This window comes from Massilia sp. Root418 (assembly GCF_001425265.1).
Classification (GTDB): Bacteria; Pseudomonadota; Gammaproteobacteria; order Burkholderiales; family Burkholderiaceae_D; genus Rugamonas.
Window position 1 is genome coordinate 966,400 of sequence record NZ_LMEC01000011.1, and the last position, 111,548, is coordinate 1,077,947.

General features: G+C 63.0%; 113 protein-coding genes, 1 tRNA gene and 2 pseudogenes (1 of these 116 running past the window's edge). 60 read left to right on the forward strand and 56 right to left on the reverse strand.

Annotation, left to right across the window (positions count from 1 at the left end):
• A protein-coding gene (locus ASC94_RS11750; protein ID WP_056394652.1) for a Sir2 family NAD-dependent protein deacetylase crosses the window boundary here: on the reverse strand, positions 1-725 show its 5' portion. It extends 106 nt beyond the left edge of the window; 725 of the gene's 831 nt are visible here — the first part of the coding sequence; the start codon lies at positions 723-725; its stop codon lies off the left edge, out of view.
• A 62-nt stretch (positions 726-787) separates the two neighbouring features.
• Between ASC94_RS11750 and ASC94_RS11755 the strand changes: the two genes are divergently transcribed.
• Positions 788-864: transfer RNA gene (locus tag ASC94_RS11755), tRNA-Pro, on the forward strand.
• Between the two features lie 95 nt (positions 865-959).
• On the opposite strand, the gene ASC94_RS11760 is transcribed toward ASC94_RS11755, so the two are convergent.
• The 20 genes from ASC94_RS11760 to ASC94_RS11855 form a co-directional block, all read right to left on the reverse strand.
• Positions 960-2,093: a tyrosine-type recombinase/integrase gene (locus ASC94_RS11760; RefSeq protein ID WP_082616423.1), complete on the reverse strand. Its 1,134-nt coding sequence runs from the start codon at positions 2,091-2,093 to the stop codon at positions 960-962.
• Positions 2,090-2,305 (reverse strand): DUF4224 domain-containing protein, encoded by a 216-nt coding sequence (locus ASC94_RS11765; protein WP_056394656.1) that lies wholly within the window; start codon positions 2,303-2,305, stop codon positions 2,090-2,092. The genes ASC94_RS11760 and ASC94_RS11765 overlap by 4 nt, the downstream gene beginning before the upstream one ends.
• 31 nt (positions 2,306-2,336) lie before the next feature.
• Positions 2,337-2,549, reverse strand: coding sequence for a hypothetical protein (locus ASC94_RS11770; RefSeq protein WP_056394657.1), 213 nt, complete (start codon positions 2,547-2,549; stop codon positions 2,337-2,339).
• Between the two features lie 3 nt (positions 2,550-2,552).
• Entirely contained in the window at positions 2,553-3,179 is a 627-nt protein-coding gene (locus ASC94_RS11775) for a hypothetical protein (protein ID WP_200955643.1), read from the reverse strand.
• A gap of 34 nt (positions 3,180-3,213) precedes the next feature.
• The gene (locus tag ASC94_RS11780) at positions 3,214-4,791 is read right to left on the reverse strand and encodes a DNA cytosine methyltransferase (RefSeq protein WP_056394660.1); all 1,578 of its coding nucleotides are present in this window, start codon (positions 4,789-4,791) and stop codon (positions 3,214-3,216) included.
• Positions 4,788-5,951, reverse strand: coding sequence for an RNA-directed DNA polymerase (locus tag ASC94_RS11785; RefSeq protein WP_056394661.1), 1,164 nt, complete (start codon positions 5,949-5,951; stop codon positions 4,788-4,790). Before ASC94_RS11785 ends, ASC94_RS11780 begins: the two co-directional genes overlap by 4 nt.
• Positions 5,952-6,157: 206 nt before the next feature.
• Entirely contained in the window at positions 6,158-6,529 is a 372-nt protein-coding gene (locus ASC94_RS11790; RefSeq protein WP_056394664.1) for a four helix bundle protein, read from the reverse strand.
• Positions 6,530-6,541: 12 nt separating this feature from the next.
• The gene (locus ASC94_RS11795) at positions 6,542-7,153 is read right to left on the reverse strand and encodes a DUF1566 domain-containing protein (protein ID WP_056394666.1); all 612 of its coding nucleotides are present in this window, start codon (positions 7,151-7,153) and stop codon (positions 6,542-6,544) included.
• 61 nt (positions 7,154-7,214) lie between these two features.
• The gene (locus ASC94_RS11800; RefSeq protein ID WP_056394668.1) at positions 7,215-7,625 is read right to left on the reverse strand and encodes a DUF1566 domain-containing protein; all 411 of its coding nucleotides are present in this window, start codon (positions 7,623-7,625) and stop codon (positions 7,215-7,217) included.
• Positions 7,626-7,643: 18 nt separating this feature from the next.
• Positions 7,644-7,988: a hypothetical protein gene (locus ASC94_RS11805; protein ID WP_056394670.1), complete on the reverse strand. Its 345-nt coding sequence runs from the start codon at positions 7,986-7,988 to the stop codon at positions 7,644-7,646.
• Positions 7,989-8,026: 38 nt separating this feature from the next.
• Positions 8,027-8,227, reverse strand: a complete 201-nt coding sequence (locus ASC94_RS11810; RefSeq protein WP_056394672.1) for a hypothetical protein — start codon at positions 8,225-8,227, stop codon at positions 8,027-8,029.
• A 10-nt stretch (positions 8,228-8,237) separates the two neighbouring features.
• Complete coding sequence (locus tag ASC94_RS11815) at positions 8,238-9,065, reverse strand: DUF2303 family protein (protein WP_056394674.1); 828 nt, start codon at positions 9,063-9,065, stop codon at positions 8,238-8,240.
• Positions 9,062-9,412 (reverse strand): hypothetical protein, encoded by a 351-nt coding sequence (locus ASC94_RS11820; protein ID WP_056394677.1) that lies wholly within the window; start codon positions 9,410-9,412, stop codon positions 9,062-9,064. Before ASC94_RS11820 ends, ASC94_RS11815 begins: the two co-directional genes overlap by 4 nt.
• A 22-nt stretch (positions 9,413-9,434) precedes the next feature.
• Positions 9,435-9,776, reverse strand: a complete 342-nt coding sequence (locus tag ASC94_RS11825; RefSeq protein WP_056394679.1) for a hypothetical protein — start codon at positions 9,774-9,776, stop codon at positions 9,435-9,437.
• Positions 9,777-9,787: 11 nt separating this feature from the next.
• The gene (locus ASC94_RS11830) at positions 9,788-9,952 is read right to left on the reverse strand and encodes a hypothetical protein (protein ID WP_157201390.1); all 165 of its coding nucleotides are present in this window, start codon (positions 9,950-9,952) and stop codon (positions 9,788-9,790) included.
• A gap of 162 nt (positions 9,953-10,114) precedes the next feature.
• Positions 10,115-10,369, reverse strand: coding sequence for a hypothetical protein (locus tag ASC94_RS11835; RefSeq protein WP_056394683.1), 255 nt, complete (start codon positions 10,367-10,369; stop codon positions 10,115-10,117).
• Entirely contained in the window at positions 10,366-10,806 is a 441-nt protein-coding gene (locus tag ASC94_RS11840) for a hypothetical protein (RefSeq protein WP_056394685.1), read from the reverse strand. The genes ASC94_RS11835 and ASC94_RS11840 overlap by 4 nt, the downstream gene beginning before the upstream one ends.
• A 10-nt stretch (positions 10,807-10,816) precedes the next feature.
• The gene (locus tag ASC94_RS11845) at positions 10,817-11,521 is read right to left on the reverse strand and encodes a DUF1566 domain-containing protein (RefSeq protein WP_082616424.1); all 705 of its coding nucleotides are present in this window, start codon (positions 11,519-11,521) and stop codon (positions 10,817-10,819) included.
• Positions 11,522-11,950: 429 nt separating this feature from the next.
• Complete coding sequence (locus ASC94_RS32495; protein ID WP_157201391.1) at positions 11,951-12,400, reverse strand: hypothetical protein; 450 nt, start codon at positions 12,398-12,400, stop codon at positions 11,951-11,953.
• Positions 12,401-12,446: 46 nt separating this feature from the next.
• Positions 12,447-13,235: a helix-turn-helix transcriptional regulator gene (locus tag ASC94_RS11855; protein WP_056394689.1), complete on the reverse strand. Its 789-nt coding sequence runs from the start codon at positions 13,233-13,235 to the stop codon at positions 12,447-12,449.
• A gap of 82 nt (positions 13,236-13,317) precedes the next feature.
• Here ASC94_RS11855 and ASC94_RS31745 point away from each other — a divergent pair, with 82 nt between their 5' ends.
• From ASC94_RS31745 to ASC94_RS11995, 28 genes are all read left to right on the forward strand, one after another.
• Positions 13,318-13,674, forward strand: a complete 357-nt coding sequence (locus ASC94_RS31745) for a helix-turn-helix transcriptional regulator (protein ID WP_082616425.1) — start codon at positions 13,318-13,320, stop codon at positions 13,672-13,674.
• Between the two features lie 110 nt (positions 13,675-13,784).
• Complete coding sequence (locus ASC94_RS11865; RefSeq protein WP_056394690.1) at positions 13,785-14,276, forward strand: phage regulatory CII family protein; 492 nt, start codon at positions 13,785-13,787, stop codon at positions 14,274-14,276.
• Entirely contained in the window at positions 14,273-17,011 is a 2,739-nt protein-coding gene (locus ASC94_RS11870; RefSeq protein WP_056394692.1) for a DUF5906 domain-containing protein, read from the forward strand. Before ASC94_RS11865 ends, ASC94_RS11870 begins: the two co-directional genes overlap by 4 nt.
• 282 nt (positions 17,012-17,293) lie before the next feature.
• Positions 17,294-17,671, forward strand: a complete 378-nt coding sequence (locus ASC94_RS11875; protein ID WP_056394694.1) for a hypothetical protein — start codon at positions 17,294-17,296, stop codon at positions 17,669-17,671.
• A 369-nt stretch (positions 17,672-18,040) separates the two neighbouring features.
• Positions 18,041-18,427, forward strand: a complete 387-nt coding sequence (locus ASC94_RS11880) for an HNH endonuclease (protein WP_229417240.1) — start codon at positions 18,041-18,043, stop codon at positions 18,425-18,427.
• A 163-nt stretch (positions 18,428-18,590) separates the two neighbouring features.
• Positions 18,591-19,094: a phage terminase small subunit P27 family gene (locus ASC94_RS11885; RefSeq protein WP_056394696.1), complete on the forward strand. Its 504-nt coding sequence runs from the start codon at positions 18,591-18,593 to the stop codon at positions 19,092-19,094.
• Between the two features lie 5 nt (positions 19,095-19,099).
• Positions 19,100-20,803: a terminase large subunit gene (locus tag ASC94_RS11890; protein WP_056394698.1), complete on the forward strand. Its 1,704-nt coding sequence runs from the start codon at positions 19,100-19,102 to the stop codon at positions 20,801-20,803.
• Positions 20,800-22,092: a phage portal protein gene (locus ASC94_RS11895; RefSeq protein WP_082616429.1), complete on the forward strand. Its 1,293-nt coding sequence runs from the start codon at positions 20,800-20,802 to the stop codon at positions 22,090-22,092. Before ASC94_RS11890 ends, ASC94_RS11895 begins: the two co-directional genes overlap by 4 nt.
• On the forward strand, positions 22,089-22,841 hold the full coding sequence (locus ASC94_RS11900; protein WP_056394700.1) for a head maturation protease, ClpP-related: 753 nt from the start codon (positions 22,089-22,091) through the stop codon (positions 22,839-22,841). Before ASC94_RS11895 ends, ASC94_RS11900 begins: the two co-directional genes overlap by 4 nt.
• Positions 22,842-22,922: 81 nt before the next feature.
• The gene (locus tag ASC94_RS11905; RefSeq protein ID WP_056394703.1) at positions 22,923-24,113 is read left to right on the forward strand and encodes a phage major capsid protein; all 1,191 of its coding nucleotides are present in this window, start codon (positions 22,923-22,925) and stop codon (positions 24,111-24,113) included.
• Between the two features lie 51 nt (positions 24,114-24,164).
• Positions 24,165-24,356 (forward strand): hypothetical protein, encoded by a 192-nt coding sequence (locus tag ASC94_RS32990; protein ID WP_056394704.1) that lies wholly within the window; start codon positions 24,165-24,167, stop codon positions 24,354-24,356.
• Positions 24,357-24,358: 2 nt separating this feature from the next.
• Positions 24,359-24,916: a hypothetical protein gene (locus tag ASC94_RS11915; protein ID WP_056394706.1), complete on the forward strand. Its 558-nt coding sequence runs from the start codon at positions 24,359-24,361 to the stop codon at positions 24,914-24,916.
• Positions 24,913-25,245 carry a phage head closure protein gene (locus ASC94_RS11920; protein WP_162251411.1) on the forward strand — a complete coding sequence of 111 codons (333 nt, stop codon included), beginning with the start codon at positions 24,913-24,915 and terminating at the stop codon, positions 25,243-25,245. Before ASC94_RS11915 ends, ASC94_RS11920 begins: the two co-directional genes overlap by 4 nt.
• Positions 25,242-25,643, forward strand: coding sequence for an HK97-gp10 family putative phage morphogenesis protein (locus tag ASC94_RS11925; protein ID WP_056394709.1), 402 nt, complete (start codon positions 25,242-25,244; stop codon positions 25,641-25,643). Before ASC94_RS11920 ends, ASC94_RS11925 begins: the two co-directional genes overlap by 4 nt.
• Positions 25,643-25,993 carry a DUF3168 domain-containing protein gene (locus ASC94_RS11930; RefSeq protein ID WP_056394713.1) on the forward strand — a complete coding sequence of 117 codons (351 nt, stop codon included), beginning with the start codon at positions 25,643-25,645 and terminating at the stop codon, positions 25,991-25,993. The genes ASC94_RS11925 and ASC94_RS11930 overlap by 1 nt, the downstream gene beginning before the upstream one ends.
• A 100-nt stretch (positions 25,994-26,093) precedes the next feature.
• A complete protein-coding gene (locus ASC94_RS11935) occupies positions 26,094-26,741 on the forward strand; it encodes a phage tail tube protein (protein ID WP_056394715.1) in 648 nt (215 codons plus the stop codon).
• Positions 26,742-26,831: 90 nt separating this feature from the next.
• Positions 26,832-27,284 carry a phage tail assembly chaperone gene (locus ASC94_RS11940; protein WP_056394717.1) on the forward strand — a complete coding sequence of 151 codons (453 nt, stop codon included), beginning with the start codon at positions 26,832-26,834 and terminating at the stop codon, positions 27,282-27,284.
• 47 nt (positions 27,285-27,331) lie between these two features.
• A complete protein-coding gene (locus ASC94_RS11945) occupies positions 27,332-27,592 on the forward strand; it encodes a DUF1799 domain-containing protein (protein WP_056394719.1) in 261 nt (86 codons plus the stop codon).
• A 33-nt stretch (positions 27,593-27,625) separates the two neighbouring features.
• Entirely contained in the window at positions 27,626-33,253 is a 5,628-nt protein-coding gene (locus ASC94_RS11950) for a phage tail length tape measure family protein (RefSeq protein ID WP_056394721.1), read from the forward strand.
• Positions 33,250-34,167, forward strand: coding sequence for a hypothetical protein (locus ASC94_RS11955; RefSeq protein WP_056394723.1), 918 nt, complete (start codon positions 33,250-33,252; stop codon positions 34,165-34,167). Before ASC94_RS11950 ends, ASC94_RS11955 begins: the two co-directional genes overlap by 4 nt.
• Positions 34,167-36,998, forward strand: a complete 2,832-nt coding sequence (locus ASC94_RS11960; RefSeq protein WP_056394724.1) for a hypothetical protein — start codon at positions 34,167-34,169, stop codon at positions 36,996-36,998. The genes ASC94_RS11955 and ASC94_RS11960 overlap by 1 nt, the downstream gene beginning before the upstream one ends.
• Positions 36,995-37,498 carry a hypothetical protein gene (locus ASC94_RS11965; protein WP_157201393.1) on the forward strand — a complete coding sequence of 168 codons (504 nt, stop codon included), beginning with the start codon at positions 36,995-36,997 and terminating at the stop codon, positions 37,496-37,498. Before ASC94_RS11960 ends, ASC94_RS11965 begins: the two co-directional genes overlap by 4 nt.
• Positions 37,498-37,956: a hypothetical protein gene (locus tag ASC94_RS11970; RefSeq protein WP_056394727.1), complete on the forward strand. Its 459-nt coding sequence runs from the start codon at positions 37,498-37,500 to the stop codon at positions 37,954-37,956. Before ASC94_RS11965 ends, ASC94_RS11970 begins: the two co-directional genes overlap by 1 nt.
• Positions 37,957-37,965: 9 nt before the next feature.
• Positions 37,966-38,346 (forward strand): hypothetical protein, encoded by a 381-nt coding sequence (locus ASC94_RS11975; protein WP_056394728.1) that lies wholly within the window; start codon positions 37,966-37,968, stop codon positions 38,344-38,346.
• A complete protein-coding gene (locus ASC94_RS11980; protein ID WP_056394731.1) occupies positions 38,346-38,585 on the forward strand; it encodes a hypothetical protein in 240 nt (79 codons plus the stop codon). The genes ASC94_RS11975 and ASC94_RS11980 overlap by 1 nt, the downstream gene beginning before the upstream one ends.
• Positions 38,582-39,214, forward strand: a complete 633-nt coding sequence (locus ASC94_RS11985) for a glycoside hydrolase family 19 protein (RefSeq protein WP_056394733.1) — start codon at positions 38,582-38,584, stop codon at positions 39,212-39,214. The genes ASC94_RS11980 and ASC94_RS11985 overlap by 4 nt, the downstream gene beginning before the upstream one ends.
• Complete coding sequence (locus ASC94_RS11990; protein ID WP_056394734.1) at positions 39,211-39,606, forward strand: hypothetical protein; 396 nt, start codon at positions 39,211-39,213, stop codon at positions 39,604-39,606. The genes ASC94_RS11985 and ASC94_RS11990 overlap by 4 nt, the downstream gene beginning before the upstream one ends.
• Positions 39,603-39,881, forward strand: a complete 279-nt coding sequence (locus tag ASC94_RS11995) for a hypothetical protein (protein ID WP_056394736.1) — start codon at positions 39,603-39,605, stop codon at positions 39,879-39,881. The genes ASC94_RS11990 and ASC94_RS11995 overlap by 4 nt, the downstream gene beginning before the upstream one ends.
• A gap of 257 nt (positions 39,882-40,138) precedes the next feature.
• On the opposite strand, the gene ASC94_RS33150 is transcribed toward ASC94_RS11995, so the two are convergent.
• From ASC94_RS33150 to ASC94_RS12040, 10 genes are all read right to left on the reverse strand, one after another.
• Positions 40,139-40,456 carry a hypothetical protein gene (locus ASC94_RS33150; RefSeq protein ID WP_200955645.1) on the reverse strand — a complete coding sequence of 106 codons (318 nt, stop codon included), beginning with the start codon at positions 40,454-40,456 and terminating at the stop codon, positions 40,139-40,141.
• 124 nt (positions 40,457-40,580) lie between these two features.
• Positions 40,581-41,201 (reverse strand): FMN-dependent NADH-azoreductase, encoded by a 621-nt coding sequence (locus ASC94_RS12000; protein WP_056394738.1) that lies wholly within the window; start codon positions 41,199-41,201, stop codon positions 40,581-40,583.
• 123 nt (positions 41,202-41,324) lie between these two features.
• Complete coding sequence (locus ASC94_RS12005; protein ID WP_056394740.1) at positions 41,325-42,149, reverse strand: hypothetical protein; 825 nt, start codon at positions 42,147-42,149, stop codon at positions 41,325-41,327.
• Between the two features lie 233 nt (positions 42,150-42,382).
• Positions 42,383-43,579 (reverse strand): amino acid ABC transporter substrate-binding protein, encoded by a 1,197-nt coding sequence (locus ASC94_RS12010; protein WP_056394743.1) that lies wholly within the window; start codon positions 43,577-43,579, stop codon positions 42,383-42,385.
• A gap of 106 nt (positions 43,580-43,685) precedes the next feature.
• Complete coding sequence (locus ASC94_RS12015) at positions 43,686-44,081, reverse strand: nuclear transport factor 2 family protein (RefSeq protein ID WP_200955647.1); 396 nt, start codon at positions 44,079-44,081, stop codon at positions 43,686-43,688.
• Between the two features lie 235 nt (positions 44,082-44,316).
• A complete protein-coding gene (locus ASC94_RS12020) occupies positions 44,317-46,083 on the reverse strand; it encodes a monovalent cation:proton antiporter-2 (CPA2) family protein (RefSeq protein WP_056394745.1) in 1,767 nt (588 codons plus the stop codon).
• Positions 46,084-46,154: 71 nt separating this feature from the next.
• Positions 46,155-47,600, reverse strand: coding sequence for a patatin-like phospholipase family protein (locus ASC94_RS12025; protein WP_162251412.1), 1,446 nt, complete (start codon positions 47,598-47,600; stop codon positions 46,155-46,157).
• Between the two features lie 249 nt (positions 47,601-47,849).
• Positions 47,850-48,638, reverse strand: coding sequence for an alpha/beta fold hydrolase (locus ASC94_RS12030; RefSeq protein ID WP_056394747.1), 789 nt, complete (start codon positions 48,636-48,638; stop codon positions 47,850-47,852).
• 145 nt (positions 48,639-48,783) lie between these two features.
• Positions 48,784-49,179 (reverse strand): nuclear transport factor 2 family protein, encoded by a 396-nt coding sequence (locus ASC94_RS12035; RefSeq protein ID WP_056394749.1) that lies wholly within the window; start codon positions 49,177-49,179, stop codon positions 48,784-48,786.
• Positions 49,176-49,523 carry a hypothetical protein gene (locus ASC94_RS12040; protein ID WP_157201394.1) on the reverse strand — a complete coding sequence of 116 codons (348 nt, stop codon included), beginning with the start codon at positions 49,521-49,523 and terminating at the stop codon, positions 49,176-49,178. Before ASC94_RS12040 ends, ASC94_RS12035 begins: the two co-directional genes overlap by 4 nt.
• A 570-nt stretch (positions 49,524-50,093) precedes the next feature.
• Here ASC94_RS12040 and ASC94_RS12045 point away from each other — a divergent pair.
• Together ASC94_RS12045 and ASC94_RS12050 are read left to right on the forward strand one after the other, a co-directional pair.
• Positions 50,094-50,741 carry a hydrolase gene (locus tag ASC94_RS12045; protein ID WP_056394753.1) on the forward strand — a complete coding sequence of 216 codons (648 nt, stop codon included), beginning with the start codon at positions 50,094-50,096 and terminating at the stop codon, positions 50,739-50,741.
• Positions 50,742-50,989: 248 nt separating this feature from the next.
• A complete protein-coding gene (locus tag ASC94_RS12050; protein WP_267875104.1) occupies positions 50,990-51,838 on the forward strand; it encodes a pirin family protein in 849 nt (282 codons plus the stop codon).
• A 58-nt stretch (positions 51,839-51,896) separates the two neighbouring features.
• On the opposite strand, the gene ASC94_RS12055 is transcribed toward ASC94_RS12050, so the two are convergent.
• Positions 51,897-52,766 carry a helix-turn-helix domain-containing protein gene (locus tag ASC94_RS12055; RefSeq protein ID WP_056394755.1) on the reverse strand — a complete coding sequence of 290 codons (870 nt, stop codon included), beginning with the start codon at positions 52,764-52,766 and terminating at the stop codon, positions 51,897-51,899.
• Positions 52,767-53,062: 296 nt separating this feature from the next.
• Positions 53,063-53,938, reverse strand: coding sequence for an AraC family transcriptional regulator (locus ASC94_RS12060; RefSeq protein ID WP_157201395.1), 876 nt, complete (start codon positions 53,936-53,938; stop codon positions 53,063-53,065).
• Positions 53,939-54,820: 882 nt separating this feature from the next.
• Here ASC94_RS12060 and ASC94_RS12065 point away from each other — a divergent pair.
• The gene (locus tag ASC94_RS12065) at positions 54,821-55,642 is read left to right on the forward strand and encodes an alpha/beta fold hydrolase (RefSeq protein ID WP_373888112.1); all 822 of its coding nucleotides are present in this window, start codon (positions 54,821-54,823) and stop codon (positions 55,640-55,642) included.
• A 163-nt stretch (positions 55,643-55,805) separates the two neighbouring features.
• On the opposite strand, the gene ASC94_RS12070 is transcribed toward ASC94_RS12065, so the two are convergent.
• The 3 genes from ASC94_RS12070 to ASC94_RS12080 are packed head-to-tail and all read right to left on the reverse strand — an operon-like array spanning position 55,806 to position 58,292.
• On the reverse strand, positions 55,806-56,549 hold the full coding sequence (locus ASC94_RS12070; protein ID WP_082616434.1) for an NADPH-dependent F420 reductase: 744 nt from the start codon (positions 56,547-56,549) through the stop codon (positions 55,806-55,808).
• Positions 56,513-57,478 (reverse strand): SDR family NAD(P)-dependent oxidoreductase, encoded by a 966-nt coding sequence (locus tag ASC94_RS12075; RefSeq protein WP_056394759.1) that lies wholly within the window; start codon positions 57,476-57,478, stop codon positions 56,513-56,515. Before ASC94_RS12075 ends, ASC94_RS12070 begins: the two co-directional genes overlap by 37 nt.
• A 55-nt stretch (positions 57,479-57,533) precedes the next feature.
• The gene (locus ASC94_RS12080) at positions 57,534-58,292 is read right to left on the reverse strand and encodes an SDR family NAD(P)-dependent oxidoreductase (protein ID WP_056394762.1); all 759 of its coding nucleotides are present in this window, start codon (positions 58,290-58,292) and stop codon (positions 57,534-57,536) included.
• A gap of 123 nt (positions 58,293-58,415) precedes the next feature.
• Here ASC94_RS12080 and ASC94_RS12085 point away from each other — a divergent pair, with 123 nt between their 5' ends.
• Positions 58,416-59,051, forward strand: a complete 636-nt coding sequence (locus tag ASC94_RS12085; protein WP_056394764.1) for a TetR/AcrR family transcriptional regulator — start codon at positions 58,416-58,418, stop codon at positions 59,049-59,051.
• A 163-nt stretch (positions 59,052-59,214) separates the two neighbouring features.
• Here ASC94_RS12085 and ASC94_RS12090 read toward each other — a convergent pair whose 3' ends face one another.
• Complete coding sequence (locus tag ASC94_RS12090; RefSeq protein WP_056394767.1) at positions 59,215-59,994, reverse strand: hypothetical protein; 780 nt, start codon at positions 59,992-59,994, stop codon at positions 59,215-59,217.
• A 130-nt stretch (positions 59,995-60,124) separates the two neighbouring features.
• On the reverse strand, positions 60,125-61,930 hold the full coding sequence (locus ASC94_RS12095; RefSeq protein WP_056394768.1) for an FAD-binding oxidoreductase: 1,806 nt from the start codon (positions 61,928-61,930) through the stop codon (positions 60,125-60,127).
• 250 nt (positions 61,931-62,180) lie between these two features.
• On the opposite strand from ASC94_RS12095, the gene ASC94_RS32505 reads away from it, so the two are divergent.
• Positions 62,181-62,357 carry a hypothetical protein gene (locus ASC94_RS32505; RefSeq protein ID WP_157201396.1) on the forward strand — a complete coding sequence of 59 codons (177 nt, stop codon included), beginning with the start codon at positions 62,181-62,183 and terminating at the stop codon, positions 62,355-62,357.
• A gap of 51 nt (positions 62,358-62,408) precedes the next feature.
• Here ASC94_RS32505 and ASC94_RS12100 read toward each other — a convergent pair whose 3' ends face one another.
• The gene (locus tag ASC94_RS12100; protein WP_157201397.1) at positions 62,409-62,735 is read right to left on the reverse strand and encodes a PEP-CTERM sorting domain-containing protein; all 327 of its coding nucleotides are present in this window, start codon (positions 62,733-62,735) and stop codon (positions 62,409-62,411) included.
• A 118-nt stretch (positions 62,736-62,853) separates the two neighbouring features.
• Positions 62,854-63,033, reverse strand: coding sequence for a hypothetical protein (locus ASC94_RS12105; RefSeq protein WP_056394772.1), 180 nt, complete (start codon positions 63,031-63,033; stop codon positions 62,854-62,856).
• 127 nt (positions 63,034-63,160) lie between these two features.
• Here ASC94_RS12105 and ASC94_RS12110 point away from each other — a divergent pair, with 127 nt between their 5' ends.
• A complete protein-coding gene (locus ASC94_RS12110; RefSeq protein ID WP_056394774.1) occupies positions 63,161-64,225 on the forward strand; it encodes a patatin-like phospholipase family protein in 1,065 nt (354 codons plus the stop codon).
• On the opposite strand, the gene ASC94_RS12115 is transcribed toward ASC94_RS12110, so the two are convergent.
• Positions 64,191-65,102 (reverse strand): LysR family transcriptional regulator, encoded by a 912-nt coding sequence (locus ASC94_RS12115; RefSeq protein ID WP_056394776.1) that lies wholly within the window; start codon positions 65,100-65,102, stop codon positions 64,191-64,193. The genes ASC94_RS12110 and ASC94_RS12115 overlap by 35 nt on opposite strands.
• A gap of 99 nt (positions 65,103-65,201) precedes the next feature.
• Between ASC94_RS12115 and ASC94_RS12120 the strand changes: the two genes are divergently transcribed.
• From ASC94_RS12120 to ASC94_RS12140, 5 genes are all read left to right on the forward strand, one after another.
• Positions 65,202-66,701, forward strand: a complete 1,500-nt coding sequence (locus ASC94_RS12120; protein ID WP_056394778.1) for an acetyl-CoA hydrolase/transferase family protein — start codon at positions 65,202-65,204, stop codon at positions 66,699-66,701.
• Positions 66,702-66,794: 93 nt separating this feature from the next.
• On the forward strand, positions 66,795-68,282 hold the full coding sequence (locus tag ASC94_RS12125) for a catalase (protein WP_056394780.1): 1,488 nt from the start codon (positions 66,795-66,797) through the stop codon (positions 68,280-68,282).
• Between the two features lie 150 nt (positions 68,283-68,432).
• The gene (locus ASC94_RS12130; RefSeq protein ID WP_056394782.1) at positions 68,433-69,557 is read left to right on the forward strand and encodes a M14-type cytosolic carboxypeptidase; all 1,125 of its coding nucleotides are present in this window, start codon (positions 68,433-68,435) and stop codon (positions 69,555-69,557) included.
• A gap of 2 nt (positions 69,558-69,559) precedes the next feature.
• Positions 69,560-70,024, forward strand: coding sequence for a CYTH domain-containing protein (locus tag ASC94_RS12135; protein ID WP_056394784.1), 465 nt, complete (start codon positions 69,560-69,562; stop codon positions 70,022-70,024).
• Positions 70,025-70,052: 28 nt separating this feature from the next.
• The gene (locus ASC94_RS12140) at positions 70,053-70,340 is read left to right on the forward strand and encodes a hypothetical protein (protein ID WP_056394787.1); all 288 of its coding nucleotides are present in this window, start codon (positions 70,053-70,055) and stop codon (positions 70,338-70,340) included.
• 79 nt (positions 70,341-70,419) lie between these two features.
• Here the strand turns inward: ASC94_RS12140 and ASC94_RS12145 are convergent, their stop codons facing one another.
• The 5 genes from ASC94_RS12145 to ASC94_RS12165 form a co-directional block, all read right to left on the reverse strand.
• Entirely contained in the window at positions 70,420-71,685 is a 1,266-nt protein-coding gene (locus ASC94_RS12145; RefSeq protein ID WP_056394788.1) for a DUF2863 family protein, read from the reverse strand.
• A gap of 193 nt (positions 71,686-71,878) precedes the next feature.
• Entirely contained in the window at positions 71,879-74,587 is a 2,709-nt protein-coding gene (gene acnA / locus ASC94_RS12150; RefSeq protein WP_056394790.1) for an aconitate hydratase AcnA, read from the reverse strand.
• Positions 74,588-74,660: 73 nt separating this feature from the next.
• Positions 74,661-75,149, reverse strand: coding sequence for a hypothetical protein (locus ASC94_RS12155; RefSeq protein ID WP_056394792.1), 489 nt, complete (start codon positions 75,147-75,149; stop codon positions 74,661-74,663).
• Positions 75,149-76,159, reverse strand: coding sequence for a CoA ester lyase (locus ASC94_RS12160; RefSeq protein WP_056394793.1), 1,011 nt, complete (start codon positions 76,157-76,159; stop codon positions 75,149-75,151). The genes ASC94_RS12155 and ASC94_RS12160 overlap by 1 nt, the downstream gene beginning before the upstream one ends.
• A gap of 137 nt (positions 76,160-76,296) precedes the next feature.
• Positions 76,297-77,286, reverse strand: a complete 990-nt coding sequence (locus ASC94_RS12165) for a malate dehydrogenase (RefSeq protein WP_056394795.1) — start codon at positions 77,284-77,286, stop codon at positions 76,297-76,299.
• A 289-nt stretch (positions 77,287-77,575) separates the two neighbouring features.
• Here ASC94_RS12165 and ASC94_RS12170 point away from each other — a divergent pair, with 289 nt between their 5' ends.
• From ASC94_RS12170 to ASC94_RS34230, 11 genes and pseudogenes are all read left to right on the forward strand, one after another.
• Positions 77,576-78,409: a GntR family transcriptional regulator gene (locus ASC94_RS12170; RefSeq protein WP_056394797.1), complete on the forward strand. Its 834-nt coding sequence runs from the start codon at positions 77,576-77,578 to the stop codon at positions 78,407-78,409.
• 207 nt (positions 78,410-78,616) lie between these two features.
• Positions 78,617-79,039: a succinate dehydrogenase, cytochrome b556 subunit gene (sdhC, locus tag ASC94_RS12175; RefSeq protein ID WP_056394799.1), complete on the forward strand. Its 423-nt coding sequence runs from the start codon at positions 78,617-78,619 to the stop codon at positions 79,037-79,039.
• 1 nt (position 79,040) lies between these two features.
• Entirely contained in the window at positions 79,041-79,406 is a 366-nt protein-coding gene (gene sdhD, locus ASC94_RS12180; protein WP_056394801.1) for a succinate dehydrogenase, hydrophobic membrane anchor protein, read from the forward strand.
• 2 nt (positions 79,407-79,408) lie between these two features.
• Positions 79,409-81,187, forward strand: a complete 1,779-nt coding sequence (sdhA, locus tag ASC94_RS12185) for a succinate dehydrogenase flavoprotein subunit (protein ID WP_056394803.1) — start codon at positions 79,409-79,411, stop codon at positions 81,185-81,187.
• Between the two features lie 16 nt (positions 81,188-81,203).
• Positions 81,204-81,914: a succinate dehydrogenase iron-sulfur subunit gene (locus tag ASC94_RS12190; RefSeq protein WP_056394805.1), complete on the forward strand. Its 711-nt coding sequence runs from the start codon at positions 81,204-81,206 to the stop codon at positions 81,912-81,914.
• A 9-nt stretch (positions 81,915-81,923) separates the two neighbouring features.
• Positions 81,924-82,205 (forward strand): succinate dehydrogenase assembly factor 2, encoded by a 282-nt coding sequence (locus ASC94_RS12195; RefSeq protein WP_056395064.1) that lies wholly within the window; start codon positions 81,924-81,926, stop codon positions 82,203-82,205.
• 106 nt (positions 82,206-82,311) lie between these two features.
• Positions 82,312-83,613 carry a citrate synthase gene (gltA, locus tag ASC94_RS12200; RefSeq protein WP_056394806.1) on the forward strand — a complete coding sequence of 434 codons (1,302 nt, stop codon included), beginning with the start codon at positions 82,312-82,314 and terminating at the stop codon, positions 83,611-83,613.
• Between the two features lie 268 nt (positions 83,614-83,881).
• A complete protein-coding gene (locus tag ASC94_RS12205) occupies positions 83,882-84,541 on the forward strand; it encodes an ATPase domain-containing protein (protein WP_056394808.1) in 660 nt (219 codons plus the stop codon).
• A gap of 66 nt (positions 84,542-84,607) precedes the next feature.
• Complete coding sequence (locus ASC94_RS12210) at positions 84,608-85,612, forward strand: ATPase domain-containing protein (RefSeq protein ID WP_200955649.1); 1,005 nt, start codon at positions 84,608-84,610, stop codon at positions 85,610-85,612.
• Positions 85,613-85,618: 6 nt separating this feature from the next.
• On the forward strand, positions 85,619-85,903 hold the full coding sequence (locus ASC94_RS12215; protein ID WP_056394812.1) for a circadian clock KaiB family protein: 285 nt from the start codon (positions 85,619-85,621) through the stop codon (positions 85,901-85,903).
• Between the two features lie 196 nt (positions 85,904-86,099).
• A pseudogene (locus ASC94_RS34230) lies at positions 86,100-88,067 on the forward strand (putative bifunctional diguanylate cyclase/phosphodiesterase); the annotation flags it as partial.
• Between the two features lie 225 nt (positions 88,068-88,292).
• Here ASC94_RS34230 and ASC94_RS34235 read toward each other — a convergent pair.
• The 8 genes and pseudogenes from ASC94_RS34235 to ASC94_RS12255 all read right to left on the reverse strand — a co-directional run.
• Positions 88,293-89,798: pseudogene (locus tag ASC94_RS34235) on the reverse strand (diguanylate cyclase domain-containing protein); the annotation flags it as partial.
• Positions 89,799-89,908: 110 nt separating this feature from the next.
• Complete coding sequence (locus ASC94_RS12225) at positions 89,909-91,975, reverse strand: bifunctional diguanylate cyclase/phosphodiesterase (protein ID WP_056394816.1); 2,067 nt, start codon at positions 91,973-91,975, stop codon at positions 89,909-89,911.
• A 143-nt stretch (positions 91,976-92,118) separates the two neighbouring features.
• Entirely contained in the window at positions 92,119-92,496 is a 378-nt protein-coding gene (locus ASC94_RS12230; protein ID WP_082616435.1) for a BlaI/MecI/CopY family transcriptional regulator, read from the reverse strand.
• 18 nt (positions 92,497-92,514) lie between these two features.
• Positions 92,515-93,846, reverse strand: a complete 1,332-nt coding sequence (locus ASC94_RS12235) for a leucine-rich repeat-containing protein kinase family protein (RefSeq protein ID WP_056394818.1) — start codon at positions 93,844-93,846, stop codon at positions 92,515-92,517.
• A 324-nt stretch (positions 93,847-94,170) separates the two neighbouring features.
• Complete coding sequence (locus ASC94_RS32520; RefSeq protein ID WP_157201398.1) at positions 94,171-95,079, reverse strand: hypothetical protein; 909 nt, start codon at positions 95,077-95,079, stop codon at positions 94,171-94,173.
• Entirely contained in the window at positions 95,076-96,407 is a 1,332-nt protein-coding gene (locus ASC94_RS12245; RefSeq protein WP_056394822.1) for a hypothetical protein, read from the reverse strand. Before ASC94_RS12245 ends, ASC94_RS32520 begins: the two co-directional genes overlap by 4 nt.
• Positions 96,404-96,928, reverse strand: a complete 525-nt coding sequence (locus ASC94_RS12250; protein WP_056394824.1) for a PAAR domain-containing protein — start codon at positions 96,926-96,928, stop codon at positions 96,404-96,406. Before ASC94_RS12250 ends, ASC94_RS12245 begins: the two co-directional genes overlap by 4 nt.
• A gap of 79 nt (positions 96,929-97,007) precedes the next feature.
• The gene (locus tag ASC94_RS12255; RefSeq protein ID WP_056394826.1) at positions 97,008-97,868 is read right to left on the reverse strand and encodes an MBL fold metallo-hydrolase; all 861 of its coding nucleotides are present in this window, start codon (positions 97,866-97,868) and stop codon (positions 97,008-97,010) included.
• A gap of 104 nt (positions 97,869-97,972) precedes the next feature.
• Here ASC94_RS12255 and ASC94_RS12260 point away from each other — a divergent pair, with 104 nt between their 5' ends.
• From ASC94_RS12260 to ASC94_RS12290, 7 genes are all read left to right on the forward strand, one after another.
• On the forward strand, positions 97,973-98,917 hold the full coding sequence (locus ASC94_RS12260; protein WP_056394827.1) for a LysR family transcriptional regulator: 945 nt from the start codon (positions 97,973-97,975) through the stop codon (positions 98,915-98,917).
• Between the two features lie 213 nt (positions 98,918-99,130).
• Entirely contained in the window at positions 99,131-101,986 is a 2,856-nt protein-coding gene (locus tag ASC94_RS12265) for a 2-oxoglutarate dehydrogenase E1 component (RefSeq protein WP_056394830.1), read from the forward strand.
• Positions 101,987-102,067: 81 nt separating this feature from the next.
• The gene (gene odhB, locus ASC94_RS12270) at positions 102,068-103,324 is read left to right on the forward strand and encodes a 2-oxoglutarate dehydrogenase complex dihydrolipoyllysine-residue succinyltransferase (protein ID WP_056394832.1); all 1,257 of its coding nucleotides are present in this window, start codon (positions 102,068-102,070) and stop codon (positions 103,322-103,324) included.
• A 118-nt stretch (positions 103,325-103,442) separates the two neighbouring features.
• On the forward strand, positions 103,443-103,781 hold the full coding sequence (locus tag ASC94_RS12275; protein ID WP_056394836.1) for a PspC domain-containing protein: 339 nt from the start codon (positions 103,443-103,445) through the stop codon (positions 103,779-103,781).
• 9 nt (positions 103,782-103,790) lie between these two features.
• Complete coding sequence (gene lpdA / locus ASC94_RS12280) at positions 103,791-105,224, forward strand: dihydrolipoyl dehydrogenase (protein ID WP_056394837.1); 1,434 nt, start codon at positions 103,791-103,793, stop codon at positions 105,222-105,224.
• A 116-nt stretch (positions 105,225-105,340) separates the two neighbouring features.
• On the forward strand, positions 105,341-106,438 hold the full coding sequence (gene zapE, locus ASC94_RS12285) for a cell division protein ZapE (RefSeq protein WP_056394839.1): 1,098 nt from the start codon (positions 105,341-105,343) through the stop codon (positions 106,436-106,438).
• Between the two features lie 13 nt (positions 106,439-106,451).
• Positions 106,452-107,180, forward strand: coding sequence for a hypothetical protein (locus ASC94_RS12290; protein ID WP_056394841.1), 729 nt, complete (start codon positions 106,452-106,454; stop codon positions 107,178-107,180).
• Between the two features lie 44 nt (positions 107,181-107,224).
• Here the strand turns inward: ASC94_RS12290 and ASC94_RS12295 are convergent, their stop codons facing one another.
• Complete coding sequence (locus ASC94_RS12295; protein WP_056394843.1) at positions 107,225-108,031, reverse strand: PP2C family serine/threonine-protein phosphatase; 807 nt, start codon at positions 108,029-108,031, stop codon at positions 107,225-107,227.
• Positions 108,032-108,153: 122 nt separating this feature from the next.
• Here ASC94_RS12295 and ASC94_RS12300 point away from each other — a divergent pair, with 122 nt between their 5' ends.
• A complete protein-coding gene (locus ASC94_RS12300) occupies positions 108,154-108,354 on the forward strand; it encodes a YdcH family protein (RefSeq protein WP_056394845.1) in 201 nt (66 codons plus the stop codon).
• Between the two features lie 72 nt (positions 108,355-108,426).
• A complete protein-coding gene (locus ASC94_RS12305) occupies positions 108,427-110,463 on the forward strand; it encodes an ATP-dependent DNA helicase (RefSeq protein ID WP_056394848.1) in 2,037 nt (678 codons plus the stop codon).
• Positions 110,464-110,557: 94 nt separating this feature from the next.
• Here ASC94_RS12305 and ASC94_RS12310 read toward each other — a convergent pair whose 3' ends face one another.
• On the reverse strand, positions 110,558-111,538 hold the full coding sequence (locus tag ASC94_RS12310; protein ID WP_056394850.1) for an NADPH:quinone oxidoreductase family protein: 981 nt from the start codon (positions 111,536-111,538) through the stop codon (positions 110,558-110,560).
• Positions 111,539-111,548: the final 10 nt, after the last annotated feature.

The following is a 111,548-nucleotide window of genomic DNA, read 5'->3' on the forward strand; positions in this document are numbered from 1 at the left end:
CGCACCAGCCGCCCGCCGTGGCGCTGCACCACGCCGTGGCTGAAGCGGCGCACCGACGGAATCGCGGTGCCCGCGCCCAGTTCCACCACCACCGGGCGGCGCACCCGCGCCAGCCAGGCCTGCATGCGCGCCTCCTGCGCCGCCGCGCGGCGTTCCAGCCATGCTCCATCGCCGAACATCAGGATATTCGGCCGCGCCAGTCCGCCGCAGTGCGGGCAGGCGGGCGGCGCGTTGCGCAGGCGGCAGGCATCGGCATCCACCGCCGGCACAAAGCCGTCCGCGCGCCAGATGTCGCCGCAGCAGGGCCGCAAGCACTGCAGATGGTGGATCGAGCCGTGGCACTCCAGCACCCGCTGCGGGTCGAAGCCAGCCAGCTGGAACTGCCCGTCCACATTGCTGGTGAAGACGCTGGCGCCATGTTCCATGCCTTCGCCCCAGGCCCGCAGCAGCGCGAAGCCCGCGTGCGGCACGGTGGCGCGGTACAGCGCCAGCCGGTGGCCGTAGAAGCCCCAGGCCAGCGCCGGGTCCGCGCGGAACGCCCGCGGCGAGGCGATGCTGCTGAAGTCCAGCCGCGCGCGGCCCAGCGCCGGATAGGCTGTCCAGAAGCCCTCGTTGCCGCGAAAGTCGGGCAAACCCGAGTCCACCCCCATGCCGGCGCCGGCAGCCACGATGAGCGCATCGGCCTGGGCAATCAGCGCCGCGGCAGAGTTGATGGAATTAATCATACGTTAAGCATAAAGCACTCTTACCAAAATCCCAAACCTGCTGCTATAATGCTTTCGTTCGTCGGGGCGTAGCGCAGCCTGGTAGCGTACTTGCATGGGGTGCAAGGGGTCGTGTGTTCGAATCACACCGTCCCGACCAGATAAATCAAAGAGTTAGCAACGAAGCTGTATAAAAGCCCAGTGCTGTATATTAGACGATTGTCTAATATCCACATCGGGCTTTGTTGTTTCTGGCTACTTTTCACCGAGCCATGGTAGGTCCATGCTGATCCCTGAAACGTCCGCGATGACCTCCTTGATGTAGATGTCGGTGGTCTTGCCCGACGTGTGCACCAGGCGCCGCTGGATATCGTCGCGGTGCTCGCCGCGCCGCGCCGCATCCGTGGCAGCCAGCGCGCGGATGTCCTTGAACACCACGTCCTCCGTCATGCCGATGCGCTCCTTCGCCCTGTCCCACATGGACGACAGGCCTGTCTTCGTGTACGCCCCACCCTGGCGCGTAGGGAACAGGTAGCGGCTTTTGGCCGCCTTCCCGCCGTAGGTCTGCTTGATCCGGCGCGCGCGGTCCAGCACCTCCTGGATGGCCGGCGTGACCGTGATATCCACCATCTTCCCGCTGGACTTCTGGGTCTTGCTCGGCTTGATGCGGATCCGCCCGTCCTCGATCTGGTCTTCCTTCAGCAGGCGGATGTCGATGGCGCGGGCCCACAGAAGGTAAGAGATGTCGATGATGCAAGCGAACATTGGCCCGCTGGGATTGGGCTGCGTCTTGCCGGTGTCGGCGCGCTCCTTGCTGGTCATGCCGGCCGCCCGGATCGCGCGCACCTGGTCGTGCGTGGCCAGTACCTCGCGCCGGCCGGTTTTGTAGCTCGACATATCCAGCTGGTCGATGGGGTTGTCCTGGCGCAGCCCCAGCTCGCCGATGATGAACTTGAACAGCTTGCTCATCAGGGCGGCCAGCTTCTTGGCGGTGTTCGGCGTGGCGCGGTAGTTGTCGCGCAGGAAGCCGGAGCAGTCCTTGGTGGTCACTGCGGCCGCATGGAACTCCTCGAACTCGTCGGCGATCACGTCCAGGTAGCGGCAGTAGGTCTTTTTCACTTCCTCGCTGTAGTCGCCCAGCATGTGCGCCTTGAACTCGGCGCAGGCGTACGCCATCGAACCTTCCAGCACGCGCTTGTCGCCCTTCAGCGCCGCCAGCGCCATGAGCATCGCGCTCTCGCCGTCAGCGGCGCTGCACAGGCGGATCCACTTCTGCTCGCGCCCGGTGGCCGGGTTCCGCATCGGCAGTGCGGGCAGGAAGTAATACGCGCCGTGCTTCAGGTACACGCGCTGGGGGAGGGCCTTGTTTGCTTTTCTGCGGCGGTTCATCGTCTTGCGGACTTCCGTTGTGGGGCCGGTGCCGCGCTGGCTGCCGACGGGTGGATCAGGTGCATGCGCAGCACGCGCACGGTGTTGTCGTGCAGCCGCAGGGCCGGTATGCCCAGCAGCTTGAGCGCGCGCAGCTGGAGCGCTGGGCGGCGGTAGTGGGTGAGCTGGTAAATCTCATCATCCGAGAGGATCAGCTCGTCCATGGTCGTCATAGCGGGATTCCCCTTTCTGCTTGTCGGTTGTTTATTGGGGTGGTTCGACCAGGGTCAATTCGCAGGGCCGCACCGGCTCGGCGCTGCCCTCCAAGTAGACGGTCATTTCGCTGTCACCCTTGTGCCAGTGCAGGCCCGCAATGAAGTGCAGCAGGCCGCGATACTCCACCTGGCGCGCCAGCTGCTTGGCGCGGTGGAGCCGCAAGTCGTGCTTGTCGGCCTCATCCTGGGACATGTCGGCCATGGCTCACCACCAATTCCAGAGCGCCAGCACCAGGAACGTGCCGTAAATAGCGGCCAGCTCGCTGATCATGCGGCGGCGCGGAGCCTTTCCTGCCGTTGCTGGCGACGCAGCGGGCTTCGCCGGCAGTCCCAGATATTCGCGCCACGGCACTTTGGCGCCGTCTACCATAAAGCCCCAGGTGCCGCGATAGCGGCCGGTTATGAACATGGTCCATGCACCGCCCGGCTCCAGGGAGGTGATGCGGTGGTACTCGCCGTACTTCAGCGTCGCTGTGTCGCCGGCCAGTCGCGTGTAGAGGTGGTAGACCCTGTTCTCCCGGCGCGCCTCGGTGTAGCCGCCCTTGAGCACGATGGTGCGGGCGTTCCACGGATGGTCATGGAGATCACGGTCTTGGTCCGGCAGCACGATGTGGTGAATCCGGATGGAGATCGGAAACCGCCATGCTTTGCGGTCTGCGCCCGACTCGCCGGTGTCCGGGTAGGGGTTGAAGAGCCAGGCCCGGTCCATGTACAGCTCGCCGTCCTTGATGATTGGGCTGTACGGTGTGCGCTGGGCGCGGCGGATGAGCCACTTGGCTACGGCGGGGCGTGCTGCGATCTGGGCAATGAAGTTCCATATTGGCGACGACATGGTTATACCTTTCAAAGTGTACGGAGTTGCTTGCTCAGGCGGCCCTGGCGAAGCGGTAGGGCGGCTGATAATTCGCGGCGATCACAGCGCGGCCAAGTTTTGGCGGCACGGCGTTGCCGCACATGGAGACCTGGGTGGCCTTGCTGAAGACGCGGCCATCGTGCCCACGATCGATGATGTAGCTGGGCGGGAAGCTGCTGGCGTTGTACAGCTCGCGCGGCGTGAGCATGCGCAGGCAGATATCGACGACGACATATGGGTCGCCCTTGATCCACACCGTGACCACCGCCAGGCGGTCTTTTGTGGTCGCGGTGGCCATCGGCTCGCGCAGGTCGCCCCATTGCCCGCCCTCGCCGTAGTACCGGATCAGGAATGCGGCGCAGCGCAGTGCGCCTTCCTCGGCTTCCGGTGACAGCGTGTATTCCACGACGGCATGGTGCTGGCCGCCGGCGCTGATGGTGTGGATCGGCTCGCGCAGATCGCGGGCATCGCAATTGCCGCGCAGGTGCAGAAGGTGTGCCAGCACCGGCCGCTGCTGACTGCCGGTGTTCGTCACGGTTGATAGCGGCTCGCGCGGGTCCCGCGCTGGCGTGCTGTTGAACCCGCTGTTCGCCTGGTCGATAAACGCGGCCACCAGGGTCGGCTGCACCACTGCAAGTGCTCCGCCCTTTGGCCACGCAGTGATGGTGCGCAGCGGCTCGCGGATCGAATCGATGGTGTCGCGGGACCAGTTGGCGATAGGCACGATGAAGGGATCACCGCTGTCCAGTACGTGCTTTTTCAGGCCGAGCGCAATCCGGTGCATCGTGGCGTCCGCGAGCGGCTTGGGGCGGTCGAAGATCGATTTCCCGGGCAAGCTCCAGTCGATGTGCTTGCTGACTGCCTCCCAGCGCTTCTGGCCGCGCTTGGGCACCTTGAAGTGGGTTGGTTCTGGCCAGATGATGGGCGCGCCGTCGCAGCGTGCCACCATGATGAGTCGCCGGCGCGTAGTGGGTGCGCCAAAGTCGGCGGCGCAGAGTATGCGGTCTTCGACCTCGTAGCCATTCGCTCGCAGCAAGCTGATGAACTTCTTCCACGTCTGGCCAATACGTTTCGGGTCGGGCACCAGGAACTGCTGCTCAACCGGCACGCGCTCGCCTGGGGCTGCGACGCTTCGGTCGAGCTTGACCACGCGGCCGGTGGTCTTGCAGCGCTTGGCGACGAGCGGCCCCCACTGGCGGATCTGCTTGACGTTCTCCAGCGTGATGACGCGCGGCCGCTTCTGGCCAGCCCAGCGAATCCCGATCCAGGCCAGCCCCCGCAGCTTCTTGCTCCGAGGCTGGCCGCCTTTCGCCTGGCTGTGGTCTGTGCAGTCGGGGCTCATATGGAGCAGCCCGACGGGGCGGCCACGCGTGACCTTGATCGGGCAGACGTCGAACACGTCCTGACAGTGGTGTTCGGTTTGCGGATGGTTGGCGGCGTGCATGCTGCATGCGTCGTCGTTGTGGTTGACCGAGATATCGACATGGCGGCCGGTGGCCTGTTCGATCGCTTCGGACATGCCGCCGCCGCAGGCGAATTCATCGACGATCAGTTCGTCGTCAAGAGGCAGAATGAATTGAGGTGCGCTCATGTTGATTTCCTATAGGTCTTGGTGAATGCCTGGTTGACGCTATGCCCGCGCCGCAGCACGGCACGCGCCAGCGCGGCCCTGTCCTGGTGACTGGCCGACGCCTGGCGCAGCAGGCCGAAGTAGCTGTTCGCGGACGTGTAGACGTCGTCCGGCTCGATGCGGCTCACGCGGTGGATGGCCTCGTTGACGGTGCGACGCCGGGTGTGGCTGCGCCACGGCTTGATCACGTGGCCGACGAAGTCGACGCCGCGGTCCACCGGCTGCAGGATGGTCTTGGACGGGTTCAACTGGGCGTGCAGCACGTCCGGCAAGAATTGCTCCACGTCGGCCAGCGCCGTGTTGAGCCACTGCGGTGATTCGTGCAGCAGCACGAAGTCATCTACGTAGCGGATGTAGTGCCGCGCGCGCACCTGGTGCTTGACGTGCTGGTCCAGCTTGTCCAGGTAGATGTTGGCGAAGAACTGCGACGACAGGTTCCCGATGGGGAGGCCCAAGTGCGCCGGCTGGTTGCCCAGCCGCTTGTGCGCGGGAACGCGGTGCAGCAGGTGCGGCGCACCGCGCAGCTCGTAGTCCAGGCGCGGATCGTGGAACAGGATGGTGTGCGCCAGCTGGCGCCACCACGGCGCCGTGACGCGGGCGGCGATCTGCTCCCACAGCACCAGCTTGTCGATGCTGACGAAGAAGTTGGCCAGGTCGCATTTCAGGTACCAGACTGGCAGCATCCAGTTCTGCGTGGCGCTGCGGATCTTCGCCTCCAGCCGCTGGGCTGCGTAGAGTGTGCCGCGCCCTGGAATGCACGCGCAGCTGTCCTGGTTGAACGAGGCGTAGAAGCGCGGCGAGATGCGGTTGTACAGAAGGTGGTGCACGACACGGTCCCGGAAGTCCGCCGCCCACACTTCGCGGGCTTTGGGCCGGGTGACGACGAAGCAAATTGAGCGGCCAGGGCGATAGATGCCGGCGGCCAGCTCGTCGTGCAGTTCGATCAGATTGCGCTCAAGGTGCAGCTCGAAACCCAGCGCGCTGGCCGAGTTCCGTTTGTTGCGCCGGCAGTCGAAATACGCGACCGCCAGCTCTTCGAGGGTGAAGTCCGCTTCGTATTGATCTGCGGACAGCGCGCGCCCGGCCCTCGGCCGACTTGTGGTTGTTGTTCTGGTTGCCATCGTTGAAGTTCTGGTTCCACGCGTTGTTAGGGTTCGGGGCGTACTGCGTCCATTCGTGCTATCTACGTCGCCCCGCCGAAGGCCTGCGGCCGATCAGCGGGGAAACTGCGCCAGGCCTGGCCGGACGCCGCCGGCTGGTTCCTGTGGTGCGCATGGCGGTGGCCTTGTGAGCCAGCGGCACGACCAGATTAAAAATCGCACGGTCGTCACCGCCTTGACGGTGGCGCTGCAGGCGACGATGCGGAATGCTTGCGCCAGCCATTGCCTTGCCTGCCGATCTTGTCCGTGAGCTCGAAGCCCCGGCTGTACTGGCCGGTGGAGATCGCGCGCAGGTCGCGCGCCAGGCGGAACAGCAACTCCGTCACCTGGACTCGCTCCAGCAGCATGTCGAGGTGCGGCGTTTTCGCCGTGGCGCAGTTGGCGCGGTAGACCAGGATGGTCAGGTTGAAGCACTCCTCGTGCAGCTTGCGGCCCAGGGTGGCCTTCAGCTCGCGGGGCATGTGCTTCGTCAGTTCCATGGTCAGCAGCATCAACTCGTAGGTCAGCTTGTAGATCGGTAGTTCGGTATGGATGGCCATCGAATTAATGAATCACTGAATAATTAATCTGCGGACAGCGCGCGCCCGGCCCTCGGCCGACTTGTGGTTGCTGTCCTGGCCGCCACCGACGAAGACCTGGCCCCACGCGTTGTCAGGGTTCGGGGCGTACTGCGTGCTGGACCAGTACCAGCCCTCGGCGAACAGCTCGGGCACGTTCGTCCACAGCAGGCGCAGTTCGCGGCGGGACGGCAGGTAGAAGTCGCACAGCTCGCCAATCTCGATATCGGCTGCCCATTCGGCGGCTGGGTGCGAGTGCTCGGAGCGGATCAGTGCCACGGTGTTGGCGAAGCCATCGAACTCGCTGCAGGCGTCCTTCATGTCCTGCCCTGGCGAGCCCCAGGCGATTTCAGCGTTGTAGGCGGCCGGGTCGGTGGGTACGATCAGGTGGTAGTCGGACTGGCCGTCCTCGCCGCGCATGATGCCGGCGTAGATACCGCCCTGGCCCGGCCACTCAGCGCCGATGCGCGGCACGGCCATGAAGGGGGCTGGCGCGGGCTTCTTGCCCATCACGCGGTCCAGCCAGGCGCCTACCAGCGAATCGGTCGGCACGGTGAGGTGGCCGTCGCCGATGTCCACGGTGATCATTTTGTGCACTACTTCCATTTTTTACTCCAGCGGTGTGGTTGAGCGCCGGGCTGCTCGCCCGGTTTGAATTGATGAAGGACTAAATTGGCAATCTGCGGACAGCGCGCGCCCGGCCCTCGGCCGACTTGTGGTTGAGGCTCTGGAAGCCATCGTTGAAGTTCTGGCCCCACGCGTTGCCAGGGTCCGGGGCGTACTGCTCGGAAGACCAGTACCAGTCCGGCTGGAACTGGTCCTTCAGGTTGCCGAACAGGATGGCCTGCTCGCGGCGGGTGGGCAGGGCGCCGCCGACTTCGGCTGCCGCCGCCATGGCCTGGTCCCAGGTGAACTGCTTGTTGTCGCGGCTGGCGATCAGGAACAGGTGGTAGTCGGGCTGGCCTTCCTCGCCCCGCACGATGCCGGCATACATGCCGCCGTCGGCTTCCGACTCCTCGCCGATACGCAGGTATTGTGGTTTCAGGGCAGTGGCCGCTTCTTGGGTGATGGTTTCCATGTGACTCTTTCGTGATGGTTACGCGCCGACGGTGGCGCAAAATACTTCTACTTGTGCTACTGCCTTGTTCAGCTTGTTCAGCGGCAGGAAGGGCAGGCGGGCATCGACGCCCGCCGCTCCCTGACGCAGCGCCAGCGCTTCGCTGTCCGTGAGCCCCACCTTGCCGATCCGCTCGAAGCGGTCGCAGATGGCGTTCATGGTCCTGCTGGAGCTGTCCAGCGCCGGGCACTCCATACCCGCCGTGGCCAGCGCCGCCAGCATCTTCGATACTTGGTTGTACGAATCGGGCGACGGCGCGGCGATCAGCGTCTCCACCGACGTGCGCAGCTCCAGTGCCAGGCGGTCCCGGGCTTCGGAAGTCATAGGCACGTTGCCCGGCGGGAGTTGGCGGCGCATGGCGACTACGCGGCGACGGCGTGCTGCAGCTGCGCTACGGGCATGGCCCATGGCTCGCCGTTGAGGGTGCCCGGCACCTTCACCAGCGCCACGCGGCAGCCGTTGCTCAGGTCCGTCTTGAAGCTCAGCACCTGGCCGCGCTGCGGGCCGTGGTCGGTGTCGAAGCTCACGGGCGTGCCGATAGTGATGTCTTTAGTCTGATCCATCGTTCGCTCCTTACGGCCTGCCCATCAGCACCGTGAAGCCGGTCGCCTGTGCCGATGCCACGTAGCCAGCGAACGCTTCCTCGATGGCGTTTTCAGCGCGGTCCAGTTCGTACCAGAACTTCACCTTGCTGGCGGTCAGGCGGTACTTCAGGCGCGCGCGGATTTTGTAGCCAACGCCGTTCTTGAACAGGCGGAGGCCGATAGCGAATTCACGCGGGATTTCCAACGTGCCGTCGGCGCCTGCGGTGGTGCTGACGTTTTCGCTGTAGCCCAGCTGCACCTGGCCGTTGTCCAGGCGGCGGTGGCTCTTGAAGCTCACTTCGGACTTTGCCTGCAGCGTCAGCGCCACCGCCATCAGCGTTTCGCCGGACGGTTCGGCGATATCGGCGATGTTGTCTTCGAGGAAGGTGGCGAATTCTTCCTGTTCCATGGCCTTGCCGCTGTGCGACAGCCAGTTGGCGAACTCGCGGGTGAGCTCGGCCTTGTAGACGGCGCGGTGATCGCGCCAGCCTGGCGTCTCGTCGTCGGAGTAGTGGTCGTTCAGCACCGCCGTGAGGGTGCGGCTGGCGGTGTCTGCGTAGATGTAGCAGCGGGTGTTGCTAGCCTGGTCCAGCAGGTACTTGCTCAGGCTCTCCATGGAGTCGAGATGGCTCGTACCGGCCTTGCGCTGGGGCGTTTCCGCGACGGCATGGATCACCTTGGTGAGGTCGATGTGCTGGTAGCCGGCTGGGGCCACCAGGTGGAAAGTGCCTTCGATCTCTTTCACTTCGGCGCCCGCGTTGGCGAGGTCGCGGATAGTAGAGATCAGGTCGTCGTTCGCTGGGGTGGTGGACATCATTTTGCGGCTTCCTTCAGATTGGATGGTGGTTGGGTGCTGGCGTCGCGCAGGTCCAGCATCGACTGGCGCGGGTGGTTGCGGGACAGCTCGTTGTCATCGGTGAGCCAGTAGAAATCGGAGCCGCGCTCGGGCGTCGGCAGCTTGGCGATGATCTTGTCTTTGATGATCACCTTGTCCACGTCCTGGCCTTTGCCGGCCGGGCCGACGGCGATCTGCAGCGTGACGCTGCCGCCCTTGCCGGTGTCCTTGACGTGCTTCAACAGCTCGTTGAGGTGGCTGCTCAGCTCGCTGTGCGTGCGGCCGTCGCGCAGCTCCTGCAGGAAGACGGCGAATGCTTTGGTGCTCATGGCGTTGGCGTCCTCGGTTCAGTTAGAAGGGCTGGCTCTCGGCCAGCTGCGCGGCGATGACGCTGCCCAAGTCGATGTCGTTGGCGGCGGCCAGGTGGAAGATGTTGATAGCGGCCGATGCCAGCCCGTCGTCGAGCAGCGGCGAGGTCGGCGGAATGGCGGTGACGTGCTTTGCGCGATAGCCCTGACCGGCGCGCACCAGGTCGGCCACCGCCGCCATGATCAGGTCCTCGACGGCAGGCGCCGGCAGCGGCTTCTTGCTGCCTTTGTTCATCGCGGCCAGCACCGCGCTGGCGGATGCCTGGCACTGCTGGTTGAGGATCTGGCCTGCGGTCTGCAGCGCGGGCTTGTTGAGTTGGAACATGGTGAATCCTTTCAGTCGTTGTCGTTGGCTTGCAGCTTTTTCACATCAGGCCGCGCCCGGCGCTGCATGTGCCGGCGTGCCAAACATTTCAGGAGCGCCGCCTGTGCGGGATGCTTCAGCATCTCGTCCAGCGGCACGAGGGAGGCGGTGGCGCGGTGCGCGATCTCCAGCGCCATGCGGTCCGGATCCGGGCGCGCCATGGTTAAAACCCGTGGCGCTGGATACTCCACGCCCTGGCCAGTGCCGTGCCCACGGAGGCGCCGCATTTGCGGTAGTGACGGTAGTACGCAATCAAGGCAAACATCGAGTTCTCCTTCATAGGTCCTGCTACGGATAGGTCAGGCAGCTTCGCCCTTGTGCGCTTCCAGGTGATCCCGCCAGATGCGGTGGCCTTCCTGCATGCCCGAGTAGTAGGCGTCGTCGCTGGCCGTTCCAGGCTGGTACAGGCGCGGGATGGACGTGCGCAGGAACCGCAGCTCCAGCACGGCGCGGACGCCGCGTTTGTATTCGTCGCTGCGCGGGTCGCGCGGACGGTCGAATGCGGCCTTCATCAGCGACTCCACCCAGGCGCGGGAGCTTTTCGGCTGGTTCATGGCGTGCCTATGGTGGTGAGCAGCTTGCGCAGCAGCGCCATCGACTCGCTGGAGACCGCGCCGCTGCGCTCATAGTCCAGATCCACCAGGCGGCACATGTTCGCCAGCTCTTCGCTGTGCGCCATGCGCGCCGCCATGAGGCGCAGCGTCGCTGCCGTGTGGCCGGCCGCGCCCGCCGACACCGTGCGGCCGATGAACTGACCCTGCTGGCTGTAAAGCGTGTAGCAGCCCTGCGTGCACAGGCGCGCCCTCACGCCGCTGGCGCGCTGATGCGCCTCGATGTGAGCGTGGTGGGCGCGCATGCGCTCGGCGAACTGCTGCGCATTGGTGGTCGCGAGCGGGTCGATGACGAAGAAACGGCGGTCGGTGGAATCGACCGGCATCGCGTCGGCGTGGCCGCTCGCGAACACCATGTTCAGGTGGACTTGGGCGTTCATGGCGTGCTGGTCAGGCTGCTGCGGCGGTGGTCTCGGCGGCGGGCGCTGCGGCTTCCAACTGTGCGGCTTCGGCGGCGGAATGGTTGAAGGACTGAATGGGCAATCTGCGGACAGCGCGCGCCCGGCCCTCGGCCGACTTGTGGTTGATGACCTGGTAGCCATCGATGAAGTTCTGGAACCACGCGTAGTCAGGGTTCGGGGCGTACTGCGTGCTGGACCAGTACCAGGTCGGCGTCAGCGCATCCGGCGCGCCGTGCTGGAAGGCCAGCACGCCGGTCATTACCGGGAAGTCTGCGGTGTATTCCTCGCCGGGCGGCACGCTGCTGGCGTTCTTGCCGTCGTCGTAGGCGTAGTTTTCCTCGGTGGTCGGCTTCAGGTGGCGGTAGACCAGTTCCAGCTCGTCGCGGCTGGGGATGTACCAGTCGTTGAAGCCGTCGATGACCAGGGCCAGCGCTTCGGCAGCGAGGACGCTGCCGGCTTCGGCCATGGCGCGCGTGTTCGCCAGGCCGTCGCATAACGATTCGGCGCCGGAGACGCAGGCGCGCTGGGCGTGCCAGGCGGCGGTCAGTTCGCCAGCCTTGGGCGCGACGATCAGCGCGAAGGATTCCCCCGCGACGTTGATGACGCCTGCGAAGGTGCCGCCGCCGACTTGGGCGCCAATGGCGTACGCGAGGTGGGTGAGTGCTGCGGATGCTGCTGGTGCTTGCTGTGCCATGTGGCCTCCATCGGTGGGTGTTGCTGCGATGGATGTATATTAGTCCGACTGCTAACTACGTGTCAACAGTCGGACTAATAAATTGAAAGAAATTTTTAGAACGTTGATTTTTTTGAGCTTTTAGAACGGGGCAGGTTCGTCCGATTGGCGCAGAGTGTAGTGCTGCCAAACTATCTCATCGGCGTTTAGCTCGGGAGCGATGTGGGTGAGATCGAAGGTTGCGTAGCTGCGTGAGAAGCCGCCGATACGCGGGCCTAGAAGGACGATGGGAAGTGCCCGGAATATAAGTTCCGCTTGGCGTAGCATCGCCTGGCCTGTGGCTGGATAGGTGGATTCTTCATCGACCTGTACTACAGCTAAGGTGATGCGTTTGACGGTAATGATTGCGGCGCGAAGTCTCACTTGCTGGCAATTAGTGCTATAAGATTGCTAAATGTCACCACATAGTTCTGACCAACGGTAATCCATTTTCCACTTTTCGCCGTTGTCGATTCGCGCAAACTCATCCGTAACAATATATCTGGCGGGATCACCGTAGCCACCCATGGCATTTTTTGCAGTAACAATACCGCATACCGCACCACTTTCCGGAGAAATAGCTACGCCTGAAAATCGTGCAGACTCGGGGTCTCGCAGCAGTCCGCGAATCCTCGTCTGGGCTTCATCGATCTTCTTTTCATCCGGAGTCTTCTTTTTTTGTGTGGCAATCTTGCTTGAGTCTGGGCTGCCCGTCGAAATACGGTCTATTGCATCAAAACATGCTGATTTTTTGCTGGGTGATTTGATCGCTGAGCAGGCGTCGCGAAGAACATCTTTATCGGATGCGCTCGCTGTTAGTGCGATAGCAAGGATGGGAAGCAATAGAACGACTGTTTTCATGATGAATCACCAAAGTAAAAAACATCAAATTTTTCAGTAACTGATACTAGAGGCGGTCTCTAAAGTTGCGCGCTTGGAAGAATACAATGCGGCCGACTACATCGCATTCGCCGCTTTTGCATGGCTCCTGCCTATATTCTGGGTTGTCTGATGCTAGAAACCACTCGCGGCGTTCGTATTTCAGCCGCTTAACGATTGCTTGTCCACGAAAATTAATAGCGAACATCTTGCCATTCACGCGTGCCTTGTCGCGAAGGTTTATAACGACGACGTCGCCTTCGTACATCGTCGGAGTCATGCTTTCGCCTTTTACCTTAATCGCCAGTAGTGATTTAGGATCAAAATCATTTTCTTCAATCCATTGGCGCGGCATATGCAACTTTTCATCACTATCGAAATTCTCTGCCGTTTCGAAGTTAGTAATACCTGCTTGGAGATGTAGGGCGACCATTCGAATGGGGATAGTGACCGGCGCATGGGCGTCGTCGTCTGTGACCAAGAAGCCTCCCACAGTCTCGGCAGTCATTACAGCCTCTTCGACGTGAGGCACTACGGCCTCGGCGAACTTTGCAGCCTGATCGGCAAGCGTAGGGCTGAAATCGGCGAGCTGTGCGCCCAGAAGGTTGGCCAGCTTGATTCCCGCGTCGACGTTTAGCGGGATTTTGCCATTTAAATACTGGGCCAGCGCGCTCTGCCCAAATGGGAGGTCCTCGCACGCCGCCTCCTGCGATGAGGGAAGCCCTGCGTCGCGACGTTCCTTCTGCCATTTCTGGAAGAGGAATTTCAGTTTCGCTGCTTCGGCGAGTTGTTCATCTGATAGTGGGAGTGCTGGCATTTTTCAACGATATAAGGAAAACTAATAAACTTCAATTAGTCGGACTGTTGACACGCGCTAGCAGTCGGACTAATATGTCCTCATGAACCGAATCTCAAGCATCCGGGCGCAGCTCGGCGTCACCCAAACTGCTATGGCAGATGCCCTGCACGTCACGCAGGGAAACATTTCCCACTATGAACGCGGGCAGGGTGTGCCCCCCGAGGTTGCTAAGCGTCTTATTGCGTTCGCCCTAACTCTGGGGCATGAGGTCTCGTTTGACGATATCTACGGCCCGCCACTTGCGTCAGGTAACCGGGGCGCAAGCGCCGTACCAGATGGTGCCCGCATCGGTCGCCAGGCCATGACCACGAGCACCCTTGAGACTGCCCAGGACAACTTCGGGATCGAGTTAGTGGGTTCGGTGCCAAGGAGCGGTAACGATCGTCGGAGCGGATAAGTTGAGATGTATGGAAAGTAAGCGCCGGCCAAAATTGGTCGGCTATTTTTTGCCCATTTTATTGCAATTGGGAAATTGGGGATGCTCAGAAATGTTTTCATGAGGCCATCTTGCCAAGTTTCGTTGATGTTTACATCATTCTTTTCGAAGGTTTCCGTATGAACATACTTGACGCGTTCCACCAGACTGTCCATGGCGCGGACGGCGGCTGCGAAGCCCTGGCCGTTCGCATGGCGATGTCGGCCGCAGTGTTGCGGAACAAGGCAAATCCGAACGCAGCCGCCAACATTGTGGGTCTGGTAGACGCAGACCGTGCCATGGGACTGACCGGTAACCACTCCGTGCTGCACGCGCTCGCTGCCAATCACGGCTACGTGTGTGTGAAGGTGGGTGGCGATGTTGCGCCGTCGGACATGGCAGTACTTGAGATGATCGCCCAGGTCTGGTCGAGTAACGGCAACGTGGGTGCCGCAGTCAACGATGCTCTGGCTGATGGCCGCGTCGAGCAGCACGAGGTTGAGCGCGTGCGCGGGCTGGTGTTCGGCGCCACCCGCGCGCTACATGAACTGGTGGCGCGCATGGAAGGCATGGCCGAGAAATGAATATCGGGGAAGTTGGCCTGGAAATGCACGGCCACGGCTTGCCGGAGCTGCCAGCAGGGCATCCACGTCTGGACGGCAAGATACACCGCTTTGGCAAGGGCAAAAAGGCATGGTACCGACTGCGGTCGATCAGCCTGAAGTCTGGTCAGGAGGTCGTGGTCGGCGCGTTTGGCATCTGGCAAGGGCAAGACCCCGGCACCATTCCGGTAGCCATCGACTGGACCGGTATCAGCGACGAAGAGCGGGTGGAGGCGGAGCGTAAGCAGGCGGTCTTTGCGCAGCAGGAGGCAGATCGCCGCGCGCGGGCCGCTGAACTCGCGGCAGGCCGTGCCCGGCGCCAGTTCACTCAGGCGGTAGCCGTTCAAGACGCGACGGCTGTTCCCTACTTGGTGCGCAAGAAGATCGGCGGCGAGTTCGCGCGCGTTGATGAATTTGGTCAGCTGATCGTGCCGGCCCGGCGCTATGCGAAAGGGCAGCGCGCTGAAGTGGTCAGCGTGCAGAAGATCGCGGTCGATGGCTCCAAGCGCTTCAACGACGGTGCTGATATGATCGGGGCGGCCTGCTTGCTGGGTACCATCAACCCGGAGACGCGGCTCATCGGCATTGCCGAGGGCTACGCTACCGGCCAGTCGGCTCGCATGGCCACGGACTGCTCCTTCCCGGTGATGGTGGCGTTCAATGCGGGCAACTTGGCGGAGGTGGCGCGCCGGCTGCGCGCAGACTTCCCTGGCACCGTGATCCTGTTCCTGGCCGATGACGACTGGCAGCTGGAGCAGCGCTACGTGCGCGACATGGCTGCGGACTACGGTATCGCCGCGGCGCCGCCCATCGACGGCGCAGACCACCACGTGACCACCGAGGACGGCGTTGGCGCCACGGTGCGCGCCACCTGGCGCGAAGACGCCACCGGCACGCGCTATATCGACGTTGACGTGCGCAGCGGGCGGCGCATGCGGACCCCCAAGTTTGAGAACGCCGGCCTGTCGCGCGCTCGCGCCGCTGCCCGCGAAGTGGGCAATGCCTTTGTTGCGTGGCCCGCATTCGCAGATCGCGGCGAGAACAAGTGGACGGACTTCAACGACCTGCATGTGGAGCAATCGCTGGACGACGTGCGCCTGCAACTGGGGGCCGTGCTGGCGCGCATCAGCTCCAGCGAGCCGGTGATCGGCGTGCCCGGCGAGGTTTTCGCGGAACCGGCGCCGCCTCTCCCTGCTTCCCCCGCGCCCCCATCTGAGGATGATCCGGTTGCCCTAAGGGCACCTACGGCAGATCAGTTGATCGCGCACTTCGCCCTGGTGTGGCCCACCACCGATATCTGGGACGAGCTGCGCAAGCAGCGCATGAAGCGATCCGCTTTCAATGCCTGGGTGGGGAAGGACGCGGCCACGGCATGGGAGAAGGACGCGCGCCGCCGCACCATCATGCGCGACAGCCTACCGGCCCTCGTCGGCGGCCGCGCTATTCCCGGGGGCGCCGGGGGCGGCAAGCTGGGCGAAATGCTGGACAATCTCACGCTGCTGCGCGGCACCGAGACCGTGTGGGATGCCATCGGCCAGCAGGTCATGACGCTGGGCGCCGTGCGGGCCGACTATACGGCGGACCTGACCGGCAAGTGGCAGGAGCACGCGCTGCGCAAAACCATCGAGGCGCGGAACCTGGTGTTCGACCCGACGCAGACAGCGGATCCGGAAACCACCGTCAACATCTTCCTCGGCTGGCCCTTGAAGCCGAAGCCAAATGCGGCGCTAGTGGAGCCGATCCTCGCGCTCCTCGAGTCCTTGTGCAGCGCCGAGGACAACGTTGACGAGTGCGTGGCCTGGATCCTGCGCTGGCTCGCGTTCCCGCTGCAGAACCCGGGCGCCAAGATGCAGACCGCGCTGCTCATGTTCGGCGAGAAGCAGGGTACCGGCAAGAGCCTGTTCTTCCAGGACGTGGTGGCGCCGATCTACGGCGACTACGGCACCGTGGCCAGCCAGCACCAGCTGGACTCCACGTTCACCGCCTGGCGCTCGCGCAAGCTGTTCGTTTTGTTCGAGGAGGTGCTGTCCCGCGACGACAAGTATAGCCACAACGGCACGCTGAAGTACATGATCACCGGCAAGTCGATGAGCATCAACCAGAAGAACCTGCCGGAGCGCACGGAGCGGAACCACCTGAACGGCGCGTTCCTATCCAACGAGCCGCAGCCCATCCCGATTGAGCTGGAAGACCGCCGCTTCATGGTGATCGAGGCCCGGGCCAAGCAGTCCAAGGAGTTCTACGACGAGGTCAGCGCGGCCATTGCCGCCGGCGGCGTCGAGGCCTTCTACCACTTCCTCTTGAGCTTTCCGCTCGATGGATTCAATGAGCACACAAAGCCGATGATGACGCTGGCCAAGGAGCGCGTGATCGAGTTCGGCCTGAACGGCTGGATGTCGTTTCACCGGTCCTGGAAGGATGGCTACCTGGCCGCTCCTTACTGCTCCTGCCTCTCCGAAGACCTTTTCAAGATCTACCGGCGCTGGTGCGACAAGACGGGCGAGAAGCCGCTCACGCTGTGCAAGTTCGCCGGGCTGCTGGCTAGCCGCGAACACAAGGTGAAGCGTGCGGTCGCGGTCGGGGCAAAGGGCAAGACCACCAGGATGATCTTCGAGGTCAAGGCGGAGGGAGAGACAGAATCCGTCGAAAAGCAGATCGATCGGTTCCGCAAGCTGGGGGACATTCGCGGCGATGGGATCACCGACGAGCAGGGTTAATTGCAGGGGCGCGCAGGGTTCAATCTCAACCCTGCAACGTCGCAGCCCGCATGAATGCTGGGGTGTAGCAGGGTTAATAGGGTTTGCAGGCTTTCTCCGCGTATGCGCGGATTTTTAAAGTGGCTGCTGCTTGTGTCTTTTTTTTCTCGCATGAGGAACCGGAAACACTGCATACCCTACATGCCCTGCCAAGAGTGAGTGTAGATGCGGGCTTGAGCGTTGCAGGGTTCGGAACAAAGGCAGATCAACCCGGCAACGGGCGGAAATTTAAAGGAGCAGGACATGGTGGCGATTCGTAAAGTTGAAATAGTGGTAGTGCAGCAGGATCCGCTGGACGTGTGCCTGGAGATCTGGCTTGAGTGGCAGCGCAAGCGGAGCCTGAACCTGGGCTTCCATCGCCGGTCAGCCGGTCTGTCCAGCGAAGCCGCAGCGGACTCGGAGCAGCTGTACGACAGCATGGATACCGCCACGGCAGAAGCGGTGGAGGCGATGCTCGCCAGCCTGCCGCGACACCTGGACTGGGCTATCCGCAAGCAGTGCGGCGTGGCCACAGTGTGGCGCTTCGCACAGCTGGACTTCGGGGCTGAGCTGCTTGATGCGCGAGCGCAGCTCCAAAAGAAATTGAAGAATAATATTGCCACGCGAAGTTTTTTTATTTAATATTCACCGCAGATGGGACGGCTCACGTCCCAAGCTTTTGAAAGCCTCGCTAAACGCGGGGCTTTTTGCATTGGGCGATCACTTTGTGAGGCAGGTATGGAAGGCGAAACGCGTTGGGCAGAACGTCCGACCCGCGAGCAGATGGAGCTGGGTGCAGCGCCGCCTGAACCGCCACCCGACCGCGAAGAAATCCGGCGCCAGTTGGGCTGGTACCTGCTGCTGCAGAACGCACGAAACCTGACAGACGAGGATCACGATGACCATCGAAGCTGAGCGCCGATGGTTGATGATTGCGATTGCGTTGGCGCGGCTCCAGGTCGATCTCGGCCAGCGCTTGGTGCGTACAGTCGGCAGCGGCAAGGGCACATAGTGGCGCTGGGGGCAAAGTTCATATGCCGTCGGGTCGGATGCGGCGCGCTGCTCGATTCGCCCGGCTACTGCCCGCAGCACACCAATTCACAACGGCGCGCGGCTGACGCGGAGCGTAAGACCTCAAGCGAGCGGGGTTACGGCTACCGCTGGCAGAAGGCGCGGCACACCTACCTGAAGAACAATCCGCTGTGCGTCGGTTGCGGGAGGCTCGGCATGGTTCGGGCGGCGACCGAGGTTGACCACATCATCCCCCACCGTGGCGACCAAACGCTGTTCTGGGACACCAGCAACTGGCAGGGACTGTGCAAACCCTGCCACAGCCGCAAGACGGCGCGGGAGGACGGCGGCTGGGGCCGCAGCGCACCGTCGGCGCCGCCGGTTTGAGGCCCGCAGGTTCGGACCGGCCCGACGGGCGGGGGCGGTCGAAAGTCCGGGCCGCCGATGGCCTAGACCGTCATGTTCGTCTTTATTTTGGGCGCGCAGGTTATTGGGTGGGGGGTATCAAGAGAGGTAGATCATGGGCCTACGTGGACCAAAGCCAAAACCGATGGAACTGAAGGTTTTGGAAGGCAACAGGGCGCACCGCCCGGTGCCGACGGACGGCGTGCTGCGGCCGCAGGTGGAAATTCCCGACCCACCGAAGTACCTGGGCAAGGAAGCGCGGAAGGAATGGAAGCGCATCACCGCCGAGCTGGCGCGCAACAACATCGTCGCGAAGCTGGACCAGCACATGCTCGGCATGCTGTGCCAGGCCGTGGAGCGCGTGGTGCTGTTCGAAACGGCGCTCACGCGCCTGGCCGTGAAGGCCATCGAGAACGACCAGGACCCGGAGACGCCCTATATTTCGCGAACCGTGCAGGGCTACGAGATGCAGTCGGCCCGGTACCAGCTGCTAAACAAGGAACGCGAGGTGCTGATGAAGCTGCTGGGCGAGTTCGGCCTGTCGCCTTCCATGCGCGCCAAGGTAACGCTCGGCACCAAGGCCGCCCAGCTGTCCCTGTTCGAGGGCGGGGGGGCGGCAAAGAACCCATCCAGTTTTGACGAGTTTTAACCCGCATGAATTTTGTAGACCGCGCCCACCGATACGCAACACGCGTCGTCGGCGGGGAGGTCGTGGCCTGCAAGTGGGTCATTGCGGCGTGCCGCCGCCACCTGGACGACCTGGCCCGCGACGCGCGGGGTGGTTGGCGCTACACATTCGACGCCGCTGCCGCTGACCGGGTGTGCCGCTTCCAGCAGCTGCTCCCGCACATCAAGGGCGAATGGGCGCGGCCGGTGCTGGTGGGCGGGCAGATGGTGTACCCGAAGATCATGCTGGAGGACTGGCAGTGCTTCATCCTCTGCGTGGTGTTCGGCTGGAAGGTGGCCGAGACCGGCAAGCGCCGCTTCAAGCGGGTGTACATCGAGGTGCCGCGAAAGAACGCGAAGTCCACGCTGTCGTCCGGCGTGGCGAACTTCATGCTGACCGCCGACGGCGAGCCCGGCGCCGAAGTGTACAGCGCTGCGACCACGGGCGAGCAGGCGCGCATTGTGTTCAACGACGCCATCACCATGGCCCAGCGGGAGCCGTCGTTCGTGTCGCGCTTCGGCGTGGACATCGGCAAGCACAGCATGTCGGTGCCGGACACGGCCAGCGTGTTCCGTCCGCTGAACGCCGAGGGCAGCACGCTGGACGGCCTGAACATTCACTGCGGCGTGATCGACGAGCTGCACGCGCACAAGAAGCGCGACCTGTACGACGTGCTGGACAGCGGCACCGGCGCCCGCAGCCAGCCCATCCTGTGGATGATCACCACGGCCGGCAGCGACCGCTCAGGCATTTGCTACGAGCAGCGCATCCACGTGACGAAGATCCTGGACTGCAAGTTCGAAGACGACAGCTTCTTCGGCATCATCTACACGATTGACGCCGAGGACGACTGGACGGACCCGGCAGTGTGGGCGAAGGCCAACCCGAACTACGGCGTCTCGGTGATGCCCGACGACATGGAAGAGGCCTGCCGCAAGGCAATGTCCATGGCCAGCGCGCAGAACGGCTTCCTCACCAAGCGCCTGAACGTGTGGGTGAATGCCGACAGCGCCTGGATGGACATGCGCGCCTGGGACGCCTGCGGCGACCCGGCGCTGAACATTGCCGACTTCGTCGGGCAGGAGGCCATCGTCGCGCACGACCTGGCGAGCAAGGTGGACATCGCCGCCAAGATGCGCCTCTTCTGGCGCGACCTGGGCGGCGTGCGGCACTACTACGGCTTCGGGCGATATTTCCTGAATGAGAAGGCGATTGAAGAGGGGACCAACTCCCAGTACGACGGCTGGGCGCGCCGCGGCCTGCTGGTGGCGACGCCGGGCAACGTCACCGACTTCGGCGTTATCGAAGAGGACTTCCTGGACGACGCCCGGCTGTACACGGTGAAGGAAGGCCCGTACGACCCGTTCCAGGCCACCCAGTTCAGCCAGCGCATGGTGGCTGCCGGCCTGCCGATGATCGAAGTCGGCTCGACGGTGAAGAACTTCAGCGAGCCGATGAAGTGGCTGGAAGCGTTGGTGCTGCAGAAGCGCTTCCACCACGACGGCGACGAGCTGCTGACCTGGATGGTCAGCAACACGGTCTGCCACCGGGACGCGAAAGAGAACATCTTCCCCCGCAAGGAGCGGGAGGAAAACAAGATCGACGGGGTCGTGGCCCTGCTGATGTGCCTGAACCGGGCCATCGTGGACGCGGAAACCGACGAAATCACCCAGGGGTTTGTAGAGCTATGACGAAAAATACATCGTGGGACGACGTGCAGCGCCGCGCCGCCACCGAAGGCTCGCCCATCCTGACCAACTGGCGGGCGGAGCGCGAGGCTGCACGGCAGGTGTCCAACGTCGCCTACAGCCAGGACGTGATGGATGCGTTCGGCGTCGCGGCCGGCGGCACAACCGTCTCCGCTACCTCGGCGATGCGCGTTTCGGCCGTCGCCGCCTGCGTGGCCAAGATCGCCGGCGCCATCGTCAGCATGCCGCTCAACGTGTACCAGCTGAGCGCTACGGACATCCCGGAGCAGCGTCCCCGTGACGATCTCTGGTACCTGCTCAACGAGCAGCCCAGCCCCGAGTACACTGCTGCTGCCCACTGGGAGGGCGTCAGTATGGGCCAGCTGCTGCGCGGCGACCGCCACACGCTGATCCGGCGCGGCTTGGCCGGCGAGTTCCGTGAGCTCCTGCCCCTGCCATGGGGCTCGGTGACGCCGATGCGCGACCCGGCCAAGGGCGTGCGCTACTACGTGAACCTGCCGGAGCACGGCATCGCCACCTGGTTCGACCCGTCGGACATTCTGCACTTCCCCGGCCTGGGCTTCGACGATTCCACTATGCGCTCAATGTCGGTCATCCAGTGGGGTGCGCGCAACGCCATCGGCAACGCGCTGGCGATGGACGAATACAGCGGCAAGTTCTTCGAGAACGGCGCCCACCCGTCTATAGTGCTGCAGTCGGCGGGCAAGATGAACCCGCAGCAGATCACCGACCTGCAGACCGCGTTCAACAACAAATATGCTGGCATGCAGAACGCCCACCGGCTGCCGCTGGTGCTCACCGAGGGCATAATGGCGAAAGAGATCAGCCTGTCCGCCGAGGACGCCCAGCTGCTCGACGCGCGCAAGTTCCAGGTGCTGGATATCGCGCGGGCGTTCGGCGTGCCGGGCTTCCTGATCAACGAATCAACCGGGGCCACATCCTGGGGCTCGGGCATCGAGAGCATCGGCCGCGCGTTCGTGCAGTACACCCTGCAGCCTTGGCTGAAGAAGATCGAGCAGGAGCTGAACCGCAAGCTGTTCCCCCGGGATCGCAGTCGCTTTGTTGAATTCGACCGCGACGCGCTGATCGAAGGTGACAGCGCGGCCCAGGCCGCCTACTTCCGCTCCGCGCTGGGCGGCCCGGGCGCGGGCGACGGCCACATGAGCGTCAACGAAGTTCGCCGCAAGAAGCGCTTGCCGGCGATCTCCGGTGGCGACGAGTTTTACCGCGCGCCGCGCGACCAACCAAAGAAGGAAGTGCCCGCAAAATGAGCAAAATCCTGCAGCTTTACCGCGACAACGCGACGCGCCAGAAGGCGCCCGTCAACCTGGTGCGCAACGCCGCCGAGGCATCGCTCTACATCTACGACGTGATCGACTCCTACTGGGGTGTGAGCGCGCTGAACGTGATCGACGCCATCACCCAGGCCGGCGACGCCGAGGTGCTGCACGTCTATATCAACAGCCCGGGCGGCGACGTGTTCGAAGGCCGCGCCATGATGGCCGCCCTGGCGCGCTTCGCCGGCAAGACCGTCGCCCACATCGACAGCCTTTGCGCGAGCGCCGCCACCGGCGTGGCGCTGGCGTGCGACGAGGTCGAAATGTCCGACGGCGCGTTCTTCATGATCCACAACGCCAGCTGCCTCGCCTGGGGCGACAAGACGGCGCTGCGCGAGACGGCTGACCTGCTGCAAAAGGTGGAAGGCTCCATCATCGCCGACTACACCGGCAAGACCGGCAAGAGCGTGGAAGATGTCGCGGCCTGGATGGACGCTGAGACTTGGTTCACCGCCGCCGAGGCGCTGGAGCACGGCTTCATTGACCGTGTCGTCGCGGCGCCGGCCAAGCCGTCGAACGTGTGGAACCTCGCGTCGTTCAAGAAAACTCCCCAGGCCCTGGCTGGTGCGCCCGCCGCCCCGCCTGCTGCGCCAGCGCCTGTCGCTCCGGCGCCAGCGCCGGCAGCGGCGCCGTCCATGCGCCAGGCCAACGTCAACCGACTCGCTTTGCTACAAGCCCTGTAACGCCTCTCGCGCTACGCCCGCCCGGGGTCGTCCACCCCGAAGACAAGGAGCCATAGGCTCCTTTTTTTATGGAAAATCGAAATGACCAATATCCAAGCCCTGCGCGAGAAGATTGCCAACCTCGCCACCCAAGCCAACCACCTGCTCGCCGAGAAGGGCGACCAAGCCTGGACCAAGGAAGACCAGACCAAGTTCGATAACCTGACCAACGAAATCGAACAGACCAAGGCCCAGGTCAAGGCGGTCGAAAAGATGCGCGAGCTGGAGGCCGATCAATTCTTCAACTCGGCCCCGCCGAAGAAGGAAGAGGGCGTGACCGTAGACGCGCTGGTGGCCGTCGCGCTGTTCATCCGCAACGGTGCCAACGTCACGGCGGAGCAAGCCGTGGCAATCCGCAACGCCATGTCCACCACCACGGGCTCGGAGGGCGGTTACACGGTGCCGGCCGAGATTGCCGCGATGGTCATCGAAAAGCTGAAGGCCTACGGCGGCATGCGTGAAGTGGCGACGATCCTGACCACGGCGGGCGGCAACGCCCTGAATTTCCCGACCTCCGACGGTACGGGCGAGGACGGCGAGATCGTTGGCGAAAACGCGGCGGCCGGCAGCGGCGACATCACCTTCGGGACCGTGGCGCTGCCTGTCTTCAAGTATTCTTCGAAGAAGATCGCGCTGCCGGTTGAGCTGATCCAGGACAGCGCAATCGACGTGATCGCCTTGGTGGTGTCGCGCCTGGCGATGCGTATTGCCCGGATTCAGAACAAGCACTTCACCACCGGCGCCGGCACCACCACCCCGGACGGCGTTATCCCGCGCTCCGGCGTCGGCAAAGTCGGCGCCACGGGGCAGATGCTGACGGTGACCTATGACGACCTGATCGACATCAAGCACGCCGTCAACCGCGCCTACCGCGCCAAGGCACGTTACATGATGAACGACCTGAGCGTTGCCATCGTCTCGAAGCTGAAGGACACCACCGGCCGCCCAATCTGGACCCCTGCCATCACGGCCGACGCCCCTGATCTGCTTAACGGCTACCCGGTGGCGATCAACGACGACATGGCCACCATGGCGGCCAACGCCAAGTCGATTGCCTTCGGTGATTTCTCCCAGTACAGCATCCGCGATGTCGCCAACAGCACCACGTTGCGCCGCTTCGACGACAGTGCGTTCGCGCTGAACGGCCAAGTCGGCTTCTGCGGTTGGCAGCGCTCCGGCGGCAACCTGCTGGAGCCGGCGGCCGTCAAGGTGTACCAGAACTCGGCCACCTGATAAACCAGTGGCCGGCGCCCGCCGGCCACTTCAACCCTTTCGGAGAACCCCATGAGCAAAAAAGACAACAACACTGATGGCGATGCCGTCGGTACCGTGCGCGCTCGCGTGCTGGTCGATTGCGTGCACGGCAGCTGCAACGACGTCATCGAGATCGACCCGGCGCTACTCGAATCGCTGGCCGGCGTTCTGGATGCCGACCCGGCCGCCGTAGCCTACGCCGATTCCCTCGCGGCGGGCTAATCGTGGCCGAGATCCGCATCACGCCGCCAGCGGTGCTGGCCGTTGACCTTGCCCTGGTGAAGTCCAACATGGGCATTGATGGCGGCGACTTGGATGCCCTCGTCACGAGCTGGACCAAAGGTGTGATAGCGGATCTGGAACACGAAATCGGCCAGTGCATGATGGAGCAGACCTGGCGCGTCACTGCGGACGGCTTTGGGGACGCAATCACGCTGCCCCATCCAGTGATCGAGATCGCCTCGGTCAAGTACATCGACCCGGACGGTGTCGAGCAGACGTTGGCCGACACCGGCTACCGCGTGCGTCGCGAGCAGTACCAGTCCTCGCTGCTGCCCGCGCGCGGCGCCAGCTGGCCGGCCACGCTGGACGACGTGGACGTTGTGACCATCGAGGTGGTCTGCGGTTACGGCGATACGCCGGACAGCACGCCGGAAAATGTGCAGCTCTACATCCTGGCCAAGATGCGCGAGCAATTTGACCCTGCCACGCGCCTGGAGCGCGACACCGTGCAATCTACCTACTTGGACGGCTTGCTCGACGCATGCCGGTCTTACGCATGAGCCTGGCCGCCCGCCTGAACAAACGTGTCCTGCTGCAAGTGCGCGGCCCGGCGAGGGATGCGGCCGGTGAGCAGGTGGACGCCTGGGTCAACGTGATCACCGAGGGGGACGGGAAGCTGTGGGCAGAGGTGCGCGATGTGAGCGGCCGCGAGTTCGTCGCCGCCGGCGCCACGCAGAACAGCGTGACGACCACGATCACTATGCGGCATCGCCCTGGCGTGCTCCCGGCCATGCGTGTGCTCTACGGCGCGGACATCTACAACGTCGAGGCCGTGCTGGGGCAGGATGGCCGCCAGATTCAACTGATGTGCTCCCGGAGGAGTGTATGAGCTTCAGAATAGACTTGAGCCAGCTTGCTGGCCTGCAGGCTACGGTCGCGCAGTTTGGTGAAAAGGTGCAGAAAGACGTTGCGATGGCCGGTGCAGCCGCGATGGCGAAGGTGGTCTACGACGAGGCGAGGTTGAACGCCTCTCGAAATCGCAAAACGGGGCTGCTGCAAAGCGCGATCTACCGGGCCTATTCGCCGGAAAAGTCGGATGGCACCCTGAAGCTCTACCGGGTCAGCTGGAACAAGCGCAAGGCGCCCCACGGCCACCTGATCGAATTTGGCACTTCCCGGGCGCCGGCATACCCCTTTTTACGCCCCGCGGTGTCTCAGCTACCTGAGGCCGTCCAACAGGCGCGCGCGAAGATGGCTGAGAAATTGCTGGAACTGGAGCAGCCATAGTGAGCCTGGAACCGCAGATTTTCGACGCGCTGAAGCACTTGGTCGCGGACCAGGTGTATCCGGACATCGGCCCGGACGGTGTGCAGCCGCCGTACATCACCTATCAACAGGTCGGTGGCGACGCGGTGAACTATACGGAGGCCGCGCTGCCGGGCAAGCGCAACGCCCGTATTCAGGTCAATGTCTGGGCCGCCACGCGCCTAGCGGCCTCCGACCTCGCCGATCAGGTGGAGGACGCGATGCGCCTTACGGAAGCGCTGCAGACCACGGTGGTCGGATCTCGTGTTTCCGACTACGAGCCAGCCACGAAGCTGCGCGGCACCCGGCAGGACTTCAGCGTCTGGTATTGAGCACCAGCCCCATCTACGACGCTACATTTTCAGCCCTTCATGGGCAATCACCACCGGCCGCCACCAGCGGCCTTTTTTACGTCCATCGAAAGGAAACACCATGGCACAAGTACCCACCGGCACGCTGTTCTTCATCGCCACCGCGTACGGCGCAGTGAAGCCGGTCACCATCGTCACCAACGCCACCGAGGCGGTCGTCACCGCCGTTGCGCACGGCTACGCCAACGGCGACATCGTTGAGATCACCTCGGGCTGGGGCCGCATCAACCGTCGCAACTTCCGTATCAAGTCGAGCACCACGGACAGCTTCGTGCTGGAAGGCCAGGACACCACCAACACTACCTTCTTCCCGGCAGGCACCGGCATCGGCTCGGTGCGCAAGGTCACCACCTTCACCCAGATCACCCAGGTGATGAATCCGGCCTCGTCCGGCGGCGATCCCAAGACCGTAAACTTCAAGTACGTGGAGTCGGATTCCGAGTACTCGATCAATGACGGCTTCGCGGCGACCGGCTACACCATGAATCTGGATGCCGACGCCATCGGCACGGCCGGATACACCGCTCTGAAGTCGCTGACCGAAGTGCAGACCGACACCTGCCTGAAGATGCTCTCGCGCTCCGGCGCCACGCTGTACCAGCCCTGCACGGTGGCGCTGAACGAAGCCGTGAAGCTGCAGGACGGTCAGATCAACCAGGTGTCCGTGGCGTTCAACGGCAACAACCGCCTGACCCGCTACGCCAGCTAATCCCAGTGTCTCCAGGCCCGCGTTTGCGGGTCTTTTTATGCCCGCTCGGTCGCACCTTGCGGGTCTTTTTCCTTCCCCTGAGAGTAAAAAATGTCCAAGCAAAAAATCAAAGTCAAGCTGGGTAACGCACCGAAGAACTTCAAGAAAGTGGTCGAGATCGTGCTGCTGAGCGGCGTGATCGGCGAGATCGAAATGAGCTTCATCTACCGCACGCGCAAGCAGTTCGCTGAACTGGTTGACGAGCGCATGGCCGCCGCAGCCGAGGCCGAGAAGGTCGAAGCGGAAAAGCAGAGCGAATTGGAAACCGCAGGCGCTGCCGGCGGCGCGCCCGCCGTGGTCAAGTCCAAGACCGTCCTGGACTGGTTCAACGAGGCCGATGAAGGGAATGCAGCCTACGTGCTGAAAATCGCTGACGGCTGGGATCTGGACGATCCGTTCACCGAGAAATCGCTGCTCCAGCTCGAGAACGAAAACCCCGGTGCGCTGAACGCGATTGCTACCGTCTACCGCACCGCCGTGGCCGAGGCGCGCACAAAAAACTGATCGAGCTTGCAAAGGCGATCTACGAGCGCGAGCCATCCATTGAGGAGATGGAGCAGTCCGGGTTCGCGCCGGAGGACTTTGCAAGCGAGCCTGTGGAAATCTGGCCGGAAAACCTGATCGCGTACAGCTTGTTTGAGTCATTGCGGACGCAATGGCGCAACGGCCCAAACGGCCCGACCGGGCTGGATTACAACGTCCTCTATCACAAGTTGGATCGGATGGCGCTGCCGCCTGAAGAGTACGACCAGCTCGAGCAGGACGTGTGCGTGATGGAAGTTCACGCGGTCAGTGCGATGTATCAGAAATAGCCGCCTCCGGGCGGCATTTTTTATTGGAACAACATGTCGAACACGGTTGGTAGCGCAACGATTGAGCTGGCGGTAGATTCCAGCGGGGTCGAGTCCGGACTCCAGCGCGCCGATGGCGCTATCACGCGCACGGGCCGCAGCCTAAGCAACCTCGGCACGCAGGGCGCCGGCGCGCTGAATGCTGTCGGTGCCGGAGCTGAGCGCTCTGCGAGCAGCGTGGAAAGGGCGCAGAACCGCCTCATCGGTTCCATCCAACGCACCACCGCCGCCATGGAAGCGGGTGGCCGCTCCAGCGCGCAGTATTTCGAAGTGCTGGCGCGCCAGCGGGGCGTCGACCCGGCAGCGCTGACGCCGTACCTGAATCAGCTGCGCGCCATCGAGGGCGCGCAGAACAGCGCCGGCATGTCGGCGCGGGCGACGGCGGCCGCGCTGCGCGGCGTGCCCGCGCAGATCACCGACATCATCACATCGCTGCAGGGCGGCCAAGCACCGCTCACGGTGCTGCTGCAGCAGGGCGGCCAGCTGCGCGACATGTTTGGCAGCGTGGGCGGCGCCGCGCGCGCTCTGGGCAGCAGCGTGATGGGGCTGATCACCCCCATCAGTGCCGTGGCCGTTGCTGTCCTGGCGCTCGGTGTCGCATACCATCAAGGAAGCCAAGAGGCGCTGGCGTACAACCGCGCGCTCATCCTCACCGGCAACGCTGCGGGCACCACGTCGAACCAGCTCTCCGACATGGCGCGCGACATCAGCAAAACTGTGGGCACGCAAGGCGCCGCTGCCGAGGCGTTGGCCGCGCTGGCCGGCACTGGCCAGGTTGGCGTGGCTAACCTGCAGCGATTCGGCCAGACTGCCGTACAGGTCCAGAAGACCATCGGGCAGAGCGCTGCCGAAACCGCCACGATTTTCGCCGGCCTGGCGGACGAGCCCCTCAAGGCCAGCGAAAAGTTGAGCAAGCAGTACAACTACCTCACGGGGGCGGTCTACGCCCAGATCAAGGCCCTAGAAGATCAGGGGCGCACCCAGGAGGCCGGCGAGGTCGCGCAGAAGGCGTACGCGGACGCCATGGACGTGAGGGCGGCCAAATTAGCAGGAAACCTGAGCACCATGGAGAAGGCCTGGTCGACGGTTTCCGGTGTCGCTAAAAAAGCCTGGGACGCGATGCTGGACATCGGCCGCGAAGACACGCTCCAAGAAAAGCTGACTTCGGCGGAGAAGCGATTGCAGTCGGCGTCGAAAAACCGATTCGGCTTCATCGGTTCCGGCGAGTACAAGGAGGCGCAAGCGGCCGTCGAGGCGCTGAAAGGGCAAATCGACGCCGAGACCCGGCTTGCAGCCCTTGATGCCGCTCGCGACAAATTCAATAAAGCGGACATCGCGTGGCAGAAGCAGAAGGAGCAGGGCCTCACACGTGAACTGCAGATGCAGAAGGAGGTCGCTCTCGTTCGGCAAAAAGGGCTGGACGCGGGTGCGTCGGACGCTGAGATTGCCGCCCAAGTCGGCGAAGTACGCAAGAAGTACGCGGATATCGCCTTCAAAGGCATCAATGACCAGATCGACGCCATAGAGCGACGCGGCAGCATCGAGGAGGAGGTCGCGAAGCGTGCTGCTGCAGCTGTGGCATCGGCGCGCGCGAACGGCTTTGCTACCAGCTTGGCCGCCCAGATCGATTATGCCGAGCGCGCGGAGAAATTCGACCAGGAGGCGCTTGCGCGTGAGAAGCGCCAACTGCAACAGCGGATTGCCCTGCAAAAGCAACTGCCGGATTCGCCCGAGAGCCGTAAGGCGATTGCCGACATGCAGGGGCAGATCGCCCTCAAGGATGAGCAGGCGCTCACCCGCAAGGCTTCGTTGAAAGAGGAAATCATTGCACTGGACGTCAAGGATACGCGTCAGGCAGCGAAAAACTATGCTGATCTGGAAAAGGCTCGTGAGAGCGACCTGGATGCGCTGAACAAGCAAATTCAGGCCCAGCGCGACGCGAACGCCGTGATCGGCATGAGCACGGAGCAGGCCAATGAGTTCAACAAGTCGCTCGTGGAGGAAACTGCCCAGCGCCTGGAGAACGAAGCGGCGATTCTTTCGAATGACCTGGCGCGTCAGGGCGAGGCCGAAACGATGCGCAAGACAGCGGACGCCATGCGCACGCTGGCCCAGGAGCAGCGTGCCGCCATTACAAAATCCGCTCAGTTCGAGCAGCAAAAAAAGGTGTGGGAGTCCATCGACCAGACCGCCCACGACACCTTTGTCAACATCTTCGAGGGCGGAAAATCGGCGTTCGATCGGTTGCGCGACACGCTGAAAAGCGGCCTGCTGGACTTGCTATACCAGATGACCGTCAAGAAGTGGATTTTCAACATTGGCGCTCAGGTAACCGGCAGCCAAGGTATCGCCGGACTTGGCCAGGGCGTCTCCGGCGTGTCCAGCCTGTTTAGCACGGCAAGTAATGCGTCGTCGTTGTACAACGGCGCCTCGACTGTTGCAGGATGGCTGGGGATCGGCGGTGCTGCACTCGGATCTGGCGTGGCAGCGGGCGCTGGCGCGCTCGGTGCTGGCGCGGCCGTCGGCACTGGCGCACTTGGCTCTGGTGTTGCGCTCGGTAGCGGCTTGCTCGGCTCGGGTGCGGCCGCTAGCGGCGCGCTGGGTTCGGGCGTCGCGCTCGGGTCTGGGGCGCTTGGCACTGGCGCAGCGGCAAGCACCGGCTTGCTGGGCAGTGCATCGGCGGCGCTGGCAGCCATTCCCGTATGGGGCTGGGCCGCGCTGGCTGCTGCTGCGGTCGTAGGCTTTATGCAAAAGGGGCCTGAGAAGAACACGCGCCTTACTTTCACCTCCAACAACACCCCCGGCAACATCAGCATCAACGAACGCGGCAACGAAGGCAAGGTCGGCCAGAGCTACATCGACGGCTACGGCACCGGCTCGCTGGGCACCTTCGGCCTGTCTTCCACGTTCTGGTCGGATGGCTTCAGCGACACGGTGCAGTCGTTCATTTCCACTGTGACCAAGGTCGATGACGTGCTGGCCAGTTACCTGACCACGAGCGAAAAATCGGCCGCCACGGCGGCAGTGAGCGGCAAGGCAATCACCGCAAACCTAGGCGCGCAAGGGACGGACCAGAACGGCAAGGGTGAGCTCGACGCCGTGTTTGCGAAGCGGCTGGACTTGATCTTCGACAGCCTGACCCCTGGCATGTCATCCCTGATCGAAGGCTTCAAAGGTACGAGCCAGGAGCTGGCAACAGAAGCCACAGCCCTGCTGCAGTATCGCCAGGCGTTGAATGCCAGCGGCGAGGCGGTGTTCGGCGCCAAAGTATCGCTGATGGATCTGGCGGCGCTGAAGGCGCCCACCGAGGCCACGAGCGCTGCGCTGATCCGCATCACCGACGAATTCACGGTCACAAACGCCGTAGCGGCCGCTCTGGGCAAGACGACTGCGGACGCATTCGGGCAGGCTGGCCTGGCATCGTTGGGCGCGCGGGAGCAGCTGATAGCGTTGTCCGGCGGCATGGACGCGCTGGCCGCGAACACAGGCAGCTTTGCGCAGAACTACCTGTCCGAGGCTGAGCGGCTGGCGCCGGTAGCCAAATCGGTCGAGGCGGCGCTGGCTGGGCTGGGGCTGGCTAGCGTGGACACCCGCGACGAGTTCAAGCAAGTGGTGACGGGCCTCGATCTGACGACCGAGGCCGGCGCGAAGCAGTACGCGCAGCTGATGGGCCTGCAGGAAGCATTCGCTGCCGTTCACCCGGCAATCGCAGCTACCACCGGAGCAGCGCGTGAGGCCGCCGATATTGCGCAAGAGCGCGCGAACATTCAGAAAGAACTTGACCAATTCGGCCTGACCGAGGCGGAAAAGCAGCGCGCGGCTATCGATGCCACAAACCTGGCGCTCTACGATTCGCTGGAAGCACGGGTGGCTGAAAAGGCAGCCATCGATGCCGCTGCACAGTCTGCGGAGGCCGCTGCGGCAGCACTTGCTACTACCGAGTCCAGTATCCAGGCCGACATCGACGCGCTGGTGCGCGCATCGCTGCCGCTGGCCGAGCAGCGTGCTCTCGATGTCAAGGATATGGCTGCCAGCACGCTGGCCTTGTACGAGCGCCGTGAGGCGCTGCAGGCCGAGGCGAAGGCGATCGAGGATGCAAAGGCAGCAGCCGCAGCAGCGGCTGCGCAACGGGCCGGTATCGAACTCAATATTGCGAAATTGCTCGGCAATACGACGCTAGCTCGTGAGCGTGAGCTTGCTGCGCTGGATGCCACCAGTCAGGCGCTGCAGCAGCACGCATACGCACTTACTGATGCCGAGGAGGCCGTAACCGCTGCGCTGTCCGACGTTCAGCGGGCAATCGAAGCGGAAAAGACCTCTATCCAGGCGGCTGCGGGTGAGCAAATTAAGGCAATTCGAGATGGCGCTGATGCGCGCCAAGCTGCCATTGCTAGTGCGCAAAAAGGTGTCGATTCGCTGACCCGGATTTTTGATGACATTGCTGGCGCGGTGAAGACGCTTCGCGGTGATGTGGCCGGCCAGACCAACATAACGGCAGCCAGGTCGTTCATTGATATGGCTCTGTCGCTTGCTCAGACCGGTGTGATGCCGGATGTGGATCGGCTGCGCGACGCAATCGGCACAGTTACGCAGGATAAGCGTGAGGCATATGGCAGCATCGCCGATTTTGAGTTTGCGCAGCTTGTGCAGGCCGGAAAGCTGGAGGCCTTGGGTAAATTGGCCGGTGTGCAGAAGTCCATCGCCGAACAGCAGTTTGATGCTTTTACCACCGCGAACAAGCTGGCAGACGAGCAGATCAAGGCCATTGAGAAGGCGGCCGCTGACCAGAGCAAGGCGCTCGATGCGCAGTGGAAGACGGCGCAGGATGCCGTGTCGGCCATGCGAGGCGTTGACCTGAGCGTGAAGTCCGTTGGTGCCGCGATCCAAGGGCTGAACAGCACGCTGGCCGCGCTGGCTGCTACGCGCGCTGGCGCCAGTGCGGCGACCGGGATTTCTGGCGCCTTGCCGACGAGCAGCACGCCCGTTGGCGGTGGCGCATCCGCGCCTGCCGCGAGCCAGGGAGGCTCCGCTGCCGCTGTACCCGCTGGAGGCCAGAAGGCGCTGACAGCCGCACAGCAGGCCTATTTCGACGCCATCAAGAGCAGTGCTGGTGACGTGGCCGAGAAGTACGAATACGTGGCGGGGCTTCAGGATGTGCAGGCGATGAAGTCGCTTGATGCAGTTAAAGGCGTTGCGAACGATCCGGCGGAGAGTAGCGACGATTACATGCGCCGCCACGGTTACAAGGTCAACGCGTTGGCTAGCGATTATAAGACCCGCTACGTGCCTGCGTTTGCTGGTGGTGGTGACCATGCCGGTGGCCTGCGCGTTGTCGGCGAGCGTGGAATGGAAATCGAAGCGACCGGCCCTTCGCGGATTTGGAATTTCGAACAGACCAGCCGGATGCTGTCAGGCGGCGGCAACAGCGAAGAGATGACAGAGTTGGTGCGGATGCTAAGAGAACAGAACGGGCGCCTGGAGGCGCAGAACAAGCGTCTGGAAGGTCAGCTTTCGGCGATCAGCGATAGCACCCGACGCACTCGTGATCTGCTGGACCAGGTGACCTCAGGCGGCAACTCCATGAGATGCGAAGTGGTCAAGAACGTGGCGGCGGTCGTATGAACATCATCGTGCCAATTCAGATCAACGCCACGCAGATCGGCGCGGGGTGCACGCTGTCGGAAGACGCCACTGCCGCATGGACCAGCGGGACCTACGTGATTGGCGATGAGCGCCACGTGGTATCGACGCATCGCGTATATCGCTGTGCAGTGGCCGGAGCTAGCACGATTAGCCCTGAGCTGGAGCCGACCCGCTGGAAGGACATGCGGCCGACAAATAAGATGGCACCGTTCGACATCTATACCAGCACGGCTGCGACTAGCACGTCGACCGATATCGTCTACCCGATCACGGCGCGTTTTTGCAATGCCCTTGCGTTGTATGGCGCTGTTGGCGCTACCTATGACATTACCGTCAAGGACGTTGCGGGCGGGACTGTCATCTACAACAAGACCGGGCGTCTGCGTGAACCGAGTAGAGGTTGGTACAGCTACTACTTCGGCGGCCGGCGGCCGCTTGCGAAAATAATTGCCACCGGTATTCCCATCCGCCCGGCAGCCGAGATCACTATCACTATCCACGCAGGATCTGGCGCAACACGTGCGTTGGGAATGATCGTACTTGGTAAGTACCACTCCCTTGTCGGCATAGGTCCGTGGGGCGGGACTGAGTATGGGTCGAGCGTCGAACCCGTCTCGTATGGCTATAACAGCACCGATAACGACGGCACAACGACGTGGTTGCCAGGCAGCTCGGCGACCAACCTGCACTGCAAGATCGTTCTCCCACGCGACCAAGCGGACCAGTCCGTATCCCTGTTGCAAGAGGTGCTAGGTATTCCAGTTGCCTGCATTGGAACGGCTGCAGCCGGCTATGCCGGACTAACCACCTTCGGGATTATTTCAGCGGCGCCAGTTAGTTATAACGGCTACGGCCACGCATCTATTGATGTGACAGTAAAAGGGATCATTTAATGCCAACAGCACCAACCCCAATCACCGCGCTGCCACCGGCGCCGAACCCGGATGACGACGAATCGACGTTTGATGCGGCTGCGTATGCCTACTCGGCGGCTCAGCCGGCGTGCGTCACGCAGACCAACGCTCTGGGCGCCAACGTTTTCGCGAACGCTGTAGAGGCGGTAGCTGCGGCAACTGCCGCTTCGATTTCTGCTGGCACAGCGGCAAGTCAGGCTGGCACCGCCACTACCCAGGCCGGTATCGCCACGACCAAGGCAGGCGAGGCAGCCGCCAGCGCAAGCACCGCCGGCACTGCCGCCGGCGCAGCATCTTCCAGTGCCGGCGCCGCTGCAGCCAGTGCGGCCGCAGCGGCGGCGCTGGCCGGAGCGTTCGTCGGCACTAGCAGCAGTTCTCTTGCAATCGGCCTGGGAAGCAGGACGTTCGCAACTCAGGCCGGCGAGGCGTATACGCCCGGCATCTTCATGACGGCGGTGAGCGCGGCGAACGGTTCGAACTGGATGTACTTCCAAGTCACCAGCTACTCCGGCACCACGCTGCTCACGAATGTTCTCGCCTTCGGCGGTGGCGGTACCTTTGCAGATTGGAACCTGTCGCTTGCCGGCGTGCCGGGTGCACAGGGGCCGAAAGGCGATACTGGCGCGACGGGCGGTCTGGCAGGCGGCGCCTTGACCGCGCACCTGAGCGAGCTGAAGGCCCCCAACATTACAGCGGCCAGTACTACCAACGTCTGGGCGGCAGTCGGGAACTCGGCGACGCTGATCGGCACGACGCCTATCACCGGATGGGGAACTGCGCCGCAGGCAGGCGACAAATTCACCTTGATCGCTGGTGCCGTTACGCCGCTGACCCACGGTGCAAATTCGCAGTTGCCCGGCGGGGTGAATTACACGACGGCCGTGGGTGATCGGCTCGAGATCTACGCCGAGACCGCCACACAGATGCGCGTGTCGATTTTCAAGGCGGACGGGCGCGCCGTGACTGGCGGGATTGCTACCGTGGGCTCGACGATCACCACCGACACCACGCTGCCGGCAGCGTCCGCCGGCTACCAGCCAATCCAGATGGCGACCTACGGCAAATCGGTGAAGCTGCCGGACGCCACGACCATGAGCGTCGGTGGGCCGATCTACATCCTTGACAACACCAAGGGCCTCTACTCGGCCGGTATCCGGGACAGCACCGGCACGCTCATCATGGCGGTGGCGCCGGGCAGCGAAGCCATGGTCTCGCTGCGGGATAAATCGACGGCGGCAGGGGTATGGTCTGTGGCAGGCTCCGGCCTGGAGCCAGGGTTACTGACGATCAACTACCAGACCTCCACCTTTGTGAGCGCCGGTGGACTGCAGCCTACTGTCTTTGTCGCGCTGGACAACGACGTGTCAATCCACTTCCTCTACTGGAGCTCGGCAAGCTTCTACGCTGTGGTGGTGGATAACACGGGTAAATCGATATCGACTCCGGTTACGGTAACTGGTTCGGGTGGGCAGCCTGTGGCAGCGTTCAAGATCAGCGCCACGCAGGTTATCGTCTTCTTCGGCTCTGGCGCCAGCAACCACAGTGCTGTCGTGCTGACGTTGACGGGTAGTAGCCCTAACTACAGCATTTCGGTAGGGACGGCTGCAAACTCGACCACGCTTTTCAATGCCGTCTGGGGCGGTGAAGATTCCCGCGGCGAACCTCGGATCGCCCAACTGACCAGCACGCTGTACGTGATGGCAGCACGCGACAGCTCGGGCACCAATGCTGTGGCTATGGTGATCAGTGTGTCGGGCAGCACGATCACCTTTGGTAGTGTTACCGGGGCCATCTCAACCAATGCTCAGGCGGCTGCGGCGATTTATCCACTGACTGCTACCACGGCCCTCCTGCTTCTGACCGTAGGTGCTGGGGCGCCTTATGCTATATATGGATATGTGCTCAGCGTTTCCGGTACGACGGTCACCTGGTCATCTCCGGTCACGATTTCCACCACCAGCGGTACTGTCACCTACAGTCATCTGCTGCTCTCGCCGACCCGTGGGATTATCCTAGCTAACGAGAACAACAATTTGGCGGGGTTCGCTAGAGCCTTCACTATCTCCGGCACGGTCATCACTCCGGGCGGCGGAACGCAGTTGTTCAGTATCGGCAGTGGTACGTTGGATCTCAGTTACACGGCCAGTCGCTCCGGCCGGTACAACCCGCATCTGTGGGCCATCGACGCCAGCACCTTCGGTGCCTGGGTGATTGACCCGTCAGCCAGTGGCGGTGTGAGCATGGTAAAAGTCTGCACCGTGTCCGGGAATAGCGTCAGCCCTGGGAACGTGCTCAACAAGTCCATTTCTTCCCCGGGTAGTAGCAGTCTACCGTATGGCTCCGGCCTCTTGCTCCCACCAGGTAGCACTGAGATGCTGGCCATCAAGCAGACGTTGGACAATACGTCGGGCTATCGACTGCAGGTCGTTCCCGCCAAGATCGCCGGCACAACTGTGACTATGGGGGCCAGCGAACCTGTCCCGGATGTATTCCAGACAGCGCCGGGCAGTTTTCTTATGGGCAAGGTCTCGAACGGTGACTATGCGCTGCTACCCGTCGGATTTGCCGGCGGTTCCAATAACTTTGCTACCGGCCCTAGTAAGGTTGTCATCGTGCGAAATGGCGGCGACAGGGCGATCGTCCGCGGCTCGATCAGCATCCCTGAGATATTGCTACCCAACACGAATCCGGTCGCTCCACTTGCTGCCGTGGCGCCCAACCGCTTCGTGCTGGTCGGCGGCGCCCTGGGCCACCCAGCCGGCAGCACCATCGATTCCTTGCAAATTCTTAACTTGGAGCTCGCAGCATGACGAAAATTCTTGTATTGGGTACTGGCGTCCTTGCAGTAGATCCTGTCGATACCGGCGACAGTTGGGAGACGCCGGGGCAGGTCATCCCAAAAGCAGTGGCGGCCGGCGCGCAACTCGTGGACGCAGACCTGCCAGGAGATTTCAGCCCTGCGCGCTATATGTGGAACGGCACCGACGTGGTGCCGATGCCGACAGCTCCGCAGGAAGCGCCGCCGCGCCGGATCACCAAGCTGGCCTTCCGCAACCGGTTCACGGTGGCCGAGAAGGTGGCCATCGATCTCGCTTCCATTGACGACCCATCATCTGGCGCGGCCGCGCGGCAGCAGGCCGCTGCGGTGCGCGTCAGCCTGGCTGACGCTGCTGCTGCCGCCTACATCGACCTCGCCCGCGATGACACGCGCGCCGGTGTGCTGATGCTGGAGGCCGCCGGCATCCTCGGCGCCGGGCGCGCGTTGGAGATTCTGGACGCCGACATTCAACCTCACGAACGGGTGCAGTAATGTTCCGCGCCGCCTTCTATAAAGGCACGCGGCCGGGCTTCGCGGGCGCCTATAACTATGTGGTTCGGACCTGGACCGATTCGCCCTACAGCCACGTCGAGCTGATCTTCAGCGACGGCATGGCCGGCAGTGCCTCGTTCGCCGACGGCGGCGTGCGGCTCAAGGCCATCGAGTTAGACCCCGCCCGCTGGGACTTCATGGAGTTGCCCGCCCACCTGGAGCCGGCGGCGCGCGCCTGGTTCGAATCGCACGCCGGCGCCAAGTACGACCTGCTGGGCAACCTCCAGTTCATCCTCACGCCGTTCGGCCAGGACCAGCGCCGCTGGTTCTGCAGCGAGGCCTGCGGGGCAGCCCTGAGCCTGCCTGAGCCGTGGCGCTACGATCCGCCGACGCTGGCCAGCGCGCTCACCCTGATTTCCATCCAACCCGCTTCGGCGGGTTTTTTAATGCCCATCTGAAAGGCACATATGGCAGAACCTGCAAGCTCCACCGTAGGCGTGGCGATTGCCGCCGGCACCATCACGCTGACCGGTTCCATTCTTGGCGTGCAATACGACGCGCTGCTCGCCGGCCTGGCTGGCGGGCTTGTGTCGCTGTCGTACCTGCCGCCGATGTCTCCGGTGCGCATCGCTGGCAGCGTGGCCGGATCGTCGCTGATTGGCGGGTGGTTCGCGCCGCTGGCCAGCATCACGGCGGCGAACTACTTCCCCTTCATCAGTGGTGCTGGCGAGACCGCGGTGCGCATAGCGGCGGCTGCGACGCTGGGCCTGTGCGCGCAAGTCCTGATCCCTGCCGCCTTCGCGTGGCTGCGCGCCAAGGGCGGCGCTGCGAAAGGAGGCGCATCGTGATGATCCTCAACGTGATCGCCGCCTTCGTCATCTTGGCGCGCGGCGCGCTCGCCGTCAGCCACCTGTGCCCTGGCACGCCGCTGCGGGTGCGGGCTGGCTGGATCCTGCTGGCCATCGGAGCCGCTGCCGTCATGCTTTCTGGCGGTACGCCCGCCTGGCCGAACGTGGCGCTGCACTGCGGTATAGCGGCGCTGGTCTGCTTTGAGCGGCGCGCGCCATTCTTCTGCGAGAAAAAATGATAACCACCGATCAGCTTGTGCAAATCATGCCCCTGGCGCGCGGCCGTGTCGACCGGTTCCTCGCGCCGCTGAACGCGGCCATGGCCGAATTCGATATCGACACCCAGGCGCGCCAGGCAGCGTTTCTGCCCACGGTGGCGCACGAGTCCGGCCAGCTCGGCACGCTGGAGGAAAACCTGAACTACTCGGCTGAGGCGCTGATGCGCACCTGGCCGCAGCGGTTCCCGCCGGCGACGGCGGCGCTGTACGCCCGCCAGCCGGAACGCATCGCGAACCGGGCCTACGCGAGCCGCGAGGGTAACCGCGAGGAGGGGAGCGGCGACGGCTGGCGCAACCGTGGTGCTGGTCTGATCCAGCTCACATTCGAGAACAACCACGCAGCCTGCGCGAAGCACTTCCGCATCGCGCGCGCCGACGTGGCGGCATGGCTCCGCACGCCGGAAGGAGCGTGCCGCTCCGCTGGCTGGTTCTGGTCCGTGAATCGGATTAACTCCTGGGCCGACGCGCGCGACTTTGACGGCGTGTGCGACGTGGTCAATCGAGGCAAGAAGACGGCCGCGATCGGCGACGCAATCGGCTGGAAGGAGCGCCTAGCGCTGTACCAGGTTGCGCTTCAGGTGTTGTCGTGAGCGCCCTCAACGCGCTGGCCGGCGCGGTGGCGGGGCAGGGCTGGAAGATCGCCAGTACGGTGCTGGCCAGCCTGTTGCTGGCGGTCGGTGCCGCCGGCGGCGCGGCGTGGTGGATGGTCGACCGCGCGCGCGAGCAGGCGGTGGTCGACCTGCGCGCCGAGCAGAAGCTGGTCGCTGAGCTGCGCCTGGGCATTGGCACGCAGAACGCGGCCATTGCAGTGCTGGGCCAGGAGAAGCTGGCCGCCGAGGCGCGCGGCGCGGCCGCCCGGGTCCAGGCTGCTGCCGATGGTAGACGCTACGATGCGGCGCTGCAGCAGCTGGCCGGCGCGCGCGTCACGACCTGCGCGGATGCCATGCCCTTCGTGAACAAGCTGCTTGAGGATGTGCGATGAGCCGGAAAATCCTCAACTTGAGCAAATTGGCAAGTTCGGGCCTGTTCGTGCTGCTGGCCGGCTGCGCCAGTGTGTCGCCGCCCGCGACTCAGACCGTGGAGGTACCGGTCTACGTGCAGTGCGTGAAGGCGCGGCCGCAGCGGCCGGTCTACGAGTTCGACAAGCTACCGGCCGATGCCAGCGACGGCCGCAAGATCATGGCGCTGGCGCGGGACTGGGTGCGCGCGCGGGAGTATGAATTGAAGCTGGAGGCGGTTGTTGCTGGGTGTACTTGAGCACGGCGAATTTCCGGCCTGCGGGCCTTAAAATCCGTCTAATATCGTTTGCAGGATGCGTTGTCGGCCAGCATTTTGCGTTGCTGTGCGATGCACTGTATATTAGACGAGAATTCGTCAAAGGCCGCATTCGCGCGGCCTTTGACGAACAGCGTGCGCGTATGGGGTGCAAGGGGTCGGAAGTTCGAATCTTCTCGCCCCGACCAACAACTTAGATTCAGCGAAACCGGCCTTGGCCGGTTTTTTCGTTTTGGCCGTCAAGCCGCGTTGGTGTAGTTCCTGCACATGGACACGAGCGGCTCCAGCGTGGGGGCGTCGGGCCGCGCCAGCAGTACTTCGATGACCAGCTGTATTTGCGCTGCGCTGGGAATGATTTCAACCGGGCTGTGCTCCATCCATGCCACCAGCAGCGCAGTCAACTCTTCCCTCGGCAGGCGCAATACCTCGTTCCTGGTTGGCACCTTGGTATGCCATGGCCTGCGTCTGTGTGCGCTGCCACTCTGGCGGCGTAACGCGGCGTTCATGTTCTCGGAGGGGACGCCAAAGCGTTCCTCGTCTTCGTGGAAATCCTTCATGCTGTACTGATATGTAGCGCTAACAAGGAGTGGTTAGCTTAACACGATCAGCTGTGACCTTCCCGCATCGTGACGGCAAGGTCATAGATCGATTATTCGGCTTCTCCCTAGGCGAGAGTTCTCGTCAGCCCTGCGCCAGGCGTGCGATAGCACGCGCGCTTTGTTCTCGGGCTGATTCCACGGCTGCGGCACGTCCCTCGGGTGCAGAACCGATTTTTTCGGCACGGATGAAACTGACGTCGTCGATTCCGATAAAGCCCAGCAGTTGCTTCAGGTAAGGCTCCTGGAAATCGATGGTCCGCGATGGTCCCTCCGAATACAGTCCACCACGTGACTCGACCACAATCGCGCGCTTGTTCTTCAACAACCCTTCCGGGCCGCTCGGTCCATAAGCGAAGGTGACGCGCGGACGCAGCACATGATCGAACCAGGTGCGTAGGGACGAGGGAATGCTGAAATTGTACATGGGTGCGCCGATCACGATCAGGTCTGCGGCCTGTAGCTCGGCGATCAACTGATCGGACAGCGTCCGGGTCGCCAGTTCCTCCTCGGTCTGAGCGATTGCGCGGACGCCAGCCACGTTAGCCGGGGTCAGATGCGGGATCGGATCCTGGCCGACGTCGCGATAGGTGAGGTGGGCCTGAGGATTGATGTCGATCAGGCGCTGGACGACGTCGCCGACCAGCAGGCGCGACACGGAGGCATTTCCCGAGACACTGCTATTGATGACTAAGATGTAGTTCAAGGTATTCCTGTTTTGCAGTTAAAAATTTAAATTCAGTTAATCCAGCTCAGGATTGTCTATGAGGCTGTAGTCGATCAAACTCTCCGACAGGCAGTTGATCTCACTGGTCGATGCAATCCTGTCTCAGCGGTTGTCGAGGACGTAGATTTTGTTGCCCCGGTAGTCCCAGACGGTTTTGTATTCGTGCAGGAATCCGTGACCGATATAAAGGAGGTTTTTCGAGGGGAGCCCGGTCGGCCCCGATGCGGGGAAGGGTTTGGTATCGACCCGGATCGACTTGATGTCGGGAACCGAGACGCCGCCAAGCGATAGTCCCGTAACGGCATAGTCGTCTTCGCCACCGTTCGGTTTTAGCACGCGTAGTGCGAGCAGATTTTCCTTTGTTTCTTTGTCGACGTAAAGATAGCCATATGCGCCAGTATCGAAGGTTGCTGTGACCTCAAGCGTCCCGATTTTCGCCGGCATGACTGGAATATTCGGGCGCCGTCTGACGTCAAAGGGAAGCTCGGCAATAATCCGTTCGCCGGCAAGGTAGTCTGCAGTAGGCGTGTTCCGATAGAAGATGGCCTGCAGTTTGCGGTAATCCAGTTTTAGGGTATATCCATCCCACGCGTGGAAGCCGAACCATCCGAGGAAATCCGGCGTGATACCCTCCAACTGGGCAGCGTCCTGCGCGGCCACCCGCGTGGCCACCTTGTAATTTAGGCCGGCGATCCGAATATCCTTGACGACTGGGGCAAGCTGCGAGGTGAAGCTTTGCCCACTCCCGAACATCCCCTGACCTACCGTCTCCAGCTTGGCGATCGGGATTCGGTGGCTATTGAGGGAAAGTGCGTCTTGGGCAGCCGTGTCGAGCATGAACTTCCCTGGAACCGCTGACACGCTGCCCTCGATAAAGGGGAATTCGCGGACCATGACGATCGGCAGCGTGACCTGGTCGCCGGACATGCGGATTTCCCTTGCCCGGCTGGATGGTGTGTCCTTCTCAGCGACATTAGTCGCCGCAGCGAAGTTGCACCCTGTTGTCAGGAGCACTGTCAGTAGTAGGGGGCTAGCAAATCGCTGAGCGCGCGTGAAGCGGAAATTAGTTCTCATGAACAGTTTTCTTGTAAAAGTCCCGTGACGTGGCCTGTGCTTTCCCACGATGGGGCGGAGGCGACCTACCGACACGGTGGCGTGCTTTAAATTGTTTTCGTGTATGGATAGATCAGCTTGCCTGATCGCAACGATGCAGGTGAGACAACGACCTGCTTGGCTTCGTCCAGAAATTGCATAGGATCGGCGCTGTCAATGCCTTGGTACTGGACTTGCACTACGCGGGGTTCAGTCCATTCCCCATGCACGCCGAAGCGCACCTTACCCATGACGGTATCGAACGGAGTAGCTCTTGCGTAAGCAGACAGCGTCGCGTCATTCAAGCCGCCTGTACCCTGCACAGCCTGCTCGAGAACCTGCATCTGGGCATAAGCCGTGGGCGCCATGTAGTGGCCAAGCGGATCGACGTCCTGGCCCACGGCTCGCGTTCTATAGATCGACAGCATTTCGTCCACTCCAGGGAACCTCATGGCGGACACCGGTACCCAGTACTCGTAGTTCACGAACCCATTGAGCAGAGGACCGAGCGCTGCCTTAACCAATGCATTCTGTGGTCCAATCATGGAAGCGCCCACCATCTTGGGGCGGTAAGAGTGTGCGTGAACGGCCTTGACCAGGTCGATTGAATCTTGCAGGTACGAGCATATGAATAGCAAGTCGCACTGGCTTGCGGCGACGGCATCCATGACCGGCTTGAAGTCCTTGGTGCTGAGCGGGTAGACCGCTTCATGCACCACCTTAAAGCCGTACTTGGCCGCATTCTTTTTAGCGCCACGAATTGGATTCCTGGAAAACGCCGCGTCGGCCGATAGTAGCGCGGCCGTCAAGGGCCGCGGCTTTTGCTGAGCGGCTAGTTCAAAAAAGCTTTCCGTGAGCGCCGCGTTGGGGTCGGAGCCGGTCGGGATCATGGCGAAGTAATTCTCATAGGCCAGTTCGTTGTTCACGCCTAGTCCCATCAATCCAACAAAGAACCGCTGGCGTTCCATCATCAGTGGCATCGCGGGAAGTAGCGTGTTGGTGCCATATCCTCCGATGACAAGGTCAACCTTATCCTCGTCCATGAGCCGTCGGTACAAGGCTTCAACGTTGGCCGCGTCGGACCCGTCGTCATAGCAGAGCAGCTCGACCGGACGGCCAAGCAAGCCGCCGCGCGCGTTGATACTTTCGAGCCAAATCTGATGTGCCAGGCGCGCGGCACGACCATTGCCGCCAACCGCGCCGCTCAGCGAAAGACAGTACCCAATACGAATGGGAGAGGAAGAGTTTTGTTGACCCGGTTGCATGATGAGCCCTTGGTTGGTTGTGCCTAAAAATAGTGACGACTAGCCGGAGTTCCCCGGCGTGCCTCCCGTTTCGCAGTAATCACGGCGCCGCGGGTAGGAGTGGCTGTTAGTCTTGTCCTGGCGGGTCGATAAAGACGAAAAGCGAATGGATGCGCCCGTCCTGCAAATGCACGACGTCCATTCCGCTAACAGTGGCCGGCCCGCCTGGAGGCCCCGAACGCCACTTGAGGACGCCGATGCCGTTGTGCCCGAGAGCGGGAGAACGGGGCGTGAAAACGAAGGCGGGTGGCAGCTGGCTCAGCAGTGCCGACACCGCGTCGTTGATCTGTGCGTGGCCCCTGGCGAAGGCATGCGGTTCGTGCAGCACAGCGTCATTGGCGTACAAACGTTCGATTGCGGTCAGGCGCCTGACGGCATCCCGCTCGCTAAAGACCTCAGCGAGGTTCGCACGCATCAGAAAATCATAGTCCACGCCTGCATCGGCATTCATCGATTTAAGCATTTTTGGGCTCCTCACATTGTTCACAGCAGAGGATGCGGCACTGCAAAGCAGGGCTGCGCAATATCGGCTGGCTTGATGCTATGGTCTCAGCATTGCGCTCCGCGATCACTGCTCAATATTGCTCTCTGTAGATCAAATCGCTCATCCAGCTCATCCGGCTCATCCAGTTCATCCAGCCCACACGCGCGTCTCACACGCCACCTACCAGGTAAGAGCGATTATTTCCAGCTTGTTCTCATTTGGCGGCAACCTCGGCGGACTGGCGAGTGCCCAGTAGCAGCTCACGACCGGCAAACTTGCCGCCAGCGCTTTCCAGATCGCGGCGCTGCTCATCGCGGCGCCGCACGATGTCCATCGCTTCATCGGCCTCGTCCTCACTGGCGCCAGAGGCCAGCACAGCTTGCCGCCCAAGCAGTAGCGCCGACTCAAATGTCTCGCGTATCACGTAGTCGGCACCGGCCTTTGTCAGCGTCAGCGCGTGTTCGCGATCGTAGGCGCGAATGAGCAGCTTGGAACCTGGAAAAACGTCCTTGGCAATCTGCGCAATGTGGGCAGCTGCTTTTTTGTCGTTGATACAGACCATGACGACGCTTGCCGTGACCGCCCCGGCTGCGCGCAGGATGCTGGCCTCGCTTCCGTCGCCATAAAAAACCTTGAAGCCGTATTGCTCCGCGTTTTTGATCACCTCTGTGTTGTTGTCGATCACCGTGAGCGACGCGCCGCGAGCCAGCACGCCTTGACTGGCAATTTGGCCCATGCGGCCAAATCCGACGATCAGCACGCTGGTGGTGCGGTCTACCGCAGCTTCTCGCTCGCCCACCGCTTTCGCGGCCGTTGTTCCCCAGCGCTTGTGCCCCGTGATCAGGATGGGCGTCAATGCCATGGACAGCACCACGATGGCAGTCATGTTGGCGTTGACTGTGGGACTGATAACCCTGGCTGCTGCGGCGGCGGCAAAGAGCACAAAGGCAAACTCGCCGCCTTGCGCCATCAGCACTGCTCGGTCCACAGCCTCGCCGTGGGCGCTGCCGGCAGCTCGCGCGACAAGATAAATGCACAGGGCCTTCGTTGTCATCAGTGCGAGCACGCCGGCAATGATGAGGCCCGCGTTCGACGACACGACCGACAAGTCGAGTGACATGCCCACGCCAAGGAAGAAGAGTCCGAGTAAAAGGCCCCGAAATGGTTCAATGTCGGCCTCCAGCTGGTGGCGGAAGCTCGACTCTGAGAGGAGTACCCCTGCCAAAAAGGCGCCCAGCGCCATGGACAGGCCGCCTTGCTGCATCAGGAGTGCAGCACCGAGAACGACCAGCAAGGCTGCTGCGGTCATGATCTCCCTGGCCCGTGCTCGCGCCAGTATCTGGAACATCGGGTTGAGCAGCCAGCGTCCGCCGATTACCAGAGCGCCAATCGATCCGAGCGCGGTGGCAACTGGGATCCAGCTATTGGGCGCTGCAGACAAGGCGCCCTTAGCCGGCGGCGCCAGGAGCGCGACCATGGCAAGCAAAGGGACGATCAGCAGATCTTCGAGCAGCAAGATGGCAACGATTCGCTGCCCGCGCGGCGTCGCTGCGTCGCCTCGCTCGGCCAGCGTTTGCATGACGATGGCGGTCGAGGTCAGCACGAACCCCATCGCACAGATCAATGCAACCGACAATGTAAGGCCAAACGCCATTCCTACCATTGTCAGCAGCGCGCCGCACACAAGCGCTTGCATGCTCCCCAGACCGAAGATGGCGCCCCGCAGCGCCCACAGTTTCGAGGGCCGCATTTCAAGCCCCACGACGAACAAGAACATGACCACGCCCAGTTCCGCGATATGCAAGATGGCTCCAGGATCGCTGAACCAACCAATTCCAAACGGGCCAATGAAGAGGCCGGCACTCAAGTAGCCGAGGACTGATCCCAGACCGAGCTTTCTGAACAGGGGCACGCCGATCACGGCCGCTGTAAGCAGCACCACTACCGGCATCAAGTCGCTTCCTGCGTAATTTGCGTCCATAGTCAACTCCTGGTTTTGTTCATAAAAAGCACGCCTCTGTAGCGAGACGCTGGTCCCGACAGCCGCCGAGCTCAGCGCTCCGAGGCGCCTCGTGCGAATTCGCGGACCGCGGCCGACTGCCCGATCAGCTGGCGGCCGGCCTCCATGGCCAATTCGATTTCTTTAGCAGGAAGCTTCAACCGGGTTTCGATGGCGCGGGCACGCGCAGCCATTGAGGGCTCCAAACTCTGAAAGCTGATGAAGTCGACGATGAACTCGACATCATCACAGCGCCAGGAAGACGCTACCCCACCAAGCGCCACCAGCTCCTCGCTTCCCAAACTGCATCGGTGACGCATCAGATCGTCCCGCCACTGCCGCATGACCAGCTGGAATGAATCAGCAGCGAGGCGTGCAGCTGCATCGATCGCCGCGTCCGTCGCCGCCATGGCGGAGTCGATGCCACCCGGCCCGTCCAGTTGACGGTTCCACGTCCCGCTCGGTCCGCGCCCCGCATCAACGATCAGAAACAGCATTTTCTTGATCCGGACCGCATCCCGTGCTGTCATCGGGCTATAGGCGTTGCTGGCAACAGCCCTCGATACAAGGATGCTGGAGAGACCGAGGTTGTCAGTCACGCCGCCGTCGACCAGCTTGACGAAACCCGGCCCGGCGGGCGCCCGGTAGCTGTGCATGGCCTCAGCCATAGCGCGCATCAGTCGTGGCGACGAAACGTTATTTAATACCGGCTGGATAAAGGCAGACTCGCGGGTTGGACATCCTTTGGGAAACGTTTTGAGAACGGTCGGCTCAAACACCACTGGCACGGCCATGGACGCAGCCACAGCATCGGCAACTGGATAATCGCGAATGTCAGAGCACAGAGCATTGAAAAGGCCTGGAATGAAGGGGAAACTGGTGCGGTGATAGAGGTCGGTAGCATTGATCCATAGATCCGGACGGCCTTTCGCATACAAATCGGCAAATCTCGCACGGCTAAAAATGTCGTCGTCCAATACCTGGGCAAAGTTGCTGCGGTTGTTGAGCCCTCCTTGCAGCAAGCGGGCCCAATTTGCGGGCGAGGCAAGGCTGACATTCATGTGCGACTCGAAGTCGCGCATGAGCACTTCCTCTTTAATTTGCGCCAGTCCCTGCCTTCCGTTGAGAACGTAGTAAGCAGCGGTGAGCGACCCACCTGAGACGGAACTAATGAACGCCAGCGAGTCGAGCAGATCACCTTCTCCAGCCTGGGTATTTGCCAGTCCTTGCAGCACGCCCGCGGCGAAGGCTGACGCCCGAAGCCCTCCGCCGGAGAAAGCGACGCCGATGGTATAGTCCCGAGCCAGGTCTTGAGGGTGTCCCGTGGTTAGGGATGAGTCACTTTTCAGTGGCAAATTTGCTGTTGGCCGTACCGGCGCAGCGCAGCCGCCCAGCACGCCCATCCCGCCTATGGCCAGCGCACCGGCGGCCAGGCGGACCACGCGTAGTAACGCAGCACGGTTCCAGTTCGAATTTGACGAATGCTCGCGCATCAACATGTCACGTTTAAGTATGCAGGGCATTTTTTAGGGCTAGTAATATTAGACAACTGGCTCTCCACAGTCTGGTGTAATCGACTGGCGCCTCGGCCAGTTCAACTGCACGGCATGGACCAGGAAAACGGAAAGGACGCGCCCGCTACGGCTCTAAGCGGTCGCGCGGCCGGAGCTGAACCTGCGCGACATTCGAATTTCGCCGGCTCACCCGGCGTGCCATTCGCCAGCAAACGGCTGGGCAGTGAGGCGCGTTTAGCGCACCGACTGGGCTGCTTCGATGATGAGGCGGGCCACCTTGTCAGCATGGCTGACCATGACGACGTGCGAGGCACCCGGCACCTCGACAATCTTCCTGGCGTGCGCTCGCTTCGCCATGAACGACATCGCCGCAGCCGGAATATTTTTGTCTCCTGTACCGTAGATATGCCAGCTCGGCACCATTTTCCAGGCAGGCTCACCAGCGCCTTGGGTCAAGGCTGCTTCTGCAATGGGGCGCTGGGTTGCCGCCATCAGGCTCGCGACTGCTGGGTCAACGTCTGCCGCAAACTGCGCGTGAAACTTTGCCTGGTCGATGTACAAGTCTTGGCTTCCCTCGGGCGTGGGAACCGGCTGGCCAAGCGCGCCTCCCAAGCTGCTGCCGGGGAATCTGCCTGAAAGATCCAGGGCCGTTTCTCCTTTGTCGGGCGCAAATGCTGCGACATAGACCAAGGCCTTCACATTGGGTTGGCTCGTCGCAGCGCCGCTGATAACTGCACCCCCGTAAGAGTGTCCGATGAGGACCACGTTGCCCTGGGTTGCTCGAACGAGTTGCCGCACGCTTGCAACGTCGCCATCGAGCGAGCGCAGCGGGTTGGCCGCGCTCACCACGCGCAGGCCCTGATGCTGCAGTGTGGGGATCACTGCGTTCCAGCTGCTGCTGTCAGCGAAAGCACCGTGGACTAATATCACGGTCACGGGGGGCTGTGCCATAGCGCCCCCGCTAGCGCCGCCAATAATGGCGGCGCAGGTCACCGCCTGGTACAGCCATTTAAGCTGCTTCATAAGTTTCTCCCGATAGTTGGTAAATGAAGTTGCGGAGCTGGCTGTGCCACTGCGACGTTGCGGCACAGCCAGCAGGCCTTGCTCGCTACGACGAGCTATGTGGCGCGATTCGGTTATCTCGGCAAGTCGCCAGCGTGCTCACACTTCATTGCCCGCTGCCGGCACCACCGAGCTTGCCAGCGGGGGCAAATTGAACGGGTGAGACCTCATCTTGCAGTACATCCCAGTGCTCAGCCAGGAGGCCATCCTCAATGCGGAAGATGTCGACCACAACCTGCGGCGTGGGAGCCCAACCCCGGATGCGGCCGTGAATGGCGACGTAGTCCCCCTCGGCGATCATCAGACCCGGTTCATAGAAGACGTCACTCGAGAGCTGCGCAACCAGGTCCTCAAGCGCTTGGCGCCCTTGCGCGATCCCGGGGTTGTGCTGAACGTAGTCAGCCGCGTAGTAGCGCGCAACAGCAGACGGATCACGCCGTTGAAACAGCGCTGTCATTGCTTCCAGCACTACAGCTTTGTTTTGTTCGGAGGTGTTTTTCATTGTTGGTTTCCTTGGTTAACAATATTCATTGCGCCATGCATGCGCAGAAAGGTTCCATCAGGCAGCGTGGCATGCGAATAGATTTTGTTTTCCACAAAATCTTCCACGTGGACCACCGTGGCGCCGTTGCTCTCGGTCCAGCTGACCAGGAATACCCCGGTACGAATGCAGTCAGCAGCCATTTTCACCACCTCGGTCTTGGCATACACGCCGTTGTCGATGTGAAACTGCATTTTGCTGTGGGGCAGCGTTGTCAGGCGGGCTGAGAATTCCTCGAAGGTCACATCGAAAACCAATCCGATCGGATATTGGTTTGCGAGTGCCGGTGAACTTGTGTGATTCATAAATCTCCCATCGGTCAATTTAAACAGGGCATCCCAAATCCTGGCCCTGCCGTGGGCTGTTGGGATGGCGTTCAGTTTCGCCGCAGTGCCGGCCGAGTGCACTGTCTAAAGATGCGATCAGTAGTCTTGTTTTGCTGAATCGGCGGTCCCAACTTCGCCTGCTCGTCACCATCATGAGCATAGCTCGGGCCTTTCTTATGACGCCTGTCCGTACCTTCCGGCCCATGGCTTGATTGGCAGAGGGGCGAATGCGCAGCGTGCATCGCACTTTCGGAGTACGCGACAGATATTTCCTCACCTACGCTTCGCGGCTGTGCCTGGCTATCCAAACGATGTGAGCGATTTGGACTATCGCCAGCAATATCGATCAGTGACCCGCGCCAACTTAACCGGCACCATGGCTTCCGTCGGCTAGCAGTGCCGCACCAGGGTAAACCCGCATGAGATGCGTACAAGGGGATTGGAATGCCGATCGTACGCACCGGTTGTGAGTTTGTCCGGGTGCTGCGTGAAAGCCTCAATCGACATTCCTCAACAGCGTTAAAACGCTCTTTTTACTGGAGACTCACCATGACCAAGACCGGCCTGCAAGCGTTACTGCGCCCCCAAGACAGCATCGTTGTCCTGATCGATCACCAACCCTATCAGTTCGCGAACCTGCACAGCCACGAGCCCACGCTCGTCTCCAATAACGTGGTGGGTCTCGCCAAAGCGGCGAAGGTCTTCAACGTGCCCACGATTCTCACAACAGTCATGGAAGAGCGTGGCGGCTACCTGATCAAGGCGTTGCAGGATGTGTATCCCGATCAAAAGCCGATCGATCGCACATTCATCAATACCTGGGAAGACCCGGCCGTCACGGACATCGTCCAAAAGAGCGGCCGTAAGCAACTGATCCTGGCCGCGCTGTGGACCGAGGTTTGCTTGGCCATGCCCGCGATCCAGGCGCTGGGCGAAGGTTACGACGTGTTCATCGTAACGGACGCTTCGGGTGGCGTTTCGGCCGAGGCGCATGAAATGGCCGTGCGCCGCATGGTGCAAGCAGGCGCTGTCCCCATCACTTGGATGGCCGTGTGTGCTGAATGGCAGCGCGACTGGGCGCGGGCTGATACAGCGGTGCCCTTTACCGAGGTGGTGCGTGAACATGGCGGCGGCAGCGGCATTGCCTATGCATGGGAAGTGCAACTGCTGGCGGCGGCTTCCCAAGCCGCTAAATAATTAGCCGCCTTGATGGGTCTTCGCTTGCGAAGGTCACTCGATGGCTTCAGCCACGCCGGGTAGTCGTTCGGCGTGGCTGAAGTTGCCTCTGCGATGCAGGCTCGAAAAGCCGGCACCGGATCGTTGTTAACAATTTAGGAAACGCCGTGAAACCGGAAACCCAAACGCCATCGCCACTCCCCGAATTTACAAGCACCAAAGCAGTGTCGACCGAGGTGCCCACCTCTGGCTTGCTCCATCGCGGTGTCGTGCTTCGTACGCGAGGCGACACCCATGGGCAAGTTACTCGGCTCATGAGCCCGTCGGATCTGGGTCATATGCTCAAGCCCTTCGTGTTCCTTGACCTGTTTGACATTGACCTGCGCGACCGCGCGTCTCAGTTCTCAATACACCCTCATTCCGGCCTTGCAACGATCACGATCGTCACCGACGGCGACCTGCGCTTCGACGACCCGACTGACGGCACTGGTCATATCGGCTTTGGCGGCTTCGAGTGGATGCGCGCCGGCGCTGGCGTGTGGCACGGCAAGGAACTGTCGGCAGGCACGTCGCAACGGGCCAAGGGGTTCCAGCTGTGGCTCGCTCTGGGACGCGAGCTCGAGCATGAAGCAGTCGATAGCCAGTACGTCGAAGCCAAAAACGTACCGACGGCAGGTCCCGCGCGTGTAATCCTGGGTTCTTATGAAGGGCAGAGCAGCCCGGCCCGCTCGCCCGCGGGTGTGACTTACCTGCTGGTGTCGCTGCCGGCAAGCGCGCGATGGACGTTTTCCCCAGCTGCGGGCCAGAGAGTCGCCTGGCTTGCCATGGCGAGCGGTGAACTCGTTGGACCGGCTCGAGCAGGAGCCGGCGAGCTTGTAATTTTTGAGGCAGGCGAGCAGGCGGTCACTCTTCAAGCTGGCCCGGATGCGCCGGCCGTGTTTGTGATTGGCAGCGCTGTCGAGCACCCGTTCGAGCTTCATCTCGGTAACTACTCGGTCCACACGTCCGAACAATCGCTGGACAAGGGTGAGGCGAACATCGAGCGCTTGCGCAAGCTGCTGGTCGCTGCGGGAGATCGCCATACGCCAGGGGGGACTGTCCCGGTGTTTAAAGAGTAGTTCGGCGATACGTGGGGCGCCTGCGGCGCCACTCCTCAGCCATGGAAACAACGGCCTGTCAGCTCTGCCGGTCAAGACGCCATGCACCTGGGCTTGCTTGTGTAAGCTTGCGAAACGTCCTGCCGAAATGGACTGAGTCAGCAAAACCGGTTGCCTCTGCAATACGATCCAGCGAAAAATTAGTCTCCAGCAACATACACTTCGCCCGCTCGATGCGTTTGTTGAGTTGCCATTGATAAGGCGCAAAACCTGTGGCCGCCTTGAAGGCTCGGCAGTAGTGCGACGGAGACATGCCCGCCAGACGCGCAAGTGTCGAAAGCTCCACGCGATTGGGCATGTGTGCGTCGAGAAAGCCCATGGCGTCTTTCAGCTGCATGTTCGACAAACCGACCGACTTCTTGTTCGATATTGAGGCACTGCTGAGCAAGCGACTGGCGATGGCGGTAATCAGCGAATCACCATACAGCTGCACAGATGGATCCGGATCTTCAATGACCTCAGCTAGCAGGCGCACGAGATGCCAAATGCGATCGTCGGTGAAACGAAGCTTTGGCACACTTGCCAAGTCAGCGTCTGGCTTGATCTGCAGTTGCTCTGCGAACGGCTTGAGGTCCAGCGTAATATGCACATCCTTCGCGTAGAGCACATCGGCACTGTAACCCCAGACCTCAAGACCCGCTGGCATGAAAGTCATATCGCGGGGCCGCGATTCGTGCGGGCATTTCAGCAAGCGGTTTTCACGAGGTTCGCACCGGTATTTGCTTACCTCTTCGACGATGACACTCAAGCGGGTCTTGTCGCTGTGTGGAAGTTGGTGCAGGACCTCTCCGTTGCAGTTGTATTCGGTAACTTCTACAAGAGCTCCGACCCAGTCGCGCCGAGTGGTACTGGCCAACAGGTTTTCGGGGACTTCAGATACAGCGGCCATGGTTCTCCTCCCGACGCAATTTGCGCGTCAATATATTACGCCCGTTCATAATGCGTCAAGCTAGGTACCTGGCAGCGATACCTGTCAACTGTGAACGGGTGTTGTGCGAAAGCACATCTGTTTTGACGTGCAGCAGCGATGACAAACGCTCGACGAGCTCGCTAAGGCTTCAACCACACGCGACTACATGGGTATTGGACTACAGACCCAGTCGTGTTCGATCTTCGAATAAAAGCTTGGGCGCGAGACGTCGACATGTTCTCTCTCAGGTATTCGCCATAAACTAGCGGTCGCCTCTATGTCAACATGTCCGTCCGCCACGCAGCTGGGCTGGCGCCAGTCATCTTACGGAACGTACGCCCGAAATGCACAGTGTCGGCGAAGCCAGTAGTGTCCGCTATCTCTTGCAGGCAACGATTGGTGTTCAGTAATAGGAACTTGGCGCGGTCAATACGAGCCTGTAGTTGCCACTGATATGGCGCCATGCCAGTAGAGGCTTTGAAGGCACGGCAATAATGCGATTGCGACAGCCCAGCAAGCTTCGCCAGTTCGGCCAGTTCGACTTTCTTGGGCATCCTCGCCTCGAGGTAGCACAGTGCATCGTTGAGATGGGCGGCCGAGAGCTTGACCTCGCTGCCCTTTACTTCTTTCGGCCGCTCGAAGATTCTTGCTGCAATCGCGGCAGTAAGCGAGTCCCCGTAAAGTTGCGCCGTCGGATCATTGTCCTCTAGCGTATCGCTTAGCAACTTGATCATGGTCCATACCTGGTCATTCGAGAACCGGAACCGGGGAGCATCAACTACCCTCATCGATGCACAGATTCCCAGCCGCTCCTGCAGTAAGGCCACGTCGAAGCTGATCGTGGCACACTTGAGGGCTGTCGTATGCCCACTGTACCCCCAAACCTCCATGTCCGCCGGCGCGATGAACAATGAACGCGGCTTGTAGGGGAGTGGGTTGGGAATATCTTGCCTTAATCTGGCCTCCAAAGTTCCTTGTCCAACTTCTTCGAATTGAGCGTTAATCCACGTCAAATTCAGGGGGCGCTCAACTGGAAACAAAACTCTGCCTGTACAGGTATAGGCGTGGCGTTCGACCTGAATACCGTTCCAACTACCCATAGCGCAAGTGAACCCAGCGATATTTTCAGGAAGTTCGATCACGTCTGACATAGCAAGAATTCCTCATGTGGCTTGGCTGCGAATCGGGAGGATGTTAATTACTCGGTCCAGTCCAGTCACTGATCATTATTGCTTACTACAGCACGATTTTGTTGCTCGACCGGAGCACCTCGGGTCAAAGTCGGGACACGGCTTTTACCGCCGATTGCACCGAAGGTCGAGTCATAAAATTGATCTACTCAGCGCATTAACAGTCATTGTTGCGCTGGCCCCGGGTAGTTATCGTTCAGGTCCTGGATTGCTGCTTTGGCTTTGACCACTTGGCGGCAGCTCGGCCACAAGGACATTCGTGCATGCACAACAGCGATACCGTGTTGTGAGTGGAACGGTAAACAAAGGAGAACGATGTGAAGTACATTTCGCGTATCGACGATCATGAACGTCGAGATTCGTCTGTTCCACGTAGATCGTTTAATGAATTTTCCCCCTCGAATGCAGCGCTGGAACCGCGGGCGGATGTCAGCACCGAAGATGCGTTAGCGCCACCCCCTGCTCGTTGGCTTCCTTTCCAGACCTTGGCAATTTTCTGCGTCCTGAACCAGGTCTGGACTCGGGCAACGCCAGTGGCAATTACCTACGTTAATTCAGGACTGGTAGCAGCTGCGATTAGCGCTTGCACTCTCGCTCTCGCTGGTCGAGTACGCGTAGGTGTTGCCCCGGCAACGAAAAAGCATGGACCGGTTGGCGGGCGCCACGCTGAATCGAATTTTGATCATCAATAGGAGTGGTAAAGGCCACTCAGTGCACCAGTGCGTCGCACGCTGAGGCGTCACGGAGCGGCGTACGTTCAACGCTGCCGGAGACGCTGGGCTGGCGTCACCTTCCAATTTATCCACCGTATCCGAAAGGACAATCATGACAAGCAATCGAAGCATCAACACCGTCACTGCGAAAGACGGCTCCATCATCCACTTCACCGACTGGGGCCATGGGCAACCGGTGGTATTCAGCCACGGCTGGCCGCTGCAAGGGGACGCATGGGAAGACCAGATGATGTTCTTGGCCGAGCATGGCTACCGCGTGGTCGCGCACGACCGCCGCGGCCACGGTGCCTCGAGTAAAGCCTGGCATGGGAACGACATGAATACCTACGCCGACGACCTGGGCACGCTGATCGAGGCCCTGGACTTGACAAATGCCATGCTGGTCGGCCATTCGACCGGCGGCGGCGAGGTGGCGCGCTACATCGGCCGCCATGGCACTGATCGGGTTGGCAAGGCCGTCCTGATCGGCGCCGTAACACCGCAGATGATGCAGTCAGACGCCAATCCGGAAGGCGTGCCGATGTCTGTCTTTGACGGCATCCGCGAGGGTGTGAAAGCTGACCGCGCACAATTCTTCCTCGACCTTGCGACACCGTTCTACGGCTTCAACCGTGAGGGTGCGAAAGTATCGGAAGGCCTGCGCCAGACCTTCTGGCTGCAAGGGATGCGCTGCAGCCTGCGCAGTGCCTATGCCTGTATCAAGCAGTTCTCCGAAACCGATTTTTCGGCCGACTTGAAGAAAATGACGATTCCGACCCTGGTCATCCATGGAGATGACGATCAGATCGTCCCCCTATCGACGACCGCACGTCGCGCCGTCGACATGCTGCCCCAGGGCACGCTGAGCGTCTACGAAGGCGCTGGCCACGGCCTGCCACAGACGCACAAGGACCGCCTTAACGCAGAACTGCTGGCGTTTCTACGCGCGTAATGCATCGGGTGCGCCCGGCCGGCCCGGGTGCATGTTTTTAAAAGGCTAGTTTAGGTCGTTCGCGAATATCACTATTGCCTCAGGCATTCCCGTTGCCGCCAATCAGAACTCAATCACCGCCGGTCAGCGCGGTCCCGTTCTACTGCAAGACTTCTTTCGGCTGTTACCCGGCGATAGGTCGGGCCTTGGCAAGGTTTGCCACAAGCTCGGATCGCGTTTGGTGCTCCTGCTTCCATGCAGGTTGGCCGGGACCGTTGCGCCAGGATTCACTGAGTGGGCTGTGTTCTACAGCATCGAATCCGAACTGGTCGTACAGGCGGGTTGCTAGCGCCACCGCTTCCGGGAAATTGCTCGATACCCCCAGCGCGGTGCGATCGGGGGCGCCGGTTGGTTTTCCCCAAGTGGTAATCCGCGGCGCCTGGATAGTTGTAAAGGCTTTCACTACCTTAGACCGCGGCAATTGTTCCTGACGGAGTTCGTGCTCGGTCTTTAGACCGGCGTCGATAAGGGGATAATTCCCGTCGCGCCAGATCATGTAGTTGTTCGTGTCGATCACAATCTTGTTGGCAAGCTCATCTGCAGGCATATTGTTCGCCATCTTGAGGGGGACCGCAACGACGACGAAATCTCCGGCCAGGGCGGCATCCTTGGCCGTGGCCGCCCGTGCCAGTGGACCGAGTTCGGCGATGAGATCGTCGAGAGTTTCGGGGCCGCGTGAATTCGCGATAACTACCTGGTAGCCATGGGCGATGGCTGCACGCGCAATTTGGCTGCCGACTTCGCCTGCGCCGATGATGCCGATGGTTGTCACGGTAACGCTCCTTATGTTGGAGATATTGGGCAGGAATGATCCTGCCCATCCCTGCGGATTTAGATGGACTTCGTCAGGTCTTCGCTCAACTTCCATAACTGCCGAGCCTTGCCGGCGTCGAGCGCGTAGGAACGCACACCATCTGCAAATGGATTAGGCGAGTCGTTGACGGGCGCGACAGCGCAGTCCTCGAGGTACTGCGCACCGATGACGTCTTTTTCAGCGACAACCGCAGCCCAGACTGACGTGGCGGCCGCTTGCCCAATGGTTTTCAGCTGTCCCGGTGGCAGTCCCGCTTCAGCGCGCGCTTTGCCCACGGTTTCGAACAGTCCCTGCAATTCCTGCGCCGAGAAATTGCGCGGCAAGTCTGTCAGACTATTTCCCGGCATAACCGACGTAGCGCGGATGCCATGCTCGCGATGTCGCCTATCAAACTCCACAGCGAACAGCATGACGGCAGTCTTCGAGCGACCGTAGGCGACGAATGGTTGATATTCCAGCAGTTCAAAATTTGGGTCGACCAGGTCGATGTCGGCGACGCGATGTGCCTGGGAGGACAGGACTACCAGCCGCGCGTCCTTTGCGAACAGTGGTACGAGCTGGTTAACCAGCGCAAAGTGACCAAGATAGTTGATGCCGAGCTGTGTTTCAAAGCCGTCGACCGTGTGGCCGAACGGCGTTGCCATGACGCCAGCGTTCGCGATAATGGCATCGAACAGAGCCCTTTCTGCCAGCAACTGGTCTGCGCAAGCGCGCACGCTTTGCAGAGAAGCCAGGTCAAGCGCGACGAGTTTTAGGGTTCCGCCGCCTTGCGCTGCCGCTTCACGGATAGCGCTTGTGGCAGATACCGCTTTTGCGGAGTCCTTGACCGTACCGACCACGGTGGCTCCGCGCGCCGCCAGTGCGCGCGCTGTTTCTCGTCCGATGCCCGAGGATACGCCTGTGATCAGGAAGCGCTTGCCCTTCAGGTCGATGCCGGCAAGGACGTCGTCGGCAGTCGATGTGGCAATAAATTTGTCCGTCATTTCGTTTCCTTCATTTCGTTTGCTTGAAATAGTTGAGCGTGCTGCCTGTCGCTCGTCAGATGCCCAATCCGCCAGCAACATCGTGAACACCGCCGGTGATATAGCCGCCTTGCGGCCCCGCCAGGAAACAGACCATTGCCGACACCTCTTCAAGTGTGGCAATGCGGCGAATTGGATGCAGGTCGAGCAGTGCAGGGGGGATGGTGTCGCCTAGCACGGCTGCCGCCATGTCGGTCGGCATGACGCCGGGCTGGATGACGTTTACGGTGATATCGCGTCCGCCAAGGTCCCGGGCGACGCCGCGCGCGTATCCGGCGACCGCCGCTTTCGTGCCCGCATAATCCGCAGCGCCCGCAAATGGAACGCGTGTGCCCAGAAGTGAGCCAATGAAGATGATGCGGCCGCCGTTCGACAGGACCGGTGCTGCGGCGCGCGTAGTTGCCACGGCACCCATGACGTTGATTCGCCACTGACGATCCAGGTTAACGGTGTCGAGGTCTGGAGCATCGACCGTCTTCCCCTGTACAGCGATGGCCGCGTTATTAATGAGGATATCGAGTCGGCCGAAATGCGCGACTACCTGGTCAATTAACGGTTTGGCAGCAGACGTATCGCCTTGGTCACTGCGGATCGCCAGTGCGCGAACGCCTTTGGCTCGCAATTGCTCGACCACTATGTCAGCCTTTTCTTTAGATGCGACATAGCTTATTGCCACGTCGGCGCCCTGGTCTGCCAGCGCTTCGGCCGTCACTGCGCCCAGCCCACGAGAACCCCCTGTAACCAGCGCGACCTTACCCTTCAATTGTTGGGACATGAAATTCCTTTTAATTAGTAACGATAGTTACGATAACGATCGTTACTGTAACGGATGTTATATAATTCTTCGATCGCATGTCAAGCGGTTTCGTAACGATCATTATTGAAATGGGGAAATCTGATGGGACGCCATCGTGAATATGACGTGGAGAAAGTTCTCGACGCCGTGCTGGACGTTTTTTGGCGGAAGGGCTATGAGGGTGCTTCCTATGCTGACCTGACCGAGGCGGCCGGCGTTCAGAGGCCTGCACTGTATTCGGCATTCGGAAACAAGGAAGTGCTGTTTCGACGGGCGCTCGAACGGTACTCCGAGCGCTATATGGACCACATCCCGGAAGCACTTGCAATGCCAACCTCGCGAGAAGTGGTTGCTCATCTATTGCATAGGTCGCTTGAACTGAACACGCGTTACCTGGAGCGGACGGGATGCCTGGGCATTAACGGGTCGGTGGCCGGATCGGACGAATCGGAACCCGTACGCCAGGCGCTGGTCGAATTTCGCGCCGCAGGAGAGAGCCGGCTGCGCGCACGCTTCGAGCGCGCCAAGGAGGAAGGCGACTTGCCGCCCAATGCTGACCCTGACGCGCTGGCGGCATTCGTGATGGCGGTGATGCACGGTATGGCTTTACAGGCGAAGGCGGGTTTCAGTCGTGAAAAGCTGATGGCAGTTGCCGATCAGGCGCTCGCAACCTGGCCGGGCTCGTCTTGCAGAGAAGAGCAAGCGGCCGCCAGTCATGTTGCCCTTCCGGCAGACTAACTTGTGTACTCGCTATAAATTTCTCAGAGGCAGAAGGGACCTTGCTGCCGTTTGGCGCCGGCCGGGCCGATTTCGCGCGCAAGGGCTTTCGTAAAGCCGTGTAGCGAAACCGGCCTTGGCCAGTTGTTTCATTTCAGGCCATCAAGCCGCGTGTGCATAGTTCCTACTTAAAGGAAGAGTTTTCCGGGGTCGCGCCGGATGGGCGATACAGCGGGTTGACGAAGCCCTGCCTTGTCTGCTGGTGTGGCTGCCATGCCTGGCGGTTGGCCCAGCTTGCCAAGCTCACGCCCAGGTCGGCAAACACATCCGCCGCCAGCCGGTAAAAGCCGCCGGCCGTTGCATTGACGCCCATGGTCTGGGCGTCCAGCGACGCTTTGGCGCCGCCTCCGTTAAAGCCGACCAGCGCTCCCGTGTCCATGTAGATGGGCGCGCCGGAATCCCCGGGGCGATTGTGGCGTTCCTGGAAGATATAGCTGCCCCTCATCATGTCCGCGATGGCAATCACACCGAACTGTGAGTTAAATGCGAAGGTATCCACGTTCATCGCTTCGGCGTAGGCTTGCGACGTGGCGCCGCAGTGCCATACCATCAGATGCATGGCCTGGTAGTAGTTCGGTAATTCCTGCGTCGTATTGCGATATGGCGGTGGGTCGAACACGGTGTCCAGTGTGAGAATTTTGTTGTCTCTCTTGATCGTGAAGCTATCCTCTTTGACCAGGCTGGTGCCGTAGCTGGTCAGCTTGACCAGCGCGGCATCCAGATCATCGTCCGTCCGCTGCACGACGTGTCCAACTTGCGTGGTCCCGTAAAAAACGGCGCCATCGCCTGCCGCGGCAACATGCTTGGAAATGATCGCGAAGAGACTCCTCTCTCCGGTTTTTACGACGAAACAGCCCAAGGTGCCAGCGCCGTGGCCGCAGGTAATCTTGCTTCCTATTTTCATGCGAAAGTCTCCTTGGAGCAGGGTTTTTCTGCGCCACTTGCAACGTGAGAGTTTGTCGCAAACGGTGTGCGCATTTCGGTTTCGAACTTCCAGCCTACTCCAGTTTTCATGGTGTGGCAATAATGATAATTCAGGTGTTGGGCGTGAACCCGTCCCTGCTCCAGCGCTCGCTGCCCACGCCGTGGTGGACGAAGAACAAGCCTTGCGGATCGTATTTCTGCTTGATCTGCGCCAGCCGCCGGTAGTTGCTGCCCCAGAAGGCGGTCTGCCAGTCGGACTGGAAATAATCGCTCTCGGACACGTAGGCGCCGGCGCCTGGCGCCACTTTCAGCATTTCGTCCATGGCCTTTGCAATCTGGCGGGCGCGGTTTCTTGCGTGCGCCTGGTGCGGGCCGCTGCCCGGCATGCCGGGGAATTGCGGCCCTTCGCCGCCGGCGACGATAAGCAACGCGAAAGCGTCCAGCGCGCCGGGGTTCATGGCGGTGTCGCGCGCCGCTGCGATTTCTGCCGCCGGCGCGCCTGCCAGGCCTTTGTTGAAGTGGAAGCCCAGCTGCCACAGGCGGCTGCCGCGGAAGATGGCGTCCGCCAGCGCGGCCTGCCGGTCCGCTTGCAGCAGCGATGCGGGCATCCACGCGGACTTGTAGCCGTGGATGTACCAGCCGGCTTGCTCCAGGTCGCCTTTCCACAGCGCGTGGTGGGCCGGCGCGCCGGGCCGCCGGTCGGGCACCATGAAGCCGGGCGCATTCTTGCGGAAGAAGTCCGCGTCCCAGAAGTGCCGGGCGGGCAGGGCGAGCGACTGGTAGGGTTTGTCGAAAACGTAGCCGGGCCGCGCGCGCAGCCACTCGAGCAGCGGCGTCCAGACGGCATCGGCCTGCTGCTGGCTGAGTCCTTGGAACACCAGCGAGACGTCGACCGAGTCGGCGTTGAAGGAGATCTGCTCGCCCCAGTGCGGATTGAACAGCGCGCTGGCGTAGAAGGCGACCAGGCGGGCGATCAGTTCGCGGTACGCCTGTTCCGACGAGGCTTTGACCTTGAAGAAGACCGCGCCGAACGTGGCCGGCAGTTCGCGCGTGCGCAAGGTCAGCCGCGTGATCACGGCGACGCTGCCGCCACCGCCGCCTTTGAGCGCCCAGAACAGGTCCGGGTTGGTGCAGGCGTTGGCGATGCGCACCTGGCCGTCGGCGGTGACGACTTCCGCTTCCAGCAGTCCGGCCGCCGCCGTGCCGTAGTTCTTCGAGAAATTGCTGAAGCCGCCGCTTTGCACCAGCCCGGCCACACCCACCGTGGTGCAGCCGCCGCCCTGCACGTAGCGCCCGCCGCGCGTGGTGACGGCGTCGTAGGCGTCGATCCACATGGCGCCGGCGCCCATGCTGACCGCCGGCTGCGGCGCATCCGCGCAGCCTTGCGCCACGAAGGCGTCGTGCAGGCGCACGTCGTTCATGCGGCGGGTCCACACCAGCAGCGAATCGGGCGCGTCCGAGGTGCCCTGGTAGCTGTGGCCGCCGCCTTTGACCACCAGGCGCAGCTTGTGCGTGCGGGCGAAGTTGACGGCGGCCGCCACGTCGGCCGTGTTTTCGGCGGCCAGCGCATAGGCGCTGGGCTGCGAGGTCCATGCGTCGATCCAGCCGCTGGTCTGCGTCAGGGCGGGCTGGTCGCCGATCTCGAAGGTGTTGGCAAGGCGGGCCAGCGCGGTGGTGCAGGCGGGGCTGGTCTTCGCAGCCTGGCAGCCGGCAAAGAAGGGGGCAAGTCTGGTCAGCTTGCCGGTCACGCTACGGCGCAAGCCAGCCCAGCTGGACGCCGACGGCCACCCTGGATCGCCGGGGCGGACGCGGGCGCGCAGGCCGGTTTGCGGGGCGGTTGCGCTGGCGGGCGCGGGGCGCAGCGTGGCCGGTGCCAGTGGCAGCGCCGCCAGTTTCAGCAGGGTTCTTCTTTTCATCGGGCCGTCCTCCGGCAGTGCTTGACGAAGCCAGGGTAGAGGAAAGCGCTCGCGGGATCGAACGAAAAGGGGCGAGCCGGGGCAGGGCGGGGCAAGCCGGAGTCGAAGGCTGCTGATCGAGGGGCGCGAGCACGGTTGCACGGTTTTCGCCTGCTGGCCAGGATCAGTCCTACAAGACCAGCATACGGCGGCTGACACGATCCGCGCCGCCGCCTCGCTACGATGGCAATCAACCCATCAAGGAGGCACCATGGCAGTCAACCAAGCACCCCACACCGGTAACATCGATCAACAGCCCGTCCCGCCGGCCAAGATCCCGGGCGAGCCGGCGCCGGACGAAGACAAAGAGAATTTGCCCGAAGGGGGCGACATGACCAACCAGCCGGCGTATGACAAAGAGCAGCTGCGCCGCATCGCCGCCGATTGATTGGAACGGGCGTCCAGCATTTTTGCCTTGGCGCGAAGGTGCTCCGGGGACTTATGTTTCTGTACTGAATTTTGGCGGCGGCATCGAGCGCCGCGCTACCAGGCTGACCAGGCCCACGCCTATCAACAGCATGATGTACACGGGCGGTTCGGGAATGGGACTGAGGGGAGCGGGCTGTGCTTGCGCGGCGCTGGCGGCGGGCGCCGCGTTGGCCAGGCTGATCAGGTCCGCTTCGTTGAGGTAGTTCGCTTCGCCGGGCAACGGCGGCAGCATCGCCTTGTTGCCGGCTTGGTACAAAATATCCGCAGCGCGTGCGGTGCCGGTAGCGGCCCCTGCCAGCATTAGCGCGAGCAGGGTTTTCTTCAATACAGTGTGCATGGTGACTCCCAGAGCGATTGCGTATCTGGGCTCACCTTAGCACGAAATTAGCCGGCATGTCGCTTGATTAATAATTGCAATTTCACAATATTTCTGCTGCGATGCAAAAGTTTCCTGATCACCCGCGCCGGCGCTGCTCGGGGTAGGCGAGAACACGCGTGATCACCCCGGCCGGGACGGCCTTGTGCAGCATGTAGGCCCAGGCATTGGCTGCCCCGATGCGGCTATCGATGGTCAGGCCTTCGTCGACGTGGCGCGCCAGGATCTGGTTGCTGCGCTGAGGCTGTTGTGTGTGCATAATGGCTCCGTTTTTTGTGCACTGCAATGATAGCGATTTCCGCTGCAAACCGCTGTTCGGTTGACATTGGGTACAATCAGCTTATACCCCCTCACACGGAGAGCAAGTGAAACCCAACGCAGCGGCAATGCCCGGACAAGTTGTGCTCGTACTGCAAGGCGGCGGCGCGCTGGGCGCCTACCAGCTGGGCGTGTACCAGGCCATGAACGAAGCGGGCATCGAGCCGGACTGGGTGATCGGCACCTCCATCGGCGCGCTCAACGGCGCCATCATTGCCGGCAATCCGCCGGCGCGGCGGGTGGAGCGGCTGCGCCAGTTCTGGGCCATGATGGAGCAGCACTCGGCCCTGTATCCCGGCATGCCGCGCGAGTTAGCCAACGCGCTCACCATGTCGCAGGGCATACCGGCCTTTTTCGCGCTGAACCCGGCCACCTGGTGGAACCCGAACGCCAAAGTGGGCGTGGAAAACGCGTCCTTCTACCGCACCGGCCCGCTGCATAAGACGTTAAGCATGCTGGTCGATTTCGACTACCTGAACAGCAACGGCACCCGCTTCACGGTGGGCGCGGTGAACGCGCGCAGCGGCGAGATGCGCTACTTCGACAGCAAGAAAGAGGCGCTGTGCGTGGAGCATGTGATGGCCTCCGGCGCGATCCCGCCCGCGTTTCCCGCAGTGCGCATCGACGGCGAACCTTACTGGGACGGCGGCATCTATTCGAACACGCCGATCGAGGCGGTGCTGGACGACGAGCCCCGGCTCGACTCGGTGATCTTCTCGGTGCAAGTGTGGAACCCGGACGGCAAGGAGCCGCAAAGCGTGCTCGATGTGCTGGAAAAGCACAAGGAGATCCAGTACGCCAGCCGCGTCGCCAATATCGAGCAGCAGCGCCGCATGCACCGCCTGCGGCACGTGATACGCCAGCTCACCCTGCAGTTGCCGGCCGAGGTGCGGCGCAGCCCGGAAGCGCGCGAGCTGTCCAGCTGGGGCTGCGGCAGCCGCATGCACATCGTGATGCTGAAGGCGCCGCGCCTGGACAGCGAGGACCACACCAAGGACATCGACTTCACCGCCGGCGGCATCCACCACCGCTGGAAGGCCGGCTACGAGGACACCCAGCGCGCGCTGGCGGCGCGGCCGTGGGACAGCGTGGTCGATCCTATCGAAGGCGTGGCGATCCACGAGGACTTTTAAGGCCCAGCACATCGCGGCACACTTCCAGCCACGCGCGCGCCGCGTGCGACAGGTAGCGGCCGTTCCACACGTGGGCCACATCCCATGCCAGTGCCGGCTCCACGATGCGCACCGCGTGCAGGCGCTCGCCGGCCAGCCGTTGCACGAAGGGTTCCGGCACCAGCGCCACGCCGATGCCGACCGAGGCCATTTCCACCAGCCAGTCCCACTGTCCGCTTTGCGCCGCGATGGCGGGGCTGATGCCGGCCTCCGCGAAGGCGTTGCGCAGCGCGCGCGTCAAGGCGAAATCGTCCTTCAGCAGCACCAGCGGCAGCCCGGCCAGTTCCTTCAGCCGCAGCGTGCGGCGGCTGCGCTGGAAGGTGCCGGCGGCCGCCAGCGCGTACAGCGGATAGCTGGCGATGGGCTCGGCCTGCAGGACCAGCGCGGCGTCGGCCGGCAGCACCGTCATGCCGAGCTCCAGTTCGCCCGCCGCCACCTGCCGTTCGATGGCCTGGCCGGTGTCTTCGCTGAGCGCGAGCGCAATGCCGGGATGGCGCTCGCGGAAGGCTTTCAGCACGGGCGTGAACAGCAGGTTGATCATGGGCGGGATGCCGATCGCCAGCGTGCCGCGCTGGCGCGCCTGCGTGTCGCGCACCTCCAGCTGCAGCTGGCGCAAGGTGGCCAGCATTTCCTCGCCGCGCGCGTAAACCACGGCGCCGGTGTCGGTCAGCGTGAGGCGGCGGCCATCGCGCACCAGCAGCGGCGCGCCCACTTCATCCTCCAGCTGGCGCACCATCTTGCTGATGGTCGACTGGGTGACGTGCAGCGCCTCGGCGGCTTGCGTGAAGCTGCTCAGGCGGGCGGTTTCGATGAAGTAGCGCAGTGAACGGATATCCATGAATTTTTCGACTGGAGTTGAAGAATTTAAGTCATGCAATGCATGAATTCCCGATTCTATACTGGTCCCACCCAAACCATAAATGATCTGGAGCACATCATGCATGAAGACCGTATTCGCCTGCCGGCGCTGATGGACAGGATAATGACGGCGGCCGACGCCGCGCGGCTGTTCCGCAGCGGCATGACCGTCGGCATGAGCGGCTTTACCCGCGCCGGCGACGCCAAGGCGCTGCCGCTGGCGCTGGTGGAGCGCGCCCGCAGCGAGCCGCTGGCGCTGACGCTGATCACCGGCGCCTCGCTGGGCAGCGACAGCGACGGCCTGATGGCCAATGCAGGCGTGGTGGCGCGCCGCATGCCGTTCCAGTCCGACGCCGCGCTGCGCCGGAAGATCAACAGCGGCGAGGTGATGTTCATCGACCAGCACCTTTCCGAAACCGCCGAGCAGCTGCGCGGCGGCGGCCTGAAGCCGGTGGACATCGCGGTCATCGAAGCGGTGGCCATCACGCGGCAGGGCGATGCCGCAGGCATCGTGCCCACCATGTCGGTCGGGAACTCGGCCAGCTTCGCCGAACAGGCCGCGCAGGTCATCATCGAAATCAACCTGAGCGCGCCGCTGGCGCTGGAAGGCCTGCACGACATCTATCTGCCCGCGCGGCGCCCCGGCCGCGAGCCGATTCCGCTCACCAGCACCGGCCAGCGCATCGGCGCTTCCACCATCCATATCGATCCGGCGCGCATCGCCGCCATCGTCATCACCGACAGCCCGGACAGCCCCTCCAACGTGCTGCCGCCGGACGCGGAAACCCAGGCCATCGCCGGCCACATCATCGCCTTCCTGGAGGCCGCGGTGGCGGCGGGGCGCATGGGGCCGGAGCTGCTGCCGCTGCAGGCGGGCATCGGCACCATCGCCAACGCCGTGCTGCACGGCCTCACCGGCTCCTCGTTCCGCAACCTGTCCATGTACTCGGAGGTGCTGCAGGACAGCGCGATCGAACTGCTGGATTCGGGCCAGCTGGCCATGGCGTCCGCCTCGTCGATCACCCTGTCGGCCGCCATGCACGAGCGCTTCCTGCGCGACATTGAACGCTACCGCGACCGCATCGTGCTGCGCCCGCAGGAGATCAGCAACCACCCGGAGCTGGTCAAGCGCCTTGGCGTCATCGCGCTGAATACGGCGCTGGAGTTCGACATCTACGGCAACGTGAACTCCACCCACGTGGGCGGGACCCACATGATGAACGGCATCGGCGGCTCGGGCGACTTTGCGCGCAATGGCCACCTGTCCTTCTTCGTCAGCAAATCCGTGGCCAAGGATGGCGCCATCTCCAGCGTGGTGCCGATGACGCCGCACGTCGACCACACGGAACACGACGTGGACGTGCTGGTCACCGAATGGGGCCTGGCCGACCTGCGCGGCCTGGCGCCGCGCGAGCGCGCGCCCCTGATTATCGAGCGCTGCGCCCACCCGGACTACCGGCCCCAGCTGCGCGCCTACCTGGAAGAAGCCTTGCTGCGGGGCGGGCAGACCCCGCACGTGCTGGAAAAAGCCTACAGCTGGCATGCGCGCTACCGCGAACAGGGCTCCATGATTATATAAAACTATTGAATCGATAAAATCAATTATCTTTATAAATGTTGCTGGCTTCTCTAGAATGAATTCACACCGAACAACATTCTTGAGGAGCAAGCAATGAGCCAGCAGCCACCGCAGCCCACCGGCACCACCGCCATCACCACCGCGTCCGGCATCCCCGTCGCCGACAACCAGAATTCCATCACCGCCGGCCCGCGCGGTCCGGTGCTGCTGCAGGACTTCCACCTGATCGAGAAGCTGCAGCATTTCAACCGCGAGCGCATCCCCGAGCGCGTGGTGCACGCCAAGGGCTCCGGCGCCTACGGCACCTTCACCGTCACGCACGACATCAGCCGCTACACCAAGGCCAAGCTGTTCTCCGCCATCGGCAAGCAGACCGAGACCTTCGTGCGCTTCTCCACCGTGGGCGGCGAGAAGGGCAGCGCCGACACCGAGCGCGATCCGCGCGGCTTCGCGGTGCGTTTCTACACCGAGGAAGGCAACTGGGACCTGGTGGGCAACAACACTCCCATGTTCTTCATCAAGGACGGCATCAAGTTCCCCGACTTCATCCACACCCAGAAGCGCGACCCGCAGACCAACCTGAAATCGCCCACCATGATGTTCGACTTCTGGAGCAAGGCGCCGGAAAGCCTGCACCAGGTGACCATGCTGTTCTCGGACCGCGGCACGCCCGACGGCTACCGCCACATGGACGGCTTCGGCAGCCACACCTTTAGCCTGATCAACGAAGCGGGCCAGCGCGTATACGTGAAGTGGCACTTCAAGACGCGCCAGGGCATCAGGAACCTGAGCGCGGCCGAGGCCACCCGCATCGCCGGCACGGACCCGGACTACGCGCAGCGCGACCTGTTCGGCGCCATCGCGGCCGGCGAGTTTCCGCAGTGGGACGTGAAGATCCAGGTCGCCACCGATGCCGAACTGGCGGCGTGGGGCGAGCGCACCGGCTGGAATCCGTTCGACCTGACCAAGGTCTGGCCGCACGGCGACTTCCCGCTGCAGCCGGTGGGCGTGTTCGAGCTGAACCGCAACCCGGTCAACTACCACGCCGAGGTGGAGCAGGCCGCGCTGTCGCCGTCGAACGTGGTGCCGGGCATGGGCTACTCGCCGGACAAGATGCTGCAGGCGCGTCTGTTCGCCTACCACGACGCGCAGCTGTACCGCGTGGGCACCAACCACCAGCACCTGCCGGTGAACGCGCCGCGCTGCCCCTTCCACAACCAGCAGCGCGACGGCGCCATGGCCATCAGCAACGGCGGCTCGGCGCAGAACTACTCGGCGGTGGAGGCGGGCGGCATCCATGGCAAGGGGCTGGGGCACGGCGAACCGGAACTGGCGCTGCAAGGGGCGGCTGCGCGCTACGATGGCCGCGGGCATGAGGATGATTACACCCAGGCCGGCAACCTGTTCCGCCTGATGCCGGCGCAGGAGCGGCACAACCTGTTCAACAACCTGGCCGGTCCCATGAGCCAGGTGAGCGACGAGATCATCCAGCGCCAGCTGGGGCATTTCGACCTGGCCGACCCGGCCTATGGCGCCGGCGTGCGCGCCGCCCTGAAGGCGCGCGGCCGCAACGTGGACTAGCCGGCGCGGCGGGTTACGCCGTGCCGGCTAACCCGCCCTACGTGTGCGGCGGCTCCGGGGCCCGTAGGGCGGGTTAGGCACGTAACCCGCCATGCTCCGCCGCCGCATCATTTAAAATAGCGGTCTTGGATCTATCTACACAGGACCGCCATGACCATCAAAATCAGCCAGAACTTCGACTCCGGCGCCATCGACGTGGTGCGCGCCGACAGCGCCGCCACCATAGAACTGAAGCTGCGCGACGACAACGCGGCCGATATCCGCCAGTGGTTCCATTTCCGCCTGCAGGGCGCGCGCGGCCAGGCCGTCACCATGCGTTTCCTGAACGCCGGCCAGGCCACCTACGCCAAGGGCTACGAGGGCTACAACGCCGTGGCCAGCTACGACAGCGAAAACTGGTTCCGCGTGCCGACCTCCTTCGACGGCGAAGTCATGACCATCAAGCACACGCCGGACCTGGACAGCGTCTATTACGCCTACTTCGAGCCGTATTCGTGGGAGCGCCACCTGCGCCTGCTGGGCGAAGTGGCCGAGAATCCGGCTGCGCGCGTGCTGGACCTGGGCTCCACGGTGGACGGCCGCGACATGAACCTGGTCGTCATCGGCGCCCCGGAAGCGGAGAAGAAGATCTGGGTCATCGCGCGCCAGCACCCCGGCGAGTCGATGGCGGAATGGTTCGTCGAAGGCCTGGTCGATGCGCTGCTGGACGACGCCAATCCGATTTCGCGCAAGCTGCTGCAGCGCTGCTGCTTCTACATCGTGCCCAACATGAACCCGGACGGCTCGGTGCGCGGCAACCTGCGCACCAACGCGGCAGGCGCCAACCTGAACCGCGAATGGATGACGCCGTCGCTGGAGCGTTCGCCTGAAGTGCTGTGCGTGAAAAACAAGATCCACGAAACCGGCGTCGACATGTTCTTCGACATCCACGGCGACGAGGCGCTGCCATACAACTTCGTGGCCGGCAACGAGATGCTGGAAAACTTCACGCCGGAGCAGGCTGCCGCGCAAAAGGCGTTCATCGAGCGCTACAAGAACGCCAGCCCGGACTTCCAGGATCAGTACGGCTATGCCGCCAGCAAGTACAAGGAGGACATGCTGACGCTGGCCTCCAAGTACATCGGCCACCACTTCAAGTGCCTGGCGCTGACCCTGGAAATGCCGTTCAAGGACAACGCCGACCTGCCGGACGCCTACGTGGGCTGGAACGGCGCGCGCAGTGCCGCGCTGGGCCGCGCCATCCTGCAGCCCATCCTGCTGTCGCTGGACGACTGACCATGGGCGTCGAGATCGAACGCAAGTTCCTGGTCACCAGCGACGCCTGGATGCAGCAGGGCGAACCCGTGCTGCTGCGCCAGGGCTATCTGTCCTCGCACGCGCAGCGCGTGGTGCGCGTGCGCATCGAAGGCCAGCGCGCGGTGATGACCATCAAGGGCAAGAACGTGGGCGCCAGCCGGGGCGAGTGGGAATACGAGATCCCGATGGCGGACGCGCAGGAGTTCCTCGACAAGCTGTGCGAGCAGCCCATCATCGAGAAATACCGCCGCCGCATCCCGTACGCGGGCTTCGTGTGGGAAGTGGACGAGTTCCTGGGCGTGAACGCCGGGCTGGTGGTGGCGGAGATCGAGCTGCCGTCCGAAGACCAGCCTTTCGACAAGCCGGACTGGGCCGGAGAAGAAGTCACGCACGATATGCGCTACCTCAACTCCAACCTGATCAAGCACCCATACTCCGCTTGGTAGGCCCTGTTTTCCATCCTAAACTGGAGGGATGGAGAACGACTGGAAAGAGTTTGCCGCGCGCATAGACGCCATCATGCCGACCTTGGCAACCAAGGCCGACATGGAAGCCCTGCGCGCCGATGTGGCGCGCTGGACACTGGCGACCATTATCGGCCTGTTTATCGGTTTTGGCGGCTTGTTCGTTGGGATAACCAACACCTTGAAGCAGGAGAAGGCGCAGCCAGCTCCGGCGGGGCTGCAAACGGTGCAGCCCATCGTCATCTATGTCCCGGCTGCGGCGCCTGAGCTGCGGCCCGAACAGCCCCAGAAAAAATAAAACCCTCTCACGAGGGTTTTATGCTCTGTGCGTAGGGCGGATTAGCGGGGCGCGCCCCGCGTAATCCGCCGCCGCGTGCTCAGTGGAAGTGCTCGTTCCCGGCCGGCGTATCCTCCGGCATCTCTGCATGCACCAGCTCGCCCGTCGGGTCCGCGAACAGCGGCGCGCCGCAGTCGTCGCAATACTCGGACACGTAACGCTCGCCCAGCTTCTTCACCTGCGTCACGCCCAGCGCGTTGAGGTGCTCGACTATCTCCTCCACCGGCGTGCGCGGCTTGAGCAGCTCGGCAATGCTGCCCGAGATCGGGCCTTCCGGCGGCGTGCCTTCCTCGTCCTCCTGGCCGTACAGCGGCCACACCACGCCGTACACCACGTCCGCGCTCTGGCGCGGGGTGAAGGCGACGCGGTACTCGTCGATCTGGCCGTCGGCCGCTTCCTCGCCGAAGCCGGCGATCACGGCGCGCAGTTCGGACGGCTCCACCGACAGGGTGTGCGTCAGGTAGTGCACGGCGGCGCGGATCGAGACTGGACGGATCAGCTTGTCCGCCTCGCGGCAGGCCATGTAGTACGCTTCCGGCAGCAGCAGCTCGACGCCGCAGCCCGGCAGCAAACGGTTCACGGTCGGCAGCGCCTGCACGCGCCATTGTTCCAGCGCGGCCTTGCGCTCCTCGGCAAAGTTCGACTGCAGCGCCGGCATCTGCCAGCGGAACACCGGGCCGCCGTGCGGCGCCACCACGGCCACCAGCAGGTAGCGCGTGTCGGCCAGGAAAGGCGCGGTGTCCGGCGCCTTGGCTTCCGATTTGAACGCCACGCCCTTCAGCGCGGCCTGGGCCAGCTTGTGGGTCTTGCTGTAGGCCTCGGCGTGGCTGCGCGGCAGCTGGTCGATGGAATACAGCATGGAGGCCATGGCCATGTGCGTGCCGTCGGCCAGCAGGTGGGCCGAGAAGTGCGCCGACAGGGTGTTGAGCACGTCGGCCGGGATCGGGCCCGAGGCGATCGAGAAGCGGGTCCAGGCCAGGATGGGCGCGGCCACCAGCAGCACGTCGTACTGGGTGCTGGCGCCGTCCGCTTCCACTGTGATGGTGCCGGACTCGCTGACCGCTTCCACGCTGTCCATCAGCACGTCGTAGGCGTTCAGGTCTTCGCGGAACAGGCCGTTCAAGGCTGCGTCGATGGTGTCCTGGTGGCCGGTCTTGAGCAGCTTCTGCAGTTGCAGGTCCAGGCCATGCTCCCAGCTGCGCTCTTCGAGGCGGCTGGCTGCCTGGCCAACGGCCTGGGCAAGGGTTACGAGGCGCTGGCTGTCGGCAGTGAGTTTGTGTGGCGATTCTTTGGATGGGCGACGCATAGCGCTTACTAGTCTCTGGAAAAGTTCTGTTATCCGTATTGTAGTGGATTCGGGCGCAGGCAGCGGCGCAAATAAAAAACGCCGGACGAATCCGGCGTTTTCGGCAAAGCTGGCGGCTTACGCGCGGCGCGCCCTACGCGCTGCCGTGGTCCGTAGGGCGGGTTAGGTGCGCAGCACCGTAACCCGCCATTGCTTAGGCGGCCAGCAGCTGGCGCAGCACGAACGGCAGGATGCCGCCGTGCTTGTAGTAGTCCACTTCGATCGGCGTATCGATACGCAGCAGCACGGTGACTTCCTGCGACGAACCGTCGGCGCGGTGGATCACCAGGGTGGCCAGCTGTTGCGGCTTGATCTCGCCTTCCAGGCCCTTCAGGTCATAGGTTTCCTTGCCGGTGATGCCCAGCGATTCCACGCTGTCGCTGCCGATGAACTGCAGCGGCAGCACGCCCATGCCCACCAGGTTGGAGCGGTGGATGCGTTCGAACGAACGGGTGATCACGGCCTTCACGCCCAGCAGCTGGGTGCCCTTGGCAGCCCAGTCGCGCGAGGAACCGGTGCCGTACTCTTCGCCGCCGAAGATCATGGTCGGCGTGCCTTCGGCCACGTACTTCATGGCCGCGTCGTAGATCGACAGCTGCTCGCCCGATGGCTGGTGGATGGTGATGCCGCCTTCCACCGCCGAGCCGTCCGGCTTGGCCGGGATCATCTTGTTCTTGATGCGCACGTTGGCGAAGGTGCCGCGCATCATGATCTCGTGGTTGCCGCGGCGCGAGCCGTAGGAGTTGAAGTCGGCTTTCAGCACGCCGTTGTCCTTCAGCCATTTGCCGGCCGGGCCGTCTTCCTTGATCGAACCGGCAGGGGAGATGTGGTCGGTGGTGATCGAGTCGCCGAACACGCCCAGCGCGCGCGCGCCGGTGATGCCGGTGGCGGCCGCTTTCGGCGTCATCTCGAAGCCTTCGAAGAAGGGCGGCTCGGCGATGTAGGTCGAGTCCGGCCAGTTGTAGACCTGGCCCTCGGTGGTCGACACGGCTTCCCACAGTTCGCCCGGCGCGCCCTTGACGTCGGCGTAGTTGTCCTTGAACACTTTGGAGTTCATGGCGAACTTCATCAGCTGGCCGATTTCCTGCGAGCTCGGCCAGATGTCGCCCAGGTACACGTCCCGGCCGTCCGTGCCCTTGCCCACCGGCTCGGTCATCAGGTCGCGCGTCATGTTGCCGGCGATGGCGTAGGCCACCACCAGCGGCGGCGAGGCCAGGAAGTTGGAGCGGATGTTCGGGTGGATGCGCGCTTCGAAGTTGCGGTTGCCCGACAGCACGGCCGAGGCCACGATGTCGTTCGACGTGATGGCTGCGTTCAGTTCCGGCGTCAGGTCGCCGGCGTTGCCGATGCAGGTGGTGCAGCCGTAGGCGGTGACGCCGAAGCCCAGCTGTTCCAGGTAGGGCAGCAGGCCGGCGGCGGTCAGGTACTCGGTCACCACGCGCGAGCCGGGGGCCAGCGAGGTCTTGATGTGCGGCGCCACGGTCAGGCCCGCTTCCACGGCCTTCTTGGCCAGCAGGCCGGCGGCCAGCAGCACGGACGGGTTGGAGGTGTTGGTGCAGGACGTGATGGCGGCAATCAGCACGTCGCCGTTGTGCACTTTCACGCCGTCGCTGGTGGTGTATTCGCAGGTCAGGTCGGCCGGGTTCTTGTTGAAGCCGTTTTCGGTGGTGGGCTTGGAGAACAGTTCGATGAAGTTGTTCTTCACGTTGCCGATCTCGATGCGGTCCTGCGGGCGTTTCGGGCCGGCCAGGGAAGGCGTCACGCTGGTCAGGTCCAGCGCCACCACGCGGGTGTAGTCGATCTCGCCTGCCTTGGGCACGCCGAACAGGTTCTGGGCCTTGAAGTAGGCTTCGAAGGCGTCGATTTCAGCCTTGGTGCGGCCGGTGCCGCGGAAGTAGTCGATAGTCGCTTCGTCGACCGGGAAGAAACCCATGGTGGCGCCGTATTCCGGGGCCATGTTGGCGATGGTGGCGCGGTCGGTCAGCGACAGCGTCTCGGTGCCTTCGCCGAAGAACTCGACGAACTTGCCCACGACTTTTTCCTTGCGCAGCAGTTCGGTAATGGTCAGCACCAGGTCGGTGGCGGTGCAGCCTTCGCGCAGCGCGCCGGTCAGGTTCACGCCGATCACGTCCGGGGTCAGGAAGTACACGGGCTGGCCCAGCATGCCGGCTTCCGCCTCGATGCCGCCCACGCCCCAGCCGACCACGCCGATGCCGTTGATCATGGTGGTGTGCGAGTCGGTGCCCACCAGGGTGTCAGGGTAGTACACGCCGTCGGCGGCCTTGTGCACGCCGCGCGCCAGGTACTCCAGGTTCACCTGGTGCACGATGCCGAAGCCCGGCGGCACCACGCCGAAGGTGTCGAACGCTTGCATGCCCCACTTCATGAACTGGTAGCGCTCGTTGTTGCGCGAGAATTCCAGCTTCATGTTCAGGTCCAGCGCTTTCGGCTCGCGGAAGTGATCGATGGTGACCGAGTGGTCCACCACCAGGTCGACCGGCACCAGCGGCTCGATCTTCTTCGGGTTCACGCCCATCTTGGAGGCCACGTTGCGCATGGCGGCCAGGTCGGCCAGCAGCGGCACGCCGGTGAAGTCCTGCAGCACCACGCGTGCCACCACGAAGGGAATCTCGTCGGTGCGGTCGGCGGTCGCGCTCCAGCCTGCCAGCTGCTTGACGTGCTCTTCGGTCACTTTCTTACCGTCGCAGTTGCGCAGCACGGATTCCAGCACCACGCGGATCGACACCGGCAGGCGGGAGACATTGATGCCCAGGCTCTTTTCCAGCGCCGGCAGGGAATAGAACTTCCCTTTTTTGCCTGCAATGTTGAAATCTTTCAGCGTGTTCAGTGTGTTGCGGGACATGACCTCTCCTTCAGTGGGTATCGGCTGTTATTCGTCTGTTGTGAATGTTGCGCGGACTGCGGTGAACGGAAACCTAGCCTTGCACCGCCGGCTTGAGCTGCTCCGCGTTGCGGCATTCGTTGGCCAGCTGGCGGTTCTGCTTGGAGTCCAGGAGCATGCCCTTGGCGGGGATGCCGATCCAGATCAGGCCGTACAGCTTGTTCTCGAAGCGCAGCGCGCCGGTGGTGGTGCCCACGCGCTTCAGGCGGTGCAGGCGTTTTTTCCAGCGCAGGGCGATGAAGCTCTCGTCGCCGGCGTTCTGGTAGATGGTGATCTTGTTGCCCAGCTCGCAGTCGAAATCGACCACGGTGGAGCCTTCCACGCCCGGTTCGGCGGCTTCTTCCGCGTCTTCCGGGGACACCGGCGGCGCTGCGCCGGTGTCGGACGGCTTGGCGGCCTTTTTGGCCCCCTTGACGGCCTTCTTGGCAACCGTGTTGACTTCGGCCTGTGCGGCAGGCGCCAGGCACAGGGTGAGCGAGCCGAGCGCGAGGCTGCAGGCCAGGAACAGTTTGGAGATGGACATTACTTGGCTTCCGATACGGGTTCGACAGGGTTGAGCAGGGCGGCGGCCGCCTCCGGCAGCGCCAGGCCCGCCAGGCGCGCGCGTTGCAGCACGGTCCAATAGTAGCGGTAGCTGGCGCGGTCGTGCAGGCGGCCGTTCTGGGAAATCGGCCCCCACTGCACGCGCTCGGCGTCCTGCAGGATGTGGGTGGCCTCGTTGACTTCGGACAGGCGCGGCGTGAAGGCCTTGATCACCGGCTTGATCTGGTTCGGGTGGATGCTCCACATGCGCGTGTAGCCGAACTCGGCGGCCGCACGCTGGGCGTCGTTGGCCACCACGGCCGGGTCCTTGATCTCGGTGGTCACGTTGTGCGAGGGCACCTTGCCGTGCGCATGGCAGGCGGCGGCGATCTCCAGCTTGGCGCGCACCACCAGCGGATGGGTGAACTGGCCCGGGGTGCGCATGGCGTTGCCCGGCACCGCGCCGTAGTGGGCGGACACGAAGTCCATGATGCCGAACGACAGGCACTCGACCTGGGGCAGGGCGGCAATGGCGTACACGTCGTGCAGCGCGCCGTGGGTTTCAATCAGCACGTGCACCGGCAGCGGCGACGAGCCGGCCCGGCCGGACTTGGCCGCGTACGCGTTGATGACGTCGATGGCGCGCATGACTTGCTGCACGCTGTCCGGCTTGGGCAGCACCACGTAGGCCAGCTTGTGGCCGGCGCTGCCGCAGATGATTTCCACGTCGCGCTCGAAGTGCGGGCTGTGCAGGTCGTGCACGCGCGCGCCGATGCGGCCGAATTTGTTCTCTGCGCTCAGCAGCAGTTCGGCCACCAGGCGCGCGTGCGCTTCCTCGTTGCCGGCGGAGGCGCCGTCTTCGCAGTCGAACGTGATGTCGAACAGGGGGCCAAGTTCTTGTTGCAAGGCAATCGATTTGCGCATCAGCTTTTCGGAGCCGGCGTAGTGGTCGCAGGCCGGCAAAAGCAGCGGCTGGCGTGTGCCCTGGAATAAAACCTCGGATGGATGCATGCGGGAAGGGGAAGAGGGTGTTGCGGGAGAGGCGGATGCTGCGGCGGGCGCAGACGGGAGCGCCGCACTGCTCTCGGCAGTGCGGCGGGTGCGGCGTATGGTCGGCTTGACCGGTTCCACAGTCGCCTGGGGACTGGTTACGGCAGCAGGTGCTTCACGCCTTCACGCTCTTCGGTCAGTTCCTTCAGCGTGATGTTGATGCGCTCTTGCGAGAAAGCGTCGATTTCCAGGCCCTGGACGATTTTGTATTCGCCGTTGTCGGTGGTGACCGGGAAGCCGAACATGGTGCCTTCAGGGATGCCGTAGGAGCCGTCCGATGGGATGCCCATGGTGGTCCACTTGCCGTTGGTGCCCAGTACCCAGTCGCGTACGTGGTCGATGGCCGCGTTCGCTGCCGAGGCTGCCGAGGACAGGCCGCGCGCTTCGATGATGGCCGCGCCGCGCTTGCCCACGGTTGGCAGGAAGGTGTTGGCGTTCCATTCCTGGTCGTTGATCAGGTCCTTGACGGACTTGCCGTCCACGGTGGCGAAGCGGTAGTCGGCGTACATGGTTGGCGAGTGGTTGCCCCATACGCACAGCTTCTCGATGTCTTTGACCTGGGTGCCGGTCTTGGCAGCCACTTGCGACAGCGCGCGGTTGTGGTCCAGGCGCAGCATGGCGGTGAAGTTCTTGGCCGGCAGCGACGGCGCCGATTTCATGGCGATGTAGGCGTTGGTGTTGGCAGGGTTGCCCACCACCAGCACTTTTACGTTGCGCGAAGCGACCGCGTCCAGTGCCTTGCCCTGCACGGTGAAGATCTGGGCATTGGCTTCCAGCAGGTCCTTGCGTTCCATGCCTGGGCCGCGTGGACGGGCGCCCACCAGCAGGGCCACGTCGGCGTCCTTGAAGGCGGTCATCGGGTCCGAATGGGCGGTCATGCCAGCCAGCAGCGGGAAGGCGCAATCGTCGATTTCCATCATGACGCCCTTGAGCGCCTTTTGCGCTTTTTCGTCAGCGATTTCAAGCAGTTGCAGGATGACCGGCTGGTCTTTGCCCAGCATGTCGCCGTTGGCGATGCGGAACAGCAGGGAATAGCCGATCTGGCCGGCGGCGCCGGTTACGGCAACACGCATTGGGGTTTTAGCCATGATGAATCTCCAAAGTGGAATAGAAAACGGTCTTGAAGCTGGGCCTACGCTTGCGGAAAACTGTAATGATACCAAAACCGGAAAGGTTTATTGATTGCCTTTGACCGGCGCAACGACTATGCTCTTCTTGTTCCGCTGCGCGCAGCGCGCGGGCGGACAAAGAGGGCACAGCCGCCGAGTGTAGGCGGGTCTTCTGCTTCTGTCAATCATATCTTATGTCTTATATAAGACAGATAAGTTATCGTGTTTTGCTGGACGTCACCGGCCTTTTGTGGTGAAATCCGGGTCTATGAATTCCGCCCCGTCCCATCTGACCAACCCAGGCGCCGCCGCGAGCGGCACGGTCAGCCCGACGGCGCCTTCCGCCGGCCCGGCCAGCGCCGCCGGCGCAGCCAATGCCGCACCGTCGCCCACCTTTTCCCCGCTGTACCAGCAGATCAAGGCCCTGATCACGCAAAGCCTGCAGTCGGGCGAGTGGAAGCCGGGTGAACTGATTCCCAGCGAAGTGGAACTGGCGGCGCGCTTCAAGGTCAGCCAGGGCACGGTGCGCAAGGCCATCGACGAACTGGCGGCGGAAAACCTGGTGATGCGCAAGCAGGGCAAGGGCACCTTTGTGTCCACCCACCACGAGGCGCGCGCCCATTTCCGTTTTCTGCGGCTGATGCCCGACGAGGGCGTGCCGCACTATCCCGAATCGAAGTTCATTGAAGTCAAGCGCACCCGCGCGCCCGCCGACGTGGCGCGCCTGCTGGAGCTCAAGTCCGGCGACGCCGTGGTGTTCATCAAGCGCGTGCAGTCCTTCGACGGCATGCCCACCATCGTCGAGGAGCTGTGGCTGCCCGGCCTGATCTTCAAGGGGCTGACCGCCGAGCGGCTGGTCGAGTACAAGGGGCCGATGTACGGCCTGTTCGAATCCGAGTTTGGCACCCGCATGATACGGGCCGCCGAGAAAATCCGTGCCTGCAGCGCCGACGAGGGCGCCGCCGCACTGCTGCAGGTCGCGCAGGGTACACCCTTGCTGATGGCCGAGCGCGTGTCCTTCACCTACGGCGACAAGCCGGTGGAGCTGCGCCGTGGCCTGTATTCGACCGAACGGCATCATTACCAGAACGACTTGAATTAAGCACTGACCAGATAAGGGAGACGCGCTGCCCGGACGCCGGCCGGGCGATGTTGCGCTAACAACACGCTACCTTGCATATTTTGCAAAGGCTGGCTACGACAAAACATAATTTTGGTTATATGTAACAATACATATTGGTCTGGACTGCGAAAATCGGCGAAAATCGCAGTCTCACAAATTTAGCATTACGTATAGGGAGGTCTCGTCATGTCAGAAGCCGTAAGAGAAGCACCAAAAAAAGAACGGCCGCAATTTCGCAATATCCACGTCACTGAATTGTCCAACTACCGCCTGCCGCTGGCTGGCGTAGTGTCCATCCTGCACCGCATCTCCGGTTTCCTGATGTTCGCGCTGTTGCCAGTGGTGCTATACCTGCTGGAGAAGAGCCTCTTATCTGAGATCTCTTTCGAGCATTTCAAGGGCATCGCCGCCCATCCCGTGACCAAACTGATCATCCTGGCCCTGTGCTGGGGCTACTTCCAGCATTTCTGCGCCGGCGTACGCCACCTGATCATGGACACCCACGTAGGTCTGGACAAAGACTCGGCGCGCAAATCGGCCGCCACGGTACTGGTGATCAGCCTGGTTCTGACCGCCCTGGTGGCACTGAAACTGTTTGGAGTATTCTGACATGGCAAACAATAACATCGGCCCTAAGCGCCTGGTCGTCGGCGCCGGCTATGGCGTGCGCGACTGGCTGGCCCAGCGCGTGACCGCAGTCCTGATGGTGATCTACACCGCCGTGCTGCTGATCTGCTTCCTCACCGGCAGCAACTTCAGCTATGAAGGCTGGGCTGGCCTGTTCGCCCAGCAGTGGTTCAAGCTGTTCAGCGCCGTAACCCTGTTCGGCCTGTTCTACCACGCCTGGGTAGGCATGCGCGACATCTGGATGGACTACGTGAAAGCCGTGGGCCTCCGTCTGACGCTGCAAATCATCACCATCGGCTGGCTGGTTGGCTGCGCCGTGTGGTCGGTACAAATACTCTGGAGTGTGTAATCGTGGCAGCAATCAAAACTGCAATCCCTACCCGCCGCTTTGACGCGGTCATCGTCGGCGCCGGCGGTTCCGGCATGCGCGCCTCCCTGCAACTGGCGGAAGCCGGCCTGAACGTGGCCGTGCTGTCGAAAGTGTTCCCGACCCGCTCGCACACCGTGGCGGCGCAAGGCGGCATCGGCGCCTCGCTGGGCAATATGGCAGAGGACAACTGGTTCTGGCACATGTTTGACACCGTCAAGGGCGGCGACTACCTGGGCGACCAGGACGCCATCGAGTTCATGTGCCGTGAAGCACCGAAGGTGGTCTACGAGCTGGAACACTTCGGCATGCCGTTCGACCGCAACCCCGACGGCACCATCTACCAGCGTCCGTTCGGCGGCCACACCGCCAACTTCGGCGAAAAAGCCGTGCAGCGCGCCTGCGCCGCGGCCGACCGTACCGGTCACGCCCTGCTGCACACGCTGTACCAGCGCAATGTGCGCGCCCGCACCCACTTCTTCGTGGAGTGGATGGCACTCGACATCATCCGCGACGCCGACGGCGACGTGGTGGGCGTGGTGGCACTGGAAATGGAAACCGGCGAAACCATGATCCTGGAAGCGAAGACCACCATCTTCGCCACCGGCGGCGCAGGCCGCATCTTCGCCGCATCGACCAATGCCTTCATCAACACCGGCGACGGCATGGGCATGGCGGCACGCGCCGGCCTGCCGCTGCAGGACATGGAGTTCTGGCAGTTCCACCCGACCGGCGTGGCCGGCGCGGGCGTGCTGATCACCGAAGGCGTGCGCGGCGAAGGCGGCATCCTGATCAACTCGGAAGGCGAACGCTTCATGGAGCGCTATGCGCCAACCTTGAAGGACCTGGCGCCGCGCGACTTCGTCTCGCGCTCGATGGACCAGGAAATCAAGGAAGGCCGCGGCTGCGGTCCGAACAAGGACCACGTGATGCTGGACCTGCGCCACATCGGCGCCGACACCATCGCCAAGCGCCTGCCATCGATCCTGGAAATCGGCCACAAGTTCGCCAACGTGGACGCCACCAAGGAACCGATCCCGGTCGTTCCAACCATTCACTACCAGATGGGCGGCATCCCGACCAACATCCACGGCCAGGTGGTCACGCCGAACGGCGACGGCACCCAGAAAGTGGTCAACGGCCTGTACGCCATCGGCGAATGCGCCTGTGTGTCGGTGCACGGCGCCAACCGCCTGGGCACCAACTCGCTGCTGGACCTGGTGGTATTCGGCCGCGCGGCCGGCAACCATGTTGTCGCATCGAACCTGAAGCAGAAGGAGAACAAGCCGCTGCCGAAGGACGCTGCCGACTTCGCCATGAACCGCCTGAACAAGCTGGAAACCTCCACCGGCTCGGAAAAAGTGCAGGGCGTGGCCAACGACATCCGCGCCACCATGCAGAAGTACTGCGGCGTGTTCCGTACCGACGAGCTGCTGACCCAGGGCGCCAAGGAAATCATGGTGCTCGACGAGCGCCGCAAGCACGTGTCGTTCAAGGACAAGTCCAAGGTGTTCAACACCGCCCGCGTGGAAGCGCTGGAACTGGACAACCTGATCGAGACGGCCAAAGCGACCATCACCTCGGCAGTGGCGCGCAAGGAATCGCGCGGCGCCCACGCGCACAGCGATTTCCCGAACCGCGACGACGATAACTGGATGAAGCACACCCTGTGGTATTCGGAAGGCAACCGCCTGGAATACAAGGCTGTCGTCACCAAGCCGCTGACGGTCGATACCTTCAAGCCGAAACCACGTACTTTCTAAGCTAGGGCTCATTACCATGCCACGCACTCTCAAATTCAAGATTTACCGCTACGATCCGGACCAGGATGCCAAGCCGTACATGCAGGACCTGACGGTTGAACTGAAAGACACCGACAAGATGCTGCTGGACGCGCTGCAGCGCATCAAGTCCGACGTGGACGATTCGCTGGCCCTGCGCCGCTCCTGCCGCGAAGGCGTGTGCGGTTCGGACGCCATGAACATCAACGGCAAGAACGGCCTGGCCTGCACCACCAACCTGAACGAGCTGACCGAGCCTATCGTGCTGCGTCCGCTGGCGGGCCTGCCGGTGATCCGCGACCTGATCGTCGACATGACCCAGTTCTTCAAGCAGTACGATTCGATCAAGCCTTTCCTGATCAACGATTCGATCCCGCCTGAAAAAGAACGCCTGCAGTCGCCTGCCGAGCGCGAGGAGCTGGACGGCCTGTACGAGTGCATCCTGTGCGCGTGCTGCTCGACCTCGTGCCCGTCGTTCTGGTGGAATCCGGACAAGTTCGTCGGTCCTGCCGGCCTGCTGCAAGCCTACCGCTTCATCGCCGATTCGCGCGACGAAGCCACCGGCGCGCGCCTGGACAACCTGGAAGACCCGTACCGCCTGTTCCGCTGCCACTCGATCATGAACTGCGTCGACGTCTGCCCGAAAGGCCTGAACCCGAACAAGGCCATCGGCAAGATCAAAGAACTGATGGTTCGCCGCGCGATCTGATTGTTCGATATGAGCGAAATGGAAAAGCCTGCGCATCAGGCGGACCCGGCGAACCGCGCGCGCCTGCGCTGGCGCGCACGCCGGGGTTTGCTGGAAAACGATATCATCCTGACTCGTTTCCTCGATGCGCATGAAACCGAATTGACCGACGAGGAAGTGGACGCATTCACGCGGCTCCTCGACTTGTCGGACAATGCGCTGATGGATCTGGTGCTGGCTCGCGCAGAGCCGCAGGGCGAGGTCGATCTGCCGCACGTGCGCGCACTGCTGCAACGTCTGCGTCTCGCCTGATCTGCGCAAGGGCGGCCCATTTTGCGCTGGGCCGGGCCGCCCGCGCCGCCGGAAAAGTTTTAGAAGTTTTTTTAATAAGCCGCATCTCTCCAAGAAGGAAGAGTCCATGAACATCTCTGACAACAAAGCTACACTGTCGTTCTCTGACGGCAGCCCATCGGTCGAGTTCCCTATCTACAAGGGCACGGTCGGCCCGGACGTCATCGACATCCGCAAACTGTACGCCGGCACCGGCAAGTTCACCTACGACCCGGGCTTCATGTCCACCGCAGCGTGCAACTCGTCGATCACCTACATCGACGGCGACAAAGGCGAGCTGCAATACCGCGGCTACCCGATCGAGCAGTTGGCCGTCAACGCCGACTTCATGGAATCGTGCTACCTGCTGCTGAACGGCGAACTGCCCAATGCCGCTGAAAAAGCCAAGTTCGTCGACACCGTGACCAAGCACACCATGGTGCACGAGCAGATGCAATTCTTCTTCCGCGGCTTCCGCCGCGACGCGCACCCGATGTCGGTCCTGGTCGGCACCGTCGGCGCGCTGGCCTCGTTCTACCACGACTCGCTGGACATCAACGATGCCAAGCACCGTGAAGTATCGGCCATCCGCCTGATCGCCAAGATGCCGACCCTGGTCGCCATGGCCTACAAATACTCGATCGGCCAGCCTTTCGTGTACCCGCGCAACGACCTGTCGTACAGCGCCAACTTCATGCGCATGATGTTCGGCAACCCGTGCGAAGAATACAAGGTCAACGACGTGCTGGTGCGCGCGCTGGACCGCATCCTGATCCTGCACGCGGACCACGAGCAGAACGCATCGACCTCGACCGTCCGCCTGGCCGGTTCGTCGGGCGCCAACCCGTTCGCCTGTATCGCTGCCGGTATCGCCTGCCTGTGGGGCCCTGCCCACGGCGGCGCCAACGAAGCGGCACTGACCATGCTGAAGGAAATCGGCTCGGTCGAGAACATCCCTGCCTTCATCGCGCAAGTGAAAGACAAGAACTCCGGCGTCAAGCTGATGGGCTTCGGTCACCGCGTGTACAAGAACTTCGACCCGCGCGCCAAGCTGATGCGCGAAACCTGCCACGAAGTGCTGGAAGAGCTGGGCCTGCAGGACGACCCGCTGTTCAAGCTGGCCATGGAACTGGAAAAGATTGCACTGAACGACGAATACTTCGTCTCGCGCAAGCTGTACCCGAACGTGGACTTCTACTCGGGCATCGTGCAGTCCGCGCTGGGCATTCCGGTGTCGCTGTTCACCGGTATCTTCGCCATGGCCCGCACCATCGGCTGGATCGCCCAGTGGAACGAAATGATTGCCGATCCGGAACAGAAGATCGGCCGTCCGCGCCAGCTGTTCGTGGGCGCCACCACCCGCGACGTGCCGCCGCTGGACAAGCGTTAATCGCCGTCCCCGGCAGCACAAAAAAAAGCGAGCTTCGGCTCGCTTTTTTTTGTGCCGCCGCTTGCGCGCCGGGCGGCGGGCGCGCGGTTTGTGTCCGATGGGCCGTTTAAATATACGATTGCCCGGCAAGAAGCGCCACGCGTGCTACACTGAATCTCCAACCTGAGGCCCCAGCAACCGCTGGCCTGATATCCCGTCCTGTCCTTCTCGTTCGCGCACCGATGTGCCGCGCTGGCGTGCCGCTGTTCATTCAACCAGGTATCCGACCATGAAGTTGGCACCGATCTCCCCGTCGCCAAGGTTCTCCAAGGCGCTGACCGGCATCACCGGCCTGGATGAAATGACCGATGGCGGCTTGCCGCGAGGCCGGACAAGCTTGCTTGCCGGCGGTCCCGGTTCGGGCAAGACCATCCTGGCGCTGCAATTCCTGGTGCACGGGGCCCGCGATTGCGGCGAGCCGGGCATTTTTGTCGCCTTCGAGGAAACCTCGGAGCGTATCGTCGCCAATGCCAACGGCTTCGGCTGGGACCTGCCGCGCCTGCAGCAGGAGGGCGCGCTGTACTTCGTCAATGCGCAACCCGCGCCCGACCTGGTGCTGTCCGGCAACTTCGACCTGGGCGGCATGCTGGCGGCCTTGGAAGGCCAGGCCGGGGCGATGCAGGCCAAGCGCATTGTCATCGACGCCCTGGACATCGTGCTGGCCCTGCTGCCCGACGCCATGTCCAAGCGGCGCGAAATCTTTCGCCTGCACGACTGGCTGCTGCGGCACGAAATGACGGCCATCGTCACCGCCAAGACTGGCGACGGGGGCGACGGCCTGATGCCGCAATCTTTCGGTTTCATGCAGTTCATGGTCGACTGCTCGATCGTCCTGAACCACAGCGTGGTGCTGGGGGTGTCGCAGCGCAATCTGCGCGTCCAGAAGTAGCGCGGCTCGGCCTTCGACGAGAACGAGTCGCCCTTCCTGATCAGCAAGCGGGGCTTCGAGGTGGCGGTGGCGCGCACCCTGGGCCACGTCGACGCCAGCGTCACCAATGAACGGGTCAGCAGCGGCATCGAACGGCTGGACACCATGCTGGGCGGCGGCTATTACCGTGGCGCGAGCGTGCTCATCACCGGCTTCCCCGGCACCGCCAAGACCACGCTGAGCGGCGCGTTCGCGGAAGCGGCCTGCCGGCGCGGCGAGCGCACCATGTTCGTCAGCTTCGATTCGGACGGCTCGGAAGTGGTGCGCAACCTGTCCTCGGTTGGCATTGCGCTCGACGCCTATGTGCAGTCGGGCTGCCTGAGCATGATTTCTGCGCGCACCATTACCGGCAGCGCCGAGACCTACCTGGTGCGCATCAAGTTGCTGGCGCAGGAGCATGGCGCGCGCTGCCTGGTGATCGACCCGGTCTCGACCCTGTCCAAATCGGGCAATGAACTGACCGCGCACAGTGTGGCCGAGCGGCTGATCGACTGGTCCAAGGCGCAGGGCATCACGCTCGTGTGCACCAGCCTGCTCGACGAGATGGCGAGCCAGAGCGAGGGCGGTTCGCCGCTGCAGATCTCGACGCTGGCCGACACGTGGATCCACCTCAATTACCTGGTCCAGGCTGGCGAGCGCAACCGTGGGATGTCCATCATCAAGTCGCGCGGGACGGCGCATTCGAACCAGGTGCGTGAACTGATCCTCAGCGACACTGGGGTCACGCTGGCCGATACCTACAGCGCCGGCGGCGAGGTCCTGATGGGCACCTTGCGCTGGGAGAAGGAGAGCGCGGAACGGGTCAGCGCGGAACTGGCCGAAGTGGCCGCCCAGCTCAAGCAGGTCCAGCTCAATGCCGACGAGGCCGAGCTGGAGGTGCGCCTCAAGTCGGTGCAGACCGAGTTGATCGCCAAGCAGGTGGAGAAAGCGCTGCTGGCGCGCACCAAGGAAAGCCAGCAGCGCGAGGCGACGCGCGGACGCAGCCGGATGGCGGAGCTGCGCGGCGCCGATCTCAACAGGGCTGGAGGCTAGCGCGACATGGATTGTTCTGCCATTTACAAATTCCGCCTGTACGTGGCGGGCGACGCGCCCAATTCCATGCAAGCCCTGGAGAATCTGCAGACGCTGTGCGACGCCCATCTGGCGCAGCACTACGAAATCGAAGTGGTCGACGTGTTCCGCGAACAAATGCGGGCGCTGGAGGACGGCGTCTTCATGACGCCCACCCTGCTCAAGCTGGAGCCGCCTGCCGTTCGCAGGATCGTTGGCTCCCTGAAGCAGACCGAAGACGTGTTGTTGGCCCTTGGCTTGCCGCCCCGCTAGGGCGAGTGGGCAAGCGGTAAGGAGCGCATCCATGGAAGTGCACAGACTGATCGTCACGCTGCAAGAGAGCGTGGAGCGGCTCGAACTGCTCACCGGCGGCGAGATCGATTCGATCACGGACCGGCATGGCAGGCCGTTTCTGCTGCGGCCGGCGCAGGAGCAAATACGGCTGAACGACGCTGCGCGCCAGAGCGCCATGCTCAACGCGCTGCCGGCCCACATCGCGATGCTGGGGCCTGACGGCCTCATCATGTCGGTCAACGATGCCTGGCAGGACAGCAGTCCAGGCGGGCCGGCACATGCGCCCGGGCACCCTGTGGGGGAGAACTATGTGCGCCTGTGCGAACAGGCGCGCGGGGACGGCGCGGCCGAGGCGGAGCAGGTGGCGGCCGGGGTCCGCGCCGTGCTGTCGGGCGCGCCGCGCTACGTCACCCAGTATTGCTGTGCAGCGGACGGCCGGACGGCGTGGTTTCTGCTGACCGTGTCGCCCTTGGCGCCGGAGAGCCGCCGGGGCGCGGTGGTGATGCACATGAACATCACCGAGCAAAAGAAAGGCGAGGAGGAGCTGCGGCGTTTCCGCACGGCGATGGACTTCACAGCCGACGGCATCTTCCTTCTGAGCCGCGCCAGCATGCGCTTTGTCGAAGTCAACGACACGGCGTGCACCATGAGTGGCTACACCCGCACCGAGCTCATGCAGCTCGGCTCTTCCGATATCAGCGACGTCCCTGCGTGCGAGCTGGCCGGCCTGTACGACAAGCTCATCGCCAGCGGGACCAATGTGCGCGCCGAGACGCGCATCTGCCGCAAGGACGCTTCCTGGATACACGTGGAAATCACCCGGCAGGCGTTGCGCTCCGGGGAAGACTGGATCATTGTTGCCGTGCTGCGCGACATCACCGAGCTCAGGCAAGCCGAATACCGCTTGCAGCACCAGGCGCATCACGACGGCCTGACCGGCTTGCCGAACCGCACCCTGTTCTACGAGATGCTGGGAAAAATGCTGGCGCAGGCCGGGCTCAACGGTTGGCTGCTGGCGGTGCTGTTTCTCGATCTGGACCACTTCAAGAACGTCAACGACACGCTGGGGCATTCCTGCGGCGACGAGTTGCTGGTGCAGTTCAGCGACCGTCTTTCGCATTGCGTGCGCGTGCGCGACACGGTCGGGCGGCTGGGGGGCGACGAGTTCGCCCTGCTGGTCTTAATGCCGGATGGGAACAACACGGCTGCCACCGTGGCCAACAAGATCCGCGAGGTGCTGCGTCCGGCCTTCATGCTTGGTGGGCACGAAGTGAGCATGACGGCCAGCATCGGCATCACCATGCATCCCGATGACGCCTCCAGCCCCGAGGAACTGATCAAGTACGCCGACACGGCGATGTACCGGGCCAAGCAGGCCGGGCGCGATACGTTCCGCTTCTTCACGCCACAAATGAACGTCGAGGTGCTGGCCAGGCTGGACCTGGAAATCGCGTTGCGCAAGGCGCTGGAGAACGACGAGTTCGTTCTGCATTACCAACCCAAGGTGAAAACTGCCGATGGCCGCATCGTTGGCCTGGAGGCGCTGTTGCGCTGGGAGCGCCCCGGGCATGGCCTGGTCTCGCCGCAAGTCTTCATCGGCGTGCTGGAGGAAACCGGCTTGATCGTGCGTGCCGGGCGCTGGGTGATCGCCGCGGCGTGCCGCCAGATCGGCGCGTGGCTGCGGTCCGAAGTCGGGCCGATGAATGTCTCCGTCAACGTTGCCGGGCGCCAGTTCGCCGAGGGGGATTTGGCCGCCGACGTGATCGAGTCGCTGCGGCGCTACGCGGTGCCGCCGGACCTGCTGGAACTGGAACTGACGGAAAGTTCGCTGATGGCCAACACGGAGGGTACCATCGCCACCTTGACCAATCTGAAGCGGCTTGGCGTGCAAATATCGGTCGACGACTTTGGCACCGGCTATTCGAGCCTGGCCTATCTGCGCCGCTTTCCCATCGACAAATTGAAGATCGACATCGCCTTCATCCGCGAAGTGACGAGCAACCCGGACGACGCCGCCATCGTGCTGGCCATACTGGGCATGGCGCGCAGCCTGAAGCTCAATGTGATCGCCGAAGGGGTGGAGACGGTAGCGCAGCTGGCATTCCTGCAGCGCCATCACTGCGACGAGGTCCAGGGCTATTTGTTCAGCGCGCCGCTGGCGGTGGCGGCGCTGGAACCGCTGCTGCTGCGGGACCTGCGCATGCAATTGCAGAAACACCTCGTTGTTGGCGACTGCGTTGCGCATGTCGGTTTCCAACTTGTGCCTGGCCTGGGTGCACGAGCGCATCTCGGCCGAGTAAAAGCGCACCTCCAGTGCGCCGCTGCCCTTGGCATCGTACATGGCCACGTCGGCGGCGCGCACCAGGTCGAGTGCGCTGCCGCCGTCGTGCGGGTAGATGCTCACCCCCATGGCGGCACCGACCGTGACGTCCTTGCCGTCGAACAGCAGCGGCCTGTCCATGCTGGCGCGCAGGCGTTCGATCATGCGCAGCGTGAAGCGCAGCGAGGGCTGTTCGACCAGCACCAGCACGAACTCGTCGCCGCTCAGGCGCGCCACGGTGTCGCTGTCGCGCACCGCGGCTTGCAGCCGGCGCGCCACCAGCCTGAGCACTTCGTCGCCGGCCTCGTGGCCCAGCGTGTCGTTGATCTGCTTGAACTTGTTCAAGTCCACCAGCAGCACCGCCACCAGTGTCTTGTTGCGCTGGGCCGCGTGCAGCGCCTGCTCCAGCCGGTCCCACAGCAGGTTGCGGTTGGCCAGGCCGGTCAGCGGATCGTGGTTGACTTCGTGCTCGAGCAGCGAAGTGCGTTGCTTCAGGGCCGTGACATCGTTGATGACGCCGATAAAGTGGCTGACCTGGTTCTCGTCGTTGCGCACCGGCGTCACCGTCAGGTCGTTCCAGAACAGTTCGCCGTTCTTGCGCAGGTTGCGGAACACCACGTTGACCTCGCGCTCGGCGGCGATGGCGGCGCGCAACTGGGCGCGCTCGGCCTCGTCCAGGCCGGGCGCGGCCATGAAGCGGCTATCGTTGCCGATCGCCTCGGCCGCGCTGTAGCCGGTGATGTGTTCGAACGCGGGATTGACGTACACGATCGGGTTGTTCTCGCCGGCGCAGCGCGTGATGACGACGCCATTGCTGGTGGCGTGCAGGGCCCGCTCGCGCAGGCGCAGCGTTTCCTCGTCCCGGCGGCGCGCCGTGATGTCCAGGCCCAGGCAGAAGATGTAGTACTGGTTCGCCAGCCGGAAACGGTTGATGGTGAACAGGTGGGGCGTAACATGCCCGTCCTTGGCGGCCATGTCGCATTCGAGCTGGAGTTCGCCGCCCTGCGCCAGCGCTTCCTGGAGGCGTTGCCGCACCATGTCGCGGTGCTGCTCGGGGAACAGGTCGGCGGCAAGGGCGGCCGACAGTTCCGCGCTGCTGAGCTGGGTGGTCAATTCGATCTGCCGGTTCCAAAGCACCAGCTGGCCGCTGCTGTTGATGACGCAGAAGTTGTTATTCCCCAGGCTCATCAGCGATTCCAGTTCCAGCGCCCCCACCAGCTGGCGCTCGCTGCGCGGCGCAGGCGCCGGCGCCAGCAGCACCACGCAGCCGGCCGGTCCGCCCCGGTTGTGCTGGGCCAGCAGGCGGACTTGGTAGCGTGCGCGGCTGCCATCGGCGCGGCCCAGCTCGATCTCGGCGCTGTCCCCGGCGCCTGCGGCGCGCAGCGCCGCAGCGTGGGCATCGGCAAGCGGCGCCAGCAGCGTGTCGGCGGCCTGGTTCAGCGCCTCGGCCTCGCCGTGCCCGAGCAGTTGCTGGCAGCCGGGATTCCAGCTCTGGATTGCGCCGCCGCTACCGATCAGGAAGGCGGCCAGGTTCTCGGGTAGTTCGGCGAGCATAGGGGTCTCCGGTAGGCAGGTCTAGCTGTAGACCTCTGGAACAGCGGCGCGTTCGCCGAACCCGGCTGTAAACAGTGCCGGCGCGCCGGCCGCGCCGGTCCTAGCGCGCCTCATGCGCGCCGCCGCAGCCACTGTTCGAGGTGGGGGCGCGCCAGCGGCTGGCTGACATAGTGGCCCTGCATGCTGGCGCAGCCGTGCTGCGCCAGGAAGTCGCGCTGGGTGCGGGTTTCGACGCCGGTGGCCACCACCTTGATTTCCAGGTTGCGGCCGATGTCGAGCATGGTCTTGGCCAATGCGCCGCTGCGCCGCTGCGCGCCGATTTCGCGCACCGGGGCCGGCGCCATTTTCAGCTGGTCCAGCCGCAGCGCGCGCAGGCAGGCCAGGTTGGAGGCGCCGCCGCCGAATTCGTCCATCGCCATGCGCAGGCCCATCTCGCGCACGCCCGCGCTCAGGCGCCGCGCCACGTCCGGGTTGCGCATCAGCTGCGTTTCACGCAACTCCAGTTCCAGGCAGGCCGGGTCGATGCCGTGGCGTGCCACGGTGCGCGCAATGTGGGGCAGATAGTCGTGCTGGCCGAATTCGCGGTACGAGGCGTTCATCGTCACCGGCAGCCCGGCGTAGCCCAGCTGGCCGAGGCGCTTGATGGTGCCGCACACGTCCTCCAGCACGCGCCGCCCCAGCGGCACGATCAGGCCGTTCTCTTCTGCTTCGTTCAGGAACATCGCGGGTAGCAGTTCGCCCAGCTGCGGGTGGCGCCAGCGCAGCAGCGCTTCCACCCCCACGATGCGCCCGGTCTGCAGGCAGACGTTGGGCTGGTATTTCAGGTACAGGCTGTCGCCGTCGAGTGCCTCGCGCATGGCCTGCTCCATGCGCCGCCGCGCATCCGAGGCGCTGGCCATGTCGGGCGAATGGAAATGCACCGCGTTGGGACTGCCGCTCTTGCTCTTGTACATGGCGGCGTCCGCCGCGCGCAGCAGCACGCTGAAATTGTCGCCGTCGTTGGGGTAGACCGCCACGCCCATGCTGGCTGCCACCGGCAGGTTCTGGCTCTCGAACTGCAGCTCGTCGGCCAGGGCGGCGCGGATGCGTTCTATCATGCGCAGTGTAAAGCGTAGCGAGGGTTGTTCGGCCAGCACCAGCACGAATTCGTCGCCGCCGAGGCGGGCCACGGTGTCGCTGTCGCGTAGCGCGGACTGTAGGCGCTGCGCCACCATGCACAGCACGTGGTCGCCGGCGTCGTGCCCCAGGGTGTCGTTGATCTCCTTGAACTTGTTCAGGTCCAGCAGCACCACCGCCACCAGGTGGCTGCTGCGGCGCGCCGCCAGCAGCGCATGCTCCAGGCGGTCGCGCAGCAGGGTGCGGTTGGCCACGCCGGTCAGCGGGTCGTGCGTGACTTGGTACTCCAGCTGGGCGGTGCGCTCCTTGAGTTCGGTGATGTCCTCAATGATGCCGATGAAGTGCGTCACGCGCCCCTGCGCGTCGGATACCGGGGTGACCGACAGCCGGTTCCAGAACCGCTCGCCGTTTTTGCGCACATTGTGCAGCACCACCGTAACCGGTCGCCTATCGGCGATCGCGGCGGCCAGTTCGGCGCGCTGCGCCGCATCCTGTTCGTCGGCCGCCATGAAGCGGGAATCCTGCCCCAGTATTTCTTGCCGGGTATACCCGGTGATGCGTTCGAAGGCCGGGTTGACGTATTCGATCAGGTTGTCCTTGCCGCTGCTGCGCGTGATCACGATGCCGTTGCTGGCGGCGTGCAAGGCCCGCTCGCGCAGTTCGGCCAGTTCGCCGCGGTGCCGAACGCTGGACAGGTTGACGGCGGTGCCGAGCAGGTAGGTACCGCCGGCCGCTTGCATGCGCCCGGCGCAGAACAGGTAAGGAATTGCGGCGCCGCCCGACAGCAAGCGCGCTTCGACGTGCACCGGGCCGTCGTTCTGAAAAGCGCCGCAGAAGGTGCGCGAAACGGCGGGCCGGTCCTCCGGGTGGAACAGATCCAGCATGTGCATCGAGCGCAAGTGCTGCGGAGCCAGCCCGGTGGCCAGCTCGACCCGATGGTTCCAGAGAATCAGATGTCCCACCTCGTCAAGCACGTAGAACGCGTCGGCCAACAACTCCATCACGTCCTTCAATGAAGCGGCGGCGACCTTTTCGGCCGCCACCTGCCCGACAATATCCATATTGCCCCCATGCCTTGCTATTGTTGGCCGGCAAAAATGGGAGCCCGGGCTGCCGGCGAGCCTGGACCATGGTCTCTTGCAATGCAATAGTTTAGCTCAGGCGGAGCGCGGCGGCGCGCGCTTGGGGAATTTTTCAGCTTTTACTACTCTTTATCCAACAGTGCCTGGATTTCCTCGCGTTCTTGCGGCGTGACGTGGCCGCCGCGCAGCGCGGCCAGCACCAGCGCCTTGCCGGACCCTGAGAACGCTTTCTGGATCAGCTCTTTCAGCAGGCTGGTTTGCACTGATTCCTGCTCCTGGAGCGGGCTGTAGACGTGGGCGCGCTGGCTTTCGTCGCGCGCCAGCAGGCCCTTGGTGTGCATCACCTGGAGCAGGCGCAGCACGGTGGCATAGTTCATGTCCGGCCGCGTTTCCAGGGCGGCGGCATGCACCTGCTTGGCCGTGGCGGGGCCGAGCGCGTACAGCAGGCGCAGCATCTCCAGTTCGGAAGCAGTGGGTTTGGGCGGGGCGGTATTGGTCATGGAACTAGAATAAAATATCTAGAACGGATTGTCTAGTGGGGATTGGCGCAGGTCGGCCAACTGCCGCTCCAGTGCCGCGAACAGCGGGCGCGAGGCGGGCTCGGCTGCCAGGCACGCGTCCCTGAGCGCTGCCAGTTGCTGCAGCACGCCGTTTGCGCCCGCCGGCGCGTCGCTGCGCTCCAGCAGTTCTTCCAGCAGGCAACCGAAGGCCCGCACTTCCAGCCTCTGCAGGCTCGCGGCGTGCGGCGCGTCCGGCGCGTAGAAGGAGGCGGCGCCGAAGTCGCCCAACAGGGTGCGTCCTTCGCCGCAGTGCAGGATGTTATGGCCATACAGGTCGCCATGCATGATGCCGCGCTCATGCAACTGGCACGCAGCCGACGCGATGCCGTGGGCGATGGCCAGCGTGGCCTTGAGGCCGAAGCGCTTGTCGTCCGGGTAAATGTCGCGTGTGCAACTGTCCAGGCTGGGTGGACCTGCCAGATTGCCGAACTCTGGTTCGATCAGCGACATCACCAGGCCATGCAGGCCGCCAGGGTGGCCCGACACTTCGCCAAGAATTGGGATGAGATTGCGGTGCGAGCCAGCGGCGATGCAGGCCGCCATTTCGCAAAGCGGCGAGCCATCGCTGGTCATTGCCCCCTTAAATATTTTGACCGCGACTGGTCCATTGTCCGCACCCTGCAGATGCTCTGCATAATAAATTACCCCGGACGCGCCTTCGCCTAGCTTTTTCTGTGGGCGTAATGTGTCCCAGGCGATCCTCGTTGCACTGGATGGAACCTCCAGGTCAGCGCAAAAAGGATTACCAGCATAGGCAAGCCAGGTTAACTTAGGCAGGGAAGGGAGCCACGCCGGCATTTCAGTCAATTGATTAGCGGCAATCCTCAATAATTCGAGCTGATTGCAATTGACCATCTCTGCCGGCAGTGCGCGCAAGCGGTTCCCAGCCAGCATTAGCTTTTGCAACAAAGGACGCGCGCCCAATTCGGCCGGCAACTCCTCTATTTCATTGCCGGTCAGTATAAGCCAGCGCAATTGCTCGGGCAAAGCCTGCGGGGGGACGGTGCGTATGAAGTTCGCTTTGAAGCCGACCATGCTCAGGCTTGCACACTCGCCCAATACTGCCGGCAATTCTGTGAACTGATTGTCTGAACAGAAAATAATACGGAGCTTGTGCAGCTGCGATAAATCGTCCGGCAGAGAGGACAATGCATTCCCGGATAAGTCCAGGATCTCCAGCGTATCGGCCAATTCAAAGATTTCTGGGGGGAACTCGGTGAGTCCGCAGGCGATCTGCAGGCGGGTTGCGCCATTCAATTCGCCCGCACGAAGCTGCTCAAGAGTAGACATTTAATCGTGCCAAGTAAGTCGAATTCCTAATTCTATCACCGTACGCTTGCTCGGACTATTTGCCTTTGACAGCGGTTCATCTCGGCTTCACTGGTTCTCCAACCTCGGGAGTGCTCCATAATATAGCGCCATCGGGAAAAAATACGGCTAAAGCCGAAGCGGCGCTGCCTTCGCTGCTGCGCGAAATTGTGGCAAGGACAGCAGAGGCTACGCAGGCAGAGAGGGTTGCCTGTGACGCGCAACGTGAGTCATGCCGGAAACTGGCATAACCATGCTAGAAACTGGCCTAATATCCATCCAATCGCCGGTCATCGCGCTTCCTGGCTACTCCAGGTCGATGTTTTGAAAAAAGGAATCGGGAAACTCTGGTTGCCGAGTCGGCTGTTTCGGCATAGGGAATCCGTGCTTTTTCGTCCATGCCTCCATGCTTTTAATTACCCCAGGATCTTCGCCTCCTGGACACTCATGCAGGCAGATCCATTCGGTAAGATGTTTTCCTATTACGGGCTTAAGCTTGTGCTCAAAGCCGGACCACCCGACAAAGTCTGAGATGATATGTAGGCCGTCCTCCAGATAGGAGGTAACGTCAATGTAGGGGCGCTCGTCATCTTGAAGCTGGGCAGACCATTCGCGGCACCCAAAGCCACCGATGTATCCCTTGCTTTTCGGATTGTCTGTAACATACCTGAGGTCGTCAGTGATGTCACAAACGGCTGGCGACATAATGTGTTTTCCAGGGAGTTCCCACCAGTACGCGAAATGATAAGGCTTTTCTCTGCTATTTCCGATCCCATTCTTCAGTAGTACGAGATTGTTCAAATCAGTTCGCGCTGCTGTGAAATGGAAACGATGGAATTCTGGGCTAAGCAACGTTCCCGATCGTGAGAATATTAGTGTTGTGATTCCAATATGTTTCGTTGGGGTGGCGATTGCCGCATCGGGCGGGAAGAATTCTTCGAACCCCCTATACACTGCGTTTTCAGTCCCCCGCTCCCTGTTGGCGTTCATTTCTGCCATCTTCAGCCTGAATCTCTTCATTAGGCCTGCTTCGTCAACATATATAAAGTATCGCAGCGGCCAGGGGGCGCCTGAATATCTATACGCCGCGGATTCTTCTGTGTCTGCGCTTGCTCTCGCGTCCCTGGCCCCAACTGCGCCTATTGCCAACTGCAGCAACAGCAGAAGAACGATGTCGGCGCGCGGCCGGGTTGTTTTTGTGCGGGGGAGGCTCATAGAATCCTCGGCTCTTTTATAGTGATATGTAGGTGATTGTTGTGTGCTTTCTCGACGCCGGGACGATGTTCGTTGGGATCGGCCGGTCGCTTGTCCTGGGTATTGAAGTCCATATACCATGGGTCAAGGATTTGGTGAACATCAGGTCGAATTGATAAGCGTGACCTTAAGGAATTCATCAAAGCAGGGTCTTCAGCTTGCATCTTTTTCTTCCAGGCGTTCTTTGCTTCCGCCGCTGCCTCGGCAGCGAGCTTTACTTCGTCGGCCGCTGCGCTGCATTTTTCTGCTAAGGAAGCGTCTCCAGGCGAATGCGCTGTGGCCGTGACGCATCTGGCCGCGTGCTCCTTCTTTAACTTGAATTCCGCTTGTTTCTTTTTCATCTCATCAAACAATTGTTTTTCGTCTTGGGAAACGTTCGCGCTGCTTTGTTGGCCGCCCTCCGAGATAGATTTGCGCGCTATGGTCAGTTGAGCGCCGGCCGACTCGATGTAGTCCACGTCTAAGCCCAAGCCTGCGCGGTGGACGATGCTGCCGAAAGACGGGCGCCATGCGGAAGTCACCCTGAGTTTGGTAATGCCGGCTGCGCGCGCTTCAGTGATTAAGGCAAGATAGCAAAGCGGGTGGGTACGAGGCAGGACCTCTTGTAGAAGGGGGCAGTAAGAAGTATTGGCGTTAACGCTCTGCTGTTCCTGGAACGTCAGGGTGATGGCTTCGGCTGGTTTTTCCCGGCTTGCGAGGAAGGTTATCCCTAGTATTGGGTTGGGCAGCGGAGAGAAAATGGAAAGCACGGCTGCGCGGATGCTAGGGTCGGCGTCCGCTGGCATCAGTTCGTTTGCCTCTTCGCGCGTATACCGGTGCGACACTTTCATCCAGACGTTGCCAGTTAGCGTGGCCTCGTATTTGTCGAATCGCCTGCCATTGCCTTCCTCGATGCAGACCGGTAGGCCGAGCATGGCTGTTTCAGTATTCCCTCGGCCCAGGCGTTCGGTAATAAGTATTTCGACGTCGCGCGAGCCAACTTGGACGGCGTAGACGGGGTGGGTCCGGAATCCCTGCCGTGCGTCACTATTGAGATAAAGAGCAACTTTGCTGCCCGGCGCTACCTTGAGCTTGATTTTCCGGTCGCCGGTTAGGCTGTGAGGTTTATGGTCATATTCAGGCAGAACGGAGCCGTTCAGCGCGACGGCGTACGGTATGGCGAGGTTGTCAGCGCCGCTTGCCTTCGTGTTGAAGATGTAGGTAACCGAGCATTTCTGGCCAACCGGAATGTCGGTGACTGCGCCTGCCTGCGTCAACGTGCAGCTGCCAGCGGCGGTGCCGGCGCTCATGATCCGCGCTCCTCGGTCTCCCAGTGCAGCGTCGCGGTGGCTGGGTCGTGGTGCCGGATGGCTTCGGTGCGGCCGTCGGCGCCGGTGACGCCGCGCAGGCTGCTGCCGTCGGGAAGGTCGATGCGGTAGGGGAGGCCAGCGATGGGCTCGCCGGTGTGCTCGTCGACTGCGCGGAAAGCGCCCCGGTAGGTCGCCTCTTTGGCGCCGGGTGCTGCTGCGGCAGGCGTGGCGGCCGCTTGGCTTGCGCCGCCGCCGGTCCCGTCCACCGTCATCACGTGCTGGGTGGCGAGCAGCGTGGCCCCGCACGTGGTTTTCATGCCTTCGACAACGGTGCCGATCCCGCCGAAGCTGTGGTGGCCCAGGCCTTCGGCGATGGGAAACTGCCCCTTGCACAGCGGGCAGTACGTCTTGTGGCCCTTCAGGGCGATGGGCTTGCCCAGGCAGGTGGCGTTCTCATTGCCTTCGAGGACTTTGCCGCCGTGCGAGGTGGGATCGCCTTTGCATATGACTGCGCGCGCCATGGTCTGCTCCGTTCCAGGGGTGTCCCGGAACAATAGTGGACTTCATGGCGCGCCGATTTGATCTACGGCAACTGCAGGCTTACCACTTCATCTCGCCCTTGGCGACCTTGGCGCTGATATCGAGCGCGCTGGCCAGGCCTGCTGCCGGGTAGGCTGCCTTCATGGCGCTGACCAGGGCCGCCGAGTCGGCCGACTGCGCCGTGGCCGCTTCGAACTTGCGCAGGTAGCCGGCGGTATAGGCGATGCTGTCCGGCGTCAGTTCCGAGCCCGGGGCGAAGTGGCCCGGCACCACGGTTGCGGGGGTGAGCGCGGCGATGCGGTCCAAGGTGGCCAGCCAGTGCTTGCGCGACTCGGCGGTCTGCGTGTCGGCCATCCAGACGTGCAGGCCTTTGAACAGGACCACGCCGCCGGCCACCGCCTTGATGGACGGAATCCAGACGAAGGTGCGGTCCGGCGTGGCGCCGTCCAGGCCAGCAATTTTCAGCGATTCGCCTTCCAGCTTGATGGTGTCGCCCTGCAGCGGTTGCGGCATGACGATGGATTGCGGCGCGTTGGTTTTCAGGATAGGGCCCCAGTACGCCACTTTGGCGGCGGCTTTCTTTTCCATGGCGGCGATGGTGCCCGGGGTGGCAAGGATCTTCGCCTCCGGGAAGGCGGCTTGGATGACGTCCAGGCCGAAATAGAAGTCCGGGTCGCCGTGGCTGATGTAGACGGTGGTCAGGCGCTTGCCGCTGGCCTTGATCTGCTGCACCAGCTTTTGCGCTTCGCCGCGCGAGAACTGGGCGTCGATCAGTACGGCGTCCTTCTGGCCTTTCACCAGCACGGACGCCACCGGGAAGATGGCGGCTTCGCCCGGGTTGAACACCTCCAGCGTGAGCGGCGCGGCGGAGACGGTGGCGGAGGCGGCGAGGGCTGCGGCGGCGAGAGTCTGCTTGATCATGGTGCTGGTCCTTGTGAGGTAATTGATGAGGCCAGTGTAGGCCCATCCATTCGTCTGAAAAACAGTGTAAATTGCAACTGTTAATTGCATGGATCGGATGAGTAATGGACAGGCTGACGGCGGCGCAGGTATTCAAGGAGATCGCGGAACGGGGCAGCATGATTGCGGCGGCGGACGCGCTGGACATGTCGCGCGCCATGGTCACGCGCTACCTGGCGGAGATGGAGGCGTGGTGCGGCGCGCGCCTGTTGCACCGCACCACGCGCCGCGTGAGCCTGACGGCGGCCGGGGAGGTGACGCTGGCGCGCTGCCGCGAGATGCTGGCCCTGGCCGAGGGCATGAACGCGGCCGGCGATCCGGACGCGCCGCACGGCCTGCTGCGCCTGGCCAGCTCGCATTCGCTGGCCCAGACGGCGCTGGCCGGCGCGGTGGCCGCCTTCCTGCGCCGCTATCCGCGCACCGCCATCGATTTGCAGGTGGACAACCGCGCCGTCAACCTGGTGGAGCAGCGCATCGATCTTGCCATCCGCATCACCAACGGCCTGGAGCCGAACATGATCGCGCGCCGGCTGGGCGACTGCGACTCCGTGGTGGTGGCCGCGCCGTCTTACCTGGCCGAGCGGCCGGCGCCGCAGGATCCGGTCGGGCTGGCGCAGCACAACTGCCTGACTTACAGCTATTTCGGCAAGAGCGTGTGGCGCTTTGAAACGGCCGCGGCGCCCGCCGCAGGCAGCGCCGCCGCCATGCTCCAGATTCCCGTCAGCGGCAACCTGTCCGCCAATGAGTCGATGGCGCTGCTGGCGGCCACGGTGGAGGGCGCCGGCGTGGCGCTGCAGCCGCGCTTTGCCGCCGCGCCGCTGCTGGCTTCGGGCCGGCTGGTGGAATTGCTGCCCGCCTGGCGTCCGCAGCGCATGGGCATTTACGGCATTTACACCTCGCGCGAGCACATGCCGCCGGCCCTGCGCGCCATGCTGGACCACCTGCTGGACTGGTTCGCGCACGACCCCGGCTGGCTGGCGTCAAGCATACCAATTATGGAAAAGACATGATTGACACCCTGCCTATCCCGCAATTTTTCGTGCGTGTATGGTTGTTTGAACTCAATACCGCGTGCTATCCTTAGCGACCGTTTTTTTTTCATTACCGTATTACCGAGTCCTTCCCCACAACTTGATGTGCAATCCGCTAACCGGTCAGGCCGTGTCGCGGAAGGTTAGATTAACCCGCTAATTCCTCGCGAAGCGCGAAGAAAGGTGAGCAATATGATGCAGCAGCAGTCGTCCAACTCCTACCTGTTCGGTGGGAATGCTCCGTACGTTGAAGAACTGTACGAAGCGTATCTCGACAATCCAGGTTCCGTGCCCGATAACTGGCGCGCGTACTTCGATTCGATGCAACACGTCCCAGCCGTAGACGGCTCCAACAAGCCGGACGTCGCCCACGCCTCCGTGATCGCCTCCTTCGCAGAACGCGCCAAAGCCGGCCCGATCCGCACCGTGGTTGCCTCGGCCGACGCTGAAATGGGCCGCAAGCGCGTGGCAGCCACCCAGCTGATCGCCGCCTACCGCTACCTGGGTTCCCGCTGGGCCAACCTGGACCCGCTGCAGCGCCAGGAACGTCCATCGATCCCGGAACTGGAACCGAGCTTCTACGGCTTCACCGACGCCGATCTGGACACCGTCTTCAACATCAGCAACACCTACTTCGGTCCTGAAACCGCGACCCTGCGCGACCTGACCAACTTCCTGCGCGACACCTACACCCGCTCCATCGGCGCGGAATACATGTACATCTCCGACCCGGCCGAAAAGCGCTGGCTGCAGGAGCGCCTGGAATCGATCCGCTCCACCCCGAATTTCACCGCAGAGAAGAAAAAGCACATCCTCGAGCGCCTGACGGCAGCTGAAGGCCTGGAACGCTATCTGCACACCAAGTATGTGGGTCAAAAACGATTTTCGCTGGAAGGCGGCGAAACGTTCATCGCCTCGATCGACGAAATCATCCAGCGCGCCGGCGAAAAAGGCGTGCAGGAGATCGTTATCGGCATGGCCCACCGCGGCCGCCTGAACGTGCTGGTCAACACCCTGGGCAAAGCCCCGAAAGACCTGTTCGAAGAATTCGAGGGCAAGCATGGCGACGACCTGCCTGCCGGCGACGTGAAATACCACCAGGGCTTCTCGTCGGACATCTCCACCGCAGGCGGCCCGGTCCACCTGTCGCTGGCGTTCAACCCCTCGCACCTGGAAATCGTCAACCCCGTGGTTGAAGGCTCGGTCAAGGCCCGCATGGACCGCCGCGGCGACACCGCCGGCGCGCAAGTGCTGCCTATCCTGGTGCACGGCGACGCCGCGTTCGCAGGCCAGGGCGTTGTGATGGAAACGCTGAACCTGGCGCAGACCCGTGGCTACGGCACCGGCGGCACGGTGCACATCGTGATCAACAACCAGATCGGCTTCACCACCTCCGATCCGCGCGACGCGCGCTCCACCATCTACTGCTCGGACGTCGTCAAGATGATCGAAGCACCGGTGCTGCACGTGAACGCCGACGATCCTGAAGCCTGCGTGCTGGCTTCGCAGATCGCCATGGACTACCGCCTGCAGTTCCAGAAGGATATCGTGGTTGATATCATCTGCTACCGCAAGCTGGGCCACAACGAGCAGGATACGCCAGCGCTGACCCAGCCGCTGATGTACAAGAAGATCGCCACTCACCCGGGCACCCGCCGCCTGTACGCCGACAAGCTGAGCGCGCAAGGCGTGATCGCTGCCGATGGCGGCGACAAGATGGTGGCCGCTTACCGCGACGCCATGGACGCAGGCAAGCACACCGTCGATCCAGTGATCTCCAACTTCAAGAACAAGTACGCGGTCGACTGGCTGCCGTTCCTGAACCGCAAGTGGACCGATTCCGCCGACACCGCCGTACCGTCGACCGAACTGAAACGCCTGGCCACCCGCGTGACCACCGTGCCGGAAGGCTTCAAAGTGCACTCGCTGGTCGAGAAGGTACTGGCCGACCGCGCCGCCATGGGCCGTGGCGAAGTGAACTTGGACTGGGGCATGGGCGAACACCTGGCCTACGCCTCGCTGGTATCGTCCGGCTACGCCGTGCGCCTGACCGGCCAGGACGCCGGCCGCGGCACCTTCGTGCACCGCCACGCCGTGCTGCACGACCAGAACCGCGAGCGTTGGGACGCCGGCACCTATGTGCCGCTGCAGAACGTGTCCGAATCGCAGGCGCCGTTCACCGTGATCGACTCCGTGCTGTCCGAAGAAGCCGTCCTTGGCTTCGAATACGGCTACTCGACCGCTGAACCCAACACGCTGACCATCTGGGAAGCCCAGTTCGGCGACTTCGTCAACGGCGCCCAGGTGGTGATCGACCAGTTCATCAGCTCCGGCGAAGTGAAGTGGGGCCGCGCTTCCGGCCTGGTGATGATGCTGCCGCACGGTTACGAGGGCCAGGGTCCCGAGCACTCGTCCGCGCGTCCCGAGCGTTTCCTGCAGCTGTGCGCAGACAACAACATGCAAGTGGTGCAGCCGACCACCGCGTCGCAGATCTTCCACCTGCTGCGCCGCCAGATGGTGCGCCAGTTCCGCAAGCCGCTGGTGATCCTGACGCCGAAATCGCTGCTGCGCAACAAGGACGCCGGCTCGCCGCTGAGCGAACTGTCGAAAGGCGCGTTCCAGACCGTGATCGGCGAAGTGGACGAGAAGATCGACGCCAAGAAGGTCAAGCGCGTGATCGCCTGCTCGGGCAAGGTTTACTACGATCTGGTCAACGCGCGCAAGACCCGCGGCCAGACCGACACCGCCATCGTGCGCGTGGAGCAGCTGTATCCGTTCCCGCACAAGTCGTTCGCTGCTGAACTGAAGAAGTTCCCGAACCTGGCGGAAGTGGTATGGGCACAGGACGAGCCGCAGAATCAAGGCCCTTGGTTCCAGATCCAGCACAACATCTTCGAAAGCATGGACGCAGGCCAGCGCCTGGCGTACGCAGGCCGTCCGGCCTCGGCATCGCCAGCCGTCGGTTACTACGACAAGCACTACGCGCAGCAAAAAGACCTGCTGGAAACCGCGTTCTCGAAGCTGAAGGGCTTCATCCTGACGAAATAAGTCACCAAGTAACAGGCCCGCCGCCGCCCGGATACACCCCCGGGCGGCGGCATCAAAGAATACAAAATACGGAGTTTTTTCATGGCACAAATCGAAGTTAAAGTCCCACAACTGTCGGAATCCGTCGCAGAAGCGACCATGCTCACCTGGCACAAGAAAGTCGGCGAAGCCGTCGCACGCGACGAGAACCTGATCGACATCGAAACCGACAAAGTGGTACTGGAACTGCCAGCGCCTGCAGCAGGCGTGATCGTCCAGATCATCCAGCCGGACGGCGCCACCGTGGTTGCCGACCAGGTTATCGCCATCATCGACACCGAAGCGACCGCCGGCGCGACGCCTGCCGCTCCTGCCGCCGCCGCCGCACCAGCCGCCGCAGCACCAGCCGCTGCCGCTGCCGCCGCGACCGGTGGTTCGAAAGGCGACGTGGCCATGCCTGCCGCCGCCAAGATCCTGTCCGAAGCCGGTCTGTCCGCTTCCGACGTTGCCGGTTCCGGCAAAGACGGCCGCGTGACCAAGGGCGACGCCCTGTCCGCCGCTTCCGCGCCGAAGCCTGCAGCACCGGCCCCGCTGGCGCCAGCCGCCGCCAAGCCTGCGCTGCAAAAAGTCGCCGCGCCAGCCGCGCCTAACCTGGGCGAGCGTCCGGAAGAGCGCGTGCCGATGAGCCGTCTGCGCGCACGTATCGCCGAGCGCCTGGTGGAGTCGCAGTCGACGAACGCCATCCTGACCACGTTCAACGAAGTGAACATGGCACCGGTCATGGACCTGCGCAACAAGTACAAAGACAAGTTCGAAAAAGAGCACGGCGTCAAGCTGGGCTTCATGTCCTTCTTCGTCAAGGCAGCCGTGGCCGCCCTGAAAAAGTACCCGATCATCAACGCGTCGGTGGACGGCAACGACATCGTCTACCACGGCTACTTCGACATCGGTATCGCAGTCGGTTCGCCACGCGGCCTGGTGGTGCCTATCCTGCGCAACGCGGACCAGATGAGCATTGCCGACATCGAGAAGAAGATCGGCGAATTCGGCGCCAAGGCCAAGGAAGGCAAGCTGACCCTGGAAGACCTGACCGGCGGCACCTTCTCGATCTCGAACGGCGGCACCTTCGGCTCCATGCTGTCGACCCCGATCATCAACCCGCCGCAATCGGCCATCCTGGGCGTGCACGCCACCAAGGACCGCGCCGTGGTGGAAAACGGCCAGATCGTGATCCGTCCGATGAACTACCTGGCAATGTCCTACGACCACCGCATCATCGACGGCCGCGAAGCCGTGCTGGGCCTGGTGGCCATGAAGGAAGCGCTGGAAGATCCGGCGCGCCTGCTGCTGGACCTGTAATTCAGCCTGGCGGGTTACGCACTGCGTGCCAACCCGCCCTACGTGGTCAGCGAGGCGTAGGGCGGGTTGGGCGCAGCCGTAAGCCGCCACCATCGCCGCAGAGTTACGAAGGGGTGTCATGAGCGTCTCCGAAGAAATCAAGCGTTTGCACGAACTGAACCAGGCTGGCGCGCTGAGCGACGAAGAATTCGCCCGCGCCAAGCAGAAGCTGCTCGACACCACGCCGGTGTCGCTCAGCAAGGACAACGGTTCGGGCGACTTCGCCAGCGAATTCAACCGCTTCCGCCGTTCCCGCAGCGACCGCTGGCTGGGCGGCGTGTGCGGCGGCCTGGGCAAGATCTCGGGCATGGAGTCCTGGATCTGGCGCCTGGTCTTCACGCTGTTCACGATCTGCTTCGGCTTCGGGCTGGTGATCTATCTCCTGCTATGGATATTCGTCCCGGACGAAATTAATTAGGATAAAAACATGAGCAACAAACAATTTGACGTCGTCGTCATCGGCGCCGGTCCTGGCGGCTACATCGCCGCCATCCGTGCTGCACAGCTGGGCTTCTCGGTCGCTTGCGTGGACGAGTGGAGCAACGAAAAGGGCGGCCCTGCACCGGGCGGCACCTGCACCAACGTCGGCTGCATCCCATCGAAAGCGCTGCTGCAGTCGTCCGAGCACTACGAGCACGCCGGCCACTCCTTCAAGGAACACGGCATCGACGTGTCCGGCCTGTCCCTGAACCTGGGCCAGATGGTTAAGCGCAAGGACACCGTGGTCAAGCAGAACAACGACGGCATCCTGTTCCTGTTCAAGAAAAACAAGGTCACCTTCTTCCACGGCCGCGCCGCCTTCGCAGGCGCAGCGAGCGCCGACGGCTACCCGATCGCCATCAGCGGCAAGGCGCCCGAGACCATCAACGCCAAGCAGGTCATCGTTGCCACCGGCTCCAACGCGCGCGCGCTGCCGGGTGCGGACTTCGACGAGAAGCTGATCCTGTCGAACACCGGCGCACTGGCGATCGACGCCGTGCCCGCCAAGCTGGGCGTGATCGGCGCCGGCGTGATCGGCCTGGAAATGGGTTCCGTATGGCGCCGCCTGGGTTCCGAAGTGACCGTGCTGGAAGGCCTGCCGACCTTCCTGGGCGCCGTGGACGAGCAGATCGCCAAGGAAGCCAACAAGCTGTTCACCAAGCAGGGCCTGAAGATCTCCCTGGGCTGCAAGATCAATGCGGTCACCAAGGGGGCCGACAACGTCACCGTGGAATACAACGACGCCAAGGGCGAAGCTGTGACCGCCGTGTTCGACAAGCTGATCGTCTCCATCGGCCGCACCCCGAACACCAACGGCTTGGGCGCCGACAAGGCCGGCCTGGCGCTGGACGAGCGCGGCTTCGTCGCGGTCGACGCCGACTGCAAGACCAACCTGCCGAACGTCTGGGCAATCGGCGACGTGGTGCGCGGCCCGATGCTGGCGCACAAAGCCGAAGAAGAAGGCGTGGCGGTTGCCGAGCGCATCGCCGGCCAGCACGGCCACACCAACTTCGACACCATCCCTTGGGTCATCTACACCTCGCCGGAAATCGCGTGGGTAGGCCGCACCGAGCAGCAGCTGAAAGCCGACGGCACCCCGTACAAGGCAGGCACCTTCCCGTTCCTGGCCAACGGCCGCGCACGCGCGCTGGGCGACACCTCGGGCATGGTCAAGTTCCTGGCGCACGCCGAGACCGACGAAATCCTGGGCGTCCACATCATCGGCCCGATGGCTTCCGAGCTGATCTCCGAAGCCGTGGTGGCCATGGAGTTCAAGGCATCGGCCGAAGACATCGCGCGCATCTGCCACGCCCACCCATCGCTGTCCGAAGCAACCAAAGAAGCCGCGCTGGCCATCGACAAGCGCACGCTGAACTTCTAAGCATCATGGCGGGTTACGCCGCTGCGCGGCTAACCCGCCCTACCTCCCACGAGATGCGGACCGTAGGGCGGGTTAGCGCAGAGCGCGTAACCCGCCGTGCGTAACCGGCATCTCTCATGAACGTCCAAGAGTTCTACCAGCACGCGCTGACGCAGCGCGACTTCAAGGCCGACGAGGCGCAGCAGCGCGCCGTCGACCGCCTGCAGCTTTGCTACGACGAGTGGGTGGACTACAAAGCCCAGCGCTCGAACAGTTTCAAACGCTTCATCAACCGTCCCGACGTGCCGCGCGGCGTGTACATGTGGGGCGGGGTAGGGCGCGGCAAGTCCTTCCTGATGGACAGCTTCTATTCGGTGGTGCCGCTGGTGCGCAAGACGCGCCTGCACTTCCACGAATTCATGCGCGACATCCACCGCCAGCTCGACGAACTCAAAGGCGTGGCCAATCCGCTGGAGGAGGTGGCGCGCAAGGTGGCCAAGAAGTACCGCCTGATCTGCTTCGACGAATTCCACATCTCCGACGTGGCCGATGCCATGATCATGTACAACCTGCTGTCGGCCCTGTTCGACAACGGCGTGTCCTTCATCATGACCTCGAACTACGATCCGGAACTGCTGTACCCGGACGGCCTGCACCGCGACCGCATCCTGCCCACCATCGCCCTGCTCAAGGAGAAGATGGACGTGATGAACGTGGACGCCGGCGTGGACTACCGCGGCCGCGCGCTGGAACAGGTGGATTCCTATTACACGCCGCTGGGCGCCGAGACCGACCGCAAGCTGCGCGAAGCCTACGCGCGCATCGCCGAGACGGCCGACGACGACCCGCACGTGACCATCGAGAGCCGCCAGATCCGCGCGCTGCGCCGCGCAGGCACCATCATCTGGTTCGATTTCGCCACCCTGTGCGGCGGCCCGCGCTCGCAGAACGACTACCTGGAAATCGCCAGCCAGTTCCATACCGTGATATTGTCCGGCATACCGATGATGTCGGCCGGCCAGTCTTCCGAGGCGCGCCGCTTCACCTGGCTGATCGACGTGTTCTACGACCAGAAGGTCAAGCTGATCATGTCGGCCGAAGTGGAGCCGGAGGAGCTGTACACCAGCGGCATGCTGGCCAACGAATTTCACCGTACCGTGTCGCGCATCGTGGAGATGCAGTCGCGCGAGTACATGGACAAGGAACAGCGCGGCGCTGCCGAAGCGCTGGCGTAACAACAGGATAAACATGGCAAAGACCTTCAATCTGGCGGCTGCGGCCCTGCTGGCGGCAGCGGCCGCCGCGATGAGCGCGGCGGCACCGGCAGCGGCGCAGAAGATCGGGCAGGCGCCGGTCGGCGAGCCCGCCGTCCCGCAATCGCACTCCGTGGAGCAGGCCGACGCGCGCCTGGCCGAAGTGGCCAGGGACCGCGCCGCCGTGCAGGCCGAGTACGACGCCGCCGAGCAGGTATGCAACGCCAAGTTCTTCGTCAATTACTGCCTGGACGGGGTCAAGGAAAAGCGCCGCGTGGCGCTGGCCGGGCTGCGCGCCATCGAGGTCGAAGCCAACCAGTTCAAGCGCAGGTACGCGGTGGACAAGCGCGACGCCGAGCTGGCCGAGCGCCTGAAGAAGGATGAGGAAGAGCTGGCGCGCCGCATCGAAAACCCGCCCGCGCCGCACGCCGCGCGCGAGCCGGCCAAGCCGGCCGCCAAGCCCGGCCCCAGCCTGGAGCAGCGCCAGGCCGAGTACGACGCCAAGGTGAAGGCGCAGGCCGCCAAGGACGCGGCCGAAGCGCCCAAGCGCGCCGCCAGCGTCACCGCGTTTGAAAAGAAGAAAGCCGAGTCCGAGAAGCGCCAGGCCGACATCGCGGCCAAGAAGGCCGCCAAGGAAGAAAAGCAGCGCAAGCGCGAAGCCGACGCCGCCGCCAAGGCAGCCAAGGACGCGGCCGATGCCGCCGCCAGGGCCAAAGCCCAGTAGGGCGGGTTAGCCGGGCCTGCCCGGCGTAACCCGCCAGGCGCCGCCTACACCGCCTTGCCCATCTTCTGCACCGTGTAAGCCGGTGTCTCCTTCGGCGGCGCCACCAGCTTGACAATGGCCATGCTGCAGTTGTCGCCCTGTCCCTTGGCCCGTTCGATAGCCTTATTAATCAGCATCTCCGAGGCCTGGCGCGGCGTGGCGCGCGCCACCACGGTGGCCAGTTCCGTGTCGGTGAAATACTGCCACAGGCCGTCCGAGCAGAGCAAAAACGCGTCCCCCGGCTGCAGGCCCTGGTGCACGCCCAGCGTCACGAACGGCGCCTTCTGCCGGTTGCCCAGCACATTGGCCAGCAGGCGCGCGCTGCGGTGTTTTCTGGCCGCCTCCAGCGGCAGCTTGTCCACGTTCACCAGGTGTTCGACATAGGCGGCGTCGCCGCTGCGCTCGGCGCACTGCGTGCCGGCCATGCGGTACAGGCGCGAGTCGCCCACGCTGGCCCACACGGCCTGGCCCTGCGGCGTGAGCACCAGCAGCACCAGGGTGGACTGCGGCTCGCCGGCCGCCCCCAGCGGATTCATGGCCAGCACCTCGTGGGTCTCCAGCGCGATGCTGCGCAGCAGCTCCTGCAGGCGCCCCAGGTTGACCGTGTCGCCGGCCCGGTATTCGTCGAACAGCTGCTTGCTGGTGTGCAGCACCTGCTCCGGCGCCGTGCTGCCGCTGGCCATGCCGTCGGCCAGCACTGCCATCACGTAGCCGGGTGCCCGCGGCGCCGTGTAGAGCGCGGCGCGGTCATTCTGCTGTGGCCGGTTCCCCAGATGCTGGGCCGTACCGGCTTCAATTTTGTAGTTGCTCATAGGGTCTGGCTAGCCTGCATCTGTGCACTGAGTTAAACTATGCACCGGTAAGCAGTTTTGTTGCAAGCGTAGGGTTGTTGACCATGCGAAACTGTTGGGAAATATAACAGAACCGAGACCCTATGACAGACGTAGAAGAAATCAAGCGCCGCATTATCGAGCTCGACGTGGAGCACCGCGACCTGGATGCCGTGATCGACATGCTCACCCTGGACGGCCACCACGACCAGCTCCAGCTGCGCCGCCTGAAAAAACGCAAGCTGCAGCTCAAAGACTACATCACCTTGCTGAAAATGCAACTGGTGCCCGACGTACCGGCCTGAGCCGCGCTCCTGACTTAGCGCGCGGCAGCCCCATCTTAGCTTATTTTGACCGATCTCCGACTCACGGCTGACATGTCCACCCCGGCATCCGCGCCGGCCCAGGCCCCGGCCCCGCTCCCCGAACCCGGCAAGCACGATGCCGACATCGACCGCCTGTTCGGTCCCGGCGGGCCGCTCAGTCCGGCTGTGGGCGGCTTCCGGCCGCGCCAGTCGCAGACCGAGATGGCCAAGGCCATCGCCACCGCCATCGACCAGCGCGGCACGTTGATGGCCGAGGCCGGCACCGGCACGGGCAAGACGTTCGCCTACCTGGTGCCGGCGCTGCTGTGGGGCGGCAAGACCATCGTGTCCACCGGCACCAAGAACCTGCAGGACCAGCTGTTCCTGCGCGACATACCCACCGTGCGCGCGGCCCTGCAGGCGCCGGTGTCGGTGGCGTTGCTCAAGGGGCGCGGCAACTACCTGTGCCACTACCACCTGGAGCGCACCCTGCAGAACGGCCGCATGACCTCGCGCGAGGACGTGGGCTACCTGCGCGAGATCTCGCGTTTCCTGAAGATGACCTCGTCCGGCGACAAGGCCGAGCTGGCCCGGGTGCCGGAAAACGCCACCATCTGGAACCTGGTCACCTCCACCCGCGACAACTGCATGGGCGCCGAGTGCCAGTACTACCAGGACTGCTTCGTGATGAAGGCGCGCAAGGAAGCGCAGCAGGCCGACGTGGTGGTGGTCAACCACCATTTGTTCTTCGCCGACGTGGCGCTGAAAGATACCGGCGTGGCCGAGCTGCTGCCGTCGGCCAACACCATCATTTTCGACGAAGCGCACCAGCTGCCCGACACCGCCACCCTGTTCTTCGGCGACACCTTCAGCACCTCGCAAGTGCTGGAACTGTGCCGCGACGTGCTGGCCGAAGGCCTGGCGCACGCGCGCGACGGCGCCGACTGGGGCAAGGTGGTCACGGTGGTGGAGAAGGCCGCGCGCGACCTGCGCCTGACCTTCCCGCAGGACATCGTGCGCCTGTCGCTGCCGCAGATCGCCCCGTCCAGCGGCTTCTTCCCGGCGCTGGAAACTTTGAAGGACGAGCTGGACGGCATGCTGGCCGTGCTGGAAAAGCAGGCCGAGCGCGCCGAGACGCTGGACCAGTGCCGCATGCGCGGCATCGAGCTGATGACCGCGCTGCGCGACTGGAAGTTCGATCCCAAGGCCAAGGTGGACAAGGGCGAGGAGGCGGTGTACTGGGTAGAGGCCTACACCAGCTCGCTGCAGCTGCACAAGACGCCGCTGTCCATCGCGCCCATCTTCAACGGCCAGCGCGAGGGCGTGCCGCGCAGCTGGATCTTCACCTCGGCCACGCTGGCCGTGAAGAACGACTTCAAGCATTTCGCCGAGCAGATGGGCCTGACCGGCGAGCCGGCCCGCACCTGGCCCAGCCCGTTCAACTACGAGCAGCAGGGCATCCTGTACGTGCCGCAGGGCTTGCCCGACCCCAATTCCATGGGCTACACCGACGCCGTGCTGGACGCGGCGCTGCCCATCATCGAAGCCTCGGAAGGCCGCGCCTTCCTGCTGTGCACGACCTTGCGCGCCGTCAAGCGCGCCGCCGAGCGCCTGCGCAACGAGTTCGAGCAGCGCGGCCTGCCGTATCCGCTGTTCGTGCAGGGCGACAAGGGGCGTACCGAGCTGCTGGACCAGTTCCGCAAATCCGGCAACGGCGTGCTGATCGGCAGCCAGAGCTTCTGGGAAGGCGTGGACGTGCGCGGCGAAGCGCTGTCGCTGGTGATCATCGACAAAATGCCGTTCGCGCCGCCGGACGACCCGGTGCTGGCCGCGCGCATCGAAGTGATGGAAAAGCAGGGCCTGAACGGCTTCATGCACCACACGCTGCCGGAAGCCATCATCAACCTCAAGCAGGGCGCCGGCCGCTTGATCCGCGACGAAGGCGACCGCGGCGTGCTGATGCTGTGCGACCCGCGCGTGATCACCAAGCCCTACGGCCGCCGCGTCTGGCAAAGCCTGCCCCCCTTCAAGCGCACCCGCGACGCGCAAGTGGTGATCGACTTCTTCAAAGGCGTGCCCCCGTCCGACCCCGACGTCAGCCCATCCTGACGTCCTTTCCCCCATTCCTACAAGCAGCCTGAGCCGCATTTCGCCCCACTTCGGGGTCTGACCCCGAAGTGGGGAGAAATGCGGCTCAGCTTGCCTAGGCTTGCGGGTTGATGACGACCTTGCCGGTGACTTTGCGCGCCGCCATGTCGTTCAGGGCCTGCGCCGTGTCGGCCAGGGCGTAGCGGGCCGAGATGTGCGGCTTGATCTTGCCCTCGGCCAGCCAGCCCAGCAGCTGCATCATGCCGGCCAGGTTGGCCTTCGGTTCGCGCTTGGCGAACTCGCCCCAGAATACGCCCACCAGCGCGGCGCCTTTCAAGAGCGCCAGGTTGAGCGGCAGCCTGGGGATTTCGCCGTTGGCAAAGCCCACCACCAGGTAGCGCCCGCGCCAGGCGATGGAGCGGAACGCCGCTTCGGCGTAGTCGCCGCCCACCGGGTCGTACACCACGTCCGGGCCCTTGCCGCCGGTGGCCGCCTTGACCGCTTCGCGCAAGTCTTCCTTGCTGTAGTTGATCAGCGCGTCCGCGCCGTGCGCCTTGCACACGGCCAGTTTCTCGTCGGTGGAGGCGGCGGCGATCACGCGCGCGCCCAGCGCCTTGCCGATCTCGATGGCCGCCAGGCCGACGCCGCCCGCCGCGCCCAGCACCAGCATGGTCTCGCCTGCCTTGAGCGCGGCGCGGTCCACCACCGCGTGGTGCGAGGTGCCGTAGGTGAGGGTGATGGCGGCCGCCGTGTCGAAGTCCATGCCGGGCGGCATGGGCATCAGCGTCTGGGCCGGCACCGCCAGCTGCTGCGCGAAGGCGCCGTGCGCCGAGAACGCGATCACCTTGTCGCCGGCCTTGTAGCCGGTCACCCCTTCGCCCACCGCGCGCACCACGCCGGAGACCTCGTTGCCCGGCGTGAACGGCAGCGCCGGCTTGTACTGGTATTTGCCCTGGATGATGAGCACGTCGGGAAAGTTGACGCCGGCCGCTTTCACGTCCAGCACCACGTGGCCGGGCGCCGCTCCCAGGTCCGGCAGCTCCTCCACGGTCAGGGTGTCGGGCGGGCCCCAGGCTTTGCATACGATGGCTTTCATGCGGTCTCCA

Excerpts from the sequence above, each read along its gene's own strand:
- ASC94_RS11760 (WP_082616423.1), bottom strand. The coding sequence starts at position 2,093 with ATGAACCGCCGCAGAAAAGCAAACAAGGCCCTCCCCCAGCGCGTGTAC.
- ASC94_RS11765 (WP_056394656.1), bottom strand. The coding sequence starts at position 2,305 with ATGACGACCATGGACGAGCTGATCCTCTCGGATGATGAGATTTACCAG.
- ASC94_RS11770 (WP_056394657.1), bottom strand. The coding sequence starts at position 2,549 with ATGGCCGACATGTCCCAGGATGAGGCCGACAAGCACGACTTGCGGCTC.
- ASC94_RS11775 (WP_200955643.1), bottom strand. The coding sequence starts at position 3,179 with ATGTCGTCGCCAATATGGAACTTCATTGCCCAGATCGCAGCACGCCCC.
- ASC94_RS11780 (WP_056394660.1), bottom strand. The coding sequence starts at position 4,791 with ATGAGCGCACCTCAATTCATTCTGCCTCTTGACGACGAACTGATCGTC.
- ASC94_RS11785 (WP_056394661.1), bottom strand. The coding sequence starts at position 5,951 with ATGGCAACCAGAACAACAACCACAAGTCGGCCGAGGGCCGGGCGCGCG.
- ASC94_RS11790 (WP_056394664.1), bottom strand. The coding sequence starts at position 6,529 with ATGGCCATCCATACCGAACTACCGATCTACAAGCTGACCTACGAGTTG.
- ASC94_RS11795 (WP_056394666.1), bottom strand. The coding sequence starts at position 7,153 with ATGGAAGTAGTGCACAAAATGATCACCGTGGACATCGGCGACGGCCAC.
- ASC94_RS11800 (WP_056394668.1), bottom strand. The coding sequence starts at position 7,625 with ATGGAAACCATCACCCAAGAAGCGGCCACTGCCCTGAAACCACAATAC.
- ASC94_RS11805 (WP_056394670.1), bottom strand. The coding sequence starts at position 7,988 with ATGACTTCCGAAGCCCGGGACCGCCTGGCACTGGAGCTGCGCACGTCG.
- ASC94_RS11810 (WP_056394672.1), bottom strand. The coding sequence starts at position 8,227 with ATGGATCAGACTAAAGACATCACTATCGGCACGCCCGTGAGCTTCGAC.
- ASC94_RS11815 (WP_056394674.1), bottom strand. The coding sequence starts at position 9,065 with ATGATGTCCACCACCCCAGCGAACGACGACCTGATCTCTACTATCCGC.
- ASC94_RS11820 (WP_056394677.1), bottom strand. The coding sequence starts at position 9,412 with ATGAGCACCAAAGCATTCGCCGTCTTCCTGCAGGAGCTGCGCGACGGC.
- ASC94_RS11825 (WP_056394679.1), bottom strand. The coding sequence starts at position 9,776 with ATGTTCCAACTCAACAAGCCCGCGCTGCAGACCGCAGGCCAGATCCTC.
- ASC94_RS11830 (WP_157201390.1), bottom strand. The coding sequence starts at position 9,952 with ATGGCGCTGGAGATCGCGCACCGCGCCACCGCCTCCCTCGTGCCGCTG.
- ASC94_RS11835 (WP_056394683.1), bottom strand. The coding sequence starts at position 10,369 with ATGAACCAGCCGAAAAGCTCCCGCGCCTGGGTGGAGTCGCTGATGAAG.
- ASC94_RS11840 (WP_056394685.1), bottom strand. The coding sequence starts at position 10,806 with ATGAACGCCCAAGTCCACCTGAACATGGTGTTCGCGAGCGGCCACGCC.
- ASC94_RS11845 (WP_082616424.1), bottom strand. The coding sequence starts at position 11,521 with ATGGCACAGCAAGCACCAGCAGCATCCGCAGCACTCACCCACCTCGCG.
- ASC94_RS32495 (WP_157201391.1), bottom strand. The coding sequence starts at position 12,400 with ATGAAAACAGTCGTTCTATTGCTTCCCATCCTTGCTATCGCACTAACA.
- ASC94_RS11855 (WP_056394689.1), bottom strand. The coding sequence starts at position 13,235 with ATGCCAGCACTCCCACTATCAGATGAACAACTCGCCGAAGCAGCGAAA.
- ASC94_RS31745 (WP_082616425.1), top strand. The coding sequence starts at position 13,318 with ATGAACCGAATCTCAAGCATCCGGGCGCAGCTCGGCGTCACCCAAACT.
- ASC94_RS11870 (WP_056394692.1), top strand. The coding sequence starts at position 14,273 with ATGAATATCGGGGAAGTTGGCCTGGAAATGCACGGCCACGGCTTGCCG.
- ASC94_RS11875 (WP_056394694.1), top strand. The coding sequence starts at position 17,294 with ATGGTGGCGATTCGTAAAGTTGAAATAGTGGTAGTGCAGCAGGATCCG.
- ASC94_RS11885 (WP_056394696.1), top strand. The coding sequence starts at position 18,591 with ATGGAACTGAAGGTTTTGGAAGGCAACAGGGCGCACCGCCCGGTGCCG.
- ASC94_RS11890 (WP_056394698.1), top strand. The coding sequence starts at position 19,100 with ATGAATTTTGTAGACCGCGCCCACCGATACGCAACACGCGTCGTCGGC.
- ASC94_RS11895 (WP_082616429.1), top strand. The coding sequence starts at position 20,800 with ATGACGAAAAATACATCGTGGGACGACGTGCAGCGCCGCGCCGCCACC.
- ASC94_RS11900 (WP_056394700.1), top strand. The coding sequence starts at position 22,089 with ATGAGCAAAATCCTGCAGCTTTACCGCGACAACGCGACGCGCCAGAAG.
- ASC94_RS11905 (WP_056394703.1), top strand. The coding sequence starts at position 22,923 with ATGACCAATATCCAAGCCCTGCGCGAGAAGATTGCCAACCTCGCCACC.
- ASC94_RS32990 (WP_056394704.1), top strand. The coding sequence starts at position 24,165 with ATGAGCAAAAAAGACAACAACACTGATGGCGATGCCGTCGGTACCGTG.
- ASC94_RS11920 (WP_162251411.1), top strand. The coding sequence starts at position 24,913 with ATGAGCCTGGCCGCCCGCCTGAACAAACGTGTCCTGCTGCAAGTGCGC.
- ASC94_RS11925 (WP_056394709.1), top strand. The coding sequence starts at position 25,242 with ATGAGCTTCAGAATAGACTTGAGCCAGCTTGCTGGCCTGCAGGCTACG.
- ASC94_RS11935 (WP_056394715.1), top strand. The coding sequence starts at position 26,094 with ATGGCACAAGTACCCACCGGCACGCTGTTCTTCATCGCCACCGCGTAC.
- ASC94_RS11940 (WP_056394717.1), top strand. The coding sequence starts at position 26,832 with ATGTCCAAGCAAAAAATCAAAGTCAAGCTGGGTAACGCACCGAAGAAC.
- ASC94_RS11945 (WP_056394719.1), top strand. The coding sequence starts at position 27,332 with ATGGAGCAGTCCGGGTTCGCGCCGGAGGACTTTGCAAGCGAGCCTGTG.
- ASC94_RS11950 (WP_056394721.1), top strand. The coding sequence starts at position 27,626 with ATGTCGAACACGGTTGGTAGCGCAACGATTGAGCTGGCGGTAGATTCC.
- ASC94_RS11955 (WP_056394723.1), top strand. The coding sequence starts at position 33,250 with ATGAACATCATCGTGCCAATTCAGATCAACGCCACGCAGATCGGCGCG.
- ASC94_RS11960 (WP_056394724.1), top strand. The coding sequence starts at position 34,167 with ATGCCAACAGCACCAACCCCAATCACCGCGCTGCCACCGGCGCCGAAC.
- ASC94_RS11965 (WP_157201393.1), top strand. The coding sequence starts at position 36,995 with ATGACGAAAATTCTTGTATTGGGTACTGGCGTCCTTGCAGTAGATCCT.
- ASC94_RS11970 (WP_056394727.1), top strand. The coding sequence starts at position 37,498 with ATGTTCCGCGCCGCCTTCTATAAAGGCACGCGGCCGGGCTTCGCGGGC.
- ASC94_RS11975 (WP_056394728.1), top strand. The coding sequence starts at position 37,966 with ATGGCAGAACCTGCAAGCTCCACCGTAGGCGTGGCGATTGCCGCCGGC.
- ASC94_RS11980 (WP_056394731.1), top strand. The coding sequence starts at position 38,346 with ATGATCCTCAACGTGATCGCCGCCTTCGTCATCTTGGCGCGCGGCGCG.
- ASC94_RS11985 (WP_056394733.1), top strand. The coding sequence starts at position 38,582 with ATGATAACCACCGATCAGCTTGTGCAAATCATGCCCCTGGCGCGCGGC.
- ASC94_RS11995 (WP_056394736.1), top strand. The coding sequence starts at position 39,603 with ATGAGCCGGAAAATCCTCAACTTGAGCAAATTGGCAAGTTCGGGCCTG.
- ASC94_RS33150 (WP_200955645.1), bottom strand. The coding sequence starts at position 40,456 with ATGAAGGATTTCCACGAAGACGAGGAACGCTTTGGCGTCCCCTCCGAG.
- ASC94_RS12005 (WP_056394740.1), bottom strand. The coding sequence starts at position 42,149 with ATGTCCGGCGACCAGGTCACGCTGCCGATCGTCATGGTCCGCGAATTC.
- ASC94_RS12010 (WP_056394743.1), bottom strand. The coding sequence starts at position 43,579 with ATGCAACCGGGTCAACAAAACTCTTCCTCTCCCATTCGTATTGGGTAC.
- ASC94_RS12015 (WP_200955647.1), bottom strand. The coding sequence starts at position 44,081 with ATGCTTAAATCGATGAATGCCGATGCAGGCGTGGACTATGATTTTCTG.
- ASC94_RS12020 (WP_056394745.1), bottom strand. The coding sequence starts at position 46,083 with ATGGACGCAAATTACGCAGGAAGCGACTTGATGCCGGTAGTGGTGCTG.
- ASC94_RS12025 (WP_162251412.1), bottom strand. The coding sequence starts at position 47,600 with ATGTTGATGCGCGAGCATTCGTCAAATTCGAACTGGAACCGTGCTGCG.
- ASC94_RS12030 (WP_056394747.1), bottom strand. The coding sequence starts at position 48,638 with ATGAAGCAGCTTAAATGGCTGTACCAGGCGGTGACCTGCGCCGCCATT.
- ASC94_RS12035 (WP_056394749.1), bottom strand. The coding sequence starts at position 49,179 with ATGAAAAACACCTCCGAACAAAACAAAGCTGTAGTGCTGGAAGCAATG.
- ASC94_RS12040 (WP_157201394.1), bottom strand. The coding sequence starts at position 49,523 with ATGAATCACACAAGTTCACCGGCACTCGCAAACCAATATCCGATCGGA.
- ASC94_RS12045 (WP_056394753.1), top strand. The coding sequence starts at position 50,094 with ATGACCAAGACCGGCCTGCAAGCGTTACTGCGCCCCCAAGACAGCATC.
- ASC94_RS12055 (WP_056394755.1), bottom strand. The coding sequence starts at position 52,766 with ATGGCCGCTGTATCTGAAGTCCCCGAAAACCTGTTGGCCAGTACCACT.
- ASC94_RS12060 (WP_157201395.1), bottom strand. The coding sequence starts at position 53,938 with ATGTCAGACGTGATCGAACTTCCTGAAAATATCGCTGGGTTCACTTGC.
- ASC94_RS12070 (WP_082616434.1), bottom strand. The coding sequence starts at position 56,549 with ATGGAAGTTGAGCGAAGACCTGACGAAGTCCATCTAAATCCGCAGGGA.
- ASC94_RS12075 (WP_056394759.1), bottom strand. The coding sequence starts at position 57,478 with ATGACGGACAAATTTATTGCCACATCGACTGCCGACGACGTCCTTGCC.
- ASC94_RS12080 (WP_056394762.1), bottom strand. The coding sequence starts at position 58,292 with ATGTCCCAACAATTGAAGGGTAAGGTCGCGCTGGTTACAGGGGGTTCT.
- ASC94_RS12085 (WP_056394764.1), top strand. The coding sequence starts at position 58,416 with ATGGGACGCCATCGTGAATATGACGTGGAGAAAGTTCTCGACGCCGTG.
- ASC94_RS12090 (WP_056394767.1), bottom strand. The coding sequence starts at position 59,994 with ATGAAAATAGGAAGCAAGATTACCTGCGGCCACGGCGCTGGCACCTTG.
- ASC94_RS12095 (WP_056394768.1), bottom strand. The coding sequence starts at position 61,930 with ATGAAAAGAAGAACCCTGCTGAAACTGGCGGCGCTGCCACTGGCACCG.
- ASC94_RS32505 (WP_157201396.1), top strand. The coding sequence starts at position 62,181 with ATGGCAGTCAACCAAGCACCCCACACCGGTAACATCGATCAACAGCCC.
- ASC94_RS12100 (WP_157201397.1), bottom strand. The coding sequence starts at position 62,735 with ATGCACACTGTATTGAAGAAAACCCTGCTCGCGCTAATGCTGGCAGGG.
- ASC94_RS12105 (WP_056394772.1), bottom strand. The coding sequence starts at position 63,033 with ATGCACACACAACAGCCTCAGCGCAGCAACCAGATCCTGGCGCGCCAC.
- ASC94_RS12110 (WP_056394774.1), top strand. The coding sequence starts at position 63,161 with ATGCCCGGACAAGTTGTGCTCGTACTGCAAGGCGGCGGCGCGCTGGGC.
- ASC94_RS12115 (WP_056394776.1), bottom strand. The coding sequence starts at position 65,102 with ATGGATATCCGTTCACTGCGCTACTTCATCGAAACCGCCCGCCTGAGC.
- ASC94_RS12120 (WP_056394778.1), top strand. The coding sequence starts at position 65,202 with ATGCATGAAGACCGTATTCGCCTGCCGGCGCTGATGGACAGGATAATG.
- ASC94_RS12125 (WP_056394780.1), top strand. The coding sequence starts at position 66,795 with ATGAGCCAGCAGCCACCGCAGCCCACCGGCACCACCGCCATCACCACC.
- ASC94_RS12130 (WP_056394782.1), top strand. The coding sequence starts at position 68,433 with ATGACCATCAAAATCAGCCAGAACTTCGACTCCGGCGCCATCGACGTG.
- ASC94_RS12135 (WP_056394784.1), top strand. The coding sequence starts at position 69,560 with ATGGGCGTCGAGATCGAACGCAAGTTCCTGGTCACCAGCGACGCCTGG.
- ASC94_RS12140 (WP_056394787.1), top strand. The coding sequence starts at position 70,053 with ATGGAGAACGACTGGAAAGAGTTTGCCGCGCGCATAGACGCCATCATG.
- ASC94_RS12145 (WP_056394788.1), bottom strand. The coding sequence starts at position 71,685 with ATGCGTCGCCCATCCAAAGAATCGCCACACAAACTCACTGCCGACAGC.
- acnA (WP_056394790.1), bottom strand. The coding sequence starts at position 74,587 with ATGTCCCGCAACACACTGAACACGCTGAAAGATTTCAACATTGCAGGC.
- ASC94_RS12155 (WP_056394792.1), bottom strand. The coding sequence starts at position 75,149 with ATGTCCATCTCCAAACTGTTCCTGGCCTGCAGCCTCGCGCTCGGCTCG.
- ASC94_RS12160 (WP_056394793.1), bottom strand. The coding sequence starts at position 76,159 with ATGCATCCATCCGAGGTTTTATTCCAGGGCACACGCCAGCCGCTGCTT.
- ASC94_RS12165 (WP_056394795.1), bottom strand. The coding sequence starts at position 77,286 with ATGGCTAAAACCCCAATGCGTGTTGCCGTAACCGGCGCCGCCGGCCAG.
- ASC94_RS12170 (WP_056394797.1), top strand. The coding sequence starts at position 77,576 with ATGAATTCCGCCCCGTCCCATCTGACCAACCCAGGCGCCGCCGCGAGC.
- sdhC (WP_056394799.1), top strand. The coding sequence starts at position 78,617 with ATGTCAGAAGCCGTAAGAGAAGCACCAAAAAAAGAACGGCCGCAATTT.
- sdhD (WP_056394801.1), top strand. The coding sequence starts at position 79,041 with ATGGCAAACAATAACATCGGCCCTAAGCGCCTGGTCGTCGGCGCCGGC.
- ASC94_RS12190 (WP_056394805.1), top strand. The coding sequence starts at position 81,204 with ATGCCACGCACTCTCAAATTCAAGATTTACCGCTACGATCCGGACCAG.
- ASC94_RS12195 (WP_056395064.1), top strand. The coding sequence starts at position 81,924 with ATGAGCGAAATGGAAAAGCCTGCGCATCAGGCGGACCCGGCGAACCGC.
- gltA (WP_056394806.1), top strand. The coding sequence starts at position 82,312 with ATGAACATCTCTGACAACAAAGCTACACTGTCGTTCTCTGACGGCAGC.
- ASC94_RS12205 (WP_056394808.1), top strand. The coding sequence starts at position 83,882 with ATGAAGTTGGCACCGATCTCCCCGTCGCCAAGGTTCTCCAAGGCGCTG.
- ASC94_RS12215 (WP_056394812.1), top strand. The coding sequence starts at position 85,619 with ATGGATTGTTCTGCCATTTACAAATTCCGCCTGTACGTGGCGGGCGAC.
- ASC94_RS12225 (WP_056394816.1), bottom strand. The coding sequence starts at position 91,975 with ATGGATATTGTCGGGCAGGTGGCGGCCGAAAAGGTCGCCGCCGCTTCA.
- ASC94_RS12230 (WP_082616435.1), bottom strand. The coding sequence starts at position 92,496 with ATGACCAATACCGCCCCGCCCAAACCCACTGCTTCCGAACTGGAGATG.
- ASC94_RS12235 (WP_056394818.1), bottom strand. The coding sequence starts at position 93,846 with ATGTCTACTCTTGAGCAGCTTCGTGCGGGCGAATTGAATGGCGCAACC.
- ASC94_RS32520 (WP_157201398.1), bottom strand. The coding sequence starts at position 95,079 with ATGAGCCTCCCCCGCACAAAAACAACCCGGCCGCGCGCCGACATCGTT.
- ASC94_RS12245 (WP_056394822.1), bottom strand. The coding sequence starts at position 96,407 with ATGAGCGCCGGCACCGCCGCTGGCAGCTGCACGTTGACGCAGGCAGGC.
- ASC94_RS12250 (WP_056394824.1), bottom strand. The coding sequence starts at position 96,928 with ATGGCGCGCGCAGTCATATGCAAAGGCGATCCCACCTCGCACGGCGGC.
- ASC94_RS12255 (WP_056394826.1), bottom strand. The coding sequence starts at position 97,868 with ATGATCAAGCAGACTCTCGCCGCCGCAGCCCTCGCCGCCTCCGCCACC.
- ASC94_RS12260 (WP_056394827.1), top strand. The coding sequence starts at position 97,973 with ATGGACAGGCTGACGGCGGCGCAGGTATTCAAGGAGATCGCGGAACGG.
- ASC94_RS12265 (WP_056394830.1), top strand. The coding sequence starts at position 99,131 with ATGATGCAGCAGCAGTCGTCCAACTCCTACCTGTTCGGTGGGAATGCT.
- odhB (WP_056394832.1), top strand. The coding sequence starts at position 102,068 with ATGGCACAAATCGAAGTTAAAGTCCCACAACTGTCGGAATCCGTCGCA.
- ASC94_RS12275 (WP_056394836.1), top strand. The coding sequence starts at position 103,443 with ATGAGCGTCTCCGAAGAAATCAAGCGTTTGCACGAACTGAACCAGGCT.
- lpdA (WP_056394837.1), top strand. The coding sequence starts at position 103,791 with ATGAGCAACAAACAATTTGACGTCGTCGTCATCGGCGCCGGTCCTGGC.
- zapE (WP_056394839.1), top strand. The coding sequence starts at position 105,341 with ATGAACGTCCAAGAGTTCTACCAGCACGCGCTGACGCAGCGCGACTTC.
- ASC94_RS12290 (WP_056394841.1), top strand. The coding sequence starts at position 106,452 with ATGGCAAAGACCTTCAATCTGGCGGCTGCGGCCCTGCTGGCGGCAGCG.
- ASC94_RS12295 (WP_056394843.1), bottom strand. The coding sequence starts at position 108,031 with ATGAGCAACTACAAAATTGAAGCCGGTACGGCCCAGCATCTGGGGAAC.
- ASC94_RS12300 (WP_056394845.1), top strand. The coding sequence starts at position 108,154 with ATGACAGACGTAGAAGAAATCAAGCGCCGCATTATCGAGCTCGACGTG.
- ASC94_RS12305 (WP_056394848.1), top strand. The coding sequence starts at position 108,427 with ATGTCCACCCCGGCATCCGCGCCGGCCCAGGCCCCGGCCCCGCTCCCC.
- ASC94_RS12310 (WP_056394850.1), bottom strand. The coding sequence starts at position 111,538 with ATGAAAGCCATCGTATGCAAAGCCTGGGGCCCGCCCGACACCCTGACC.